The 115,343-nt window shown below is 71.5% G+C and carries 101 protein-coding genes, 1 tRNA gene and 4 pseudogenes (1 of these 106 running past the window's edge); 37 read left to right on the top strand and 69 right to left on the bottom strand.

Annotation, left to right across the window (positions count from 1 at the left end; translation table 11 throughout):
• The first annotated feature begins 208 nt into the window (after window positions 1-208).
• Both ACFY2A_RS14305 and ACFY2A_RS14300 read left to right on the top strand, forming a co-directional pair.
• The gene (locus ACFY2A_RS14305; protein WP_387171645.1) at window positions 209-925 is read left to right on the top strand and encodes a maleylpyruvate isomerase family mycothiol-dependent enzyme; all 717 of its coding nucleotides are present in this window, start codon (window positions 209-211) and stop codon (window positions 923-925) included.
• A gap of 6 nt (window positions 926-931) precedes the next feature.
• The gene (locus ACFY2A_RS14300) at window positions 932-1,585 is read left to right on the top strand and encodes an MBL fold metallo-hydrolase (RefSeq protein ID WP_387171643.1); all 654 of its coding nucleotides are present in this window, start codon (window positions 932-934) and stop codon (window positions 1,583-1,585) included.
• A 12-nt stretch (window positions 1,586-1,597) separates the two neighbouring features.
• On the opposite strand, the gene ACFY2A_RS14295 is transcribed toward ACFY2A_RS14300, so the two are convergent.
• Window positions 1,598-1,921, bottom strand: a complete 324-nt coding sequence (locus ACFY2A_RS14295; protein WP_363924945.1) for a nuclear transport factor 2 family protein — start codon at window positions 1,919-1,921, stop codon at window positions 1,598-1,600.
• A gap of 146 nt (window positions 1,922-2,067) precedes the next feature.
• A complete protein-coding gene (locus ACFY2A_RS14290; RefSeq protein ID WP_387171641.1) occupies window positions 2,068-2,676 on the bottom strand; it encodes a DedA family protein in 609 nt (202 codons plus the stop codon).
• A 236-nt stretch (window positions 2,677-2,912) separates the two neighbouring features.
• On the opposite strand from ACFY2A_RS14290, the gene ACFY2A_RS14285 reads away from it, so the two are divergent.
• The gene (locus ACFY2A_RS14285; RefSeq protein ID WP_093401468.1) at window positions 2,913-3,116 is read left to right on the top strand and encodes a cold-shock protein; all 204 of its coding nucleotides are present in this window, start codon (window positions 2,913-2,915) and stop codon (window positions 3,114-3,116) included.
• 78 nt (window positions 3,117-3,194) lie between these two features.
• Here ACFY2A_RS14285 and ACFY2A_RS14280 read toward each other — a convergent pair whose 3' ends face one another.
• From ACFY2A_RS14280 to ACFY2A_RS14270, 3 genes are all read right to left on the bottom strand, one after another.
• On the bottom strand, window positions 3,195-4,091 hold the full coding sequence (locus ACFY2A_RS14280) for a hypothetical protein (protein ID WP_387171639.1): 897 nt from the start codon (window positions 4,089-4,091) through the stop codon (window positions 3,195-3,197).
• Between the two features lie 163 nt (window positions 4,092-4,254).
• Window positions 4,255-5,946, bottom strand: a complete 1,692-nt coding sequence (locus ACFY2A_RS14275) for a CocE/NonD family hydrolase (RefSeq protein WP_387171637.1) — start codon at window positions 5,944-5,946, stop codon at window positions 4,255-4,257.
• Between the two features lie 3 nt (window positions 5,947-5,949).
• A complete protein-coding gene (locus ACFY2A_RS14270) occupies window positions 5,950-6,465 on the bottom strand; it encodes a MarR family transcriptional regulator (protein ID WP_363924994.1) in 516 nt (171 codons plus the stop codon).
• A gap of 169 nt (window positions 6,466-6,634) precedes the next feature.
• Here ACFY2A_RS14270 and ACFY2A_RS14265 point away from each other — a divergent pair, with 169 nt between their 5' ends.
• Window positions 6,635-8,764, top strand: a complete 2,130-nt coding sequence (locus tag ACFY2A_RS14265) for an MMPL family transporter (protein WP_387171635.1) — start codon at window positions 6,635-6,637, stop codon at window positions 8,762-8,764.
• Here the strand turns inward: ACFY2A_RS14265 and ACFY2A_RS14260 are convergent.
• Window positions 8,710-9,600 carry a transglycosylase SLT domain-containing protein gene (locus ACFY2A_RS14260; protein ID WP_387171633.1) on the bottom strand — a complete coding sequence of 297 codons (891 nt, stop codon included), beginning with the start codon at window positions 9,598-9,600 and terminating at the stop codon, window positions 8,710-8,712. The two genes, ACFY2A_RS14265 and ACFY2A_RS14260, sit on opposite strands and share 55 nt — an antisense overlap.
• A 98-nt stretch (window positions 9,601-9,698) precedes the next feature.
• The gene (locus ACFY2A_RS14255) at window positions 9,699-11,051 is read right to left on the bottom strand and encodes a DedA family protein (RefSeq protein WP_387171631.1); all 1,353 of its coding nucleotides are present in this window, start codon (window positions 11,049-11,051) and stop codon (window positions 9,699-9,701) included.
• Window positions 11,052-11,177: 126 nt separating this feature from the next.
• Between ACFY2A_RS14255 and typA the strand changes: the two genes are divergently transcribed.
• Together typA and ACFY2A_RS14245 are read left to right on the top strand one after the other, a co-directional pair.
• A complete protein-coding gene (gene typA, locus ACFY2A_RS14250) occupies window positions 11,178-13,046 on the top strand; it encodes a translational GTPase TypA (RefSeq protein ID WP_363924952.1) in 1,869 nt (622 codons plus the stop codon).
• Window positions 13,047-13,054: 8 nt separating this feature from the next.
• On the top strand, window positions 13,055-13,957 hold the full coding sequence (locus ACFY2A_RS14245) for a serine hydrolase (protein WP_387171628.1): 903 nt from the start codon (window positions 13,055-13,057) through the stop codon (window positions 13,955-13,957).
• Here the strand turns inward: ACFY2A_RS14245 and ACFY2A_RS14240 are convergent.
• Window positions 13,911-14,723 (bottom strand): tyrosine-protein phosphatase, encoded by an 813-nt coding sequence (locus ACFY2A_RS14240; protein WP_387171626.1) that lies wholly within the window; start codon window positions 14,721-14,723, stop codon window positions 13,911-13,913. The genes ACFY2A_RS14245 and ACFY2A_RS14240 overlap by 47 nt on opposite strands.
• 205 nt (window positions 14,724-14,928) lie before the next feature.
• Here ACFY2A_RS14240 and ACFY2A_RS14235 point away from each other — a divergent pair, with 205 nt between their 5' ends.
• Entirely contained in the window at window positions 14,929-15,915 is a 987-nt protein-coding gene (locus tag ACFY2A_RS14235; RefSeq protein ID WP_387171624.1) for an NlpC/P60 family protein, read from the top strand.
• On the opposite strand, the gene ACFY2A_RS14230 is transcribed toward ACFY2A_RS14235, so the two are convergent.
• On the bottom strand, window positions 15,866-16,864 hold the full coding sequence (locus ACFY2A_RS14230) for a TerC family protein (protein WP_363924956.1): 999 nt from the start codon (window positions 16,862-16,864) through the stop codon (window positions 15,866-15,868). The two genes, ACFY2A_RS14235 and ACFY2A_RS14230, sit on opposite strands and share 50 nt — an antisense overlap.
• A 193-nt stretch (window positions 16,865-17,057) precedes the next feature.
• On the opposite strand from ACFY2A_RS14230, the gene ACFY2A_RS14225 reads away from it, so the two are divergent.
• The gene (locus tag ACFY2A_RS14225) at window positions 17,058-17,351 is read left to right on the top strand and encodes an antibiotic biosynthesis monooxygenase family protein (RefSeq protein WP_387171622.1); all 294 of its coding nucleotides are present in this window, start codon (window positions 17,058-17,060) and stop codon (window positions 17,349-17,351) included.
• Between the two features lie 167 nt (window positions 17,352-17,518).
• On the opposite strand, the gene ACFY2A_RS14220 is transcribed toward ACFY2A_RS14225, so the two are convergent.
• Complete coding sequence (locus tag ACFY2A_RS14220) at window positions 17,519-18,373, bottom strand: helix-turn-helix domain-containing protein (RefSeq protein ID WP_387171620.1); 855 nt, start codon at window positions 18,371-18,373, stop codon at window positions 17,519-17,521.
• A 110-nt stretch (window positions 18,374-18,483) separates the two neighbouring features.
• Window positions 18,484-20,592 (bottom strand): excinuclease ABC subunit UvrB, encoded by a 2,109-nt coding sequence (gene uvrB, locus ACFY2A_RS14215; protein ID WP_363924959.1) that lies wholly within the window; start codon window positions 20,590-20,592, stop codon window positions 18,484-18,486.
• A gap of 407 nt (window positions 20,593-20,999) precedes the next feature.
• Between uvrB and ACFY2A_RS14210 the strand changes: the two genes are divergently transcribed.
• The gene (locus ACFY2A_RS14210) at window positions 21,000-22,733 is read left to right on the top strand and encodes a hypothetical protein (protein ID WP_387171618.1); all 1,734 of its coding nucleotides are present in this window, start codon (window positions 21,000-21,002) and stop codon (window positions 22,731-22,733) included.
• 49 nt (window positions 22,734-22,782) lie between these two features.
• Here ACFY2A_RS14210 and coaE read toward each other — a convergent pair whose 3' ends face one another.
• On the bottom strand, window positions 22,783-23,964 hold the full coding sequence (gene coaE / locus ACFY2A_RS14205) for a dephospho-CoA kinase (protein ID WP_387171616.1): 1,182 nt from the start codon (window positions 23,962-23,964) through the stop codon (window positions 22,783-22,785).
• A gap of 284 nt (window positions 23,965-24,248) precedes the next feature.
• On the bottom strand, window positions 24,249-25,742 hold the full coding sequence (gene rpsA / locus ACFY2A_RS14200; RefSeq protein WP_363924962.1) for a 30S ribosomal protein S1: 1,494 nt from the start codon (window positions 25,740-25,742) through the stop codon (window positions 24,249-24,251).
• A 327-nt stretch (window positions 25,743-26,069) separates the two neighbouring features.
• Here rpsA and ACFY2A_RS14195 point away from each other — a divergent pair, with 327 nt between their 5' ends.
• The 4 genes from ACFY2A_RS14195 to ACFY2A_RS14180 all read left to right on the top strand — a co-directional run bounded on the left by ACFY2A_RS14195 (window position 26,070) and on the right by ACFY2A_RS14180 (window position 27,818).
• A complete protein-coding gene (locus ACFY2A_RS14195; protein ID WP_387171614.1) occupies window positions 26,070-26,876 on the top strand; it encodes a class I SAM-dependent methyltransferase in 807 nt (268 codons plus the stop codon).
• 126 nt (window positions 26,877-27,002) lie between these two features.
• Window positions 27,003-27,146 (top strand): hypothetical protein, encoded by a 144-nt coding sequence (locus ACFY2A_RS14190; RefSeq protein ID WP_387171612.1) that lies wholly within the window; start codon window positions 27,003-27,005, stop codon window positions 27,144-27,146.
• Window positions 27,147-27,181: 35 nt separating this feature from the next.
• Window positions 27,182-27,400 carry a DUF2945 domain-containing protein gene (locus ACFY2A_RS14185; protein ID WP_363924965.1) on the top strand — a complete coding sequence of 73 codons (219 nt, stop codon included), beginning with the start codon at window positions 27,182-27,184 and terminating at the stop codon, window positions 27,398-27,400.
• Window positions 27,387-27,818: a DUF3140 domain-containing protein gene (locus ACFY2A_RS14180; RefSeq protein WP_387171610.1), complete on the top strand. Its 432-nt coding sequence runs from the start codon at window positions 27,387-27,389 to the stop codon at window positions 27,816-27,818. The genes ACFY2A_RS14185 and ACFY2A_RS14180 overlap by 14 nt, the downstream gene beginning before the upstream one ends.
• 176 nt (window positions 27,819-27,994) lie before the next feature.
• Here the strand turns inward: ACFY2A_RS14180 and polA are convergent, their stop codons facing one another.
• On the bottom strand, window positions 27,995-30,694 hold the full coding sequence (gene polA / locus ACFY2A_RS14175; RefSeq protein ID WP_387171608.1) for a DNA polymerase I: 2,700 nt from the start codon (window positions 30,692-30,694) through the stop codon (window positions 27,995-27,997).
• 438 nt (window positions 30,695-31,132) lie between these two features.
• Here polA and ACFY2A_RS14170 point away from each other — a divergent pair, with 438 nt between their 5' ends.
• Entirely contained in the window at window positions 31,133-31,537 is a 405-nt protein-coding gene (locus tag ACFY2A_RS14170; protein WP_387171606.1) for a peptidase inhibitor family I36 protein, read from the top strand.
• A 353-nt stretch (window positions 31,538-31,890) separates the two neighbouring features.
• Here ACFY2A_RS14170 and ACFY2A_RS14165 read toward each other — a convergent pair whose 3' ends face one another.
• The 9 genes from ACFY2A_RS14165 to ACFY2A_RS14125 all read right to left on the bottom strand — a co-directional run bounded on the left by ACFY2A_RS14165 (window position 31,891) and on the right by ACFY2A_RS14125 (window position 40,768).
• Window positions 31,891-32,643: an amino acid ABC transporter ATP-binding protein gene (locus ACFY2A_RS14165; protein WP_387171769.1), complete on the bottom strand. Its 753-nt coding sequence runs from the start codon at window positions 32,641-32,643 to the stop codon at window positions 31,891-31,893.
• Between the two features lie 53 nt (window positions 32,644-32,696).
• Entirely contained in the window at window positions 32,697-33,677 is a 981-nt protein-coding gene (locus ACFY2A_RS14160; protein WP_363924969.1) for an amino acid ABC transporter permease, read from the bottom strand.
• A gap of 1 nt (window position 33,678) precedes the next feature.
• On the bottom strand, window positions 33,679-34,590 hold the full coding sequence (locus ACFY2A_RS14155; protein WP_387171767.1) for an ABC transporter substrate-binding protein: 912 nt from the start codon (window positions 34,588-34,590) through the stop codon (window positions 33,679-33,681).
• A 37-nt stretch (window positions 34,591-34,627) separates the two neighbouring features.
• On the bottom strand, window positions 34,628-35,344 hold the full coding sequence (locus tag ACFY2A_RS14150; RefSeq protein ID WP_363924971.1) for an ABC transporter ATP-binding protein: 717 nt from the start codon (window positions 35,342-35,344) through the stop codon (window positions 34,628-34,630).
• Complete coding sequence (locus tag ACFY2A_RS14145) at window positions 35,328-36,125, bottom strand: ABC transporter ATP-binding protein (protein WP_363924996.1); 798 nt, start codon at window positions 36,123-36,125, stop codon at window positions 35,328-35,330. The genes ACFY2A_RS14150 and ACFY2A_RS14145 overlap by 17 nt, the downstream gene beginning before the upstream one ends.
• Before the next feature lie 46 nt (window positions 36,126-36,171).
• Window positions 36,172-37,281, bottom strand: a complete 1,110-nt coding sequence (locus ACFY2A_RS14140; RefSeq protein WP_387171603.1) for a branched-chain amino acid ABC transporter permease — start codon at window positions 37,279-37,281, stop codon at window positions 36,172-36,174.
• Window positions 37,278-38,231, bottom strand: a complete 954-nt coding sequence (locus ACFY2A_RS14135; RefSeq protein ID WP_363924973.1) for a branched-chain amino acid ABC transporter permease — start codon at window positions 38,229-38,231, stop codon at window positions 37,278-37,280. Before ACFY2A_RS14135 ends, ACFY2A_RS14140 begins: the two co-directional genes overlap by 4 nt.
• Window positions 38,232-38,332: 101 nt before the next feature.
• Window positions 38,333-39,496, bottom strand: a complete 1,164-nt coding sequence (locus tag ACFY2A_RS14130) for a branched-chain amino acid ABC transporter substrate-binding protein (RefSeq protein ID WP_387171601.1) — start codon at window positions 39,494-39,496, stop codon at window positions 38,333-38,335.
• 642 nt (window positions 39,497-40,138) lie between these two features.
• A complete protein-coding gene (locus ACFY2A_RS14125) occupies window positions 40,139-40,768 on the bottom strand; it encodes a response regulator (protein WP_363924975.1) in 630 nt (209 codons plus the stop codon).
• 108 nt (window positions 40,769-40,876) lie between these two features.
• Here ACFY2A_RS14125 and ACFY2A_RS14120 point away from each other — a divergent pair.
• Window positions 40,877-40,953 (top strand) — tRNA-Leu (locus ACFY2A_RS14120).
• A 32-nt stretch (window positions 40,954-40,985) separates the two neighbouring features.
• Complete coding sequence (locus ACFY2A_RS14115; protein WP_387171599.1) at window positions 40,986-41,735, top strand: transcriptional regulator; 750 nt, start codon at window positions 40,986-40,988, stop codon at window positions 41,733-41,735.
• A gap of 101 nt (window positions 41,736-41,836) precedes the next feature.
• Here the strand turns inward: ACFY2A_RS14115 and ACFY2A_RS14110 are convergent, their stop codons facing one another.
• Window positions 41,837-43,012, bottom strand: coding sequence for a trans-sulfuration enzyme family protein (locus ACFY2A_RS14110; RefSeq protein WP_387171597.1), 1,176 nt, complete (start codon window positions 43,010-43,012; stop codon window positions 41,837-41,839).
• A gap of 83 nt (window positions 43,013-43,095) precedes the next feature.
• Here ACFY2A_RS14110 and ACFY2A_RS14105 point away from each other — a divergent pair, with 83 nt between their 5' ends.
• Window positions 43,096-43,575 carry an Lrp/AsnC family transcriptional regulator gene (locus ACFY2A_RS14105; protein WP_363924977.1) on the top strand — a complete coding sequence of 160 codons (480 nt, stop codon included), beginning with the start codon at window positions 43,096-43,098 and terminating at the stop codon, window positions 43,573-43,575.
• A gap of 56 nt (window positions 43,576-43,631) precedes the next feature.
• A complete protein-coding gene (locus ACFY2A_RS14100; RefSeq protein WP_387171765.1) occupies window positions 43,632-44,636 on the top strand; it encodes an LLM class flavin-dependent oxidoreductase in 1,005 nt (334 codons plus the stop codon).
• 259 nt (window positions 44,637-44,895) lie between these two features.
• On the opposite strand, the gene ACFY2A_RS14095 is transcribed toward ACFY2A_RS14100, so the two are convergent.
• The gene (locus ACFY2A_RS14095) at window positions 44,896-47,181 is read right to left on the bottom strand and encodes a cellulose binding domain-containing protein (RefSeq protein ID WP_387171595.1); all 2,286 of its coding nucleotides are present in this window, start codon (window positions 47,179-47,181) and stop codon (window positions 44,896-44,898) included.
• A gap of 247 nt (window positions 47,182-47,428) precedes the next feature.
• On the opposite strand from ACFY2A_RS14095, the gene ACFY2A_RS14090 reads away from it, so the two are divergent.
• On the top strand, window positions 47,429-48,865 hold the full coding sequence (locus ACFY2A_RS14090; protein ID WP_387171593.1) for a pyridoxal-dependent decarboxylase: 1,437 nt from the start codon (window positions 47,429-47,431) through the stop codon (window positions 48,863-48,865).
• A gap of 75 nt (window positions 48,866-48,940) precedes the next feature.
• Here the strand turns inward: ACFY2A_RS14090 and ACFY2A_RS14085 are convergent, their stop codons facing one another.
• The 5 genes from ACFY2A_RS14085 to ACFY2A_RS14065 all read right to left on the bottom strand — a co-directional run bounded on the left by ACFY2A_RS14085 (window position 48,941) and on the right by ACFY2A_RS14065 (window position 53,608).
• Window positions 48,941-49,894 carry a sulfite exporter TauE/SafE family protein gene (locus ACFY2A_RS14085; protein WP_387171591.1) on the bottom strand — a complete coding sequence of 318 codons (954 nt, stop codon included), beginning with the start codon at window positions 49,892-49,894 and terminating at the stop codon, window positions 48,941-48,943.
• Window positions 49,895-50,084: 190 nt separating this feature from the next.
• Window positions 50,085-50,546 carry an Rrf2 family transcriptional regulator gene (locus ACFY2A_RS14080; protein WP_363924982.1) on the bottom strand — a complete coding sequence of 154 codons (462 nt, stop codon included), beginning with the start codon at window positions 50,544-50,546 and terminating at the stop codon, window positions 50,085-50,087.
• Window positions 50,547-50,671: 125 nt separating this feature from the next.
• Window positions 50,672-51,553 carry an acyl-CoA thioesterase gene (locus ACFY2A_RS14075; protein ID WP_387171589.1) on the bottom strand — a complete coding sequence of 294 codons (882 nt, stop codon included), beginning with the start codon at window positions 51,551-51,553 and terminating at the stop codon, window positions 50,672-50,674.
• Entirely contained in the window at window positions 51,550-52,998 is a 1,449-nt protein-coding gene (pyk, locus tag ACFY2A_RS14070) for a pyruvate kinase (protein ID WP_363924984.1), read from the bottom strand. The genes ACFY2A_RS14075 and pyk overlap by 4 nt, the downstream gene beginning before the upstream one ends.
• 244 nt (window positions 52,999-53,242) lie before the next feature.
• On the bottom strand, window positions 53,243-53,608 hold the full coding sequence (locus ACFY2A_RS14065) for a YciI family protein (protein ID WP_387171587.1): 366 nt from the start codon (window positions 53,606-53,608) through the stop codon (window positions 53,243-53,245).
• 247 nt (window positions 53,609-53,855) lie between these two features.
• Between ACFY2A_RS14065 and ACFY2A_RS14060 the strand changes: the two genes are divergently transcribed.
• Complete coding sequence (locus ACFY2A_RS14060; RefSeq protein WP_387171585.1) at window positions 53,856-54,176, top strand: hypothetical protein; 321 nt, start codon at window positions 53,856-53,858, stop codon at window positions 54,174-54,176.
• A complete protein-coding gene (locus tag ACFY2A_RS14055; protein WP_363924987.1) occupies window positions 54,173-54,634 on the top strand; it encodes a hypothetical protein in 462 nt (153 codons plus the stop codon). The genes ACFY2A_RS14060 and ACFY2A_RS14055 overlap by 4 nt, the downstream gene beginning before the upstream one ends.
• A gap of 82 nt (window positions 54,635-54,716) precedes the next feature.
• On the opposite strand, the gene ACFY2A_RS14050 is transcribed toward ACFY2A_RS14055, so the two are convergent.
• Window positions 54,717-58,811, bottom strand: a complete 4,095-nt coding sequence (locus ACFY2A_RS14050; protein ID WP_387171583.1) for a CHAT domain-containing protein — start codon at window positions 58,809-58,811, stop codon at window positions 54,717-54,719.
• 122 nt (window positions 58,812-58,933) lie between these two features.
• Here ACFY2A_RS14050 and ACFY2A_RS14045 point away from each other — a divergent pair, with 122 nt between their 5' ends.
• A complete protein-coding gene (locus tag ACFY2A_RS14045; RefSeq protein WP_387171581.1) occupies window positions 58,934-59,809 on the top strand; it encodes an aldo/keto reductase in 876 nt (291 codons plus the stop codon).
• Between the two features lie 194 nt (window positions 59,810-60,003).
• Here the strand turns inward: ACFY2A_RS14045 and ACFY2A_RS14040 are convergent, their stop codons facing one another.
• Entirely contained in the window at window positions 60,004-60,858 is an 855-nt protein-coding gene (locus tag ACFY2A_RS14040; RefSeq protein WP_387171762.1) for a lipase family alpha/beta hydrolase, read from the bottom strand.
• 431 nt (window positions 60,859-61,289) lie between these two features.
• Entirely contained in the window at window positions 61,290-62,099 is an 810-nt protein-coding gene (locus ACFY2A_RS14035) for a TerC family protein (RefSeq protein ID WP_363924386.1), read from the bottom strand.
• Window positions 62,100-62,322: 223 nt separating this feature from the next.
• Here ACFY2A_RS14035 and ACFY2A_RS14030 point away from each other — a divergent pair, with 223 nt between their 5' ends.
• Window positions 62,323-63,687, top strand: a complete 1,365-nt coding sequence (locus ACFY2A_RS14030; RefSeq protein ID WP_387171579.1) for a pentapeptide repeat-containing protein — start codon at window positions 62,323-62,325, stop codon at window positions 63,685-63,687.
• A gap of 339 nt (window positions 63,688-64,026) precedes the next feature.
• On the opposite strand, the gene ACFY2A_RS14025 is transcribed toward ACFY2A_RS14030, so the two are convergent.
• Together ACFY2A_RS14025 and ACFY2A_RS14020 are read right to left on the bottom strand one after the other, a co-directional pair.
• Window positions 64,027-64,221, bottom strand: a complete 195-nt coding sequence (locus ACFY2A_RS14025) for a DUF397 domain-containing protein (RefSeq protein ID WP_387171575.1) — start codon at window positions 64,219-64,221, stop codon at window positions 64,027-64,029.
• A complete protein-coding gene (locus ACFY2A_RS14020) occupies window positions 64,209-64,898 on the bottom strand; it encodes a DUF5753 domain-containing protein (RefSeq protein WP_387171573.1) in 690 nt (229 codons plus the stop codon). The genes ACFY2A_RS14025 and ACFY2A_RS14020 overlap by 13 nt, the downstream gene beginning before the upstream one ends.
• On the opposite strand from ACFY2A_RS14020, the gene ACFY2A_RS14015 reads away from it, so the two are divergent.
• From ACFY2A_RS14015 to ACFY2A_RS14000, 4 genes are all read left to right on the top strand, one after another.
• The gene (locus ACFY2A_RS14015; RefSeq protein WP_387171571.1) at window positions 64,876-65,187 is read left to right on the top strand and encodes a flavin reductase; all 312 of its coding nucleotides are present in this window, start codon (window positions 64,876-64,878) and stop codon (window positions 65,185-65,187) included. The two genes, ACFY2A_RS14020 and ACFY2A_RS14015, sit on opposite strands and share 23 nt — an antisense overlap.
• Window positions 65,184-66,686 (top strand): ATP/GTP-binding protein, encoded by a 1,503-nt coding sequence (locus tag ACFY2A_RS14010; RefSeq protein WP_387171569.1) that lies wholly within the window; start codon window positions 65,184-65,186, stop codon window positions 66,684-66,686. The genes ACFY2A_RS14015 and ACFY2A_RS14010 overlap by 4 nt, the downstream gene beginning before the upstream one ends.
• Window positions 66,687-66,771: 85 nt before the next feature.
• Complete coding sequence (locus ACFY2A_RS14005; RefSeq protein WP_387171567.1) at window positions 66,772-67,269, top strand: RloB family protein; 498 nt, start codon at window positions 66,772-66,774, stop codon at window positions 67,267-67,269.
• A gap of 88 nt (window positions 67,270-67,357) precedes the next feature.
• Window positions 67,358-68,458 (top strand): J domain-containing protein, encoded by a 1,101-nt coding sequence (locus ACFY2A_RS14000; protein ID WP_387171565.1) that lies wholly within the window; start codon window positions 67,358-67,360, stop codon window positions 68,456-68,458.
• A gap of 18 nt (window positions 68,459-68,476) precedes the next feature.
• On the opposite strand, the gene ACFY2A_RS13995 is transcribed toward ACFY2A_RS14000, so the two are convergent.
• The 7 genes from ACFY2A_RS13995 to gltB form a co-directional block, all read right to left on the bottom strand.
• Window positions 68,477-68,914 (bottom strand): hypothetical protein, encoded by a 438-nt coding sequence (locus tag ACFY2A_RS13995; RefSeq protein WP_387171563.1) that lies wholly within the window; start codon window positions 68,912-68,914, stop codon window positions 68,477-68,479.
• Between the two features lie 25 nt (window positions 68,915-68,939).
• Complete coding sequence (locus ACFY2A_RS13990) at window positions 68,940-69,203, bottom strand: DUF6244 family protein (RefSeq protein WP_363924392.1); 264 nt, start codon at window positions 69,201-69,203, stop codon at window positions 68,940-68,942.
• 222 nt (window positions 69,204-69,425) lie between these two features.
• Window positions 69,426-70,547: a hypothetical protein gene (locus ACFY2A_RS13985; protein WP_387171560.1), complete on the bottom strand. Its 1,122-nt coding sequence runs from the start codon at window positions 70,545-70,547 to the stop codon at window positions 69,426-69,428.
• Between the two features lie 2 nt (window positions 70,548-70,549).
• Window positions 70,550-73,087: an FtsK/SpoIIIE domain-containing protein gene (locus tag ACFY2A_RS13980; RefSeq protein WP_387171558.1), complete on the bottom strand. Its 2,538-nt coding sequence runs from the start codon at window positions 73,085-73,087 to the stop codon at window positions 70,550-70,552.
• Window positions 73,088-73,250: 163 nt separating this feature from the next.
• Window positions 73,251-74,051 carry an SGNH/GDSL hydrolase family protein gene (locus ACFY2A_RS13975; RefSeq protein ID WP_387171556.1) on the bottom strand — a complete coding sequence of 267 codons (801 nt, stop codon included), beginning with the start codon at window positions 74,049-74,051 and terminating at the stop codon, window positions 73,251-73,253.
• A gap of 182 nt (window positions 74,052-74,233) precedes the next feature.
• Complete coding sequence (locus ACFY2A_RS13970) at window positions 74,234-75,736, bottom strand: glutamate synthase subunit beta (protein WP_387171554.1); 1,503 nt, start codon at window positions 75,734-75,736, stop codon at window positions 74,234-74,236.
• On the bottom strand, window positions 75,729-80,453 hold the full coding sequence (gene gltB / locus ACFY2A_RS13965) for a glutamate synthase large subunit (RefSeq protein ID WP_387171552.1): 4,725 nt from the start codon (window positions 80,451-80,453) through the stop codon (window positions 75,729-75,731). The genes ACFY2A_RS13970 and gltB overlap by 8 nt, the downstream gene beginning before the upstream one ends.
• 147 nt (window positions 80,454-80,600) lie before the next feature.
• Between gltB and ACFY2A_RS13960 the strand changes: the two genes are divergently transcribed.
• Window positions 80,601-81,443, top strand: coding sequence for a GNAT family N-acetyltransferase (locus ACFY2A_RS13960; RefSeq protein WP_387171550.1), 843 nt, complete (start codon window positions 80,601-80,603; stop codon window positions 81,441-81,443).
• 119 nt (window positions 81,444-81,562) lie between these two features.
• Here the strand turns inward: ACFY2A_RS13960 and ACFY2A_RS13955 are convergent, their stop codons facing one another.
• The 5 genes and pseudogenes from ACFY2A_RS13955 to trpC form a co-directional block, all read right to left on the bottom strand.
• Entirely contained in the window at window positions 81,563-82,744 is a 1,182-nt protein-coding gene (locus ACFY2A_RS13955; RefSeq protein ID WP_387171548.1) for an FAD-dependent oxidoreductase, read from the bottom strand.
• 278 nt (window positions 82,745-83,022) lie between these two features.
• Window positions 83,023-84,123: pseudogene (lgt, locus tag ACFY2A_RS13950) on the bottom strand (prolipoprotein diacylglyceryl transferase); the annotation flags it as partial.
• Window positions 84,124-84,321: 198 nt separating this feature from the next.
• Window positions 84,322-85,137 carry a tryptophan synthase subunit alpha gene (gene trpA / locus ACFY2A_RS13945; protein WP_387171546.1) on the bottom strand — a complete coding sequence of 272 codons (816 nt, stop codon included), beginning with the start codon at window positions 85,135-85,137 and terminating at the stop codon, window positions 84,322-84,324.
• 4 nt (window positions 85,138-85,141) lie between these two features.
• The gene (trpB, locus tag ACFY2A_RS13940; protein WP_387171544.1) at window positions 85,142-86,380 is read right to left on the bottom strand and encodes a tryptophan synthase subunit beta; all 1,239 of its coding nucleotides are present in this window, start codon (window positions 86,378-86,380) and stop codon (window positions 85,142-85,144) included.
• Window positions 86,381-86,419: 39 nt separating this feature from the next.
• On the bottom strand, window positions 86,420-87,223 hold the full coding sequence (gene trpC, locus ACFY2A_RS13935) for an indole-3-glycerol phosphate synthase TrpC (protein ID WP_170863280.1): 804 nt from the start codon (window positions 87,221-87,223) through the stop codon (window positions 86,420-86,422).
• 442 nt (window positions 87,224-87,665) lie between these two features.
• Between trpC and ACFY2A_RS13930 the strand changes: the two genes are divergently transcribed.
• Window positions 87,666-87,917 carry a hypothetical protein gene (locus tag ACFY2A_RS13930; RefSeq protein WP_387171542.1) on the top strand — a complete coding sequence of 84 codons (252 nt, stop codon included), beginning with the start codon at window positions 87,666-87,668 and terminating at the stop codon, window positions 87,915-87,917.
• A gap of 286 nt (window positions 87,918-88,203) precedes the next feature.
• Here ACFY2A_RS13930 and ACFY2A_RS13925 read toward each other — a convergent pair whose 3' ends face one another.
• From ACFY2A_RS13925 to ACFY2A_RS13905, 5 genes and pseudogenes are all read right to left on the bottom strand, one after another.
• Window positions 88,204-88,770 (bottom strand): Trp biosynthesis-associated membrane protein, encoded by a 567-nt coding sequence (locus ACFY2A_RS13925; protein ID WP_363924404.1) that lies wholly within the window; start codon window positions 88,768-88,770, stop codon window positions 88,204-88,206.
• Between the two features lie 135 nt (window positions 88,771-88,905).
• A complete protein-coding gene (locus ACFY2A_RS13920; protein WP_363924405.1) occupies window positions 88,906-90,459 on the bottom strand; it encodes an anthranilate synthase component I in 1,554 nt (517 codons plus the stop codon).
• Between the two features lie 22 nt (window positions 90,460-90,481).
• Window positions 90,482-90,910, bottom strand: a complete 429-nt coding sequence (gene hisI, locus ACFY2A_RS13915) for a phosphoribosyl-AMP cyclohydrolase (protein ID WP_387171760.1) — start codon at window positions 90,908-90,910, stop codon at window positions 90,482-90,484.
• Between the two features lie 180 nt (window positions 90,911-91,090).
• Window positions 91,091-91,414: pseudogene (locus tag ACFY2A_RS13910) on the bottom strand (phosphoribosyl-AMP cyclohydrolase); the annotation flags it as partial.
• Window positions 91,415-91,903: 489 nt separating this feature from the next.
• Window positions 91,904-92,296: a MerR family transcriptional regulator gene (locus tag ACFY2A_RS13905; protein ID WP_387171539.1), complete on the bottom strand. Its 393-nt coding sequence runs from the start codon at window positions 92,294-92,296 to the stop codon at window positions 91,904-91,906.
• Between the two features lie 116 nt (window positions 92,297-92,412).
• Between ACFY2A_RS13905 and ACFY2A_RS13900 the strand changes: the two genes are divergently transcribed.
• From ACFY2A_RS13900 to ACFY2A_RS13890, 3 genes are all read left to right on the top strand, one after another.
• Window positions 92,413-93,144, top strand: a complete 732-nt coding sequence (locus tag ACFY2A_RS13900; RefSeq protein WP_387171537.1) for an ABC transporter ATP-binding protein — start codon at window positions 92,413-92,415, stop codon at window positions 93,142-93,144.
• The gene (locus ACFY2A_RS13895; RefSeq protein WP_387171535.1) at window positions 93,144-93,899 is read left to right on the top strand and encodes an ABC transporter permease; all 756 of its coding nucleotides are present in this window, start codon (window positions 93,144-93,146) and stop codon (window positions 93,897-93,899) included. The genes ACFY2A_RS13900 and ACFY2A_RS13895 overlap by 1 nt, the downstream gene beginning before the upstream one ends.
• 77 nt (window positions 93,900-93,976) lie before the next feature.
• Window positions 93,977-94,573, top strand: a complete 597-nt coding sequence (locus ACFY2A_RS13890) for a TetR family transcriptional regulator (protein WP_387171533.1) — start codon at window positions 93,977-93,979, stop codon at window positions 94,571-94,573.
• A 64-nt stretch (window positions 94,574-94,637) separates the two neighbouring features.
• Here ACFY2A_RS13890 and ACFY2A_RS13885 read toward each other — a convergent pair whose 3' ends face one another.
• The 3 genes from ACFY2A_RS13885 to ACFY2A_RS13875 all read right to left on the bottom strand — a co-directional run bounded on the left by ACFY2A_RS13885 (window position 94,638) and on the right by ACFY2A_RS13875 (window position 99,201).
• Window positions 94,638-95,369, bottom strand: a complete 732-nt coding sequence (locus ACFY2A_RS13885) for a DUF2470 domain-containing protein (RefSeq protein ID WP_387171531.1) — start codon at window positions 95,367-95,369, stop codon at window positions 94,638-94,640.
• Window positions 95,370-95,433: 64 nt separating this feature from the next.
• Window positions 95,434-97,218 (bottom strand): ABC transporter ATP-binding protein, encoded by a 1,785-nt coding sequence (locus ACFY2A_RS13880; protein ID WP_387171758.1) that lies wholly within the window; start codon window positions 97,216-97,218, stop codon window positions 95,434-95,436.
• A gap of 114 nt (window positions 97,219-97,332) precedes the next feature.
• Window positions 97,333-99,201, bottom strand: a complete 1,869-nt coding sequence (locus ACFY2A_RS13875) for an ABC transporter ATP-binding protein (RefSeq protein ID WP_387171529.1) — start codon at window positions 99,199-99,201, stop codon at window positions 97,333-97,335.
• 161 nt (window positions 99,202-99,362) lie between these two features.
• Here ACFY2A_RS13875 and ACFY2A_RS13870 point away from each other — a divergent pair, with 161 nt between their 5' ends.
• From ACFY2A_RS13870 to ACFY2A_RS13860, 3 genes are all read left to right on the top strand, one after another.
• The gene (locus ACFY2A_RS13870) at window positions 99,363-99,992 is read left to right on the top strand and encodes a TIGR03085 family metal-binding protein (protein WP_387171527.1); all 630 of its coding nucleotides are present in this window, start codon (window positions 99,363-99,365) and stop codon (window positions 99,990-99,992) included.
• A 123-nt stretch (window positions 99,993-100,115) separates the two neighbouring features.
• On the top strand, window positions 100,116-101,054 hold the full coding sequence (locus tag ACFY2A_RS13865; protein ID WP_387171525.1) for a terpene synthase: 939 nt from the start codon (window positions 100,116-100,118) through the stop codon (window positions 101,052-101,054).
• A 139-nt stretch (window positions 101,055-101,193) separates the two neighbouring features.
• Window positions 101,194-103,014, top strand: a complete 1,821-nt coding sequence (locus tag ACFY2A_RS13860; protein WP_387171523.1) for an AMP-dependent synthetase/ligase — start codon at window positions 101,194-101,196, stop codon at window positions 103,012-103,014.
• Between the two features lie 76 nt (window positions 103,015-103,090).
• Here the strand turns inward: ACFY2A_RS13860 and ACFY2A_RS13855 are convergent, their stop codons facing one another.
• From ACFY2A_RS13855 to ACFY2A_RS13835, 5 genes and pseudogenes are all read right to left on the bottom strand, one after another.
• A complete protein-coding gene (locus ACFY2A_RS13855; protein WP_387171777.1) occupies window positions 103,091-103,294 on the bottom strand; it encodes a hypothetical protein in 204 nt (67 codons plus the stop codon).
• A gap of 25 nt (window positions 103,295-103,319) precedes the next feature.
• Window positions 103,320-103,835: pseudogene (locus tag ACFY2A_RS13850) on the bottom strand (low temperature requirement protein A); the annotation flags it as partial.
• Window positions 103,717-104,178, bottom strand: a pseudogene (locus ACFY2A_RS13845) (low temperature requirement protein A); the annotation flags it as partial. The pseudogenes ACFY2A_RS13850 and ACFY2A_RS13845, both read right to left, overlap by 119 nt.
• Window positions 104,179-104,304: 126 nt before the next feature.
• The gene (locus tag ACFY2A_RS13840; protein ID WP_387171521.1) at window positions 104,305-105,618 is read right to left on the bottom strand and encodes a low temperature requirement protein A; all 1,314 of its coding nucleotides are present in this window, start codon (window positions 105,616-105,618) and stop codon (window positions 104,305-104,307) included.
• Between the two features lie 93 nt (window positions 105,619-105,711).
• Window positions 105,712-107,169, bottom strand: a complete 1,458-nt coding sequence (locus ACFY2A_RS13835; protein WP_363924417.1) for a PLP-dependent aminotransferase family protein — start codon at window positions 107,167-107,169, stop codon at window positions 105,712-105,714.
• A 58-nt stretch (window positions 107,170-107,227) separates the two neighbouring features.
• On the opposite strand from ACFY2A_RS13835, the gene ACFY2A_RS13830 reads away from it, so the two are divergent.
• Window positions 107,228-107,881, top strand: a complete 654-nt coding sequence (locus ACFY2A_RS13830) for a YitT family protein (protein ID WP_387171519.1) — start codon at window positions 107,228-107,230, stop codon at window positions 107,879-107,881.
• 143 nt (window positions 107,882-108,024) lie between these two features.
• Entirely contained in the window at window positions 108,025-108,486 is a 462-nt protein-coding gene (locus ACFY2A_RS13825) for a hypothetical protein (RefSeq protein ID WP_363924419.1), read from the top strand.
• A gap of 104 nt (window positions 108,487-108,590) precedes the next feature.
• Here ACFY2A_RS13825 and hisF read toward each other — a convergent pair whose 3' ends face one another.
• The 9 genes from hisF to hisD form a co-directional block, all read right to left on the bottom strand.
• Window positions 108,591-109,358 (bottom strand): imidazole glycerol phosphate synthase subunit HisF, encoded by a 768-nt coding sequence (hisF, locus tag ACFY2A_RS13820; protein ID WP_363924420.1) that lies wholly within the window; start codon window positions 109,356-109,358, stop codon window positions 108,591-108,593.
• 67 nt (window positions 109,359-109,425) lie between these two features.
• Window positions 109,426-110,424: an NADP-dependent oxidoreductase gene (locus ACFY2A_RS13815; protein ID WP_363924421.1), complete on the bottom strand. Its 999-nt coding sequence runs from the start codon at window positions 110,422-110,424 to the stop codon at window positions 109,426-109,428.
• 67 nt (window positions 110,425-110,491) lie between these two features.
• Window positions 110,492-111,217 carry a bifunctional 1-(5-phosphoribosyl)-5-((5-phosphoribosylamino)methylideneamino)imidazole-4-carboxamide isomerase/phosphoribosylanthranilate isomerase PriA gene (priA, locus tag ACFY2A_RS13810; RefSeq protein ID WP_387171517.1) on the bottom strand — a complete coding sequence of 242 codons (726 nt, stop codon included), beginning with the start codon at window positions 111,215-111,217 and terminating at the stop codon, window positions 110,492-110,494.
• 22 nt (window positions 111,218-111,239) lie between these two features.
• Window positions 111,240-111,560 carry a hypothetical protein gene (locus tag ACFY2A_RS13805; protein ID WP_363924423.1) on the bottom strand — a complete coding sequence of 107 codons (321 nt, stop codon included), beginning with the start codon at window positions 111,558-111,560 and terminating at the stop codon, window positions 111,240-111,242.
• Window positions 111,561-111,590: 30 nt separating this feature from the next.
• Window positions 111,591-112,223 carry an imidazole glycerol phosphate synthase subunit HisH gene (hisH, locus tag ACFY2A_RS13800; protein WP_387171756.1) on the bottom strand — a complete coding sequence of 211 codons (633 nt, stop codon included), beginning with the start codon at window positions 112,221-112,223 and terminating at the stop codon, window positions 111,591-111,593.
• Window positions 112,224-112,258: 35 nt separating this feature from the next.
• On the bottom strand, window positions 112,259-112,432 hold the full coding sequence (locus ACFY2A_RS13795) for a hypothetical protein (protein WP_204014001.1): 174 nt from the start codon (window positions 112,430-112,432) through the stop codon (window positions 112,259-112,261).
• Window positions 112,433-112,466: 34 nt separating this feature from the next.
• Complete coding sequence (hisB, locus tag ACFY2A_RS13790; RefSeq protein ID WP_099844733.1) at window positions 112,467-113,078, bottom strand: imidazoleglycerol-phosphate dehydratase HisB; 612 nt, start codon at window positions 113,076-113,078, stop codon at window positions 112,467-112,469.
• Window positions 113,075-114,196: a histidinol-phosphate transaminase gene (locus ACFY2A_RS13785; RefSeq protein WP_387171514.1), complete on the bottom strand. Its 1,122-nt coding sequence runs from the start codon at window positions 114,194-114,196 to the stop codon at window positions 113,075-113,077. The genes hisB and ACFY2A_RS13785 overlap by 4 nt, the downstream gene beginning before the upstream one ends.
• Window positions 114,193-115,343: the 3' portion of a histidinol dehydrogenase gene (hisD, locus tag ACFY2A_RS13780; protein ID WP_387171512.1), read on the bottom strand. It continues 220 nt past the right edge of the window; only the last 1,151 of its 1,371 coding nucleotides appear in the window; the start codon falls outside the window, past its right edge; its stop codon occupies window positions 114,193-114,195. The genes ACFY2A_RS13785 and hisD overlap by 4 nt, the downstream gene beginning before the upstream one ends.

Below are 115,343 nucleotides of genomic sequence, written 5' to 3'. Positions count from 1 at the left end.
ATGACCACCACCTCCTCCGCTCCGGCGCCGCGCACGAACCTGGTCGACCTCCCCCGGTGGTGACCGGGCCGCGAGGCAGCGGGCGAGGCGTCCGCGTCGCGTGACCCGGGTCGAGGGGGTCGCTGGCACAGACGGTAGGTCGGGCCACGCCACGCCGGAAGTGAATTCCCCGGCGACGCGGTGGGCACGGGCCGCTAGGGTCAGCACCGTGACGATGGATCCGCTTCTGCTGACCGGCGACGTGGACGACGCCACGGCTCGCCTGCTGCGAACGGCGGCCACCTTCGACGCCGCCGACCTCGCGGCGCCCTCCCTGCTGCCGGGGTGGAGCCGAGGGCACGTGCTGGCCCACCTCTGCCGCAATGCCGACGGCTTCGTCAACCTGCTCACCTCGGCCCGCACCGGCGAGTCGATCCCGATGTACGCCAGCACCGCGGCCCGGACCGCGGACATCGAGGCGGGGGCCACGCGTACCCCGGAGGAACAGCTGGACGACCTGCGGCGCAGCGCGGACCGGTTCGCCGAGGCCGTCGCCGCGATGCCGGTGCCGGCGTGGGGTGCCGCCGTCGAGACCCGACACGGCTCGCGGCCGGCGGCCCTGCTCGTCTGGGGTCGGCTGCGGGAGCTGGAGATCCACCACGTCGACCTGGCGGCCGGCTACCGGCTCACGGACTGGTCACCGGACTTCGGTCACCGGCTGCTGCACGAGGTGACCAGCGGCTTCGCCGACCGAAGCGACGTACCGGCGATGGTGCTGCGCTTCGACGGCAGCAGCCACGAACTGGTGCTCGGCGACCGGGCACAGGCACCGGTCGTCGCGGGTTCGGCGGCCGAACTCGCCGCGTGGCTGACCGGCCGCGACCCCGGCACCACCCTGACCGTCACCCCCGACGGACAGCTGCCCCGCCCGCCCGAATGGATCTAGGAAGTCATGACCTACAGCGGAGAAGTCACCCCCGGCGGCCCGCCGGCGGTACGCGAACTCGACCACCTGACCATCACCAAGGTGTCGGTCGGTCCGATGGACAACAACGCGTACCTGCTGCGCTGCGGCAGCACCGGCGAGCAGGTGCTGATCGACGCGGCGAACGAGGCGCCCAGACTGCTGGAGCTGATCGGCGACGCGGAGCTGGCCGCGGTGGTGACCACCCATCAGCACATGGACCACTGGGTGGGCCTGGAGGAGGTGGTGGCCAAGACCGGTGCCCGGGCGCTGGTGCACGCCGACGACGCGGACGGGCTGCCGATCGAGGCGCAGACCCTCACCGAGGGCGATGTCGTGCCGGTCGGTGACTGCGCCCTGGAGGTCATCCACCTGCGGGGCCACACCCCGGGTTCGGTGGCGCTGCTCTACCGCGACCCCGGTGGCGTGCCGCACCTCTTCACCGGCGACAGTCTTTTTCCGGGTGGTGTAGGAAATACCGACCGGGATCCGCAGCGGTTCGCCGCGCTCGTCGACGATGTCGAGCACAAGCTGTTCGACCAGCTGCCCGACGACACCTGGTTCTACCCCGGGCACGGCCGGGACTCGACGCTCGGCACGGAGCGCCCCCACCTGGCCGAGTGGCGCGCCCGCGGTTGGTGACAGCCGCGCCGGTCAGGGAGCGATGCGCAGCCGTCGGATCTGGTTGTCGTCGTAGTCCTCGAAGCGGTACCGCAGGCCGGCGAAGGGGCTGCCGGGAAAGTCACCGGCGATGGTGGCGGTGACCACCGTCCCTTCCGGCGTCTGCGTCACGTCGGTGATCTCGTACGACACCAGCGGCACCTCCTGCCGCCAGGCCCGGATCGCGGCGATGCCCTCGTAGGTCCTGTTCTCGTCCTCGACCACGGCGTCGGGGGCGAAGAGCGCGAAGTAGGCGTCGCTGTCGGCTTCGCCGGCGAGCGCGAAGTAACGACGGATGAGTGGCGGTGCGGCGCTCATGGCAGGGCTCCTTCAGGGCAGCGCGGACGAACGTCCTGATCCTGCACGACGCGTCCGACAGCCACCCCCGATTCGAGGTTCCGAGAGCAGCTGACGGCGTGGGCGAGCATCCCGGTGGGGAGGCGACGGGCGAGGCGGTGACCGGGTCAGCGGGTGACCGCGCGCAGCCGCCGACGGGTGCCGAGCAGCACCAGGGCCGCCAGCAGCAGTCCGCCGAACATGGTCACCAGCAGCGGACTCGCTCCGGCGGGAAGGAGCCTGGCCAGCGTCCGCGACGCGGTACCCACCACCAGGTAGAGGCCGGCCCATCCGGCCGCGCCGAGCGCCGCGAACCCGAGGAACCGTCGGTACGACATGTGCAGCCCGCCCGCGGCCAGCGGCAGCAGGGCGTTGAACACCGGCAGGAAGGGCGCGATCAGCACCAGCCGACCGCCGTCGCGGCGCAGGATGGCCTCCGCTGCCACCCACCGCGCCTCGCCGACCCAACCGCCGAAGCGGCTGCGCCGCAGCCGGTCGCCCCACCGTCGGCCGACGAGGAAGCTCAGCGACCAACCGGTGAGGCATCCGGTGACCACGGCGACGAAGGTCGCCAACCCGGTGGTGGGGCTGCCGACCGCCACTGCGGCGAGCACCGCCACGTCACCGGGCACGAGGACCCCGAACAACGGCACCGCGTCGAAGAGCATGACCACCCCGAGCACCGCCATCAGCACCACCACGGGAAGCTCTCCGACCTGGGCCAACTGGTCCGCCATACCCCGTACGCTAGGACCTGCCCGCCACCGTGGACATCGGGTTTCCTCCCCATCCTCCGCACGACGCCCCTGAGGGTGATCCCTGATCCGCCCGTCGCGTCGGAAACCATCCGTCCCACAACCTGAGGCGCTTCGCCCGGCAAATCCGCTATTCACCGGTTACTGTCGGGAAGGTATTGGGCGATCACCGGCGCGGAAGCCAGCGATCGCCCGCATGGAACAGGGAGAGAGTACGCATGGCAACCGGCACCGTGAAGTGGTTCAACTCCGAAAAGGGCTTCGGCTTCATCGAGCAGGACGGCGGAGGACCCGACGTCTTCGTCCACTACTCGGCCATTCAGTCCGGCGGTTACCGTGAGCTGACCGAGGGCCAGAAGGTCGAGTTCGACGTGACCCAGGGGCAGAAGGGTCCGCAGGCGGACAACGTCCGTCCGCTCTGACTCGTACCGGTCCCGCGGGGCTGATCGCACGGCGGCGGGTGGCGGCCGGTACTGGCCGCCACCCGTCGGAGCGTCGCCTCAGGCCGCCAGTCGGCGGCTCAACTCACTCACGACCTGCTGCGCCACGGTGGGCGGGATCGCCGCGGCTATCTCCTGCGGGGTGAGACCGGCCAGCACCCCGGTGACGATCGCCTGCTCGTCGGTGAAGTCCCGGTTCATCAGCGACTCCACCGTGCTCTGCAGCGCGGTGAGTTGGGCGCCGATGCTCCGCAGTGTCGGATGGGAGACCCGGAAGTCGGGGTCCTTGTGGTCCTCGCCCATGGCCATCCGGGTGTACGTCTGCCCGACCGGGTTGCGTCCGTCCAGGACGGTGAGGTTGCGGTGGACGGTCCTGAGCCAGTTGTGTTCCTCGGGTGTCATGTCGTTCTCTCCCTCCTCGGAGTTCAGCAGTCCGATGGTGGTCAGGTAGCGGCGGAACAGGGGCCGCTGGTCGCGGTTCGCCTTGATCGAGTCCCGGAAGAAACTGAAGTGGGTGTGCCACAGGTGGGACCGGTCGCCGGTGCTGCGACGGCCGAGCCGGTCCCAGCGTCGGACCACGGTGCCGTCCGGCGAATAGATGATCTCCCGGATGTCGCGGGTGTCCGGGGCGTTGGCGACACACTGCGCCACACACCAGGTCGAGAACGTGAACAGGTTGTGGGTACGGCCGCCGGAGTTGAGTCGGAACGTTCCCACGTCCAGGGCCGCCGCGTCGAGGGTGAGGCCGTTGCGGTCGCGGGGCGACTCGACCACCGAGTAGTCGTTGGTGACGACCCGGTCCGACCCGCAGTGGTAGCCCCCTCGGTGGTTGGCGTCGCCGACGATGCCGACTTCGTTGGGTTCGAGATCCTCGTCGCGACTGCGGTTGGGATCACGGTTGAGATGCTCGAGCAGCAGACTACGAACGGCGAGAAGATTTGCCGGGGCCCGCGTCATGGGTCCCCCTTCGCTTTCTCGTTGGGGACCAGGCGCGACAGTGACACCGCGTACGCGGTGGAGAGGCTCACCGGCGGGCCCGGCCGATCGGGTGCACGGCGCCGGGCGTATCACCACGATAGCTCGGGTTGTTGGAGAATGACCAGCTCAGAGGCGCTTTGATTCAGCTTAGAGAAGGCTGAGAGGCAGAGTGGACGACCGGTAGCACCACTGCGGACGGATGATCCGGGTCGTGCATGACCTCCCGGAATCCACCACGGAGTGTGACAGCCGCGCCGAGGGGTTCGCCAGTGCCGGGGTTACGCGCGTAGCGGGGATGGGCCCCGCCGGAAACCTGTAGCCGCAGTCGGTGCCCGGGGGCGAACCGGTGGGCGGTGGGCCACATCTCCACCGGCACCGCGACGGCGCCGGCGTGATCGGCGGGAAACCGCTGCGGGTCGAGCCGGACCAGCCCGTCGCAGATGTTCCACGAGCGACCCCGACGGTCCACGTCGCACAGTCGCACGAACACGTCCAGGTGCGTCAGCTCGCTGCGCAGGTGGATCTCGGCGCGCACCGGCCCGATCACCTCGATCCCGGCGGTCAATGGTTCGCTGGTCCAGGTCAACACGTCGGGCCGGGCCTCGACCGGGCGGTTGTCGAACGGCCCGGCCCGCTGGGCCACCAGCAGTGGACCGCCGAGCGACGGTGTCGGGTCGGCCGGGTCGTACCAGAATCCGTCCGGCGGCGACGGCACCGGGTCCGCGGGGCTCAGGGCCGCCCCCGGGTGCAGGTGCCACCGTACGGTGTCGGCGGGTGGCGGCCAGTCGGGCAGGTCACGCCAGCCTCCGCCGGCACCACCGACGTGCACCCGCACCGGGGCGGCGGGCGGGTGGGCGGCACCTACGGCCCGCCGCTCACCGGCCTGATCGTCGGACAGGTGGGTGTTGAGCCAGCTCAGTCCCTCGCGCAGGGCCGCGACGAACAACCCGGGGCTGCCGTGTGTCCACGGCCCGACCACCAGACGCGGACGGGCACCGGTGGCCCGCAGCGCCGTGTAGTCGCGCAGTTGAGCCGGCAGGAAGATGTCGTGCCAGCCGCTGACCATCGCCACCGGCGAGCTGACCCGGTGCAGTCGGTCGTCGAAGACCCGGCTGCGCCAGTAGTCGGCCTGCGGGGTGTGGTGCCGCAGCCACTCCTGAAAGAACGGCACGGTCACCCCGGTGGCGACCCGGTCGGCCTCGATCAACGGAAGGTGGGACAGGGCGGCGGTCAGCCTCGGCTGGCCGCGCTTGAGTTCCCACTGCCGGGCCAGCCACGGCACGGTCTGCGCCTGCAGCAGCTCGGCCCAGGTCAGCACCGTGTCCAGGGCGAACGACTCCCCCGCGTAGGTGGAGTCGCGGGTGGTCGAGGCGGTGGCGACCGCGACCATCGCCCGCAGCTGCGGGCCCGCGTCCGCCGCGAGCGCCCACTGCACGAATCCCTGGTAGCTGGCGCCGAACATGCCGAACGCACCGGTCCACCACGGCTGCCGGTGCAGCCAGTCGAGCGTGTCCAGGCCGTCGTCGCGTTCGTGCACGAACGGCTCGAACTCGCCGCCGGAGCCGCCGGTGCCCCGGCAGGACTGGATGACCACGTGGAACCCCTGCTCGGCGGCGAGTCGGCAGAGCAGCCGCATCGGTCCGGCCCGGCCGTACGGGGTGCGGATCAGCACGGTGGGCGCGGCGGGCAGGTCGGGCGCGTAGTGGTCGGTGCGCAGAATCACCCCGTCGCGTACCCGCAGCGCGATGTCCCGGGTGACGGTGACCCGTCGGGTCCGCGCCGGGGGAAGTCGCAGGACGGTGGCGGCAAGTCCGGCCGCCAGACGATCAAGCACGACTCACTCCGCCCGACGCCGGTGCGGCTCGGTCCGGGCGGCACGGACCTCGTCCCGGTGCTCCCTCAGCGAGGCTCCCATCGCCGTCATGAACCGGTACACCACCTCCAGCTCATCGTCACGGAAGCCGGCCATCACCCGGTCGGTGCGTTCGCCCAGCGGCCGGAAGAAGCCCATCGCCAGCTCGGCGCCGCGTTGGGCGTAGCGCAGCAGCACCTTGCGTCGGTCCGTGGTGTCCCGGTCCCGTCGCAGATGCCCGGCGCGTTCGAGCCGGTCGATCAGGGCGGTGACCGAGCCGGAGGAGAGCCCGAGGTGTTCGCCGAGCCGACCCGGCGTGATCGGGTCGCCGAGCAGCTCGGCGTCCATCACAGCGATCAGTGCCTGCAGGTCGGTGGCGTTGAGCCCGTGCTGGTTGGCGAAGGCGTGCCCGACGTGCTGCGCGTCCACGCCGTAGCGCCGCAGCTCAGCCGTGATCTCGGCGATCAACACGTCCCGGCGCGTGTCGCGCCGGCGGTACATACCGTGAGCTGCCACGTCCCGCCGCTTCCTCCCGACGTCCCGGGTTCGCAGCATAACCGAGAGAGACCCTCGTCTCGGTCGCCGAGATTCTCTGCCGCCGAGCAGTTGCAGCACCTTTCTTGATAGGCGAAAATCTCGACTGTCTAGATACTTTCGGCTGGGGGTCCTGATGTCCGTGTTCACCCGCGTGGCGGGCGGTCGCCTCAACGCCTGGTTCACTATCCTCGCGGCGCTGGCCGTGGGCGCGGCCGTCTTCTGGTTGCCCATCCCCGACAACCCGGCACCCGTCTCCGCCACCGGCCTGTCCGACCGCTGGCAGTCCACCCAGGTCGAGCGGTTGCAGGACGACCTGCCCGCCAGCGACGTCCAGCCGGCCATCGTGGTGGTCACCCGTGACGATCGCGCCCCGCTGACCGACGGCGACCGCGCCGCCGTCACCACCGGCACCGACGCCCTCGGCGGGTTCGCCGCCGGCGGTCAGGTCGCGCCGCCGCAACTGTCCCCCGACGGCACCGTGGCCCTGGTCGCCGTGCCCCTGAGCACCGGGGGCGGTCAGGAAGCGGTGGCCGCCGCCGTCGCCGAGATCCGCGAGGCGCTGACGGCACTACCGGCCGAGCTGACCGTCCAGGTGACCGGCGCACCGGCCTTCACCGCCGACCTCACCAAGGTCTTCGAGGGCGCCGACACCACCCTGCTCGCCGTCACCGCCGCGGTGGTCGCGCTACTGCTGCTCGTCACCTACCGCAGCCCGCTGCTGTGGATGGTGCCCCTGGCCGTCGTGGCCGCCACCGAACAGGTCGCCCTGCGCGCCCTCGACACGGTCATCCCCGCCGTCGGCATCAACTTCGCCGGTGGCGCCGTGAGCGGTATCGCCAGCGTCCTCGTCTTCGGCGCCGCCACCAACTACGCCCTGCTGCTGATCGCCCGCTACCGGGAGGAACTGCGCCGCGAGGCGGACCGCTTCGCCGCCATGCGTGCCGCGCTGCGCCGCACCGCCGAACCGATCCTCGCCAGCGGCGGCACCGTCATGCTCGGGGTGCTTACCCTGCTGCTCAGCGAGCGGGAACTCAACCGGGCCCTCGCGGTCGCCTGCGCCACCGGCATCCTCCTGGCCATGGCATCGGCCCTGCTCGTGCTGCCGGCCGCGCTGGTGCTGCTCGGGCGACGCCTGTTCTGGCCGTTCGTACCGCACGTCGGCAGCGAAGGTCGGGAGGGCCGGATCTGGGGCCGGCTCGGCGCCGCCGTGATCCGTCGCCCGGTGCCCGTCGCGGCCCTGGCCACGCTGCTGCTGGCCGCACTCGCCCTGGGCGGCCTCGGCCTGCGGACCGGGCTGTCGGAGACCGAGCAGTTCCGGGTAGAGCCCGAAGCGGTCGCCGGGGCGGAGACCCTTGCCGGCGCCTTCCCCGCCGGCACCACCCAGCCGGTCGCGGTGATGACCCGACCCGACACCGTACCGGCGGTCACCGCGGCCGCCGCCGAGGTGCCCGGGGTCGCCTCCGCCCGTCCCGGCACCGCCGGCCCCACCGTCGCCCAGGTCGACGTGGTGCTCGACGCCGAGCCGGGCACCACCGACTCCGACCGGACGTTGGAAGCCCTGCGGGACGCGGTCGCCGCCGTACCCGACTCCGCACCACCCGCCCCCGCGGGCGGCGACACCCCGACCAGCGCCATCGTCGGCGGCACGGTTGCCGGCACGTACGACGCGGCGGCGGCCGACGCCGAGGACCTACGCGTCATCCTGCCGCTGATCCTGCTGCTGGTCGGCGCGGTGCTGGTCCTGCTGCTGCGCGGCCTGCTAGCCCCGGTGCTGCTCGTGGTCACCGTCGTCGCGTCGTACTTCGCCAGCCTCGGCGGCGCCTGGCTGCTCTTCGACCACGTGCTCGGCTTCCCCGCGCTGGACACCACCGTGCCGCTGCTCGCCTTCGTCTTCCTGGTGGCGCTCGGTGTGGACTACAACATCTTCCTGGTCACCCGCGCCCGCGAGGACGCCCGCACCGTCGGCACCCGCGAGGGCATGCTCTCCGCGCTGCGGGTCACCGGCGGCGTCATCACCAGCGCCGGCATCCTGCTCGCCGCCGTCTTCGCCGTCCTCGGCGTGCTACCGCTGATCACCCTGACCCAGATCGGGATCATCGTCTGCCTCGGTGTGCTGCTGGACACCCTGCTGGTCCGCACGGTCGTCGTCCCGGCCCTGGCGTTCCTGCTCGGGGAGCGCTTCTGGTGGCCCGGCCGGGTCGGCGACGGTCAGAAATCCAGGCAGACGCACTCCGTCATCAACGCCCGGACGTTGCGCACATAGCTCGGGTTGGGGATGTTCAGCGGCTTACCCTCCGGGGCCACCGCCCCATGCCCGTAGTTGTACGCGGCGATGACCGCGTTCAACAGGCACGAGTCAAGCTCGGCGGTGCACAGGTCGGCGTCGAGCTGGTAGTCGGCGTCGAAGTACATGTCGCCGATGTACTTGGTCAGCCAGGCCAGGTAGGTGCCGCCGAGGTAGGCGTTGTCCTGGTAGTCCCACACGTCGTAGCTCTGCCCGAAGCGCTGGTTCATCCAGGACGCGGTCTCCGGCATCACCTGCATCAGGCCGATGCCCTCGTCGCAGGCGACGATGTTGGACTGCCAGCCGCTCTCCTGCCACGCCGTCGCCTTGATCAGGCTCAACGGGACGCGGATCTTCGGGGCCGACGTCGGCCAGTACGTCCGCCCGGCCGCCTCGGTCAACGCCGACTTGACCTGCGCACGGCTGGCTTGATCGCCCTTGTAGCTGGGCTTGCAGTCGCTTGAGGGCGGCTTCGGCGGATCCGGCGGCACCTCCGTCTCCGTCGGCGGCTTCGGCACCGTCCGGGGGGCGGTGGCCGTGGCTCGCTTCGGCTTCGGGCTCCGCTTCGTCGCCGACGGTGACGCGCTGGCGCTGGGAGTGGCCTTCGGCGCGGCCCCCATCGACTCCACCGCCGACGGTGTCGCCGACGCGTCCTCCCCGCGGGGCTCCCCCGAGGCGTCCGGCAACTCCTCCGGCAGAGCGACCGGAGCCGGCACCTCCGCCGCGGGACTGTCCACCTTGGCACATCCACCGCCGGTCAGCAGCAGCGTCGCGGCGACCACCGCAACACCCCACCGTGCGACGCTGCGTCCCATGTCGACCTCCTCCGGCCGTGACGAACCCGCCGCACACTAACAGCTACCGCCCGTCGCGCGTGGCCCCGCGATCCCCGCCCGGATCACGGCGCCGGCCCTCACCCGGCGGCGGCACCACCGCCGGCCACCGCCCGGTCCCGGGTGGCCCAGGCGACCATGAACACCGCCGTCCAGGCGGCGCCGAGCAGCACCGCGCCGACCGTGCCGCTTGCCGTGCTCAGCCCCAGGTACAGCCGGGCACCACCGATGGTGACCACACCGGCCGCCGCCACGGTCCACGCGGCCACCGCCACCGGCCACCGGGCACCCCGCGACAACAGCCACGCCAGCGTGCACAGGCTCGCCGTCACCACCACGCTCTGGGTGGAGAACAGCACCACCCGCCCACCGGCGGCCAGATCCGCCACGGCCGCCAGCACCACCAGCGGCACGAACGCACCGACCGTGCCGACCACACTCAGCAGATCCGCCCGCCACGGCCGCTGCCGCCAGGCCTGCACCAGGGCAACCACCGCCACCATCACGATCAGCGACGAGCCACGCAGCAGCGACACCGCCGCCTCGGTCGCCTCCACCGCGTCGGGCGTACGCCGCGCCGCGAACCAGCTCGCGATCACCCCGTCGACCAGGGCCAACCCGCTGTGCCGGACCACCACCCGCAGGACCCACGCGATCACCAGCGCCACCACGAACAGCAGCACCACCCCGGCCGCCAGGTTCGCCAGCAACGCCCACGCCGGCCCGAGACGCAGGCTCAGCAGGAAGAACAGCAGCCCGTAGCGGGCCGACAGCCACCGCAGCGGCGGCAGCCGGGCCGCCCGGGTCAGCAACGCCCGCGCCGGATCGGGGTTCCGACCCAGCCACCGACCGGCCAGCACCACCGCGACCAACGCGGCCACCAGCACCAGCACCGCTCCGGTGGCCCGGCCCAACAACCGGGAGACCGTCTCGTACGACTCTCCGGCCAGATGCCCGACCAGCACCGAGGCACCCACCCAGGTGATCACCCCGGCCAGGTTCCACGGCGCGAACCGGCGGTACGGCATACCGGCCGCACCGGCCAGCCGGGGCACCAGCGTGCGGGCGAACGCCACCCAGCGGGCGGTCAGCACACCTCGCCCACCCATCCGGTCGAGCATCGAGTCGGCACGGGCCCACCGCTGCGACCCTACCCGGGCGCCCCACCTGCTGGCCCGCAGCCGGGGCCCGTAGCGCCGGCCGGCGCGGAACGCCAAGGCGTCCCCCAACGCGGCGGCGGCGATCATCACCAGCAGCGCCGGACCGAGCCGCAACGTGCCGGTGTACGTGAGGAAGCCCACCAGCAGCAGGGTCGCCTCACCGGGCGCGACCAGCCCGATGATCAGTGCCGTCTCGGCGGCCACGACCAGCGCCGCCACCACGTAGATCAGCCCTGGTGGCAGGCTCTGCACCGAACTGAGCAGATCGTGCACGGCGCCCCCGGATCACCTCGGCAGAACTGCCCTGCAAGTGTGACAGTGCTCTCCGCCACCGCGTGGCCCCCCGCTCCGGTGACCCCGACGCCACGCGGCTACCGCGCAGGCGGGAGGATGGAGCTCATGCAGCTTCGCACGGACCTCCGCAACGTCGCCATCATCGCTCACGTCGACCACGGCAAGACCACCCTGGTCGACGCCATGCTGCGGCAGTCCGGCGCCTACGGCGCCCGGGGCGAGGTGACCGAGCGGGTGATGGACTCGATGGACCTGGAACGGGAGAAGGGCATCACCATCCTGGCCAAGAACACCGGCGTGCGCTACCTGCCCGCCGACGGTTCGGACCCGGTCACCATCAACATCATCGACACCCCCGGTCACGCCGACTTCGGCGGCGAGGTGGAGCGTGGCCTGACCATGGTCGACGGGGTGGTGCTGCTGGTGGACGCCAGCGAAGGGCCGCTGCCGCAGACCCGGTTCGTGCTCCGCAAGGCACTCAAGGCCCGTATGCCGATCATCCTGGTGATCAACAAGGTGGACCGCCCGGACGCCCGGATCAAGGAGGTCGTCGACGACACCTACGAGCTCTTCCTCGACCTCGACGCCGACGAGGAGCAGATCGACTTCCCGATCGTCTACGCCTGCGCCCGCGACGGCATCGCCTCACTGACCCAACCGGCCGACGGTTCGGTGCCGGACGACAGCCACAGCCTGGAGCCGCTGTTCCGCACCCTGCTGGACACCATCCCGCCGCCCGCGTACGACGAGGAGGCCCCGCTCCAGGCGCACGTCACCAACCTCGACGCCTCCCCGTTCCTCGGCCGCCTCGCGCTGTGCCGGGTACGCCAGGGCAGAATCGCCAAGGGCCAGAGCGTGGCCTGGTGCCGCACCGACGGCAGCACCCAGCGGGTCCGCATCTCCGAGCTGCTGATGACCGAAGGCCTGGAGCGCAAGCCCGCCGACAGCGCCGGCCCGGGCGACATCATCGCGGTCGCCGGCATCCCCGAGATCATGATCGGCGAAACTCTCGCCGACGCGGAGAACCCGATCCCGCTGCCGCTGATCACCGTCGACGAGCCGGCGATCTCCATGACCATCGGCACCAACAACTCGCCCCTGGTCGGCCGGGTCAAGGGCGCCAAGGTCACCGCCCGGATGGTCAAGGACCGCCTCGACAAGGAACTCGTCGGCAACGTGTCCCTGCGGGTACTGCCCACCGAGCGTCCCGACGCCTGGGAGGTGCAGGGCCGTGGTGAGCTGGCCCTGGCGATCCTGGTCGAGCAGATGCGCCGCGAGTCGTTCGAACTGACCGTCGGCAAGCCGCAGGTCGTCACCCGGGAGATCGACGGACGGACCTGCGAGCCGGTGGAACGACTCACCATCGACGCGCCGGACGAGTACCTCGGCGCGATCACCCAGCTGCTGGCCACCCGCAAGGGCCGGATGGAGCAACTGGTCAACCACGGCACCGGCTGGATCCGGATGGAGTGGCTGGTCCCCGCCCGCGGTCTGATCGGCTTCCGCACCGAGTTCCTCACCGAGACCCGGGGCACCGGCATCCTGCACCACGTCTTCGAGTCGTACGAGCCGTGGTTCGGCGAGCTGCGCACCCGCAACAACGGCTCCCTGGTCGCCGACCGCTCCGGCAGCGTCACCGCGTTCGCGATGACCAACCTCCAGGAGCGCGGCCAGCTATTCGTCGAGCCCGGCACCGAGGTGTACGAGGGCATGATCGTCGGTGAGAACTCCCGCTCCGACGACATGGACGTCAACATCACCAAGGAGAAGAAGCTCACAAACATGCGCTCGTCGACCGCCGACGAGACCGAGAAGCTGATCCCGCCGCGCAAGCTGTCGCTGGAGCAGGCACTGGAGTTCTGCCGCGAGGACGAATGCGTCGAGGTCACCCCGGCCGCCGTCCGCATCCGCAAGGTCGTGCTCGACCAGACCCAGCGGGCCCGCACCGCCGCCCGCCGCAAGCACGCCGGCTGAGCCGATCGATGGCCGCAGCCGACCTCCACGCGCGGCTGGACCGGGAGCCCGGCACGATCTCGGTGTACGCGGGGCCCCTCGGTGCCCCGCCCACCTGGACCCGGCACGCCGAGGCCACCCACTACGCGGCGAGCACGATGAAACTGGCCGTGCTCGCCGCGCTGCACCGCGCCGCCGAGGCCGGCCACCTCGACCCGGACGCCCCGATCGAGGTCGTCAACCGGTTCACCTCCGCCCGACCGGACGCCCCGCCGTACTCCTGCCGCCGCGCGTACGACAACGACGAGGCCGTGTGGGACCGCCTGGACGGGCGGGCGTCGCTGCGCTGGCTCGCCGAACGGATGATCGTCCGCTCCAGCAACCTCGCCACCAACCTGGTCATCGAACACGTCGGACTACCCGCGGTGGCCGAGGTCTGGCGGCTGGCCGGCGCCCGGCGCAGCGTCACCGGGCGCGGCATCGAGGACTTCGCCGCCCGTACGGCCCAGATCACCAATGTGGTCACCGCCGCCGACCTGGCCGCGCTGCTCGGCGCCGTCGCCACCGGCGCCACCCGCCCCGGCCCGATCGCCTCACCGGCCGGCTGCGCCGCCATGCTGGACGTGCTCTGCGCCCAGCAGATCCGCCAGGACATCGCCGAAGGGCTGCCCGCCGGCATCCGACTCGCCCACAAGAACGGCTGGGTACGCGGCGTACGACACGGCGCGGCGGTGGTATACCCCGCCGACGCCGCGCCCTACCTGCTCGTCGTCTGCACCACCGTCGGCGACGACCAGACCGACGCCCGGGCCGACGTCGACGCCAACCAGTTGGTGGCCGACATCTCCCGCGCCGTGTGGCAGGCCCGCCACGACCTCAGCACGCTCAGTCCAACAGGTTCGCCCGCAGCGCCGCCACCGTCTCCTCGGTGATCCCCAGGCCGTCGCGCAGGTACGCCCCGAACGACCCATGCACCTGCCGCACCTGGGCGAACGCGGCGTCGAGGTACTCCGGGCGGACCTCCAGCACCGGCCGGACCGCCGTCTCGTCGAGCCCTGGGTGGCGCTGCCGCATCGCCTCGACGAGCACCTCGCGCAGGCTCTCCGTAAGCGGGTTGTGGGCCAGGTAGTCGGCTCGGATCGCGGCCTCGTCCACTCCGAGGGCGTGCAGCAGCACCACGGTCAGCCAACCGGTGCGGTCCTTGCCCGCCGAGCAGTGGTAGACCAACGGGAGATTACGTTCCTCGGCCGCCAACCGGACCGCCGCGCTGAACCCCTCCCGAGCCGAGGCTCCGGTGACGAACCAGCGGTAGATCGCCGCCATCGCCGCCGGTGTCCCCTGCCGCGCCAGCTCCGCGTACTCGCTCAGGTCGTGGCCGAGCAGCACCGCCGAGACGTACGTGAAGACCGGATGCGCCGGGTCGTGCACCGGCAGGTGCACCACGGTCGGCTCGCCGGTCAGCCGGTCCGGCGGCGCCACCGACACCTCGGACTGGGCTCGAAGATCCACCACACAGGCCGGTTCGAGCTTCGCCAACACCGGCAGGTCCTCGTCGGTCAACCGACCCAACGCCGGCGTACGGATCAGTCGTCCGGGTCGTACCCGCCGGCCGCCGACGCCGATCAGGCCACCGAGGTCCCGCGCGTTGGGTGCGCCGACGAGTGTCCAGCCCGATCCGCTCGCTCGCTCACTGATCATGTCGCCCCCTCGCATACAGGGTGCCGTACCCGATGATCCTCGCGACAGGCACCCACCGCGCGATCGCGGCGGCGGGTGCAACCCGCCGCGCCCCGCCCCGGTCTCGGCGCCACCGGAACGGTCGCCGTAAAAATCCAGACTGACGAATTGATGGGCAGGGCGGTTCGCCCTATGGTCCGAGCAACGGGGGTGCGACCGACCGGGGGTGATCGTGCAGCAGGGCACCGAGGCGGTGGTCCGAGTCGCCGTCGCCGCCCTGTGGAGTTCCCCCGACGCGGTCCGGCCGGTGGACGCCCCGGCGCTCGGCTCACCCGCCGACGTCGGGGCGTGGGTCGCCGGTCTGGCCGCCGCCCGGCAGGTCGGTGACGCGGTCCTCAGTCAACTGCTGCTCGGCGAGCGGGTGCTGGTGACCGAGGTCCGGCCGGACGGCTGGGCGCACGTGGTAGCGGTCGACCAGCCCTCGGCCCGACTCGACGCGCGTGGCTACCCGGGCTGGCTGCCGGTCGCGCAGCTGACCTCGGCCGCCACGGATGCCGACGCCATGGCGCGGGTGGTCGTCGACGTCGCCGTCACCGCCCTGCACACCACTGCCGGTGGCCCGGTCGCCGTACCGGGAGTCGTCCTCGGCACCCGGCTCGCCGGAGCCGGTGACCCGGTCGACGGGTGGCAGCCGGTCCATGCCCCCGGGCAACCCGGGCCGCTGTGGTTGCCGGCGGCTCACGTGGTCGCTACCCCGACCGCACCTCCCACGGCCGAGCAGGTGCTGGCCGTGGCGACCCGGCTGCTCGACGTCGACTACCTCTGGGGCGGCCTGTCCGCGTACGGCATCGACTGTTCCGGGCTGGTGCACCTGGTCTGGCGCCGGCTCGGTGTGCTGGTCCCCCGCGACGCCAGCGACCAGGCCACCGCGGCCCGGCGGCTGGAGTTGGGGGCCGAGCGGGTCGGCGACCTGTACAGCTTCGCCCGGCCTGGTCAGCGGATCCACCACATCGGCATCGTCACCGCCGCTCGACCCGGGCGCGAGGAGCGGCGCATGCTGCACGCCTGCTACCGGCACCGGCGGGTGCTGGAAGAGCGGCTCTCCGTCGAGCGCAACGCCACCCTGCTCGGTGCCCACCGACTCGAAGCCGACCCGGTGCGGCTCAACGACGGGACGCGGTCAGCTCGCGTCGCCGGTCCCGCGAGGACCTGACCAGGCTCGCCGCCGTGGCCACCGCCAGGGTGCCCAGGATGATCAGCAGCGACAGCCAGATCGGAATGTGCGGCGCCCAGCCGACGTGTTCGCCGCCGTTGATGAATGACAGATTGTTCTCCGCCAGTGCCTCCAGGATCAGCTTGACCCCGATGAAGCCGAGCACCACCGCGAGCCCGTGGCTCAGGTAGATCAACCGGTCGAGCAGCCCACCGAGCAGGAAGTAGAGCTGCCGCAGCCCCATCAGCGCGAACACGTTGGCGGTGAAGACGAGGTACGGCTCCTGGGTGATCCCGAAGATCGCCGGAATCGAGTCGAGAGCGAAGATCAGATCGGTGGTACCGATGGCGATCATGACGATCAGCATCGGCGTGAACATCTGTCGGCCGTTCTCCCGTACGGTCAGCCGGGCACCGTCGTAGCCCCGCGAGATGGGCAGCGCCCGCCGGCTCCAGCGGATGAGGACGTTCTCGGTGAACTCCTCCTCGCTCGACTCACCCTGCCGGGCCAGGTTGATCGCGGTGTAGATCAGGAACGCCCCGAAGATGTAGAAGACCCAGGTGAACTGCGAGATCAGGGCCGCGCCCGCGGCGATGAAACCACCCCGCATGACGAGCGCGAGAACGATGCCGACGAGCAGCACCTTCTGCTGGTACTGCCGGGGCACCGCGAAGCGGGCCATGATGATCACGAAGACGAAGAGGTTGTCCACCGAGAGGCTGTACTCGGTCAGCCAGCCGGTGTAGAACTGCCCCGCCACGCTCGCTCCGGCGGCGAGCCAGAGCCCGCCGCCGAACAGCAGGGCCAACCCGACGTAGAAGGCGACCCAGAGGCTCGACTCCCGCACGCTCGGCTCGTGCGGGCGGCGCCCGATGATGAGCAGGTCCACCACGAGGACCGTGGTCAGGGCCGCGAGTGTCGCCGCCCACACCAGTCCGGACACGTTCACAGTCTCATTCCTCCGGCCGCCACTCAGCAACCGGCACACGGTACGCCTTCGGGGGCGTGACGGCCGCCCCACCCTCTCTGGGCATCCTAGGAGGATGGGTTACCGGGGTGGGAGATGGCCCGACGTGGGCGGCAGCGGACGGAAGAACCAACCGGCCGGCACGGGTCCGGCAACGATGTGGCAGGCTGCCGGCATGGTCCTTGAGGTTGCGCTCATCGATGTCATCCCCGGCCACGAGGAGGCGTTCGCCGCCGCGTACGCCCAGGGGCACCCGTTGCTCGCCGGCACACCCGGCTGCCGCTCGGTCCGCATGACCCGGGGCCTGGAGTCGCCCTCCCGCTTCGTGCTGCTGGTCGAGTGGGACACGGTCGAGGCGCACGAGGAGAACTTCCGGGCCACGGAGCGTTTCGTCGGGTGGCGGGAGTTGATCGGCCCGCACTTCGCCACGCCGCCGCGGGTCGAGCATTTCGTCGACGTACCCGCCTGACCGACGCCGGATCACCACGCACCGAACCGAGAAAGTGTCAGACCGTCCACCTATCGTGCGTCTCGCGTCGGTGCCGGCCCCGACGGCTTCGGGGGCGCCGGGTCCGGTGCCGACGCGACAACCGTGGGCGAGCCTGCCAGCCCCTGACGGACGGCAGGCTCAGTCCGTCACCCGTCGAGCCGGCGGGACAGCAGCCGCACCGTCTCCTCCTCCGGCAACGCCGTCTCCAGCAGGCAGTCGGTCATCCGTTCGTACCGGTCGACGTCGGTCGCGGTGGTCAGCCGCACATCCGTGGTCAGCGCCTCAAGCATCACCGTGCGCGGGTCCGCCGGGTCCGGGAAGGAGTAACAGGAGAACGGGGTCAGCGGCAGCGGGCGCCGGCCCGCACCCACCTGCAGCAGCCGGATCGTCACATGCGGCAGGGCGGCCAGTTCGAGCAGGTGCCCCACCTGCTCGCGCCACACCTCCACCGGGTCGTCCCCCGGTTCGCAGGCCAACTCGGTGACCAACGCCGTGTAGCGGGGCGGTTCGACCCGGCGCAGCACCGCCTGCCGGGCGGCCCGGGCCCGCAGGTCGGCCTCCACGTCCACCGTCGGGTCGAGGAGCTGACCGGCGACGATGCGCAGCCGGGCGTACGCCGGGGTCTGTAGCAGACCGGGCACGATCGCCGGCTGGTACTCCACGATGCCCGCCGCCCCGGCTTCGAGTTCGGCGTACGTACGCTGCCGCTCACCCATCTCACCCAGCGACTTCCACCAGCCCCGGCTGGTCGCCGCGTCCCGGGCGATGACGATCAGGGCGTCGCGCTGCAGCGACGGCACCTCGTAGACGTCGAGCAGATCGAGCACGTCGGCCAGGTCGGGACGGCTCTGCCCCAGCTCGATGCGGGACAGCTTGGAGGTGGACGCCCAACCGAGTCGCTCACACACCTGTTCCAGCGTCAGCGCCTCCCGTCGGCGTAGCTGACGCAACTCGGCGCCCAGTCGCGCACGTCGAATGACCGGACTCGTTGGCAACGGCATCCCTGCCTCCCCACCGAGGGAGAGTACGCACGGCGATCACTTAGCGCAATAGGACGCTCGCATTCCGCTATTCTCCCACCGTAGGAAGTGGATGGTCCGTCCGGCGGCACCTACCGCACGCCGGCGGCGTCCATCCCCCGCAACTCCTTCTTCAGGTCGGCGACCTCGTCGCGGATCCGGGCGGCCAACTCGAACTGCAACTCGCGTGCGGCCGCCAGCATCTGGTCGTTCAGCTCCTGGATGAGCTGCGCCAACTCGGCCCGCGCCATGCCCTCGCGGGCCGGGGTGGCCGCGCCGCCCCGAGCCCGGCTGCGGGTCTCCTTGACCGGCGCCTTGCCGCGCGACAGCTGCCGCACCGCACCGCCGACCCGCGTCGCCTCGGTGTCCTCCGCCTCACGGTAGATGTCGTCGAGAATGTCGTGGATCTTCTTGCGCAGCGGCTCCGGGCTGATGCCGTGCGCCTCGTTGTGGGCGATCTGCTTGGCCCGCCGCCGGTTCGTCTCCTCGATCGCGTCCGCCATCGACGGGGTGACCTTGTCGGCGTACATGTGCACCTGGCCGGAGACGTTACGGGCCGCCCGACCGATGGTCTGGATCAACGACCGGCCGCTGCGCAGGAAACCTTCCTTGTCCGCGTCCAGGATCGCCACCAGTGACACCTCGGGCAGGTCGAGGCCCTCGCGCAGCAGGTTGATGCCGACCAGCACGTCGTAGTCACCACGACGCAACTCGCGCAGCAGCTCCACCCGGCGCAGCGTGTCGACCTCGGAGTGCAGGTAACGCACCCGGATGCCGTTCTCCAGGAGATAGTCGGACAGATCCTCGGCCATCTTCTTGGTCAGCGTGGTGACCAGCACCCGCTCGTCGCGCTCGGTACGCAGCTTGATCTCGTGCATCAGGTCGTCGATCTGGCCCTTCGTGGGCTTGACGACCACCTCCGGGTCGACCAGGCCCGTCGGGCGGATCACCTGCTCCACGAACTCGCCCTGCGCGTGCTCCAACTCCCACGGGCCGGGGGTCGCCGACAGGAAGACCATCTGGCCGACCCGCTCCAGGAACTCGTCGAACCGCAGCGGCCGGTTGTCGGCGGCGCTGGGCAACCGGAACCCGTGGTCGATGAGCATCCGCTTGCGCGACGCGTCCCCCTCGTACATGCCGCCGATCTGGGGAATCGTCACGTGCGACTCGTCGACGACGGTGAGGAAGTCGTCGGGGAAATAGTCCAGCAGGCAGTGCGGCGGGCTGCCGGGCAGCCGGCCGTCGATGTGCATCGAGTAGTTCTCGATGCCCGAGCAGAAGCCCACCTGCCGCATCATCTCGATGTCGTACGTGGTGCGCATCCGCAGCCGCTGCGCCTCCAGCAGCTTGCCCTGCCCTTCCAACTCGGCCAGCCGCTCGCCCAACTCCGTCTCGATGTCCCGGACCGCCCGTTCCATCCGCTCCGGGCCGGCCGCATAGTGCGTCGCCGGGAAGATCAGCAGATGGTCCACCTCACGCACCACGTCACCGGTCAACGGGTTGAGGTAGTAGAGCTTCTCCACCTCGTCACCGAAGAGCTCGATGCGCACGGCGAGTTCCTCGTACGCCGGAATGATCTCCAGCGTGTCGCCGCGGACCCGGAAGGTGCCGCGCTGGAAGGCCATGTCGTTGCGGGTGTACTGGATGTCGACCAGGCGGCGCAGCAGTTGGTCCCGGTCCAGTTCCTGGCCGACGGCCACCCGTACCGCGCGGTCGAGGTATTCCTCCGGAGTGCCCAGCCCGTAGATCGCCGAGACGGTCGCGACCACCACCACGTCGCGCCGGGTGAGCAGCGACATCGTCGCCGAGTGCCGCAGCCGCTCGACCTCCTCGTTGATCGAGGAGTCCTTCTCGATGTACGTGTCGGTCTGCGGGATGTACGCCTCGGGCTGGTAGTAGTCGTAGTACGAGACGAAGTACTCCACCGCGTTGTCCGGCAGCAGCTCGCTGAACTCCTTCGCCAGCTGGGCGCAGAGCGTCTTGTTGGGCGCCAGCACCAGCGTGGGACGTTGCAACCGCTCGACCAGCCAGGCGGTCGTGGCGCTCTTGCCGGTGCCGGTCGCGCCGAGCAGCACCGTGTGCCGGTCGCCGCGACGGACCCGCCGCTCCAGATCGTCGATCGCCGCCGGCTGGTCACCGGCCGGCTGAAAATCACTGATGACCTGGAAGCGGCCGTCGAGCCGGGGTATGTCGAGCGCCATGACGTCAACGGTACGCCGGGGCACCGACAGCAAACCCCCTTCCAGCCCTGGCCGCCCGACGGATCGCCAGGTCGGTGCCGATGGGCGCGCTGTTCGGACTCGGTGCGGCAGGCGGGACGCGTAGGCGGACCCCGCCCGGTACCGGGCGACTACGTGCGGCACCTGATCGGCTTCGATATTCGCATTGTGTGGTTCTTCTCACCCGGCTACGCTTTTCCTGTAGGCCGCTCGCGGCGGCCGACCGGGCCGGTGGCGGGCCGTACAGGCCACGCCGCCCCCGGCACCGAGGGTCGCAGCACCCGGCATGCCTGGCGTGCGCACCGGACGTGGTCGCGCGGATCGCGCTGACCGGCCGCCGCGAGCGCCCCTGCTCGTCACCCCGGCGTCTCCGAGCCGTTCATCCTCCTGTGGAGAACAGCTCACAACCGCCGTCCGACAACCGCCGCCGCGCACGTGACGACCTGCGCACCGATCCGAGCCGCCCCGACGGCCCGGCGAGCGGCGACAGCCCGGCCGGCGCCACCCGCACCGGCTCGGCACAGTCACCGACGGGCTGGAACGACCCGGCCGCCACCAGCCACGCCGGGCCGACGGGTCACGCCCGTACGCACAGCCGCCGGCACCGCGCGGTCAACCGCCGCCACCGCGCCGGCATCGCGCCACCCGCGGTCCTCGACCTGGGGGGCACCGAGACGGCCGGCCGGCCACCGCAGTCACGGCCGGGCATCCGCCGGGCCGTGGTCCCCGGCGGGCTGCTCGACCTGGCCGCCGGGAACCGCGCCGAGGAGGAGGATCTGGCCGGGGCCGGGGCCGGCGACACGCGGCGCGCGGCCAACCGCCGGCGCCGTCTCACCCTCGCCGGGCTGGCCCTCACCGCGGCGCTGTCCGCCGTGACGCTGGTGGCCACGCTGGTCAACTGGGCGCCGGACGGGCCGCCGCCACGGGACCTGACGACGGCTGAACGGGAACGTCTGGCCGTCATGCGGGTGACCAACTATCGCGAGCTGCGCGCCGGGTTGCATGTCACCGCCGGCGACGGTGCCGCCCGCACCGACCTGCTCGGCTGGGTCGACTGGGCCCGGGGGCTGACCTATCTCGACGTCGGTGGCCCGGGCGCGGGCGCGTCGCGCGGTCTGGCCCAGGCCACTCCCACCGTGTTGGTGATCAGACCCGACCCGACGGCGGTACCGACGCCGGCCATGCCGCCGCTGGTGCCCCCGGCCGACGGATGGCGGCTGCCCGCCGAGCGGGGGCTCGATCCGCTGCTCGGCCTGATCTTCGCGCTCGCCGCCGACCGACCCGAACCCGTGGACCGCTGGGTCGGCCGCTGGGTGGGCCGGGAATATCTCAACGGTGAGCCGGTCGACGTGCTGGAGGCGTCGACGTCGGCGAGCCACGTACCCGCCGGCGCCCCGGTCCGCTACTGGCTGGACCCGGCCGGCCGGCTGCACCGGGTACAGGCCGACCTCGCCGGAATCGGACCGGTCACGGTGGCCGTGAACCGGGCCGACCGACCGACGTTACGACCGGTCGAGGCGCTCGGCGGTCGACCCGGCCTGCCCCGCGCCCTGACCGCCGCCGAGCGGGACCGCTGGCGTCGGCTGCCGGCCCGCCTGCGCACCGTTGGCGGAGCGACGGCCACCCTGACCATGCCCGTCTCCGCCGCCACCAACCTGCGCGGCAGCGGCTGGCTGAGCTGGGCGTCGGGCAGCGCGTACCTCGGCGTCACCGACCTCGACGCGGACGGTCGACGCACCCTGGTCCGCCACCACGGTCGCAAGGTCACCCGGATCGACGGTGCAAGCGAGTCGGCGCGCCCGCCGCTGCCGCCACCGGCCGCCGGTTGGCGGGCGGGACCGCATCGCGCACAAGCTCTCGACCCGCTGGTGACCGCCGCGCTACGGGCCGCACAGCACAACGGCGTCCAGGGCAGCGCGCAACGGGTACGCGGCGACAGCCTCGCCGGCGCCACGGTCGACGTGGTGCAGGTCGACACCGCCCGAGGGCCGCTGCGCTACTGGGTAGATCGGTCCGGGCTGCTGCGCCGGCTGGAACTGCCGACGCGGGCAGGCGCCTGGGCGCAGCTCGACCTGGTTCCAGGCCGGGTGCCACGGCTGACGCCGCCGCCGCAGAAGCGCTGACCAAGCTGCCTGGTGTCCACCCCACGCGGCACCGGCGGACCATGCCGCCTCAGGGACGCCATCCGGTGCGCACGGCCCACTCCTCCGCCCGGAGGTGTTCCTCGTCGAACCACGGGTCCTTCGCCGTGGCGTACGCGCCGCTGTCCGGCGCGGACGCGGCCAGTTCCCGCTTGAGCAGCAGGTACGCGGACCGCTGGTCGGGATCGGCCCGCAGGTGATCGCGCATCAGCAGGGCGTACCGCCAGCCCGGCGAATCGGTCACCCGCACGTGCAGGTGGACCGGGCGCGCCGGGTCCGCGCTGCCGTGCAGCCGCTTTGCCCACCGACCGCCGCCGGCCGGTCGGGGACTGTCCCACCACTCGCCCGGCAACCGCGGGAAACCGGCGTCGGCCAGCCGCTCGGCCAACACACCGTCGGCATCGGCGAGGGAGGGCACGCTGAGCTGGATGTCGATGACGTCCTTGGCGGCCAGGCCGGCGACGGCGGTCGAACCGATGTGGTCGATCCGCAGGTCGGCCGGGGCGATGGCGTGCCGGATCCGGTCCGCCAGCCGGGCGTACTGTCTCGGCCAGGTCGGGTCGGGATCGGCCAGCCTGACCTGGTGCAGTCGCACCGCCCGCCGATGTCGCACGTTGGTCTCGAAGGGCACCAGCCGGTCGCCCCAGAGCGCGTCGACCGTCGCGTGCAGTTCGTCGAGGGTGCCCTCGTTTGTCAGCAGCACGTCGGCCACCGCCGCGCGGCGGGCGTCGTCGGCCTGGGCGGCGATCCGGCGCTGCGCCTCCGCCCGGCTCATCCCCCGGTCGCGGGCCAGCCGCGCCAACCGGATGTGCACCGCCGTCTGCACCACGACCACCAGGTGGTACGTCGGCGCCAGCCCCACCTCGGCCAGCAACGGGACATCGTTGACCACCACGGCGTCCGGCGCGGCGGCGGCGGTCAGTTCGACGGTACGGGCCCGGACCCGGCCGTGGATGATCGCCTCCAGTCGGCGTCGGGCCGGCTCGTCGGCGAAGACCAGATCAGCCAGGGCGGCCCGGTCCAGCGCCCCGTCGGCGTCCAGCACCCGGTCGGAGAAGGCGCCGACGACCTCGGCGAGACCCTCGGTGCCGGGTGCGACAACCTCCCGGGCGAGCTGATCGGCGTCGATGAGCACCGCGCCCCGCTCGACCAGCCGTCCTGCCACCGCGCTCTTGCCCGAACCGATCCCGCCGGTCAACCCCACCCTCAGCACGGCACCCAGTCAACCCGATCTTCGCCGGCGTGCCAACCGGCCGGTGCGGTGTCCGGGACCGTCGACGGTGCGCGGCAGGGTGCGGACGGCAACCCGGCGGGGCGGAGTCGGATCTGGCGACCGGCGCCGGAGCCCGGCCCCCGGCTACGGCGCCCGGCCCCGGCTACGGCGCGGGCCCCGCCGCGACCCGGTGGTCCGGGTCGGGACGGGGCCCGTCGTCGTCAACCGACAGATCCAGGTCGCGGCGCGGCGTCAGAGGCGCCGCGACTGGACGTGCCGCAGATTCACTTGCCGCCGGCGAGCTTCTCCCGCAGTGCGGCGAGCGCCTCGTCGGTGGCCAGCGTGCCCGCCGGCTCCTCGGCCTGCCGGCTCGGGGCCGCGCTGGTCGAGGTGGTGGTGCCACCGGCCGTGGGGGCCGGCTGCGGGTTGGCAGCGGCCTCGGCCTCGGCGGCCCGGGAGGTCTGCACCTGCTTCTGGTGCGCCTCCCAGCGCTGCCGCGCCTCGGCGTACTGGTTCTCCCAGGTCTCGCGCTGCTTGTCGTACCCCTCGAGCCACTCGCCCGTCTCCGGGTCGAAGCCCTCCGGGTAGATGTAGTTGCCCTCGGTGTCGTAGGTCGCGGCCATGCCGTAGAGGGTCGGGTCGAAGTGCTCCTCGCCCTCGACGAAGCCCTCGTTGGCCTGCTTGAGCGACAGCGAGATCCGGCGACGCTCCAGGTCGATGTCGATGACCTTGACCATGACCTCGGAGCCGACCTGGACGACCTGCTCGGGGATCTCCACGTGACGCTCGGCCAGCTCGGAGATGTGGACCAGGCCCTCGATGCCGTCGTCCACCCGGACGAAGGCACCGAACGGCACCAGCTTGGTGACCTTGCCCGGCACGATCTGCTGGATGGCGTGGGTGCGGGCGAACTGACGCCACGGGTCTTCCTGGGTCGCCTTCAGCGACAGCGAGACCCGCTCGCGGTCCAGGTCGACGTCCAGAACCTCGACCTCGACCTCCTGGCCCACCTCGACGACCTCGGACGGGTGGTCGATGTGCTTCCAGGACAGCTCGGAGACGTGCACCAGGCCGTCCACGCCGCCCAGGTCGACGAAGGCGCCGAAGTTGACGATCGAGGAGACGACGCCCTTGCGGACCTGCCCCTTCTGGAGCTTGTTGAGGAACTCGGTGCGCACCTCGGACTGCGTCTGCTCCAGCCAGGCACGGCGGGACAGCACCACGTTGTTGCGGTTCTTGTCCAGCTCGATGATCTTGGCTTCGAGCTCGCGGCCGACGTACGGCTGCAGGTCGCGCACGCGGCGCATCTCGACCAGGGAGGCCGGCAGGAAGCCGCGCAGCCCGATGTCGAGGATGAGGCCACCCTTGACCACCTCGATGACGGAGCCGCGGACGACGCCGTCCTCGTCCTTGATCTTCTCGATCGTGCCCCAGGCCCGCTCGTACTGCGCCCGCTTCTTGGAGAGGATCAGCCGGCCCTCCTTGTCCTCCTTCTGGAGGACAAGGGCCTCGATGTGGTCGCCCACCGAGACGACCTCAGCCGGGTCCACGTCGTGCTTGATCGACAACTCCCGAGAGGGGATGACACCCTCGGTCTTGTAGCCGATGTCGAGCAGGACCTCGTCCCGATCGACCTTGACGACGGTGCCTTCGACAATGTCGCCGTCGTTGAAGTACTTGATGGTCTCGTCGATCGCGGCGAGGAAAGCCTCCTCTGAGCCGAGATCGTCGACGGTGACCTTGGTGGCGCTCGAGGGGGCCTCGATGCTGCTCGTCATGTGGGCGGTTGCTCCGGTCGGATGGTGTGTCACAGCAGGCTGGTGTCGCGGTGACCTGTGCGCGCCAACGGATCCGTCGGCGGGCCCACCTGGATATCGCTGAACGAGATCTTGATGTGACTCCGTCGACCGCGCACCTGCTCCCTGCCGAGGCACACGATCCGCGAGCGCATCGTCTACCCTACCTGCTGCATTACCACAGCGTGCAAGCCCTCCCGTCTACTCATCGGCTCACCAGCCGCGAAAGCGGAGATTTCGGCCAGACACGCCGCGGCGTGCGCCAGGGCCGCCGCCGGCCACAGCATGGTGACGGCCTAGCGTGGCCTGGTGGGTGACGACAACCGGGTGACCCGGCGCCGGGTCGGTGACGCCGAGGCGCGCACCGCCAACCGGCGCTGGTGGGACGCCGACGCCGACGCGTACCAGGCCGAACACGGCAGCTTTCTGGGTGACGTGGACTTCGTCTGGTGCCCGGAGGGACTGCGCGAGGCGGACGCCCGGCTGCTCGGCGACGTGACCGGACGGCAGGTGCTGGAGGTCGGCTGCGGTGCCGCGTCCTGCGCCCGCTGGCTGGCCACCCAGGGGGCCCGGCCGGTCGCGGTGGACCTGTCCGCCGGCATGTTGCGGCACGCGGCGCAGGCCAGCGCCCGCAGCGGGGTACGCGTGCCGCTGGCGCAGGCCGACGCGCTCGCGTTGCCCTTCGCCGACGAGACGTTCGACACCGCCTGCACGGCGTTCGGCGCGGTCCCGTTCGTCGAGGACTCCGCGGCGCTGATGCACCAGGTGCACCGGGTGCTGCGTCCCGGCGGCCGGTGGGTCTTCTCGGTCACCCACCCGATGCGCTGGATCTTCCTGGACGATCCCGGTGAGGGCGGGTTGACTGCCGTGCACTCGTACTTCGATACCCGGCCGTACGTGGAGCTGGACGAACACGGCCGGGCCAGCTACGTCGAGCAGCACCGCACCCTCGGCGACCGGGTACGCGAACTGGTCGACGCCGGATTCCGGCTGCTGGACCTGGTGGAACCGGAGTGGCCGGAGGGGCACGAGGGGATCTGGGGGCAGTGGAGCCCGTTGCGCGGCCGACTCTTCCCCGGCACCGCCATCTTCGTCACCGAGAAACCGACCGGCTGAGCCGGCCGACTTGTCCGTCCGGGCTGAGCCGACCGGCTGTGCGGTCCGGCGGCGGACCGGACGGCGAGTGCGACGCCGTACGCCGCCGCCGGCATCCCCTTCTACTGGCGCATCGAGCAGGACCCGGTGCACGTGTACGCGTACCGCCTCGGCGACCGGATCGGGCCGGGCGGCGAGCGACAGTACGAACTCGTCGCCGACAGCGCGGAGCTGATCCAGCTGACCGAACCTTTCGAGGTCAAACTCCCGATCGCCGAGGTCACCCCCTAGTCGTTTCCCGCGGGCGACCCCGGGTAACCCGCGGCATGGCCGACGAGGAGTTCCGCAAGGGCGACCACGTCTCCTGGGCCAGCCACAGCGGCCGGGCCCACGGTGTGGTCAAGGAGAAGCTGACCGAACGGACCCACGTACGCGGGCACGCCGTCAACGCCTCACCGGAGCAGCCGCAGTACCGCATCCGCAACGACGACTCGGGTCGGGATGTGGCCCACCGCCCGGAGGTGCTGCGCCGTGAGCAGTCGTGACGACCCGGACCAGACCTACCGGGAGTTCACCGAGGCGGTGAACATGAAGCCCGGCGAGTTGTCCAAGTGGCTGGACACCGACGAGTCCAAGCACGTCGGCTGGCGGAGGAAGGGCAGCGACGGTGGTGAGACGGTCGGCCACGAGTCCGGACGTAAGATCATCGACTTGCTGCGCCGCAAGCGCGGCCAGCTCACCGAGGCCGACTACAAGCACATGCGCAAGGTCGTCGGTTACGTCCGACGGCACATGGCGCAGCGTCCCAGCGGCGACGTGCGCGACACCCGGTGGCGGTACTCGCTGATGAACTGGGGTCACGACCCGGTCAAGGCCCCGTTGCCACCGCCCGGCGGCCCCTCCCGCAAGGCCCTCGACCGGCACGGCACCCCGCCCAAGTCCCGCCGAGGCCCCGGCCGCTGAGATCCGCCTTCACCACCGCACCAGCAGACCAGCAGGCGACAACTTCGGCGAAGTTGCTGTGTCAGCCGGCCCGCGAGGCAGCAACTTCCCCGAAACTGCGTGGGGATCAGCGGAGGTCTTTTGCAGGACCGTGACCGGCCCACGTTCCGTGACCACGTCAGGGTTTCGGGGCAGGATCAGTGGTCGGCGCTGTTCCAGTCGCGGCCGTCGCCCACCGACACCTCCAGCGGCACCGACAGCGGGTACGCCCCGCCCATCTCGCGCCGGACCAACTCCTCAAGGGCCGCCCGTTCTCCCGGCGCCACCTCGAAGACCAACTCGTCGTGCACCTGCAACAGCATCCGGGAGCGCAGGCCGGCGTCGCGCAACGCGGTGTCGACGTGCAGCATGGCGACCTTGATGATGTCCGCCGCGGAGCCCTGGATCGGGGCGTTGAGCGCCATCCGCTCGGCCATCTCCCGCCGCTGCCGGTTGTCACTGACCAGGTCGGGCAGGTAACGCCGGCGGCCGAGAATGGTAGAGGTGTAGCCGTCCTGGCGGGCCCGGGCCACCACCTCCTGCAGGTAGTCCCGTACCCCGCCGAATCCGGCGAAGTAGTTCTCCATCAACCCGCGCGCCTCCTCGGCGCTGATGCCGAGCTGCTGGGACAGGCCGAAGGCGCTGAGCCCGTACGCCAGGCCGTAGTTCATCGCCTTGATCTTGCGCCGCTGGTCCGGGGTGACCTCGGCCAGCGGCACGGTGAAGACCGACGAGGCCGTCGCGGCGTGGAAGTCGGCGCCGGAGTTGAACGCCTGGATCAGCGCGTCGTCGGCCGACAGGTGTGCCATGATCCGCATCTCGATCTGGCTGTAGTCGGCGGTGAGCAGGCACTCGAAGCCCTCTCCCACCACGAAGGCACGGCGGATCCGTCGCCCCTCCTCGGTGCGGATGGGGATGTTCTGCAGGTTGGGCTCGGTGGAGGAGAGCCGACCGGTGGCGGCCACCGTCTGGTTGAACGTGGTGTGGATGCGCCCGTCGTCGGAGACCGACTTGAGCAGACCGTCCACCGTCGACTTGAGCTTGGCCACGTCGCGGTGTCGCAGCAGGTGGGCCAGCACCGGGTGCGGGTTCTGCGCGTAGAGCCACTGCAAGGCGTCCGCGTCGGTGGTGTAACCCGTCTTGATCCGCTTGGTCTTGGGCAGGTTCAGCTCGCCGAAGAGGATCTCCTGCAGCTGCTTGGGTGAGCCGAGGTTGAACTCCCGCCCCACCGCCTCGTACGCGCCCTGCGCGGCGGCCTTCACCTCGGCGGCGAAGTGCGCCTCCAGCTCCGACAGGTAGTCGGTGTCGGCGGCGATGCCGGTGCGCTCCAACTGCGCCAGCACCCGCATCAGTGGCAGCTCCACCCCGGCCATCAGCCGGGCCGACTGCTCCCCGTCGCGGGACAGCTCCGCGTCGATCGCGTCGGCCAGATCGAGGGTGGCCCGGGCGTGCAGCATGAGGTTCTGCTCGGCCTCACTGTCGCCACCGAGCCCGTCGAGGGTCAGCTGGCCGGTTTCCGGGGCGTCGACCCGCAGCTCCCGGTGCAGGTAGCGCAGCGCCAGGTCGGTCAGGTCGTAGGACCGCTGATCGGGGCGGGCCAGGTACGCGGCGATCTGGGTGTCACGCGCGATGCCGGCCAGCGCCCAGCCGTGCGCGGCGAAGGCGAGCACGGCCGGCTTGCTGTCGTGCAGCACCTTCGGCCGGGTCTCGTCGGCCAGCCACGTCGCCAGCGCCGCCTCGTCGCCGGCCTCCAGCTGGCCCGGGTCGAACCAGGCCGCCGCGCCGTCGGCGGTGGCCAGCGCCATGCCGGTGACGGAGGCGGTGTGCCGGCGGTTCGGGCCGGTGTCGAGCTTGACCGCGACGCCGACGCCGGTGCCGGCCGGCGCGTGGGTCTCCAGCCAACCCACGAGCGCGCCGGGCGCGGCCAGCACCTCACCGGTCAGGTCGAAGCCCGACTCCGCCTCCGGCTCGACCGCCTCCAGGTACTGGTAGAGGCGGTCGCGCAGGATGCGGAACTGAAGGGTGTCGAAGACCTGGTGCACCGCCTCGCGGTCCCACCCCTGCCAGCGGGTGTCCTCGGGACGCAGCGGCAACTCCAGGTCGGCGACCAGACAGTTGATCTCGTAGTTGCGGATCACGTCGGCGAGTCGTTCCCGGAGACTGTCGCCCGCCTTGCCCTTGATCTCGTCGGCGCGGGCGATGACGCCCTCCACCCCGCCGTACGTGTTGATCCACTTCGCGGCGGTTTTCGGACCGACGCCGGGAATGCCGGGCAGGTTGTCGCTGGTCTCACCGACCAGGGCGGCCAGGTCGCGGTAGCGGCCGGGGGGCACGCCGTACTTCGCCTCGATCGCCGCCGGATCCATCCGCGCCAGGTCGGAGACGCCCTTACGCGGGTAGAGCACGGTGATCTGGTCGTCGACCAACTGGAAGGCGTCCCGGTCGCCGGTGCAGATCAGCACCGGCATGCCCTGGTCGCGGGCCTGGCAGGCCAGGGTGGCGATGACGTCGTCAGCCTCGTAGCCCTCCTTCTCCACCACGGGGACGCGCAGCGCCGCCAGGACCTCCTTCACCAGGCTGACCTGGCCCTTGAAGTCGGTCGGGGTCTCGCTGCGGCCCGCCTTGTACTCCGCGTACTTCTCGGTGCGGAAGGACCGGCGGGACACGTCGAAGGTGACGATGATGTGGGTCGGCTGCTCGTCACGCAACACGTTGATCAACATCGAGGTGAAGCCGTAGACCGCGTTTGTCGGCTGCCCGGTCGTGGTGGAGAAGTTTTCCACCGGCAGGGCGAAGAACGCCCGGTAGGCCAGGGAGTGTCCGTCGACAAGGAGCAGGCGCGGGGTCGTAGCTGTCACGGCTGCGACTCTAGTCCGTACCGCCGACAAGGACCCGGCACGTTCCTGCGCCAGTCAACAGCATTGTTCCCTTGACGCACTCAGCATCCTGCCGCTCGCAACGCTGCCATCGACATCCTCCGCACCGTTCGGCATCAGTAACGGCGATGCCACCTGGCACCGAGCCCGCGACGGCACCCGCCCGCTCGCGCTACTCAGCATCGCCTGTCGACCTTGCCGTCCATCCACACGACCTCACCATCACCGTGACCAGCAGCTATCCACCCACACGGTTAATCTGCGCCACTCTACGGAGGCCACGCGAACTGCACCGATCATCTGAAATGCATGATCAAGCAACCCGTCCCGACAGCTTGTTTCTTGACTCATAATGATTGATCTGGAAGTATCAGTGCATCGATACACTTCCACCAGGGCCGCAGTTCGTACGCCTGACCCATGCAGCAGACGGGGGTTTCCATGGGTAGACTCAAAAAGTCCCTCAGCATTTTCAGTCTTGCGGTTGTCCTTGTTGTCGGTGCGCCACCCGCCGCCGCCCAGGCAGCCGCCTGGGATTGCCCGAGCGGTCATCTGTGCGTTTGGGATGGCCTGAGTGGAACCGGAGGGCGATGCTCGTGGCTAAACGCCGACAACGATTGGTACAGCTCCCCTAACGTCTGCTCCTGGGCGTGGAACTACCCCGTTCGCTCAGTCTACAACCGGGGAACCAGCACTGCTTATGACGCTGTCATCTTGTACGGCGACGCCAATTACCAAACCGGCGAGTTCGTAATTGCACAGGGCGAAAAAAGAAGCGGCCTGATAAACGGCTATCTACGGTCGCACAAATGGCGACTGAAGTAGCATAAGCCAGAAACAAGTTGATCTTCTCCACCGTGCCGCCACGCTATCTGTGGCGGCACGGTGGCGCTTCCGTGCAGGTACCGCACGAATCAGAGGCGGAAACACCCGTGGCGCTCCGCTGGTCCGGCACACCTTGCCTGGCCTTTCCGGCATAAGTGTCCAAGACACGCACACTGCTGGGATCTCAACAAGAGTCCGATGCTGGCCGAGCAGCGCCTGAGGTCCCGCCTCAGGCGCTGCCGGAATTCGACTCGCCCGGGCGAGTCAGGAACTGATTCACACCTATAGTCCACGCCGGGCCATTCCACCACCGGCGACAACTGAAGTGTCGGGCGTCCAGCTACGACCGGGCGTCAGAGAACCTTCGTGAGGAAGGCCCTCGTCCGCTCGTGCTTCGGGTCGGCGATCACCTCACGCGGGTTGCCCTGCTCGACCACCACACCGTCGTCCATGAAGACCAAGGTGTCACCGACCTCCCGGGCAAAGCCGATCTCGTGAGTGACCACGATCATCGTCATACCGTCGCGGGCCAGGTCCTTCATCACGTCCAGCACTTCGCCGACCAGTTCCGGGTCGAGCGCGCTGGTCGGCTCGTCGAAGAGCATCAGCTTCGGCCGCATGGCCAGCGCCCGGGCGATCGCCACCCGCTGCTGCTGCCCGCCGGAGAGCTGGTTCGGGTAGTTACCCAGCTTGTCACCGAGCCCGACGCGCTCGAGCAGGGCCACCGCCCGATCCCGCGCCTCGCCCCGCTTCTCCCGACGAACCAGCAGCGGCGCCTCGGTGACGTTGTCCAGGGCGGTCTTGTGCGGAAAGAGGTTGAACCGCTGGAACACCATGCCGATGGCGCGGCGCTGGGCGGCGACCTCCTTCTCCCGCATCTCGTGTAACTTGCCGCCGCGCTCCCGGTAGCCGATCAGCTCGCCGTCCACCCAGATCCGACCGGCGTTGATCTTCTCCAGGTGGTTGATGCAGCGTAGGAACGTCGACTTGCCCGAGCCGGAGGGCCCCAGCAGACAGCACACCTCACCGGCACGCACCTGAAGATCGATGCCCTTGAGCACCTCGACCGGCCCGAACGACTTGTGCACCTGCTCGGCCCGGACCATCGTTCCCGACTCCGCGGCCGGCAGGCCGTGTTGGGCGGACCCACTCGTCTGCGTCATACGCCCCCGCCCCCTCCGGTGACGCCACCGCCGCCGGTCGTCATGCCCCGCAGCCGGGCCTTCGCCTGGCCGGCCCGACCGGTGCCCTTGGCGAAGTGCCGTTCCAGGTAGTGCTGCCCGACCAGCAGCACGCTTGTCAACAGCAGATACCAGATGGTCGCCGCGACCAACATCGGGAAGACCTGGAAGGTGCGGCTACCGACCGCCCTGATCTGGAAGAACAGCTCGGCGGAGACCGGCACGAAGGCCACCAGCGAGGTGTCCTTGAGCATGGCGATCGTCTCGTTGCCGGTCGGCGGGACGATCACCCGCATGGCCTGCGGCAACACGATGCGGCGCAGGATCTGGGTGCGGGTCATGCCCAGTGCCTGGGCGGCCTCCGTCTGCCCTTCGTCCACCGACTGGATGCCGGCTCGGATGATCTCCGCCATGTACGCGGCCTCGGAGAGCCCCAGCGCCAGCATGCCGGCGACGAAGCCGGTGAGGATGTCCGTCGCCGAGAAGCCGAACAGCCGTGCCTCGAAGTCCTGCACCCCGAACAACGCGCCGATCTGCCGGTCGAAGGGCAGCCCGAACTCGACCCGGGCCCACAGGATGCCCAGGTTGCCGAAGAGGATCGCCAGCACCAACCGCGGCACCGCGCGGAAGAACCAGGTGTACGCCCAGGCGACGCCACGCAGGATCGGGTTCTCCGACAGCCGCATGATCGCGATGACGACGCCCAGCACGACACCGATCAGCATGGCGGTCACGAGCAGCGCGATGCTTCCCCGCACTCCGGCCATGATCGGCGGCCGGAACATCTCGTTCACCATGAACGACCAGTTGAACGCCTGGTTCGTCACCAACAGGTGCACGAACATGGCGACCAGCACCCCGATCACGGCGACGGCGACCCACCGCCCGGGATGCCGCACGGGCACGGCCTGGATGGGATCCGGCCGTGCCCGCTCGGGTGTGTCGGTGTCGACAGACATGTCAGCCGACGCGGTTCAGTTCCGAGGTGGTGATCGATCCGCCCTCGACACCCCACTTCTTCAGCGCCGACTCGTAACTGCCGTCAGCGATGACCGCCTGCACCGCCTCCTGCAGCACCTCAGCGAACGCGGTCTGGTCCTTCTTCACCGCGTACCCGTAGGGTGCCGACTCGTAGATGTCGCCGAGCACCTCCAGTTGGCCGTTGCTCTGCTGCACCGCGTAGGCGCCGACCGGCGAGTCGGCCAGCATGGCGTCGTTCTTGCCGCTGACCACGGCGGCCGTCGCGTCGCTCTGCGCCTGGTACTGGTCGATGGTGATCTCCGGCTGACCGGCGTCGGTGCACTTCTTCGACCGGGCCTCGATGTCGTCGAGCTGCACGGTGCCGACCTGCACGGCGATCTTCTTGCCGCAGGCGTTGTCCGGGTCCACCTGAGCCGGGTTGCCGGCCTTGGTGGCCCACTGGGTGCCGGCCGAGAAGTAGCTCACCATGTTGACGCTCTTCAACCGCTCCGGGTTGATGGTGAACGACGAGACGCCGACCTCGTACTTGCCGGAGGCCACGCCTGGCAGGATCGCGTCGAACGGCGCCGACTCGTACTCCGCCTTCAGGCCGAGCTTCTGCGCAACGGCGTTGAACAGCTCGACGTCGAAGCCGATCACGGTCGAACCATCGGTGTCGAGGAACTCCGCCGGGGCGTAGGTCGCATCGGTACCCACCTTGATCACGCCGTCGGCCTTGATCGTGTCAGGCACCTTGCCAGCGAGATCCGCGTCCGGCGCGGCGGTCACCGTCGGACCCGCGCCCGGCTGATCGGCACTGTCCTGCTCGCCGCAGGCGGCCATCGAGACGGTGAGCAGTGCGGCGCCAGCCACACCGAGCAGGGCTCGGTGTGGGACGTTCAATTTGAACAACATGTCGAACTCCTTGCAAGAGAGGGGTAGCGGACGGTCAGGCCACGCCGAGGTAGGCCTCCTTGACCGCCGGGTCGTGCAGCAGCTCCGTGCCGGTGCCCTCCTTGACGATCCGGCCGGTCTCCAGCACGTACGCCCGATGCGCCCGCGCCAACGCCTGCTGGGCGTTCTGCTCCACGAGCAGGACCGTGGTGCCCTGCTCGTTGATCTCGGTGATGATGCTGAAGATCTGCTGAATCAGCATCGGTGCCAGCCCCATCGACGGCTCGTCGAGCAGCAGCAGCTTGGGTCGGCTCATCATCGCCCGGCCGACGGCCAGCATCTGCTGCTCACCGCCGGAGAGCGTCCCACCGATCTGCTTGCGTCGCTCCGCCAGCCGGGGGAACAGCTCCAGCACCCGGGTGAGGTCCTTGGCCACCTCACCCCGATCCCGCCGGGTGTACGCGCCCATGTCCAGGTTCTCCAGCACCGTCATGCCGGGGAAGATCCCCCGACCCTCAGGTGCCTGGCAGAGTCCACGGCGCACCCGCAGGTCGGCCCGGAGCTTGGTGATGTCCTCACCGGCGAACCGGATGCTGCCCGAGGCCACTGGACGGATGCCGGAGATGGCCCGCATGGTGGTCGACTTGCCGGCACCATTGGCCCCGATCAGGGCCACGATCTCGCCCTCGTTGACGGTCAGGCTGATGCCGTGTAGCGCCTTGATCCGCCCGTAGAGCAGACTGACGTCATCGATCTCAAGCAACGTCGTCATCCGGCACCCCCAGGTAGGCCGCGATCACCCGGTGGTCCTCCCGCACCTCGGCGGGGAGCCCTTCAGCGATCTTCTTCCCGAACTCCAGCACCACGATCCGGTCGGTGACCCCCATCACCAGACGCATGTCGTGCTCGATGAGCAGCACGGTCACGCCCTGGTCCCGGATCTTGCGGATGAGCTGGAGCAGCTCTTCCTTCTCGGCCGGGTTGAAGCCGGCAGCCGGCTCGTCCAGGCAGAGCAGCACCGGATCGGTGGCCAACGCCCGGGCGATCTCCAGCCGGCGCTGTTCGCCATAGGAGAGGTTGCGGGCGGCATCGTGCATCCGGTGTGGGATACCGACGAAATCCAGCAGCCGCTGTGCCTTCTCCAGCCCGTCGCGCTCCTCACGTTGGTGCCGGGGCAGGCGGAACAGCGCGGAGAGGACGCTGGTCTTGTGATGAGCGTCCGCGCCCACCTGGATGTTCTCCAGCGCGGTCATCTCCGGGAACAGGCGGATGTTCTGGAACGTCCGCGCCATGCCCATCTTGGTGATGTGGTGCTTCTTCTTGCCGGTGATCCGCTCGCCGCGGAACCGGATCTCCCCCTCGGAGGGCTGGTAGATACCGGTCATCGCGTTGAAGCAGGTGGTCTTACCGGCACCGTTGGGACCGATCAGCCCGAGGATCTCACCCTTGTAGAGGGTGAAGTCCACGTCGTTGAGGGCCACCACGCCGCCGAAGCGCAGCGTCACGTGATCGACCTCCAGCAGCGGCTCCCGGCCAGCGGAGGTGGATTCCACCGCCGGTGCGCCGGCCTGCTCCGGAACGGTCGGCTTCTGCGCGGTCTCACCCACCGACGGTCACCTCCTTGCGACGATCCTTGAACTCCGCCGCTCGTCGTCGGTTCGGTATCAAGCCCTGCGGCCGGAAGATCATCATGATCACCAGCACCAGGCCGAAGAACATGAATCGGTACTCATACAGCTCGATGCCGAAGAATTCGATGCCGCGGAACCGCTCGATCATGTATGCAACCAGGCCGCCGCCGACGATCGCGCCGACGATGTTGCCCGAGCCGCCGAGGATGACCGCGGCCAGAATGATGATCGAGTTGAGCAGCTCCAGGTTCTGCGAGCTGACGAAGTTCTGCTTGCCCGCGAAGAGCGCCCCGGCCAATCCGCCGATAAACGCGCCCGAGGCGAACGCCCAGAGCTTGAACTTGAACGTCGGCACGCCCATCAGCTGCGCCGCGTCCTCGTCCTCCCGGATCGAGATCCAGGCCCGGCCCACCCGGCTGCGGTTGAGGTTCCGCACGCCGAGGACCACCAGGATGATCAGCGTGAGGACCAGCCAGTAGTACGGCCGTGGGTCCAACACGCCGAAGATCGGCTTGCCGTCGGAGTAGCTGCCCGGAGGGTGCGGGATCTGGTTGAAGCCCCGCTGCCCCTTGAGGAACTCGGAGCTGGTCGCCGCGACCCGGATCATCTCGGCGAAGCCGAGCGTCACGATAGCCAGGTAGTCACCGCGCAACCGCAGCGTCGGCGTACCCAGCATCACGCCGGAGACCATGGTGAGCACGAGCGCCACCGGCAGGGCCAGCAGCCACGGCCACAGCGTCTTGAGGTCGCTGCTCGGCGACGTCAGGACCGCCACGGTGTACGCACCCACCGCGAAGAAGCCGAAGTAGCCCAGGTCGAGCAGGCCGGCGAAGCCGACCACAATGTTCAACCCGACCGCCAGCAACACGTAGATCGAGATGGTGAATAGCACCTGCCCGAAGTTCGACCCGGTGGTCGGAATCGGCCCGAGCCACTGGTAGAACTCCCGGTTCGGCAGGGCGTAGAAGAAGACGATCACCGCCGCGATGACGGCCCACCGCATCCAACGCGGCGCGTTGTGCCACCGCTCGGATACCGCATGACGGCCCGAATCGATCCATTCCCTCACGCTTGTCATGCGCGGGCCCTCCCCAACGATTCGCCGAGCAGACCGGTCGGCCGGAACATCAGCAGCACGACCAGGACCACGAAGGCGACCAGGTCCTTCCAGTTCGCGCCGAACAGAGCCGAGGCGTAGTTCTCGACCAGGCCGAGCAGCAGCCCGCCGATCAGCGCACCGCGCAGGTTGCCGATGCCGCCGAGGACCGCTGCGGTGAACGCCTTCAACCCGAGCAGGAACCCGACGCTGTAGGTCAGCGTGCCGATCCGGACGTCGTAGAGCATCCCGGCGACACCGGCCATCACACCACCGATGATGAAGACCACCAGGATGATCCGGTCCTTGTTGATGCCCATCAACGCGGCCGTGTTCTGGTCCTGAGCAACCGCGCGGATGCCCCGGCCTACTCGGCTGCGGTTGATGAACAGGTCCAGCGCGACCATCATCGCCAGCGCCGAGGCGATGACCAGCACCTGCACCACGGTCACTTCCGTACCGAACACCTCGAACAGCACGATGTCGGACCGGACAACGGTGGGCGCACCGACCGGGAGCCGACGGGTGTAGATACCGAACGCCTCGGCGATCGCGATCGAAGCGCCGATCGCGGTGATCAGAAAGGCCAGCGGCGGGGCGTTGCGCTTACGCAACGGCCGGTACGCCACGCGTTCGATCACCGTCGCGGTACCGGCCGAGGCGACCGCCGCGATCAGGGCACCGACCAGCAGGTACAGCATGATCGATCCGAAGCCGCTGACGACCGTGTCCCGATCCAGACCGAGTGCGGCCCAGCCCCAGATGGCGGCGAAGGCACCGGCGATGAAAACCTCGGAGTGAGCGAAGTTGATGAGTCTCAGCACGCCGTAGACCAGCGTGTAACCCAGCGCGACAAGGGCATAGATGGCGCCCACTGTCAGCCCGGTTATCGTATATCCCCCGAAATCGGAGAACAGGGTGTTGAAGTCCAAGGAAGGGCACTCCGTACAGGAAGAGAAGACAGTGAGGGTGCGGCCGGAAGGGCTCCAGACCGCACCCCGCAATCACCGCGGAACCGTTTACCGGACCCGGGTCAGGAGAGCTTGATCTCCTGGTCCGGCACGACCTTGCCGCCCTCGACCTTGTACGCCCAGACCTTCACCTGGGCGGGGTCGAGCTCGCCGGTCTCGGTGAACTTGTAGCTCGCCGCCACGCCGTCGCCGGTGTAGCCCTTCACGAACTCCAGCAGGGACTCCCGGCTGGTCTTACCGTCCTTGATGCCCGCCAGCAGGATGTTCGCCGCGTCGTAGGCGGTGTCGCTGTAGGTACCGGGCTCCGAGCCGTTGAGGGCCTTGTAGTCCTCGACGAAGCTACCCCGAGCCTCGGTGGCCGGCTGGCACGGGCAGGTGAGGATGGTGCCCTCGGCCGCCGCCGCACCGGCACCCTCGATGTAGGCGTTGTCGTTCACACCGTCGCCAGCGACCAGGGTGGCGGTGACGCCGGCAGAGGTCAGCTGCTTACGGATCAGTCCGGCTTCCTGGTAGTAGCCGCCGTAGAAGACCGCCGTCGCACCGGTGGACTTCACCTTGGTGACGGTCGCCGAGAAGTCGTTCTGCTTGCCCTCGCCCTGGACCTTGTCGCTGCCCACGACCGCCGCGCCGAGCACCTTCTTGACCTCGTCGGCCAGGCCGGCACCGTAGGCGGACTGGTCGTCGATCACGTAGACCTTGTCGGACTTGAGCACGTCCTTGATGTACGCGCCCGCCGCCGGGCCCTGGCTCAGGTCGTTTCCGACGGTCCGGAAGAAGGTCTTCCAGCCCTGCTCAGCCAGGCTCGGCCGAGTCGCGGACGGGGTGATGTGCACCAGACCGGCCTCGGAGAACAGTGGGTTGGCGGCCTCGGACTCACCGGAGTAGGCCGGCCCGACGATGCCCAGCAGCTGCGCGTCGTCGATCGCCTGCTGAGCCAGCGCCGGCGCCTGCTCCGGGTTGCCCTGCGAGTCCAGCGGCACGAGGCTCACCTGGCAGTCCGGGTTGGCCTTGTTGTACTGGTCGACGGCGAGCTTGACGCCGTTGTTCTCGTTGATACCCAGCGCCGCGGAGGGGCCGGTCAGCGCGCCGAAGAAGGCAATCTTGCTGCCGCAGCCGTCGCCACTGGCCTCGTTGCTTGCGCTGTCAGACTTGCAGGCGGCCGTGCCGCCGAGGGCGAGCGCGGCGATTGCCACGCCACCGACCAAACGTACGAGCTTCTGCCTCACGGCCCGAACCCTCCTCCATCCCATGGCTCAAACCACCCGCTGCCTATTGGCCCTTGCAGGGGAGGCCGAACCAGACCGTCGTCGCCGGTCTGGGGCCGGACGTTATCCCACCGTGCACGGGTGGCGTAAGCCCCGGAGGGGGCCGTTGACCGAACCGTTACACACCGTGGCGAATTGGGGGTGGTCGCTGTAAGAAACATCCGGCGGACAGACCGCCGGTCGGAGCTAGTTCACCTCTGCTCCGTCGACGTCTATCGGCCGGCAGACACACCCGACCAGGCAGCACGGTCCCCACTCCTCCGGCCGACGATCTTCAGCCTGGTCTGGTCGCAGCCCGTGGACTCGACCCAGCCTCGACTCCACCGCCCCCGCAAGAGGAACCTGGTCGCCAGCCTTCGCCGCGCCTCGCCGGATCAGCCGCGTGCCGCCAGCTAAGCGCTCGGACTGACGTATGCCTCGGCAGTTACCACCAGTACGCCCTGTCACAGCGCCGCTGGATTCGACCGTTCGACTCCGACGGAGCCTTTGAAATGTTCAGGCGGCATCGTCGCCTCACCCGCGCTGGGGTACATCGACGATCAGCCCGCCCTCTAGAGGGTTGTCCCGCTGCGGACGGTACCAACGCCCACCGGACGGGATCGGTTAAGAGGTCGGCTCGACCGGCTCGGCCACCTCGCCGCCAGCGGTCTCGGCGAGGATCCGCTCGGAGACCTCCTTCATGGTCATCCGATGGTCCATCGCGGTGCGCTGGATCCACTTGAACGCCTGCGGCTCGCTCATGTTGTACGTGGTCATCAGCGCGCCCTTGGCCCGCTCGACGGTCTTGCGGACCTCCAGCCGGTCGGTCAGCCCGGCCACCTCGGCCTCGAGTGCGGCGATCTCCGAGTAGCGGGACAGGGCGATCTCCACCGCCGGCACCAGGTCGCTCTTCTGGAAGGGTTTGACCAGGTACGCCATCGCGCCGGCCGCGCGAGCCCGCTCCACCAGGTCACGCTGGCTGAACGCGGTCAGAATGATCACCGGGGCGATCCGGGCCCCGGCGATCCGCTCGGCGGCCGCCAGCCCATCCATGATCGGCATCTTGATGTCGAGGATCACCAGGTCGGGCTTGAGCTCCTCGGCCAGCCGGATGGCGGCCTCGCCGTCACCGGCCTCGCCGACCACCTCGTAGCCCTCCTCGGCCAACATCTCGGCCAGGTCCAGCCGGATCAGCGCCTCGTCCTCGGCGATCAGTACCCGCCTGCGCGCGGCATCCGTCTGCGTCTCGGCCACGAGCCACTCCCACCCAGTCTGCGCTCTGACACCCGCGGTACCGGGTGTCGCCGCTCCTAGCGTAGTGGGTAACCTATGGGGGCGACGCGACAGGCGTTGAGCGAGAAAGTCCCCGTATTCCAACCGGTAGAGAAACGGAGCTCAAACCTCCGACAGTGTGGGTTCGAATCCCACCGGGGACACCACAAGTGTCGTACGGACGTTCGACAATGGCGCCATGCATCCACCCGAGGTGCGTGCACGCGCACAAAGCTTGTACCTGACTGGTGCGACCGTCGCAGAGGTTGCCAGGAGCGTCGGCCTGCCCTATGCCACCGTGCGTGACTGGTGCAGGGATCGGCCAATGTCAAGGATGCGGACCACCGCCCTTCGCTGCTTCCGATGTCGCGCCGACGTCGGCAACCCGACAATCGGTGCCGCCTACGCCTATCTACTCGGTCTCTACCTCGGCGACGGGCACCTGGTGACCTCTGCGCGGGTGCCGGTCCTCCGGATCTCATGCAGCAACGCCTGGCCGGCCCTGATCGACGCATGCGAGGCGGCCATGCGAGCGGTGCTCGCGAGCAAGGTCCAACGGGTCCAGCAGCAAGGTTGCGTCAGCGTGCAGAGCTACGGCACGCACTGGCCCTGCCTGCTGCCACAACACGGGCCCGGCAAGAAGCACGAGCGGCGGATAGTTCTTGCCGACTGGCAGGAGCGCGTCGTCCGGGCGGTCCCCGGTGACTTTCTGCGCGGCCTGTTCCACTCCGACGGTTGCCGGATCGCGAACCGGGTCACCGTTCGGGGAAAGACGTACGTCTACCCGCGTTACATGTTCGTCAACGAGTCCACCGACATCATGGGGCTCTGCCAGTGGGGGCTGGACCTGCTCGGCATCGCCTGGCGGATGAACCGCCCCAACAGTCTCTCGGTCGCCCGCCGGGAGGCGGTCGCCGCGCTCGACCGCCGCGTCGGCCCGAAGTCGTGACCCACCCGGACGGCGCCGACCGGCGAGACGCTGGGCTGGCAGAGGGGACGGCGCCGACCGGCGACTGCCCGCACGCCGAAGGTCAACTCATCGTGCCCGGGTCAGATCGTGACGAGCGCGTTCTCCAGGTCGGCGCGCAGGTCCTCCGGGTCCTCCAGGCCGACCGAGAGCCGCAGCAGTCCGCCGTCGGGCTTGGCCTCTCCCTCGACCGGACGGTGGGTGAGTGACGCCGGGTGCTGGATGAGCGTGTCGACGCCGCCGAGGGAGACGGCGTGGGTGATGAGCCGGCAGCCGCCGGCGACCGCTGCGGCGGCGGGTGCGCCGCCGCGTACCTCGAAGGCGAGGAGGCTGCCCGGGCCGGACATCTGCCGACCGACGAGCCCGGCCGGGTCGTTGGTACCGGGGTGATGGACCCGCGCGACCGCCGGATGTGCGGCGAGCCAGAGGGCGAGTTTCTCCGCACCGGCCTGCTGGGCGCGGACCCGTAGCGGCAGTGTCTGGAGGCCGCGGTGCAGCAGGTACGCCCCGAGGGGGTGCAGGATCGCGCCGGTGAGGGCGCGGATCTGGCGCAGCCGGGTGGCCCACTCGGCGTCGCAGGCGATCACTCCGGCGAGGACGTCGCCGTGGCCGCCGATGCTCTTGGTGGCGCTGTGCAGCACCAGCCTGGCGCCGTGGCGGGTGGGTTGCTGGAGGACCGGGGTGGCGACGGTGTTGTCGATCAGCAGGGGCACCGGGCCGGCGGCGTCGGCGAGGGCGGCGATGTCGAGCAGGTCGAGGGTGGGGTTGGCGGGGGTTTCGGCGATCACCAGGGCGGTGTCGGGGCGGATGGCGGCGGCGACGGTGTCGGGGCGGGCCCAGGTGACGTCGGTGCCGAGCAGGCCGGTGGCGAGGACGTGGTCGGTGCCGCCGTAGAGGGGGCGGACGGCGACCAGGTGCCGTCGGCCGTCGCGGGTGGCGGCGAGCAGGACGGCGGTGAGTGCGGCCATGCCGCTGGCGTAGGCGACGGCTTCGGTGGTGCCTTCCAGTTCGGCGAGGGCGGTTTCGAAGCGGGCCACGGTCGGGTTCCACAGCCGCTGGTAGACGGCGCTGGCGTCGGCGGGGAGGGTGCCGCCGGTGGCGAGGGTTTCGTAGGCGTCGCCGCCGGCCTCGACCGAGGGCAGCGGGTTGGTGGTCGACAGGTCGATCGGCGGTACGTGGACGCCGAGGGCGGTGAGGTCGTCGCGGCCGGCGTGCACAGCTCGGGTGTCCACGGTCGTCATGTCGAGAGGATCGAACATCCCGCCCATCACGGGCAATAGCTCCGAATATTATTCGCCATATTCACTTTCGGAGCCGGTAGGGTTCGATGGAGGATGGCGGCATGCCCCCCGTACCGCACGATGTTCGGCCATTCGCGGCCCTCGACGACACCGACCGCGCCATCCTGACCGAGCTGGCCGGCGACGGCCGGTTGCCGAACAATGCCCTGGCCGAACGGGTGGGGGTGGCGCCGTCGACCTGCCTGGCGCGTACCCGGGCGTTGCGGGAGTGCGGGGCGATCCGGGGTTTCCACGCCGAGGTGCATCCGGCGGCGTTGGGGTTGCCGTTGCAGGCGTTGGTGTCGGTGCGGCTGACCGAGCACGCGCGGGCGGCGGTCGACGCGTTCCGGGCGCGTTCGGTGCGGTTGCCCGGGGTGGTGTCGGTTTTCCATGTGGCCGGGGCGGAGGATTACGTGCTGCATGTGCGGGCGGCCTCGGCGGAGGCGCTGCGCGACTTCGTGCTGGACCATCTGGCGGTGGATCCGGCGGTGCAACACACGCAGACCAGCCTGATCTTCGAGCAGGCCCGTGGGTCGGGTTGATCACGTCCTCGTCCGGTTCGGGAACAGAACCGGCGTGCGCCGGGTTGGCCAGCCGTGTGATCGACGTTCCGTTGTCTGTCCTCGACCTCGCCCCCGTCGCCGCCGGTGCCTCCGCCGGCGAGGCGTTGCGGCACACCACCGAGTTGGCGCGACGCACCGACGAGCTGGGCTACCACCGGTTCTGGGTGGCTGAACACCACAACATGCCGGCCATTGCCTCCTCGGCGCCGGCGGTACTGATCGCGCATCTGGCCGCGCACACCACCGACATCCGGCTCGGCTCGGGTGGGGTGATGCTGCCCAATCACGCGCCGCTGGTGGTCGCCGAGCAGTTCGGCACCCTGGAGGCGCTGCATCCGGGGCGCATCGACCTGGGTATCGGCCGTGCGCCGGGCACCGATCAGGTGACCGCGTTGGCGCTGCGCCGCACCATGGAGGGCCTGTCGGCCGAGGGTTTTCCCCGCGAGCTGAACGATCTGATGGGCTACTTCGACGAGGCGGCGTCGGGGCGGATCACCGCGACTCCGGGGTGTGGGCAGCGGCCGGCGGTGTGGTTGTTGGGTTCCAGTGGGTTCAGCGCCCAGTTGGCCGGTGCGCTGGGCCTGCCGTTCTCTTTCGCGCATCACTTCAGCGCGCAGAACACGTTGCCCGCGTTGGCGCTGTACCGGCAGAGTTTCCGTCCGTCGCGGTGGCTGGAGCGGCCGTACGCGATGGTGGCGGTGAACGCGGTGTGTGCCGAGTCCGACGAGCGGGCCGAGTGGTTGGCCGGGCCGGCCGGGTTGTCGTTCCTGCGGTTGCGGTCGGGGCGGCCGGAGCCTCTGGCGAGCCCGGACGAGGCGGCGGCGTACCCGTACACCGAGTTCGAGCGGGAGTTCCTGGCGCAGCGCCGGCAGGGTCAGGCGAGCGGTTCCCCGGAGACGGTCCGCCGGCAGTTGGGTGAGCTGCTGGCCAGCACCGGCGCGGACGAGCTGATGTTGACCACGATGGTGTACGACGTCGCCGACCGGGTGCGTTCGTTCGAGTTGATCGCGACCGAGGTGGCCGGCGGCCTGCGGCGCTGACGGGGTGGCCGCGGCCCGACCGGGATGGCATGGTGTCCCAGGTCACAGCGTTTCCCGGGCCGCGAAACACGATCTTCACGACAGCGTCACCCTCGCGACGCGGAGCCCGCCTAACGTTGTATCCGGTGGTGGTACGGCACTCCCCGGTCGGGACGGGTCGGGGGTGCCGCGGTGTGGGGCACCGGGCCGCAGTTGTGCGGATTCCGCGATTGCGGCCCGGTGCCTTTTCCTTTCTTCTACCGCTTGCTCACCCCGACGGTCAACGCAGGTAGATGTTGGGCGCGGGTGGCGTGCTCATGCCGTCGCCAAGGAAGCAGCTCGGGTGCGGGGGCTGGTTGTAGGCGGTGTTCTGCCAGGCGATGGCGACCCGGTACTGCAGGTCGTGCATCAGGGTGTGGACCCGGATACTGGTCGGCGTCGGGGTGCTGTAGATGCGCAGGGCCCGGCTGTCGGTGGTGCGCCACACCACCTCCTCCCGCCAGTCACCGAACAGGTCGGCCGAGAGGCTCGGGGTCGACTTGGTGCCGTTGTTGGACGCGACGCCACTGCCGGTGAGCAGACGGGTGTCGCCGCCGGTGCCGTACTTGTCGATCCGGGTGGCGTCGAGCAGTTCGCGGACCGGGTCGCCGTCCCACCAGATGAGGAAGTTCGTCGAGGACGGCTTGCGGCCGATGTTCTGGCCGCGGGTGTTTGCCAGCCCACTCACCGCGGACGACCAGGATTCGGCGCCGGGGCTGCCGGCCCAGATGTCGGCGGAGACGCCTCGGCCGTTGTCTCCTCCGGTCGGGGTGGACCAGAGAATTTGACCGGTGCGGGCGTCGGCGAACCAGGAGCTGGGCTTGCTGCCGTCCTCGCTCACCTTGAAGTACTCCAGTCCGGGGCGGGACGGGTCGAGGTCGCCGACGTGGCCGGCGTCGCCGTGGCCGTGGCCTGTCGACCAGAGCAGGCGGCCGTTGTCGTCGATGGTGGCCGCGCCGTAGACGATCTCCTGCCGGCCGTCGCCGTCGATGTCGGCGATGGAGAGGCTGTGGTTGCCCTGTCCGGCGGCGGAACCGTTGCCGGAGGCGTTGGAGTCGAAGGTCCACCGCTTGGTGAGGGTGCCGTTGCGGAAGTCCCAGGCGGCGATGACCGCGCGGGTGTAGTAGCCACGGGCCATGATCAGCGACGGGCGTTGCCCGTCCAGGTAGGCGGTGCCGGCGAGGAACCGGTCGACCCGGTTGCCGTAGTTGTCGCCCCAGGAGGAGACGGTGCCGCGCGGCGGGTCGTAGTTGACGGTGGAGAGGGCGGCACCGGTGCGGCCGTCGAACATGGTCAGGTACTCGGGGCCGGCGAGGACGTAGCCGGCGGAGTTGCGGTGGTCGGCGCCGCCGTTGCCGATCACCTGGCCGATGCCGGAGCGGGTGCCGTCGGCGGTCTTCATGGCCACCTCGGCACGGCCGTCACCGTCGTAGTCGTACACCTGGAACTGGGTGTAGTGGGCGCCGGCGCGGATGTTGCGACCGAGGTCGATGCGCCACAGCCGGGTGCCGGTGAGTGTGTACGCGTCGACGTAGACGTTGCCGGTGTAGCCGGACTGCGAGTTGTCCTTGGCGTTGGACGGGTCCCACTTGAGCACGAACTCGTACCGGCCGTCGCCGTCGAGGTCGCCGACGCTGGCGTCGTTTGCGGAGTAGGTGTACGTCTCGCCGCTGGGCGTGGTGCCGCCCGGCGGGATCTGCAACGGCACGTCGAGGTAGCCGGAGGGGAACTGCAGGGCCGGCGCGGAGGCGGCCTGTTCGGCGCCGCCCACCACGGCCCGCACGGTGTACGCCGCGCCGGCCGGCGCGCCGCTGTCCAGGTAGTTGGTCGCGCCGGTGATCGGGCTGGCGTTCACCCTGGTCGTACCTCGGTAGAGGTTGAAGGCGACACCGGTGGTCTCGGTGCCCAGCAGCCGCCAGGAGACCAGGTTGGCCGATCCGGAGCGGACGCTGACCAGGCCCCGGTCCAGGTTCTCCGCCTGCATCACCCCGGGCGGTGGGGTCGTCGGCGGCGGCGTGGTCGGTGCAGGTGTGGTGGGTGCAGGTGTGGTGGGTGCAGGTGTGGTGGGTGCAGGTGTGGTGGGTGACGGCGGCGGGGTGGTCGGTGCGGTGGCGCCGGTGCAGGTGGTGCCGTTCAGCGCGAAGCTGGTCGGTGCCGGGTTGCTGCCGTTCCACGAGCCGTTGAAGCCGAAGTTGACGCTGCCGTTGGTGCCGATGGTGGCGTTGTAGTCGACGTTGCGGGGGCTCACCTGGGCACCGGACTGGGTGACGGTGGTGTTCCAGGCCTGGGTGACCTGTTGCCCGGCGGCGTAGGACCAGGTCAGCGTCCAGCCGTTGACCGGGTCGCCGAGGTTGGTGACGGTGACGTCGGCGCCGAAGCCGCCGGTCCACTGGTTGGTGACGCGGTAGTCGACGCGGCATCCCGCGGCGGCGGCCGAGACGGTCAGGGTGGTCAGCACGCCGGTGGCAGCGACGGCGGTGGCGGTGGCCGCGGCGAGCAGGGCCGCCCGGGGGGCGGTGCGAAGCATGGTTCCTCCGGTGGAGGTCGGACGCGCGGCGTCCGGTGGTACGCCGGCCGTGCCCGGAGCCGACGAGCCGTTGGTCGTCCACCGGCCGTGCCCGGGCCGGCGGCCGTGCCGCGCTAGCGGAAAGAATCCATCGAATCGATGGTAGTGATTGCGTTCCCGCGCGTCTGTGATGCTAGGGCAAGCGCTTTCTGCTCACAATCGATCCGCTGACTTGCTCTGACGCCGGTCCTTTTGATCCACTCGCCGGGTGGCTGCACACATGACGCCTGAGGAGTTCCGCCGGGCCGGGCACGCGGTGGTCGACTGGATCGCCGACTACTGGGCGACGCTGCCGCAGCGCCCGGTGACCTCCCAGGATCCGCCCGGCACGGTGGCCGCCGGGCTGCCGGCCGGGCCACCGGCCCGGGGCGAGCCGGTCGAGGCGGTCCTCGCCGACCTGGACAAGCTGGTCGCACCCGGGCTCACCCACTGGCAGCATCCGGGTTTCTTCGGGTTCTTCCCGGCCAACACCTCGGGTCCCAGTGTGCTCGGTGACCTGGTCAGTGCCGGGCTGGGCGTGCAGGGCATGCTCTGGGCCACCGGTCCGGCCTGCACCGAGCTGGAGACGGTGCTGCTCGACTGGCTGGCCGACCTGCTGGATCTGCCGGCCCGGTTCCGCTCCGGCGGCAGCGGCGGCGGGGTCATCCAGGACTCGGCCTCCTCGGCCACCCTGGTGGCCACCCTGGTCGCGCTGCACCGGGCCGCCGGCGGTCGGTGGCGTCAGGCCGGCGTCGACCGCCGCTACCGGGTGTACGCCTCGACGGAGGCGCACTCGTCGGTCGAGAAGGCCGCCCGGATCGCGGGTCTGGGCGCCGACGGCGTGCGCCTGATCGAGGTGGATCCGGCGACCCGGGCGATGTCGCCGGTGGCGCTGCGCGCCGCGATCGAGGCGGACCGGGCCGCCGGGGTGGTGCCCGCCCTGGTGGTGGCGACCGTCGGCACCACCTCCACCACGGCGGTGGACCCGCTGCCCGAGATCGGACCGATCTGCGCCGAACACCGTGTCTTCCTGCACGTCGACGCCGCGTACGCGGGCGCGGCGGCGGTCTGCCCGGAGTTGCGGTTCGGCCACGCGGGCCTGGAGTACGCCGACTCGTACTGCTTCGACCCGCACAAGTGGCTGCTCACCGGCTTCGACTGCGACGCGTTCTGGGTGGCCGACGCCGGTGAGCTGGTCGAGGCGTTGACCGTGCTGCCGGAGTACCTGCGCAACGCGGCCAGCGAGTCCGGCGCGGTGATCGACTATCGGGACTGGCAGGTGCCGCTGGGGCGGCGGTTCCGGGCCTTGAAGCTGTGGTTCGTGCTGCGCTGGTACGGCGTCGAGGGCCTGCGCGAGCACATCCGTCGAGGGGTGGCGCTGGCTGCCGGGTTCGCCGACCGGGTCCGCGCCGACGAGCGGTTCGAACTGGTCGCCGACCATCCGTACGCGCTTGTCTGTTTCCGGCTGCGCGGCCCGGACGGGCCGAACGAGCGGCTGCTGGCGGCGGTGAACGCCACCGGCCGGATCTACCTGACCCACACCCGGGTCGCCGGCCGACACACGCTACGCCTGGCCGTCGGCGCCCCACAGACCACGCAGGCCCACGTCGACGAGGCCTGGCAGCTGATCTCGGCTACCGCACCACCCCCGCGCCCGGCTGCCTGATCCTCCCCGCAACTTCTTCGTCGATCATGAGGTTGTTGTCCCTCCGCCTGGCGTGTCGGGACAACAACCTCATGGTCAACGGGGATCAGGGCGGGTGGTCGCGCCCGCGCCGACCGGCTCGGGGGTGGGGGGCTGCGGGTCGGTGGAGAAGGTTGCGGCGAGGGCACGTTCGCGGCGGGTGCGCAGCAGCACCCGGACCGCCAGCGTCAGGGCCGTGATCCATCCTGCGGCCAACAGCAGGTAGACGACCACCGGCAGGGATCCACCCAGGTCGCCGGCGCGCATCAGGACGCGGGCGTTGGTCAGCACGATCACGCCACCGACGGCCGCGCCGAGCAGTTGGGCCGGCACGATGCGCACCAGCCAGGCCGCGATCGGTGCGGCGATCAGGCCACCGGCGAGCAGCGCGAGCACGATCGGCAGCAGGAAACCCTCGGTGCCCAGACCGATCAGGAAGCCGAGGCTGGCGGCGGAGGCCACGACGAACTCGGAGGTGTCCACCGAGCCGATCACCTTGCGGGGCTCCATCCGGCCGCTGACCAGCAGGGCCGGGGTGGCCACCGGGCCCCATCCGCCGCCGCCGGTGGCGTCCACGAAGCCGGCGACGAGGCCGAGCGGGCCGAGGAAACGCCCGCGTAGCCGGCCGGCGGCCGGGTTTCGGCGCAGCGGTCGGGAGAACCGGATGAGCAGGTACGCGCCGAGCGTGAACAGGATCGCGGCCATCCAGGGTGCGGCCGACTCGGTGGAGAGCGCGCTGAGGAAGGTGGCACCGGCGAAGGCACCGAGCGCGCCGGGCACCGCGATGCGGCGCACCACCCGCCAGTCGACGTTGCCGAACCGCCAGTGCGCCGTGCCTGCGGCGAGCGTGGTGCCGATCTCGGCCAGGTGCACCGAGGCGGACGCGGCTGCCGGTGCGACGCCGGCCAGCAGCAGCAGCGTCGAGGAGGTCAGCCCGTACGCCATGCCGAGCGAACCATCGACGAGTTGCGCGGCGAGCCCCACCAACGCGATGACGAGCAGCTTGCGCACGACGCCTCCCGGCTAATCGACATCTCCTATCGGCTTGGTCGACAATGCGGCATGGCCGGCCTCCGGTCAACCCTGCGATCAGTCAGTGAGACGACACGTCGCGACGCCGACGCGCGGCGGCCGTGGGGCGTGGCGCGTCGCCGCCGTGGGGCGGTGGCGCGTGGCAGCCGTGGGGCGGTGGTGCGTTCGGTCAGGTCCAGGCGCCGGGGTCGGCGACCAGCTTGGTGACCGGCTCGGGCAGGGTGCCCCGCGCCACGTCGGCGACGGTGACCAGTTCGAGGATCTGCCGTTCGCTGGCCCGCAACGCGATCCAGACCTCCTGCAACGCCCGCGCCGCACCCTGGTATCCGAGGTGTTCGGGGCGTTGGCCCCGGATGTGGGCCAGCGGCCCGTCGATCACCCGGATCACGTCGGCGAGGCAGATCTCCTCAGCCGGCCGGGCCAGCCAGTAGCCACCCTCGGGCCCGCGCTGAGCCTGCACCACGCCCGCACGGCGCAGTTGCAGCAGGATGCTCTCCAGGAACTTCGGTGGGATCTGCTGGGCCCGCGCGATCTGATCGGCGGTGACCGGGCGACCACGTCCAGCCCCGGCCACCGAGGCCAGTTCGGCGACCGCTCGAAGGGCGTAGTCCACCCGGGCTGAGAGACGCATGTCGGACAGGTTAACCGTCGGGTATCCGGGTATCGCCCGGCGGCCCACCACCGGCCGACCGAGGTCCGGCACCGTCGTACCGTGGTCGCCGACAGTAGCTGGCCGAGAACACCGGGAACGGTGCCTCAGCCGCCGACGCGGCGCAGCAGGCCCTCCTGCACGGCGCTGGCGATCTGGCTGCCGGCCACCGTGAACATGCGGCCGGTGGCCAGCCCGCGCGCCCCGGAGGCCGACGGGCTCCAGCAGTCGTAGAGGAACCATTCGTCGGCCCGGAACGGCCGGTGGAACCACAGGGCGTGATCCAGGCTCGCCCCCACCACGCCACCCGGCCCCCACACCTCGCCGTGCACCGAGAGCACCGAGTCGAGCAGGGTCAGGTCGGAGGCGTACGTCAGGGCGCAGGCGTGCAGCAGCGGATCGTCGGGCAGCTTGCCGTCGATTCGCATCCACACCCGCTGGTGCGGGTCGGCCGGCCGGTCGCCCGGACGAACCCAACCGGGTTCACCGACGTAGCGCACGTCGATCGGGCGGGGAATCTGCCCCCAGATGCCCAGCCGCTCCGGGTAGCGGGAGAGCCGGTCGGTCATGGTCGGGACCGACTCCGGCCCGGGCACGTCCGGCGGCAACGGGGCGTGGTGGTCCAGCCCCTCCTCCGGCCGCTGGAACGAGGCGGACATGAAGAAGATGGGCTTGCCGTGCTGGAGCGCGACCGAGCGGCGCACCGAGAACGAGCGGCCGTCGCGGATGTTCTCCACCTCGTACTCGATCGGCTCGACCGGGTCACCGGCGCGCACGAAGTAGCCGTGCAGGGAGTGGACCACCCGCTCCGCGTCGACGGTGCGGCCGGCGGCGACCAGGGCCTGGCCGGCGACCTGGCCGCCGTACACCCGTTGCGGGCCGACCGGCGGGCTCATCCCCCGGAACGACATCGCGCCGGTCGGCGCGAGGTCCAGGACCTCCAGCAGTTGGTCGACGGCGGCCTGGCCGACGAGGGAGCCGTCGGTCACTGCAACGCCCGTGCCGTGGCGGCGTCGACGAGCGAGCCGAGCTGGTGCACCCGCAGGGTGTTGGTGGAGCCGGGGCTGCCGGGCGGGCTGCCCGCCACGATCACCACGTAGTCGCCGGGGTTGCCCCGGTTCAGCCCGAGCAGCGCCTGGTCGACCTGGCGGAACATGTCGTCGGTGTGCTGCACGAACGGCATCAGGAAGGTCTCCACCCCCCAGGAGAGGGCGAGTTGCGCGCGCACCTCGGGCACCGGGGTGAAGGCCAGCAGCGGCAGGTCGCAGTGCAGCCGGCTGAGCCGACGCACGGTGTCACCGGTCTGCGAGAACGCGACAAGCGCCTTGGCGCCGATGGCCCGGGCGATCGAGGAGGCGGCCACGGTGAGCGCCCCGCCGTGCGTACGCGGGTCGTGCTGGAGGCGGGGCACCAGGATGGATCCGGCCTCGGTGGTGCTGACGATCTTGGACATGGTGCTGACGGTGAGCACCGGGTACTTGCCGACGCTGGTCTCACCGGAGAGCATCACGGCGTCGGCACCGTCGAGCACCGCGTTGGCGACGTCGGAGGCCTCGGCGCGGGTCGGCCGGGAATTCTCGATCATGGAGTCGAGCATCTGGGTGGCCACGATGACCGGCTTGGCGTTCTCCCGGCACAACTGCACCGCGCGCTTCTGCACCAGCGGCACCTCGTCGAGCGGCAGTTCCACGCCGAGGTCACCGCGGGCCACCATGACCCCGTCGAAGGCCAGCACGATCGCTTCGAGGTGGTCGACCGCCTCCGGCTTCTCGACCTTGGCCAGCACCGGGCGGTGCACGCCGACCTCACTCATGATCGCGTGGCACAGCTTGATGTCGTCGGCGGAACGGACGAACGACAGGGCGACCAGGTCGACACCGAGGCCGAGCGCGAAGCGCAGATCGGCGGCGTCCTTCTCCGACAGGGCGGGCACGCTGACCGCCACGTTGGGCAGCGAGACACCCTTGTTGTTGCTGACCGGCCCACCCTCGGTAACCAGTACCCGGATGTCGTTGCCGGTGACGTCGGTGACCTCGACGGCGACCCGGCCGTCGTCGATCAGCAGCCGGTCACCGGGCTTGACCTCCTGGGGAAGCCTGCGGTAGGTGCAGGAGACCCGCTCCTTGCTGCCCACGACGTCGTCGCCGGTGATCACCACCGAGTCGCCGGTGCGCCACTCGTGCGGCCCGTCGGCGAACCGACCCAGCCGGATCTTGGGCCCCTGGAGGTCGGCCAGAATCGCCACCGGCTGACCCGCGGCCTCGGCGGCCTCCCGCACGAGCCGGTAGACCGCCTCGTGGTCGGCGTGGCTGCCGTGACTGAAGTTGAGCCTCGCCACGTTCATGCCGGCTTCGACGAGCCCGCGGATGCGCTCGGGCGACGAGGTGGCGGGGCCAAGAGTGCAGACGATCTTCGCGCGGCGTGTCACGCCCATCAGGCTAGTCTCTCCTCCGGGTCGGACCACCGGCCGACCCCTTGCGCAATGTGGAACAGTTGTCCAACGGCGCGCGGCTCACGCGCGCAGCCGGCGAGCGTGAGCCGCTCCGGACGTCGATGGCGGGCAACGGCGACCGCGCGCCGGAATGGTACGCCCCTGGCGCCAGGGCACGTCGGGGCGCTCCGGGTTGACAACTGCCCGCGACCTTCCGGCGACATGACGTGAACGCGGTCGAGTCGGCTCAGCTCTCCGTCTTGACCAGCGGAAACTCCAACGAGCCGGCCGGGCAGAGGAAGGTCATCACGTCCACCCGGTAGAGGCCGGCCTGCACCGCCGGGTCAGCTTCCATCACGCTGCGGACATCGTCGACCGAGCCGGTCCGCGCCAGACCGAACCCGAGCGGCGGGTCCGGCTCCCGGGCCTGGCCGTCCACCGCGCCGGCGACGAGGATGATCCCCCGCTCCTGCATCGCCTGCATGTGCCGGGCGTGCTCGGCCTGCAACCGCTGGACGGTCTCGGTCGGCAACGCCCGCCCGGCGGCGCCGGGATACAGCACGATGCACTCGTACGTGTCGAGTGCGAAGTCGACCTGCGGCTCCCCTGACATAGCTTCCCTTTCGCACGGGCCCGCCGACGCCGGGCGGTGCACGCGGCGGTACCGTCCAGCCTCCCACGGACGGTCCGGCCGCACGGGTGCTCCGCCGATCCTCCCCCGGCGCTCCTGCTCCCCGGTGCCCGGTCGCCCGACCCCGCCCCGTCGCGACGCCGACCGCCCGCGCGCCGGGTGACCGACGGGCGGGCGGTCGCTACCGTGTGGTCGATGTCGTACGGGCGGCGGTGGGGAGGGTGCATCGGTGCGGGATCGTGAGTCGGCGGCGGAGCCGCTGCCGTACGTGGAGGTCACCGACGAGGGGTACGCCACCCGGGTCGCGGAGACGTTCTCGGTACGCCGGTACGGTCCGGCGGTGCTGCTCAGCGGCGACTGCCCCCGCTGCCAGCACCCGATCTCCTGCCCGATCGTCGGCGAGGTGTTCCGGCGGGTTGCGTCGCAGGCATCGGTCGAACTTGGTTACCGGACCCTGCTCTGCAGCTGCGCCGCCGAGCATCCGGACCGCCCGGACGGGCTGGCCGGCTGCGGCGCGTACTGGACGGTGACGCTGGAGGTCGAGTCGTGATCCGACTGCGGCCGGGCCCTGCGGCGACGCTGACCGACCTGCGCCGGGCGCAGGAGCTGGCCGCGTTGCTGCGCGGCGAACTGGACCGGGTCCGGGCCGCTGCGCTGGCCTGGCGCAACGGGCTGGGTGGCCTGCTCGTGGCGCTTGTCGGCTTCAGCCTGATCCGGGGTCGCTCCGACGTCAGCACCCTCGCGCCGGGCTGGGGCGCGCTGGTCGGCGTACTGCTGCTGGCCGCGATCATGGCCGGGGTCGCCGGGGCGCTGGCGCTGCTGCGGGCCGCGCACGGGCCACTGTCGGTGACGCCGGTCGCCGAGCTGCCCCCAGCTCCGCTCGGCGAGCACCGGGAGGCCCTCGCCGCGGCCCGGGCACTACGCCTCGGGGTGCTGCTGGTGCTGGTCTGCACGGCCCTGCTGATCGCCGCCGTGGGGGTCACCTGGTACGCGCCCGGCCAACCCTGAGCGGACCAGGTCGGGGCCGGGAGTCGTCGGCCTGCTTCAATACCGGTCGGCCCGGTGATCCGCAGCGGTGAGACGCTCCCGGTCAGGGGCCGATATGGGCGTAGCCCGCCCAGAGTTCCGGCAGGTCGGGCAGGGCGGCACGCACCTGCCGGACGGCGTGGTGCAGGGCGGACGCGGCCCGCTCCGGGTCGAGCCCACCGGGCACCGCCAGCGCCGCGTACATGTCCTCGCACAGCTGCACGGTCAACGCGTCGGAGATGGCCCAGAGCGCGCCGATGACGTGCCGGAAACCCGCAAGCTGGAACGCGGTGCCCAGGGTCAGCGCCTCGTCCGGCAGGGCGGCGCCGCCGCGTACCGTGTCGCAGGCGGACAGGATCGCGAGCGCGGCCGTGGTGCCCGCCGGCCGCCACAGATCCCGTACGTGCAGCGGGCCACCCGCCAACGCGAGCCGGCCCCGGGCGGGCGCGGCGAGATCCTGGGTGCCGTGACAGCACAGGTGGACCACTGGCGTTCCCGGCAGGGCGCCGAGCACCGCCGAGGGGGTGGCCGCCGGTCCGGTCAACGACGTCACGTCGGTCAGGTACCGGCGTACCACGGCCTGCTCCCCCGCCGCGCCGGGCAGGTCCGTCAGCCCCGGCGTACGCGGCATCCCGACGAACAGGGCCGAGGTGACCGGCGCGGACCTGGCCGCCGGCGCCTGCCGGGCCCGGACGAGTGACCGCAGCGAGGCCGTGTACGACGAGACGACCCGGTCGAGGACCCCGGTCCCCCCGTCCAGCGGCGCGGCGGCGTGCAGCGGCAGCAGGGTGAGCACACCTGTGGGACACCACCACAGACGGGCCGGCGCGGCATCGGCGGCTGGCGGCGCGGCGGCCGGGCCCAGCGCGTCCAGCACGGGGGCAGCGACCACCCGCCACAACCAGTCCAGGGTCTCCGGGATCCGACGTCGGAACGCGGCCCTGCGGCGCTGCGCCTCCGGTCCCGGGTCATTATCGGAGGCGGTGACCTCGGCGAGCCCGATCAGGAAGTACGCGGCCCGCAGGTGCAGTTCGTCGAGGGTCAGCTCGGGCAGCGGCACCCTCGTCACCTGTCCCCCGCTGACCACAAGCGCGTCGCAGCGCCGGGCGGCCACGTTGACAAGCACCACCGGACCGTCCTCGCCGGCCCGGGCCAGATCGGCGAAGGGGGGTGGCCGCAGGAAGCGTTCGAAGCCGGGCAACTGCCGGATCTCCGCCAGCACCTCACGCCGCTGGCCGGCCAACTCGTGCCGGCGCTCCGAGCCCATCATCGTGTCGTCGACGACCCGCGAAAGGACCGGGGCGGCCAGCCCGCTGGCCGGCGACGGCCCGGTCGGACCGGGCATCGGATCCAGGCGATCGAGGGCGGCCTGCGTGGCGGCCAGCCGCTCGGCCAGGCGGGGCGCCCGCGCGCGTAACGCCGCCAGGTCGGCACCGGCGTCGTGGGCCCGGGTGAGCAGCACCCCTCGGCCGTACTCCAGCAGCTCCACAGCACGTTCCGGCCGGTCGAGCGCGATCGCCACCGCCGCGGCGTCGCCGGCCAGGCCCCGGAACTGCCCGAGCAGCCGGCCCTGGTCGTCGAGGTCCATACCGTGCCAGGCCACCAGGTCGAGCAGCTCGATCGCCGTGGTGTGACCCGCAAGCGCCGCCGGCAGGTCACCGGCGTCGGCGGCGAGCCTGGCGTACGTACGCGCGGCACCGGCCCGCAGCAACGACGGCGCCGCCTCGATCGCGGCGGCCTCGCGCAGCAGGGCGATCGCCTCGGCCAGCTCGACCGGCGGCGGGTCGGCCGAGCCGACCGACGCGGAGGCTGTCGAGTCCCCGGGGCGTGCCGTGCTGGCCGGGCCACCGAGGGCCGGGTCCGCGGCGGCGGCCTCAGGTGCGGACGTCGTGTCCCGGGCGGCGTGGGCGATCTCCTCGACGGCGGCGGCCAGGTTGCTCAGGCACATCGTCTGCTCGGGGTGGTCGACGGGCAGTGCCGCGACCGCCGCCCGGTACGCCGTCAGCATCTCGTGGGCGTCGTGGCCGGCCCGAGCGGCCCGGAATCTGATCAGCAGCGCGTTTCCGAGGTTGGTCTGCAACCGGTACCGGTCGGCAGCCGAGGCGGGTGCGGCCTGCGCGATCTGCCGCAGCAGGGTGACCGCCTCGTCGAGCGCGGCGGGATCCTCGGTGAGTTGGTGCCGCAGCAGGTGGCTGAGCGCGAGCGTGCCGACGATCCGTACGCGGTCGACGGGCTCGGCCTCCCGCTGCGCCAGCTCCGCCGCCTCCCGCAGCAGCGTGACCGCCTGCTCGGCGTCGGTAAGCGCGACCGCCCGGGCCTGCTCCGGTGCGGTGCCGCCGTCGGCCGGCAGCGCCGCGTTGACGACCAGTTCGGTGCGCCGGTTCAATGCCGATCCCAGATTGAGCAGGCCCAGCATTCGGTCCGGGCGCCCGGGTGGGGCAGCGGCCACCGCCCGCCGCAGCACCGCGGTCGCCTCGGTGAGGATGCCCAGGTCCTGGGTGCGGCCGAAGAGTTCCTGAAGGACCAGACCCAGATTCGACAGGCGGAGCGGCAGTTTCGCCGGATTCGTCGTGCCGGCGACCGCCTCGCGCAACCTCGCCACAGCCGGTTCCAGCAGGTCGGGTTCCCCCGCCAGGTTGGCCAGGTCACGCAGCATGTTGCCCAGGTTGTTCAGCAGGTCGGGCCGATCCGGATGGTCCGCCGGCAGCAGCCGCTCCCCCTCGGCGAGCGCGTCGCGGGCCTCCCGCAACGTCGGCACCCCGGCCAGGTCGGCGTACCAGCGACCCAGCGTGTACCCGAGGTCGCCGAGGCGTCGGGCCCGCTCCACCGGGTCGGTCGTGTCGGCTGCCGCCGTGCGCAACAGTCGCACCGCCTCGTGGAGATCCTCGGCCCGGCGGTGCAGTGCGTAGCGCGCCTCCCGCAGCTTGCCCTCGGCCTGCCACAGCCCGCCCACGTCCTGCCCGTCGAGCCGAGGTCCGGCCGCCGCCGCCCGGTACGCCTCGATCGCCGCGTCCAGGTTGGCCGGTGCCGGCCGTCGCTGGTGACGCTCACCGACCAGCCCTGCCAGGGTGGCCCGCGCCAGGCTGTCCCGATCCTCGCCGAGCCCCGCCGCCAGCGCGGCACGGTTGGCCTCGATCGCCGTGTCCAGGTCGTCGTCGGTGCCGGTGACGACGAACCGTCTACTGGCCAGCGTCGCGTACGCGAAGAGCACCAGCGGATCGGCCCGGACGGACACCGCCTGCGCCAGCGCGTCGACGGCCCGTTCGAGGTCGGCCGGCTCGCCGCGGCGCTGCCAGCGTTCGCGCAGCCGTTCGCCGAGGTTGACGCGAGCCATCAGCCACACCGGCGAGTCGGCGGGGGCGGCCCGGGCCGCGTCACCGAGCAGTCGGATCGACTCGTCCAGGGCCGCGGCGTCACCCGCCTGCTCGAACCGGTCGCCGAGGACGTTGCCGAGGTTGAACAGCCGAATGGGGCGCTCCGGGTCACCGGCCGGCGTCGACTCCAGGCTCTCCCGGTGCGCGTCGATCGCCGCCGGAAGCGACCGATGCCGGCCCAGGTACAGGTACTGATCCCGGTGCACCCGGCCGAGGGCGGAAAGGTAGTGCAGACGCTCGGATGCGCCGGACGGTGCGCCGGCCAGGGCCCGTTCCAGCAGGGCCTGCGCCTGGTCGGCCACCCGGTAGTCCCCGGAACGTTCGGCCCCGCCCATCAGCGCGACCGCCTGGCGGAACAGCTCGGCCGGCGCGTCGCCGCCGGATCGGCCGGGCGCGGCCCGGGCTGCGGGGATCCGGCCAGCGGTCTGGGCGGAACCGGGCGCGTGGGTGTGGAGCAGGGCCAGCAGCGACGGTGGTACCCGCTGCGGTGCCAGGTGCAGCAGCATCTCGGTCAACCCGACCGCCTGCACGAGGTCGGCGGCGTTCTGCCCGGCCGGCAGGATCTGGTACCGGTACCAGTGCAGGCAGGCCAGCAGGAACAGGGCCTCGGCCTCGTGCTCGGCGAGTGAATCGCGGCCGGCCACCCCGTCGAGCAGCTCGTACACCGGTCGGGCCTCCTGGAGGGCTGCGGGTTCCAGCACCCACCGGGGTTCCATGGTGGTGCCGAAGCCGTCGAGCCGCTTCCGCAGCCGTCCCACCGGGTCGGACCTGAACCGCTGCCACATGCCAGCCCTCCCGTCGCAGGCACCGTCCCGCCCAGGGGTAGCAGCTGCGGTGACCGGCCGCTGTCCCAAAGCCGACCAGGTAGCTTGGGGCTCCGAAGGCAACAATCCGAAAGGTGGTCCCCGTGGCGCTCGAAGCCGGTACCCGACCTGCGAAGGAGTCCGGCACCTACCGCATCGGCGGCGATCTACAGGTCGACCGACTCGGTTACGGCGCGATGCAGATCACCGGTCCCGGCGTCTGGGGTGACCCGAAGGACCCGGCCGAGGCGGTCCGGGTACTGCGCCGCGCCTACGAGCTGGGGGTGACGTTCATCGACACCGCCGACTCGTACGGTCCGTTCGTCTCCGAGCTGCTGATCCGCGAGGCGCTGCACCCGTACCCCGACGACCTGCTCATCGCGACGAAGGCCGGGCTGACCCGCAGCGGCCCGGGTGACTGGCGGCCGGTGGGCCGACCGGAGTACCTGCGTCAGCAGTGCGAGCTGAGCCTGCGTCATCTCGGGCTGGATGCCATCGGCCTCTATCAGCTGCACCGCATCGATCCGGCGGTGCCGCTGGCCGACCAGTTGGGTGAGCTGGCGCTGCTGCGGGAAGAGGGCAAGATCCGGCACATCGGGCTCTCCGAGGTGACCGTCTACCAGATCGAGGCGGCCCGCCGCATCGTGCCGATCGTGTCGGTGCAGAACCTGTACAACCTGGCCAACCGCGACGCGGAGGACGTGCTCGACCACTGCGAACGTCACGACCTCGCGTTCATCCCGTGGTTCCCGATCGCGACCGGCGACCTGGCCCGGCCGGGCGGCCCGCTGGACGCCGTCGCCGCCGAGCACGACGCGACGCCCGCGCAACTGGCCCTCGCCTGGCTGTTGCGCCGGTCGCCGGTCATGCTGCCGATTCCCGGTACGTCGTCGGTGGCCCACCTGGAGGAGAACGTGGCCGCCGCCCAGGTGAAGCTGACCGACGCCGAGTACGAGAGGCTCTCCGCCGCCACCGCCTGACACACCCACCCACCCCGCACCGCGCCGCGAGCCCACTCCGCGCCGCGAGCCCACAACTTCGGGGAAAGTGCTGCCTGAGACCTACTAGGACCCGACAACTTCGGTGATGTTGCTGCCTGCTGGCCCGCCGCAGGGCGATGTGGGTCAGTGGGACGCGGCCCGGCGAAGAGGTGGGGTCGCCGGGCCGCGGTGGGTCACAGGGCCAGGCAGTTGGGTTTGATCGCCGCGTCGCGGAGGACCTGCCGGACGACGGTGTAGGTGGTGCCGTCGAGCACCAGGCCGAGGTGGCCGACCACGCGCAACGGGCACCGGGACTGGATCAGTACGTTTGTCGCCCCGTCGGCCAGCATCGCGTTGTCGACCGGTCGGACCAGTTCGTCCTGCCAGGTGCGCACGGTGGTCCAGCGCACCGGGGCCGGGGTGTCGTCGCCCGCGTTGAGGGCGGTGAGGAACGACGACCCGATGGTCATCTGCTGGCAGGCGATCACGCCGGCACAGCTGCCCAGACCGAGGAACGACACGATGTTGGCCACGTACGTGCCGTACTGCGGGGTGCCCAGGCTGACGTAGCGTTCGACGGAATCGCCGCCACCGAGACTCTTGATGTAGTAGCGGCTGACCAGGCCACCTTCGGAGTGTGCGACCAGGTCGACCTTGGCACCTCCGGCGGCGGCGCGGACCTGCCCCACGTACCCGCGCAGCCCGGCGGCGGACGCGGTGATGTCGCCGAGCCCGAGGTTGGGCAGCTGGTAGATCCACACCCGGTAGCCGTCGGCGCGTAGCCGGGCAGCGAGCGGCTCATAGACGGCGGCGATGCCGCTGAGCCCACCGACCACGATTACCGGATTGGCACCGGCCAGCGCCCGCAGGCCGTCGGCTGCGGCGTCGCCAGTGGGCGTGACGTGGGCAGACGCGGCCTCGCGAGCAGACCCGACCCCCCGGGCAGACGGAGCCCCGCGGGTGAACCCAGCCTCGCGGGCGGCCGCGGCGGCGGTGCCGGGCGCAGGGGGCACGCCTGCCACTGCGGTCGCACCACTGGTGGTAGGGATGCTGGCAATGGCGGTGCCAGCAGGCCCAGTTGCGCCGAACGTGGCGGTGATGGCGGTACCAGCAGGGCCGGTGGTGCCGGTGGTAGCGGTGGTGGCGACGCGGGTGGGTGCTGCCGTGTCGGGCGCAGCATTGGCGGCGGCGGGAGCCGTGAGGACGGCGGCGACGGTGAGTGCCAGGACGGGGACAGCCTTTCGGAGCAGCATCGCTGCACCTCCCAAGGGGATCCCGGGGTTACCGGGTGGAGGCGGTGGGATGTCCGATCGACCGTGCACTGATGATGCGGGTCACAATCCAGAAACGTCAATGAAAAGTTACGCGCGGGTAGCGATTGCGGTAACCGACATCCCGCGACGGCAGCCGGCGGGCCGTCCAGGTACGACGAACGCCGCACGCACCGGGTGGGTGCGTGCGGCGTTCAGGTCGGCGTGGGTCAGCCGGCCGGCGTCGTCTCCGGCTCCGACTCCGGCTCGGTACGGGTCGGCCCCTGCTTCACGTACGTCGGGTGCAGCTGCACCGGCTGCCGCTCCTGCTGGCGACGCTGCCGCGCCCGGACCCGCAGGTTGAGGAACTCCACGAAGATCGAGAAGGCGATCGGGCCGTACACGTAGCCCTTCGGGATGTGCTGGTCGAAGCTCTCCGCGATCAGGCTCGCACCGATGATCAGCAGGAACGACAGGGCCAGCATCTTGACCGTCGGGTGCTGGTTGACGAACCTGCTGACCGCGCCGGCCGAGACCAGCATGATGATCATCGCGATGACCACGGCGGCGACCATGATGGCGAGTTCGTCGACCATGCCGACCGCGGTGATCACCGAGTCGAGCGAGAAGACCACGTCCAGCACCAGGATCTGCGCGATGACCGCACCGAACGAGACCACCTTGCCGCCCTCGCGGGCATGGTCGGAACCTTCCAGATGCTCGTGGATCTCATACGTCGCCTTGCCCACCAGGAATATCCCGCCGAGCAGCAAAATCAGATCGCGCCCGGATATCTCCTGCCCGAGCACGGTGAACAGCGGCGCGGTCAGGCCGATGATCCAGGACAACGACGCCAGCAACAGCAGGCGAGTGATCAGGGCGAGCGAGATGCCGATCGTCCGGGCCCGGGCCTGCTGGTGCTCGGGCAACCGACCGGACAGGATCGAGATGAACACGACGTTGTCGATGCCCAGCACGATCTCCAGCAGGAGCAGGGTCGCGAACGCGATCCACAGCTCGGGACTGGTCAGGAACTCCATGCCATCCTCGACTCTCACGACCGGCCGCCGGGTCGGCACCCGGACCATCGGCTGATCTGCATCATGATGAACTACCGGGCCACCCGCTGCTCCGCAACCCCACCGGCCCCACAGCGCCCCGGCCAGCACTCGACCGGCGGCACGAGTTGCGGCATCACGGCCCTTCCCGGAGACGGGAAGCCCCCACATCCCGCACCCCCTACGCCGCGTAGGGATCGATGGCATGCTGTGGGCCGTGCGCGGCACCTCACCCTCCGACGAACGACTGCGGGTCATGCCGTGGTGGCTGGTGCTCGTCGGGCTGCTGCTGGCCGCCCTGCTCGGCTGGTGGGTACTGTCCTGGCTGCTCGGCGAGGCCGACCGCGCCACCGCGCCGGACACTCGGGCGACGCTGCGCATCGACGCCATCCGCACCGGGTTGACCGTGGTCGCCGGCACGGGTGGCGGGCTGGCGCTGCTGCTCGCCGCCCGACGACAGTGGATCAGCGAACGGGCGCAGCGGCACCAGGAGGTTGTCGCCGCCGCCGACCAGGCGCACCGCGACCGGGTGCAGGCGCACGTCGAGGCGGTCGCCGAGGCCGGGCAGCGACACCAGGAACATCAGGCCGAGGCCGCCGCGCACGACGCCGCCGAGCGCCGGCTGACCGAGCTGTACACCCGGGCCGTCGAACTGCTCGGCAACGACAGCGCGGCGGTACGCCTCGGTGGCCTGCACGCCCTGGAACGACTCGGTCAGGACAACGCGGCGCAGCGTACGACGATCGTGGGGGTGCTGTGCGCGTACCTGCGGATGCCGTCGCCGGACGACGACGCGCGAGAGACGGAGGTACGCCGCAGCGCGCAGCGGGTGTTGACCCGGCACCTGCGTGCGGACGGTGACGCCTACTGGCCCGGCATGCGACTGGACCTGACCGGTGCACGACTGGACGGCTTCGACGGCACCGGCTGCACCCTCGACGACGCCGACCTCACCGACGCCACCTGCACCGGCACCACCCGGTTCACCGGCGCGACGTTTACCGGGCGGCTGGCGCTCGGGGCGAGCTTCGACACCCTCGTGCTCGACGGGGCCGGGGGCGACGCGACGATCGTCCTGGACGGCGCCCGGGTGACCGGCGGACTCAGCGCCGACGGGGCCGAGCTCGGCGGTCGGCTGTCCTGCCAGCGGGCCGCCCTCGGCGAGACATCCTGGCGGGGCACCACCTTCCGCCGGACTGTCACCTTCGACCACACCACCTTCGGCGGCAGCACCAGCTTCCGGGACGCGACGTTCCATGGTGGACTGTCCATGGAGCACACCGCGTTCGGTGGCGACGTCGGCTTCCGACGTGCCCACTTCGCCGACCTCGCATTGTTCCGCTGGACCGAGTTCGGGGCCGAAGCCTCGTTCGCCGACGCCCGCTTCGCCGGAGCGACGAGCTTCGGCCGCGCCCGTTTCCACGGCCCGGTCACCTTCGAGGGCGCCACCCCCGCCCGACGCCCCCTCTTCGACCAAGCCCGCGCGATCGCATCGGCGACCCACACCTGGCCCGCCGGTACGCACGTCGACCCCCTCGACACCGACTGGCTCCTGCTCACCGACCCGTAGCCCCCCGCCACGCCGCACACCACCGCGCCAGGCCACGCCGCAGCACGCCGCACCGACAGACCACGCCCGTCGTCCCGACGTCGACAGGGCCGGGGACGACTTGCGGTATGTCGCGGTATTGCGCGCCCCGGAAACGCCAACGTGCCGCATCTCGCGACACCCAGCAGGAACGGACCACCGCGCCCTGTCAGGTCGACGGCGACGCCACCGCACCCGGCTTGCGGCATGTCGCGGTATCACGCGCCCCGGAAACGCCAACATGCCGCATCTCGCGATCGCCGTAGCCGGCCGAGCCAGGTGTGCCCGGCGATGACTGTCGTGCCGACGGCTTCGCCCGGGTCAGGGACGGTCGGCGAGTTGGGTGAGGAACGCCTGCCAGGCGCTCGGGGGGAAGGTCAGCACCGGGCCGGTCGGGTCCTTCGAGTCCCGTACGCCGACCACGCCGGGCAAGTTGTCGGCGACCTCGACGCACGCACCGCCGTTTGTGGACGAGCGGGACGAGGTACGCCACCGCGCGCCGGTCAGGTGGTCCATGTCTTCGCCGCCTCCTTGAGCACGTCGAGGGTCTGCCCCAGAGGAAGGGCTTCCCCTCGGACCGCGTCCCACGCCAATCCCAAGCTAGCCAACGAATCCGGCTCGCCTGCGATCTGCGCCGCCAACTGATTGTCCACATAGCCGGCCCGCATCCCATCCGGCAGTTCTGCCAGGATGAACGCGCCGGCCAGCCCTGGGTAGATGCCAGCGGACAGCGGCACGACCTGCAACCGGATATGCGGCTGCTCGGCGCAGCTCAACAGGTGGTCCACCTGCTCTGCCATAACGTCGGGGCCGCCGCACGCCCGGCGAAGGACCATTTCGTCCAGCACCACGAACAGTTGCGGGGCCGGGTCGCGGGTGAGAACCACCTGCCGCTCCAAGCGCGCCGCGACCCGCTGGTCCAGCTCGGCAACCGGCGTCCCGGCCGCCTGGAAGACCGCGCGGGCATACGCCTCGGTCTGGAGCAGGCCCGGCACGAAGGAGTGCTCGTACCAGCGCAACGCCGTCGCCTCCCGCTCGATCTGGATCAACTCGCGCAGCCAGACCGGCGCAGCCTCGCCCTTGACCAACTCGTCCCAGACGGTTGCGAAGTAGCCGCCCGTGTCAAGCGCCTTGTCGACGGCAGCCAGGTAGGGCAGCGTCGGCGGCTTGGTGCCGGTCTCGATCGCGCTCACCTGGGATGGGACGCCCCGGGTCACACCCGGCGTGTACCTGCTGACCCGCGAGGCGTCGCCGCAGTTCGCCAGGCCGTGGCGCTGCCGGGCCTGCGGGATTGCCTGGCCCTGCTCTGCGGCGAAGCTGCGCCTGCTCGCCGAGTATCGAGGCAACACCCCGGGGCTCATGGTCTACCTGGTGACACTCCGCGAGGAAGCCATTGAACAGCTCGCCCGCCTGAACCTCGGCACCCACCTACCGGACCTGCACAAGCGCTTCACCGACTGGGTTCCCGACCGCTCCCATTGACGGCCGCCTGCCCCCGGCACGCGGTAACCCCCACCGCGCGCCCCGAGGCGGTCCTGCGGGTGATCCAGTCAGTTTCGACACGGAAACAGAGCAGCTCGTTCGAGGGATTGGGTGCCGTTCTCGTGGTTTACTCGCAAGGATGGGCTTGTAACGGCCTACTACGTAGGGGCACACCGCCGATGTTGCTGAGTTTCCGCTTCGCCAATCATCGTTCGTTTCGCGACGAGCATCAGCTCAATCTCATGCCCGTCTACGGCGACGGTGTCGAGGCGGACGAGCTAGCTCCGCAGGCGGTCCAGGTCGTTGGCATCTTCGGAGCCAATGCATCCGGCAAGTCCAACTGCCTGGGTGCCCTGGGGTTCATGCGACAGATGGTCGTGGAGTCAGATCGGGCGGTCGAGCCCGGGGTGGGACTGTCCCGGGAGCCGTTCCGGCTGGATCCCGACACCGCTACGCAGCCGTCGCGTTACGTCGTGGACCTCATGCTCGGCGGGGTCCGGCACACCTACGGCTTCACGATCGATGACGATCGGGTGCTCGACGAATGGCTCTACCACTATCCGCTGAGTCGCAGGCGGCGCATCTTCGAACGAGATGGAAGCGAATTCTCGTGGGGGGAGGAGTCGGGTCGGCGTCCCTTGGAGCAGATCGCCGAGATCACCGCCCCGACCGCGCTCTTCCTCAGCACCGTCGCCCGTTTCGGCCACAGCCGCCCGGAGCCGGATCCGGCAAACCCGCAGCCGCTGCACGACACCTACCGATGGTTTTACTTGATGAGCCAGCGGACCGATCCTGCCTCCGGGCTCTCCGCCCTGGTGCGTGCCGGTAGTTCGGACGCCGAGAAGGTACGCCAACTCGTCGTCGATCTGTTGCAGGCCGCTGACGTGGGCATCGTTGACATCGTGGTCCGACCCGACTCAAGCGTTGAAGCACAAGCCTCGCCGGGCACCTTCATGCAACGGCTGAAGTCCGCGGCTGCGGCTGCCTTGACGCGCTATCCCCGGATCCAGTTCGCGCACCAAGGCCCCAACGGCACCGCGCTGCTCGATTTTCACGACCAGTCCAGCGGTACCCGACAGTTGCTCACCCTGGGGCTGCACGCCGCCGCGATGCTCCGCACCGGCGCCACCATGTTGATCGATGAGATCGATGCCAGCCTGCATCCGATCCTGACCGCCAAGCTCATCAGCCTGTTCCGCAGCCCGCAAGCCAACCCCCTGGGCAGCCAGCTCATCTTCACCAGCCACGACGCGGCGCTGCTCGGCACCATCGACGCCGAGGAGATCCTGCGCCGCGATGAGATCTGGTTCGTGGAGAAGGATGACCAGGGAACATCCTCGCTCTACCCGCTTACCGACTTCAAACCCCGCAAGGAGGGTGAGAACCGCCAACGCCGCTACCTCAACGGCAACTACGGCGCGGTCCCCGACCTGTCCAGCCACCTGTTCGAGCAGGCACTCGCCACCCGTGGAGACGTGGATGACACCTCGACGCGTTGAAGACCGGAAAGGCCGTACGGTCGGCACCGGCCGGCGGGAAACCGATCTACGCAGGCGGCCGGCTACCCGGGAACAACGGCGGACCGTGCTGATCACCACGAACGGTGAATCGACCGAGCGGACCTACTTCGATGCGCTGAAGCGGGAACCGTGGATCAGCGCCAAAGTGGCAGTCGCCGTCGAGCGCGGCTCCCCCACCGACCTGGTACGTGGCGCAGACCGCCGGCAGCGGGACAACGACTACGACGAGGCATGGGCCGTCTGCGACGTCGACCACTACCTACCCGAGGAAGCCTCAGCCGAGGCACAGCAGTCGGGGGTACGGCTCGCCTGGTCGAATCCTTGCTTCGAGGTGTGGCTGCTGCTCCATCTGTGTCACCACGCCGGCTATGTCGAGAACGCCAAGAAGGCCCGGGACCTGCTCCGCAAGCACCTCCCCCACTGGGACAAGACGCTGCTCGACTTCGACAGCTTCCGCAGCGGCGTCAACGACGCATGCCGGCGGGCAGCGCGACTCGATCCACCACCCGCTGGAAATCCCTCCACTTCAGTTGGTGAGCTTGTCGCCGCACTACAGCGTTGACGTGGATGCGGCCTGATCCATCGCATCGACGGGTGCTGTTAGCATCACCGGCGGACGCGTCCAGCACCCATGAGGATCCGGCGAACAGATGTCCCCGAACGAGCAGGATCCGTACGTGCTTCTCGGCGTCAACCGGGGTGCGTCGCTGGCGCAGATTCGTGAGCGCTACCTGATCCTGGTCCAGGTCTGGCACCCGGACAAACATCAATCGAGTCCGGAGAATGTTCGCGCCGAAGCGACCCGGCAGATGCAGCAGATCAACAACGCGTACAAACAGCTCACCGACGTTCGGGAACGGGAGACGCGCGAGCACCGAGCCCGCCAGGCCCAGAAACAGGATCACGCGAGCGGCCAGCGGGCGGGCGGTGGGCAGCGGACCCACAACTGGGCAGCCCAGCAACGCGAGGCACGCGAGCAGGAGGCCCGGGAGCGGGCGGCAGACGAACGACGGGCCCGGGAGCGGGCGGCACGCGAGGCCCGCGAGCAGGAAGCGCGCGAACGCGAGGTACGCGAGCGGGCGGAAGCCGAACGGCTGGCCCGAATTCGCGAGCGGGAAGCGCGTGAGCATCAGCATCCCCGGGCCCGCTGGACTCATCCCTGGTACGAGCCGGCGAAGCTGTCCGGGCCGCTGACCATCCACCCGATCTCCATTTCGTTGTCGGATGGCGCGGAGGGTTACACGCTGCTGGCCCAATTCGAAGGCCAGGGCTCGGTCGTCTTCTTCCCCGGCGCCGACGGCGAGCTGCTCCTTTTCCGGTCCACGGAGGCGCTGCACCGGTACCTGACCGAGACCGGCTCACACGAACTGGCCGGCATTCCCGGTTGGGACGACTTCATGAACTCGGTTCTCAGAGGCGGAATCAGCGCCGACGACGATCGGTCGTTCGATTTCGGGCTGATTCTCTACAACATCAGACGCCCGGTCACCGACTGGGTTCCTCGACTCTTCATCACCAACCGCGATCTCATCATGGAGATCGCGGAGGCGTTCGAACTTGCCGAGGTGCTCGGCCTGTTGAGCGCCGGCTCGGCAATCGACACACTCGACGATCTGATGCGGGTCGTCGACCGACCAGTCGCCGGATGGGGTGCGCGCCGTCGGCTGGAGGCCCTGGAGTCGGGATCGGCGAGCACCGCGTGGCGCAAGGTGATCCGCCACGTCGAGCAACGCGTACGGTGGCTGCGGTGAGCACCCGGGCCGGCCTCGTCACTCCCCCGTGTCGCTGTGCTCGGCCTGAATGGACCGGGCGGTCGGCAGGAGCGACTCACTGAATTCCGGGGTCGTCAACACGTTGACGGCGACGCCGGGCTCGACGAGCCAGAACGCCTGGACGCCGTCGGTCAGACCGAGGCTGTCCCCGTGCTCGAACTCGCTCAGGTGCCACCCGGCGGGGTCGCGCTCGTGATACTCGCCGAGGAAGTCCCGCAGGGCGGTCAGGTCGACCAGCCGGTCCCCGCGCAGCACATGGACCCGCAGATCCACGCGATGGCCGTCGGGCACCTGCCGCTCCCAGACCCGGCTGGCGAAGCGTACGTCGTCCCACTCGGTGGCGAAGTCCGACACCTCGTCGCCGACATCGGCCGGCACCTGCCCGATGTGGAAACCGTCAAGCGTTCCGCCGTCCCGCATCTCGCCGCTGCTCATCCCACCGCCTCGATCGGGTTCCGACTCAATTGCCCAGCGCACGTACCTTGGCGATCGTCTCCTGGACGTGCTGCCGGGCGGGCTCGTGCCCCTGGGACGCCTGCGCGAGCGCCTGCCGGTACGAGTCGATCATGTTGATCAACGGCCCGGCGGCGACACCCTGCAGGGCACCGGCGACGAGTTGACGGGCCTCGGCCGCGTCCTGCGCCGCCGCCGCCGTCTTCGCTTTCGCCTCGTCCAGCTTCTGCGCCGCCGCCGCCAGCCTGGCGATCATCTCCGCTGCGCTCACACGCCCTCCCACGATCGCCCCACACCGGCGTCGCCGCTTCGCACGAGCAGCGACCACACAGGAGCGTACGAGATCCACACACGCACCGCGACCACCCGAGCGCGTCGCACCACCGGGGGGTGGGTACATCTGTTGTCGCCATGGCAGCAACAGATGTACCCACCCCCCGTCGTCTCGACCCGCCAGCCGCCCTGCCGACGACTCGGTGGACCGGCTAGGCGGTCAGCGCAGCACGCGGAAAAGCAGCAGGTAGCCGCAGTAGGCGAGGGGAACCGCGAGGAAGCAGAGCAGGAACCCCAGGACCGGATAGCGCGGCGGGGTGGCGGCGCCGACGGCGGGCCGCCCCCAGCGGCCGAGCACCAGCCAGCCGCCGATCAGCGCCATGGCGGGCAGGCCGGCGAGCATCCAGGCGAGCAAGGTAGCCAACCCGACCACGCCGAGGCTCCAGCCGAACGTCAGGACCAGCAACAGCAGCACCGCGACGCCGGCGGCACCGGCGTAGACCGCGACCGCTCGGGCCCGCGACGACCACGTCGGCAGCAGCGCCGGCTGCTGGGCGAGCAGTTCCGCCTGCTGCCCGTGCCGGTCGGCCTCGTCGGCCCAGCGCCGGGCCAGCTCCAGCTCCGTCGCCGGGTCGACCTCACCCGCACGCGGGCTCGGCACACCCGCCGCCGTCGCGCTCGCCGCCACCGGCAGCGCCGGGCCCGTCCGTCCCACCCCAACCGGGGAGTACGCCTCGACATCCGGCCGCCCCGGGGCGGCGGCTGCGCCGCCGTCCGACCCCGTCCCCGGTCCCCACCCGCCGCCCGGGTACCCGGGCGGACTCAACGGCCGACCGGGCGGGCCGGACACCGGCGCGGCGGCCGCGGGCGGGCTCGACGGCCGACCAAGTCGACTCGACGGCACACCGGCCGAGATCGGTGGGCCGGACGCCGGTGCCCCACTCGGCGGCGGCCCAGGCGGGCCGGACGCCGGCGCCCCACTGGGCGGTGGACCGGGCGGGGCCGGTGCGCCCGACACCGGCGCTCCGGTCGGCGGTGGGCCGGGCGGGGCCGGTGGGCCGGACACCGGTGGTGGGGCCGGTGGCGGACCGGGAGGCGGCCCGCCGGGGATGAACCCGCCTGGCCCAGCGGCGGTCGGTGCCGAGCCGCCCGATGCGATGCCGATGGTGCGGCCGAGGTGGTCGAGGCGCTGCCCTTGGGCGATCAGCCGCCGGTCGAGGTACTCCACGGCGGCGCCGAGATCCCGCTGCCGTTCGGCCTCGGCGGCAGCGCCCTGCTCCCCGGCACGGTGCTGCACCGCGAGGTGACGGGCCAGCGCCGCGTACTCGTCGAAGGTGGGCACCCTCACTCCTGCCCGTCGGAGGGGTGACCGTCGCGGGCGAACGGCACGATCAACCGGACCCGCTGGTCGTGCCGGTCCACCAGCAGCGCCCGATCCGCGCGGGGGGTGTACGCGAGGTCGTGCACGCCGAGGTGCAGGCCGAGATCCGAGCCGGGCACGTTCAGCGCGACCAGGCAGGCGACGTCGTCGCGGTTCTGCGTACCGCCGAGGTCGTCGGCGAGCCGGCGCAGGCCGCGCCACCAGCCGAGCAGATGCACCCCGTGGCCGGGCCCCTGTCGGAGCAGCACCCGCAGGTCGTCGTGGCCCGAGCGGAACGTGGTGGGGTCGCTCTCGCCGAGCAGGCCCGCGGCGGCGTCCATCCCGAACACCACAAGGTAGCTGCGCGCGGGCCGGTCACCGCTTCCGCCGGTGGCGAGGGTGCCGATCCGGTCGCGCAACGCGTCGGCGTCGAGGCGTGCCACCCGGTGTCCGGCGGCGGCAAGCGTCGCGGCCGTGTCGTCGGCCGCCGAGTCGGCGGCGGCCACCAGCGCGGCGAGCAGGAAGGTGGCTTCGCCCGGGTGGTGCTGACGGGCCAGGCTCAGGGTGGCTGCCCGCAGCACCTCGGCCCCGGCGGGCGAGGTGCCGACCACGGCCAGGTGCCGTCCGGGGGCAGTGTCCATGATGAACAGCGCGGTGGTGCCGTCCACGTCGACCGTCCGGCCGACCAGCGCCAGGGGACGCCGACCGCCGGGGCGCAACCCGGTGAAGGTGGCGTCGTCCTCGACGCGGGCGGTGTCGTAGCCGCGGAACACCGACGGCGGGCGGGCCCCCACCGGGCGCGCCTGCCACAGCTGGTGACGCAGCCGGGTCAACTCGTCGGTCGCGGCGTGCGCGTCGGGGAAGCGGATCACCGTGTTCGCGCCGGGTGCACCGGCGGCGATGTTCACCACGGCCGACCCGACCGGCAGCGTCGCCGCGGCGTCGTTGAGGTGGTCCAGCACTCCCCCGCCACCGGGCAGCGCCACCCGCAGCGCGAACTGCCCGAAGACCGCCTCGGCGCGGCCGTAGAGCGCCTCGATCCCGGTGGTGCTCTGGCTGGCCAGCACCAGGTGTACGCCGTACGAGCGGCCCTTGCGGGCCAACTCCTCCAGCAGGTCCACCGACTCGCGGGCCAGCGGATCGTTGCCGGCGAGCAGCACGTGGAACTCGTCGATCACCGCGACGATCCGGGGTACCGGGGTGTCGGCGGGCAGGTCGGCGAGTTTGGTGACGCCGTGCCGCTTGAGTGCGGTGGCCCGCCGGTGCAGTTCGCGGCGCAGTTCGCGCAGCACCGCCACGCCGTACTCCCGGTCGCTCTCGATGCCGACGGCGCGGGCGTGCGGCAGCCACGACGGGTCGCGTTCGGTGGGCACGAACTCGGTGAAGCTGACCCCCTCCTTGAAGTCGAGGAGGTAGAGCTGCAACTCGGCCGGCGAGTAGCGGGCGGCCAGGCCGTACAGGACGTCGAGCAGGAAGACCGTCTTGCCGGCACCCGTACGCCCGCCGACCAGCCAGTGCGGGGTGGCGTCGTCGAAGGCCATCGCGAACGGGTCGCGACCGGCGCGGCCCACCACGGTGCGCAGGCCCGCCCGGGCGGCGGCGGCCCACCGCTGCCCGGGCAGCAGGTCGACGAAGCCGACCGTCTCGCCGCGCCGGGCGGCCTCGCCCAGGTGGGTGGCGAGTGCCGCGACGGAGGCCGGCGGCGGGTCGCCGTCGAGGACCACCGGCGCGGCCAGCCCGCTGCCGTCGGCGCTGAACGGCGTGTCGGGCGGGTCGCCGACCCGGGCGTACCCGTCGGTCAGTCGCAGCATGGTGGTGGCGCCGAGCGGTGGGGCGGAGTCGCCCGGCCCGGTCGGCGGCCAGCCGGCGAGCAGCACACAGACGGCGGCGGCCGGGCCGGCGTGGGTGAGCGCGGCCAGCCGGGCGGCCTCGCGGGGCGAGGGGACGGACGCGGCGACCAGCACCAGCAGGTCCTGGTCCGGTCGGTCGGCCTGCCGCGCGGCGCGGGCGTGCCGTTCGGCGGCGTCGAGCAGCGTGTCGACCTCCGCCTCGGTGGTGGCCGGCGGGTCGACGACTCCGGCGTCGAGCAGCGGTCGCAGTGGACCGAAGGTGGCGCCGAGGGCGGCCCTGTCCAGCGCGGCGATCCGGACACCGCCGGGCGCTGCGGTGGCCAGCAGCCGCAGCACCAGGGCGCGTAGCAGGCCGGCGACCGCCGGTTGGCGGGCGTCACCGTCGATCGCCAGGTGGTGTCCCGCACCCAGGGGCAGCAGAACGGGGAAGCCGCCGCCGGCGGTGACGGCCTCGCCGACGCGCACCGGAACGGGTCGGCGGGCCAGTGACGTGCCCGGCGTCGGGGTGGCCAGCGCGCTACCGACCCGGGCCAGCCGGGCCAACAGGTCGGTGTCGACCACCGGTGCGGTTGGTGTGGTGGCGCTCAGCGCGGTGCGGGCGGATTCGAGGTGGGCGCGTGCGGCCCGGTGAGCGGCGACCGCCTGCTCGTACGCCGACACGAGCCTGCCCACACCCCTGCCCTTCACCGCCGAGCGCCGTCCGGTCGCAGAAACCCTAACGGACGGCGGCGACACCGGCACGTGTCCGAACCGGACGTGTCGGACCGCTTCCTCGGGCGGACGCGGACGCACGGCGGCCGACGGTCCGTACCGGACCGTCGGCCGCAGCGTACGGTCAGCCGGTGACCGCGTTGAGCGCCGGCAGGTAGCCGTAGCGGTAGCCGTCGGCGTTCGGGTGGTACGCCTCGATGATCCCGGTGACGTCCCGGATCCACGGCTGGGCGCCGCAGACGCCGTGGCCGGCGAAGGTGGGTCGGGTGTCGGCGAAGGTGGCACCGGCCGCCGCGGCCCGGTCGGCGGTCACGGTGGCCAGGACGTCGGCGGCCTCGTTGAGGATGGTGCGCTTGTAGGTGCTCATGGCCAGCAGTCCGCAGTAGCGGGTCTCGAACAGCCGCGGATAGCCGAGCACGATCAGTCGGGCGTTGGGGGCCCGCTCGCGGATGGCGGCGTAGGTGCGGTCCAGCCGGGCCGGCAGCGTGCCGGTGGCGAACGCCTTCGCGGCGTTGACCGCGTTGGTGCAGGTGGAGGTGCTGCCGAACCGGCAGTCGGTCATCACGTCGGCGAAACCGGCGTCGTTGCCGCCGATGGTGATGGTGACCATGGTGGTGGTGGCGGACAGCGAGCCCAACTGGTTGTCGAGCACGTCGGCGGTGACCGCGCCGCCGCAGGCGGGGAACCGGAAACTGGCCACGTTGTTGGCGGCGGCCCACAGCGGGGCGTACGACTTCTGGCTGCGCAGGCAGGTGGACAGGTCGTACGGTCCGGCACCGACGCCGGAGGAGTACGAGTCGCCCAGGGCGACGTAGTGGATCGGGGCGGCGGCCTGGGCGACGCCGGGGACGGCCAGCGCGCCGACGGCGGCGGTGAGGAGGGCGACCAGCGCGGTCAGGGCGCGGGCCAACGGACGGTGTGGCATGACGGACCTCCACGGGGGTGGTGGTGGAGCCCGAGAGCCGCGCGCGTGGCCAAGGGTTTGTTACTGGTCGGTAATGCTATCGAAACATCTGGATAAAGTGAATAGCCGTTAAGGCGAGGCCGCGTCCGCGCGGTCGTCCCGCGTGGACGCGGCCTCGTGGAGACCTCGGCGTCAGGTGGCCGTCAGCGCGCCGCCAGGGGGCGGCTGGCCGGGTGGACCGGGGCCGGCAGGACGCCGACGCCGTCGAGGTACGTGTGGATCGCCGCGGCGGCGGCCCGCCCCTCGGCGATCGCCCAGACGATCAGCGACGCGCCCCGGTGCATGTCACCGGCGACGAACACCCCGTCGGCCTCGGTCTGCCAGTCCGCCCGGGAGTCGACCGCACCCCGCGCGTTACGGGTCACCCCGAACTGCGCCAGCAACGGCTGTTCCTCGGTGCCCTCGAAGCCGATCGCCAGCAGCACCAGATCGGCGGGCAGTTCCCGCTCGGTGCCCGGCACCATCGTGACGATCCGCCGGCCGTCGCGCTTCTCGACGGTCACCTCGGCGATCCGCACCGCCCGCACCGCACCGGTGCCGTCGTCGACGAACTCCTGCACCGCCACCGCGAAGACCCGCTCGCCGCCCTCCTCGTGGGCCGGGTACTCCCGCAGGATCCACGGCCACGTCGGCCACGGGTCGCGGCCCTCGTCCCGGGCCCGCGGCGGCTGCGGGTACAGGTCAAGCTGATGCACACCGGCCGCGCCCTGCCGGTGCGCCACCCCCAGGCAGTCCGCCGCGGTGTCGCCACCGCCGATGATGACCACGTGCTTGCCGGCCGCGTCGATCGGCGTACCGTCCGCCAGGGTGGCCAGCGCCGGGCGGCCCTCGCCGGCCGCCGCGACCACCCGGTTGGACGCCACCAGATGCGCCATCGCCTGGTGTACGCCGCGCAACTGCCGACCCGGTGTGTCGGTGTCCCGGCCCTGCAACGCGCCGCAGGCCAGCAGCACCGCATCGTGCTGAGCGCGCAACTGCTCGGCGGTGACGTCGACCCCGACGTTCACCCCGGTCCGGAAGTCGACCCCCTCGGCGCGTAGCTGCGCCAGCCGGAGGTCGATGTGCCGCTTCTCCAGCTTGAAGTCGGGGATGCCGTACCGCAGCAGGCCACCGATCGCGTCGTCGCGCTCGTACACGGTCACGGCGTGACCCGCGCGGGCCAGTTGCTGCGCGGCGGCCAGCCCGGCCGGCCCGGAGCCGACCACGGCGACCGACCGGCCGGAGGGCGCGGACGCCGGGCGCGGGGGCAACCCCCGGGCCGCCGCCGCGTCGGCGATCTCCACCTCGACCTGCTTGATGGTGACCGGCTGCTGGCCGCCGAGGCCAAGCACGCAGGCGGCCTCGCAGGGCGCCGGGCAGAGCCGGCCGGTGAACTCGGGGAAGTTGTTTGTGGCGTGCAGCGACTCCACCGCCGCGTCCCAGTTGCCGGTACGGACCAGATCGTTCCAGTCCGGGATGCGGTTGCCCAACGGGCAGCCCTCGTGGCAGAACGGAATGCCGCAGTCCATGCAGCGGGTGGCCTGCTCACGGATCAGTCCCTCACCGGCCGGCGGGTAGACCTCCCGCCAGTCGCTGATGCGCACCGGCACGGGCCGGCGGGCCGGCAACCGCCGGCCGTAGCGCAGGAAACCGTTCGGGTCAGGCACGAGCCACCTCCTGGGCGACCGCCCGCGGGGCGGGGGCTACCGGCGTGGACGAGCCGGCGGCCGGCTGCGCCGGTGCCGCCAGTGCGCTCATCACCGCGTCGTCGACGTCCTGGCCGGCGGCTTCGGCGGCCCGCATGATCTCCATCACCCGGCGGTAGTCCCGGGGCACCACGGCGGTGAACTCCTCCACCGCCTCCGGCCAACGCTTGAGCAGCTGTTCGGCGATCGCCGAGTCGGTCTCGGCGAAATGCCGCTGCACCAGCTCGTGCAGGCGGGTCCGTTCCGTCTCGCTCGGCGCGGACAGGTCGACCAGTTCGGTGTTGACCCGGCGTCGGTCGAGGTTCCAGACGAACGCCGTCCCGCCGGACATGCCGGCGGCGAAGTTACGGCCCGTCGGACCGAGCACCACCACGGTGCCGCCGGTCATGTACTCGCAACCGTGGTCGCCGACACCCTCGACGACAGTCACCGCGCCCGAGTTACGGACCGCGAACCGCTCCCCGACCCGGCCGCGCAGGAAGACCTCACCGGCGGTGGCGCCGTACAGGATGGTGTTACCGGCGATGATCTGATCCTCGGCGCGGCCGCCCGCCTCGGCGTCGGCGGACACGAACGGTGCCGCCGCGTCCGGCCGGACGACCAACCGGCCACCGGAGAGTCCCTTGCCGACGTAGTCGTTGGCGTCGCCGTGCAGGCGCAGCGTCACCCCCCGCGGCAGGAACGCGCCGAAGGACTGCCCGGCGGTGCCGCGCAGGGTGAACTCGATGGTGTCGGCGGGCAGGCCGGCACCACCGTGGCGGCGGGTCACCTCACCGCCGAGCATCGCGCCGACGCTGCGATGCTCGTTGCGGATCGCCACCTCGGCCCGCACCAACGGGACCGACTCGTCGGTACCGGTGGTGGCACCCAGCGCCGGCTCGGCGAGGGCGATCAGCTCGTTGTCCAGAGCCAGCTCAAGGCCGTGGTCCTGGACGCGTACGCCGCGACGGGCCGCACCCTCGGGCAGCTCCGGCAGGTGCAGCACCCGACCGAGGTCGAGCCCACCGGCCTTCCAGTGCTCGACCGCCGGTGCGACGTCGAGCAGCTCGGTACGCCCGATCGCCTCGTCGATGCTGCGCAACCCCAGCTCGGCCAGGTAGCTGCGGATCTCCTCCGCGAGGAACAGGAAGAAGTTCTCCACGAACTCGGGCTTGCCGGTGTAGCGCTCGCGCAGCACCGGGTTCTGGGTGGCGATGCCGACCGGGCAGGTGTCCAGGTGACAGACGCGCATCATGATGCAGCCGGAGACGATCAGCGGGGCGGTGGCGAAGCCGAACTCCTCGGCGCCGAGCAGCGCCGCGACGATCACGTCCCGGCCGGTCTTGAGCTGCCCGTCGACCTGCACGGTGACCCGGTCACGCAGCTTGTTGAGCAGCAGCGTCTGCTGGGCCTCGGCCAGGCCCAGTTCCCACGGCGTGCCGGCGTGCTTGAGCGAGTTCAGCGGGGACGCCCCGGTGCCGCCGTCGTGGCCGGAGATCAGGATGACGTCGGCCTTGAGCTTGGCCACCCCGGCGGCCACGGTGCCGACACCTACCTCGCTGACCAGCTTCACGTGCACCCGGGCGGCCGGGTTGACGCACTTGAGGTCGTGCACCAGCTGGGCGAGGTCCTCGATGGAGTAGATGTCGTGGTGCGGCGGCGGCGAGATCAGGCCGACGCCGGGGGTGGCGTGCCGGGTACGGGCGATCCACGGCCAGACCTTGTTGCCGGGCAGCTGACCACCCTCCCCGGGCTTGGCCCCCTGCGCCATCTTGATCTGGAGGTCGTCGGCGTTGACGAGATACTCGCTTGTGACACCGAACCGGCCGCTGGCGATCTGCTTGACGGCGGACCGCCGGGCGGGGTCGTGCAGCCGCTCGACGTCCTCCCCGCCCTCGCCGGTGTTGGACTTGCCGCCGAGCCGGTTCATCGCGATGGCGAGGGTCTCGTGCGACTCGGCCGAGATCGACCCGTACGACATGGCGCCGGTGGCGAACCGCTTGACGATCTCGCTGGCCGGCTCCACCTCCTCGATCGGCACCGGCGGCAGCACGCCGCTGCGGAACCGGAACAGCCCACGCAACGACCCTGCACGGGCGGCCAACTCGTCGACCTTGGCGGTGTACTCACGGAACACGTCGTACTGCCGGCTGCGGGTGGCGTGCTGGAGCAGGAATACCGTCTCCGGGTTGAACAGGTGCAGTTCACCCTCGCGGCGCCACTGGTACTCGCCGCCCACCGGCAGCAGGTCCACCGACTCGGCGCCGGGCGCCGGCCAGGCCAACGCGTGCCGGGCGGCCACCTCGGTGTGGATGCCGTCGAGGCCGACGCCGCTGATCGTGCTCGGCGTACCCCGGAAATACCGCTCGACCAGTCGGGTGTCCAGCCCGACCGCCTCGAAGACCTGCGCGCCGCAGTACGACGACACCGTCGAGATGCCCATCTTGGACATGATCTTCAGGACGCCCTTGCCGAGCGCCTTGACGTAGTTGCGGATCGCGGCCCGCGCCTCGACCCCGGCCAGCACGCCCGTGGAGATCATGTCCTCCACCGACTCGAAGGCCAGGTACGGGTTGACCGCCGCCGCCCCGTAGCCGATCAGCACGGCCGCGTGGTGCACCTCGCGGCAGTCGCCCGACTCGACGATCAACGCGACCTGCGTCCGGGTCTGCTCCCGCACCAGGTGCTGGTGCACCGCCGCGGTGAGCAGCAGCGACGGGATCGGAGCCAGGTCGGCGTTGGAGTCCCGGTCGGAGAGCACCAGGATCCGTACGCCGTCCTCGATCGCCTCGGAGACGTGCCGGCAGATCTCGGTCAGCCGGGCCCTGATCCCGGCACCACCGTCGCGGATGCGGTAGAGCCCGGAGACCCGCACCGCCTTGAACCCGGGCAGGTCACCGTCCTCGTCGATGCAGAGGATCTTCGCCAGCTCGTCGTTGTCGATCACCGGGTAGGGCAGCACGATCTGCCGGCAGCTCGCCGGGCCGGGATCGAGCAGGTTGCCCTCCGGGCCGATGGTGGTGGCCAGGCTGGTCACCAACTCCTCCCGGATGGCGTCCAGCGGAGGGTTGGTGACCTGGGCGAACAACTGATGGAAGTAGTCGTAGAGCAGCCGTGGCCGGGTGGACAGCGGGGAGATCGGAGTGTCGGTGCCCATCGAGCCGATCGGCTCCACACCGGTCCGCGCCATCGGCGCGAGCAGGATCTTCAGCTCCTCCTCGGTATAGCCGAAGGTCTGCTGGCGGCGGCGTACCGAGTCGTGGGTGTAGACGACGTGCTCGCGGGCCGGCAGGTCGTCCATCTCGATCAGCCCGGCGTGCAGCCAGTCGACGTACGGCTGGGCGGCGGCCAGCTCGGTCTTGATCTCGTCGTCGTGCACGATCCGGCCGGCGACGGTGTCGACCAGGAACATCCTGCCCGGCTGGAGCCGGCCCTTGGCCACCACGGTGGCCGGGTCGAGGTCGAGCACGCCCGCCTCGCTGCCCAGCACCACCAGGCCGTCCGCGGTCTGCCACCAGCGCCCCGGACGCAGACCGTTGCGGTCGAGCACCGCGCCGACGATCTCGCCGTCGGTGAAGGCGACCGAGGCCGGGCCGTCCCACGGCTCCATCAAGCTGGCGTGGAACCGGTAGAAGGCGCGCTTGTCGGCACGCATGTCGGGGTCGTTCTCCCACGCCTCCGGGATCATCATCAGCACCGCGTGCGGCAGGCTGCGCCCGGCCAGGTGCAGCAGTTCGAGGACCTCGTCGAAGTTGGCCGAGTCGGAGGCGGCCGGGGTGCAGATCGGGAAGACCCGCCGGATGTTGCCGGGCAGGTCGGGCGTACGCAGCAGCGCCTCGCGCGCCTGCATCCAGTTCCGGTTGCCCCGGATCGTGTTGATCTCACCGTTGTGCGCGATGAAGCGGTACGGATGCGCCAGCGGCCAGGACGGGAATGTGTTGGTGGAGAACCGGGAGTGCACCAGGGCGATGGCACTGGCCACCCGCTCGTCGGTCAGGTCCGGGTAGAACGCGGGCAGCTGGTCGGGGGTGAGCATCCCCTTGTAGACCATGGTCCGGCCGGACAGCGACGGGAAGTACGCCGGCACCCCCCGCTCGGCGGACTCGCGTTCGGCCTGCTTGCGTACGCAGAAGGCGACCCGCTCCAGCTCGATGCCGTGCAGCGGGGCACCGGCCGGACCGGCGGGAGTGTCGGTGAGCCGCTTCGCGGCGAGGAAGACCTGTCGGACGCGGGGCATCGCTGCCAGCGCCGTCTCACCGAGGTCGCTCGGGTCGACCGGGACGTCCCGCCAGCCGAGCACCTCGGCGCCCTCGACCAGGGCGTACTTCTCGACCACCTGCCGGGCACGGGCCTCGGCGGTGTCGTCGTCGGGCAGGAAGACCAGACCGGTGGCGTACTCGCCGGCCGGGGGCAGCGGAAACTCGACCACCGCGCGCAGGAACGCGTCCGGCACCTGGATCATGATGCCCGCGCCGTCACCGGTGTTCGGTTCGGCGCCCCGGGCACCACGGTGGTCCAGCCGGCACAGCGCACCGAGGCCGTTGGCGACCACGGTGTGCGAGCGTCGGCCGTGCAGGTCCGCCACGAAGGCCACGCCGCACGCGTCATGCTCGTACGCGGGGTCATGGAGGCCGGCAGGGGACGCTACCTGGCCTTCTCGCGGCGCCGGCTGGGGGCGGTGTGGGTACGCAAGGGCCACCGGGCCTCCTGTCGTCGCTCAGGCTGGATCATGGTCGGGACGACGTCGGCCCTGTATCGGACTATTGAGTCTACGTTAGGGCCCGGCGCGCAAGGCCAGTGCAGATTGATCACACCGTCCAGAGTCTGGGACATGTAGTCTCGCGCCGTGGATGCCGAGCGTACCGACCTCCTCGACCGGTTGGAACGGTTCTACGACGCGGTGCCCCGGGACGCGGCCCGTGTGGAAGATCACGGCGGTCTGGTGCTGTTCGTCCGGGAAGGCCCGGGATGGCCGTTCTACGCCCGGCCCCGGCGGGACGGCACCGGGTCACCGGCCCTCGCCGACGTGGCGGCGGTGCGAACCCGCCAGCGCGAACTCGGTCTGCCCGAATCCCTCGAATGGGTGCACGACACCACCCCCGCCCTGCTGGCGGTGGCCCGCTCGGCTGGCCTGTGCGTGCTCGAAGCGCCGCTGATGGTGCTCGACCCGGCCGCCCTGCCGGACCCGGCGGAGCTGGGCGTGCCGGTGCGGTTGCTCGACCCGGCGGACGAGGACTTCGACGCGGCGGTGGCCGCCCGGCGGGCCGTGGCGGCGGTCGGGTTCGCCACCCCCGGCACCGGACGGGGCGAGGCCGGACCGGCCGACCGCGACGCCGCCACGATCGGGTTGGACGCGGCGGCGGTCGACGAGGAACGATCCCGCATCGCCGACGGCAGCCGGCTCTCCGCGCTGGCCGGCACCGCGACGGAGGGCCCACTGGCCAGCGGGATGGCCATGCGGGTCGGCGACGTCGCCGAGATCGCCGGGGTGGCCACCCTGCCCATCGCCCGCCGTCGAGGGTTCGGCGCGGCGGTCACCACCACCCTGGCCCGCGCCCTGCTGGACACCGGCACCGACCTGGTGTTCCTCTCCGCCGGCAGCGAGGAGATCGCCCGCGTCTACCTGCGCGTCGGCTTCCGCCGCATCGGCACCGCCTGCATCGCCTCCCCCACCCCCCTACACCCCTAACCCCCCACCCCCACCCCGCACCCCGCAGGGTTGATCAAGAAGTTTTGGTCGAGATCCGCGCTTCTGCTGACCAGAACTTCTTGATCAACGCGGAAAGCGGGGGCGGGGGAGGTCAGGGGTCAGCCAGGGGGGCGCCATTGGGCGGCGACGGTGGCGGCGGTGCCGAGCAGGCGGGGGGTGATGGTGCCCAGGGCGGCGTCGCGGGCGCGCAGGGCCAGGCGGCCCCGGGTGCGCAGCACGGCGGACATCCGGCGGGTCTGCCGGACCACGGCCGCCGCGCGGGGTCGCCGCGCCCGGTCGTACGCCATCACCGCGTCCGGCAGGGTCGACTCGCGCAGCAGCACGGCGAGTGTCGCGGCGTCCTCGAAGGCCAGGCAGGCACCCTGCCCGAGGTGCGGCGGCATGGCGTGCGCGGCATCGCCGAGCAGCACCACCCCGCCTGGCCCGGCCGGGAAGCCGAACGCCCGGGGCAGCGGACGCAGTTCCCGGATCTCCCGCTGCACCAGGTCGGCCGGGTCGGTCGCGGCCAGCAGTTCGTCGACCGGCGCGGGCCAGCCGGCGTACCAGCGGCGGAGCAGCGCCAGCTGGGTCTCCGGCGGCTCGGGTCGGGCGGCGCCCGCGGCGGTGGCCATCCAGTAGATGCCGCCACGGCTGGAGGCACCGGAGGAGCCTCGCTCGCCCAGCGAGGCGGACACGAAACGGTAACCGGCACCGAGGATCTCACCGCCGACCGATTCGGGCAGGCTCGGCGCGCGGTACCAGGGGATCACCGCCCGCCAGGCGGCGCAGCCGGAGCTGACCACCCCCGAGGCGGGGACGAGCTGGCGACGGATCACGCTGTCCGTGCCGTCGGCGGCGACGACCAGATCCGCCTCGTACGTGTGCCGACCGTCGCCGACGGCGGGCCGTTCGCCGGCGGCGGCGCGCACCGTCCGCACCGTGACCCCGGTACGCAGCTCGACCCGCTCGCCCAGGCCCGCGATCAGTGCGTCGTGCAGGTCCTCGCGGTGCACCACCACCGGGAGACGCTCGGCCGGCGTCGGTCGGGGCTGCACCAGCCAGTGCCCGTCAGGACGGCGCACCCCGCCGTCGGGGAGCGCGGTGGCGATGGCGTCCAGGCCGGCACCGAGCCCCAGGGCGCGCAGCGCCCGTACCCCGTTGGGCCAGAGCACCACGGCTGCCGGCTCGGGGCGGATCCGGTCGGCCCGCTCCAGGAGAGTGACCTGCCAACCCGAGCGGGCCAACGCACCGGAGACCGCCAGGCCCCCGAGCCCACCGCCGACCACCACCGCGGTCCGCATGACCGTACCCGGCCTCAGCTGTCGCGGTCGGCGGGCCGCGCAGCGGCGGACTCGGCCGCCGTGCTCTCGGCCGGTGAATCCGACGCCGACCCGGTCTCCTCGCCGTCGGTGGGCCCACCAACCGACCCGGGGCGCTCACCAGCCAACCCGGCGGGCCCGCCAGCCGACCCTCCGGACGGCTCACCCTGCGGCCGGGCGGCGGTCGCCGCCTCGCCGTCCGGCCGGTCCAGGACGGACGCCTCCTCGTCAGCCCGCTTCGACGGGGTCACCACGTCGTCCATGTCCGACTGGTCCGGGGCGGACGCCTCGCCGGCCGGCCGGTCCGGGGCGGACTCGGAGCCCGCGACGACCGGGGCCGCCGCTTCGGGTGGTGCCTCGCCGGTCCGACGCCAGTGCTCGAACTGCTCCTCGCCGACCACCCGGTAGCCCTCGGGTGCCGCCGGCTCGGTGGTGGCGCCCTTGGCCGACAGGTCCACCTGAGAGACGTCGGAGGCGGCTGGCGGGGTGGTGGCGACGGCCGGCAGGCCGACCGGGATCAGGTACTCCCGTGGCCCGCGCACCCGCAGGAAGTAGATGAGGGCGCCGAGGAACACCAGCGCCGCGGTCCACACGTTTACCCGTACGCCGAGGATCGTGTTGGCCTCGTCGGTACGCATCATCTCGATCCAGAACCGGCCGGCGGTGTAGCCCATCACGTAGAGGGCGAAGGCGCGGCCACGGCCGAGCCGCAGCTTACGGTCGAGGAAGTACACCATCGCGGCGACGCCGACGTTCCACAGCAACTCGTACGCGAAGGTCGGGTGGTAGAGCCCCTCCTCCAGGATCGGCTGGCCGGCCTCGTCGCGCAGCGCCTGCCCACCGTCCATCCGGTGGATCTCCAACCCCCAGGGCAGGTCGGTCCGCCCGCCGTAGAGCTCGTTGTTGAACCAGTTACCCAGCCGGCCGATCGCCTGGGCCAGCGGTAGACCCGGCGCCAGCGCGTCGGCGACCACGGTCAGCGGGATGCCCAGTTGCCGGGCCGCGATCCAGGCGCCGACCGCGCCACCGGCGACCGCTCCCCAGATGCCCAGCCCACCCTCGTGGATGAAGAAAATCTTGAACCAGTCCCCGCCGGTGCCGAAGTACGGGGCCGGTGAGGTGATCACGTGGTAGATCCGGGCGCCGATGATGCCCGCCGGCACCGCCCACATGGCGATGTCGAGCACCGCGCCGGGAGCCGCGCCGCGCTGGCGCAGCCGCCGCTCGGTGACCCAGCAGGCCACCGCGATGCCGGCGAGGATGCAAAGCGCGTACGCCCGGATGGGAAACGGGCCGAGCTGCCACACGGCGTTGCTCGGACTGGGAATGGCGGCCAGGGACGTCGGCGAGGCGAGACTCACGGGTGCACACGCTACCGCTGCGGACCCCTGTGGCGTCACCCCGGTCCACCGAGCCACCACCCGAACCAACCCCCGCGATCTTGCACTTCCTGTCGCCGCAAAACCGTCATTCAGGGCAGAACGGCGACAAAAACTGCAAGATCGACGAGCAGGGGTGGCTTGGGGAGGGTGGGGTGGGGTGGGGTGGGGGTGGGGGTGTTAGGGGGTGGGGTGGTGGACGCCTTCGGCTAGTTCGGCGCTGAGGGTGCGCAGGGCGGTCAGGGCCGCCGGCTCGTCGGGCGTGTCGAGCAGACAGCGGATCAACGCGCTGCCGACGATCACCGCGTCGGCGTACCCGGCGACGGTGGCGGCCTGCGCCCCCGTGCCGACGCCCAACCCGACGCCGACCGGCAGGTCGGTGACCCCCCGCACCCGGGACACCAGCACCGGCGCCGCCTGGGAGGTCTGTGACCGGGCACCCGTGACACCCATGATCGCGGTGGCGTAGACGAAGCCCCGGCAGTGCGCGGCCGTCATCGCCAGCCGCTCGTCGGTGGACGACGGCGCGACCAGGAAGGTGCGGTCCAGCCCGTGCGCGTCCGAGGCGGCCAGCCACTCGCCGGCCTCCTCGGGGATCAGGTCGGGAGTGATCAGCCCGGTCCCGCCGGCCGCGGCGAGATCCCGGGCGAACGCGTCGACCCCGTACCGCTCGATCGGGTTCCAGTAGGTCATCGTCACCACCGGGGCGCCGGTGGCGGCCACCGCCTCGACGATGCGCAACGTGTCCCGGGTGCGTACGCCGCCGGCCAGGGCGATGTCGCTGGCGCGCTGGATCACCGGGCCGTCCATCACCGGGTCGGAGTACGGGATCTCCACCTCGATCACGTCGACGCCCGCGGACACCATCGCCTTCATCGCGGCGATGCTGCCCTCCACGGTGGGGAAGCCGGCCGGCATGCAGCCGACCAGTAACGCCCGGCCGTCCGCCCGGGCCTTGTCGAACGCCACCCCGATCCGGCTGGTCCGCTCGCTCATGGCCTCACTCCTTGTCGAGGATGCCGAAGTACTCACCGGCGGTGTGCACGTCCTTGTCGCCCCGGCCGGAGAGGTTGACCACGACGGTGGGCTGCCGGCCCAGCTCGGCGGCGAGCTTCGGCGCGATGGCCAGGGTGCCAGCGAGGGCGTGAGCGCTCTCGATCGCGGGGATGATCCCCTCGGTCCGGCAGAGCAGCTCGAACGCGGCCATCGCCTCGTCGTCGGTGACCGGTTGGTACGTGGCCCGGCCGGTGTCGTGCAGCCAGGCGTGTTCCGGGCCCACGCCCGGGTAGTCCAGACCGGCGGAGATCGAGTGTGACTCCTGCGTCTGGCCGTCGGCGTCCTGGAGCACGAAGGTCCGGGTGCCGTGCAGCACGCCGGTGGAGCCCCCGGTGATGCTCGCCGCGTGCCGGCCGGTGTTGACCCCGTCCCCGCCGGCCTCGAAGCCGTACAGCCGCACCTGTGGGTCGTCGGTGAAGGCGTGGAAGATGCCCAGCGCGTTGGAGCCGCCGCCGACGCAGGCGGTCACCGCGTCCGGCAGGGCACCGGTCAGCTCCAGGCACTGCGCCCGGGCCTCCTCGCCGATGCCCCGGACGAAGTCGCGGACCAGCGCCGGGAAGGGGTGTGGTCCGGCGGCGGTGCCGATCAGGTAGTGGGTCTCGTCGACGTTTGCGACCCAGTCCCGCATCGCCTCGTTCATCGCATCCTTGAGGGTGCGCGAGCCGGTCGTCACCGGTACGACCGTCGCGCCGAGCATCCGCATCCGGGCCACGTTCAGCGCCTGCCGCTCGGTGTCGACCTGACCCATGTAGACCACGCACTCCAGGTCGAACAGGGCCGCGGCGGTGGCGGTGGCGACACCGTGCTGACCGGCACCGGTCTCGGCGATCACCCGCCGCTTGCCCATCCGTCGGGTCAGCAGCGCCTGACCGAGCACGTTGCGCACCTTGTGCGCGCCGGTGTGGTTGAGGTCCTCCCGCTTGAGCAGCACCCGGGCGCCGGCCCGGGCGGAGAACCGGCGGGCCTCATAGAGCAGCGACGGCGTACCCGCGTAGTCGCGCAACAACCCGGCGAACTCGACCCGAAACGCCTCGTCGGCCATCGCCGCCTGGTGCGCCGACGCCAGCTCGTCGAGCGCGGCGACAAGTGCCTCCGGCACGAACCGGCCGCCGAACGTACCGAAGTGGCCGGCGGCGTCGGGGAACTGCGCCGGCACCTCGGTGTTCGTGGCGTCAGCACTCATCGCGGGTCCTCTCGCTCACAAACGGTCACCCGGCTCGGTTCAGCGCACCGGGCGGGGCGTCGCCGGGTGGTTGCCGGCGTTGACAAGTTCGGCCACCGCCTCCCGGGGACTCTTCTGGGTGACCAGCCCCTCACCCACGAGGACGGCGTCGGCGCCGGCCGAGGCGTACCGGATCAGGTCGTGTGGGCCGCGTACACCCGACTCGGCGATCTTGACGACGTTGCTCGGCAGGCCGGGTGCGATCCGCTCGAACACCGACCGGTCGACCTGAAGGGTACGCAGGTCACGGGCGTTGACCCCGATGACCTGGGCGCCGGCCTCCATGGCCCGGTCGGCCTCCTCCTCGTCGTGCACCTCGACCAGCGCGGTCATGCCCAGCGACTCGATCCGCTCCAGCAGGCCGACAAGCACGTTCTGCTCAAGCGCGGCGACGATCAGCAGCACCAGGTCCGCGCCGTGGGCACGAGCCTCGTGCACCTGGTAGCTGGAGACCACGAAGTCCTTGCGCAACACCGGGATGTTCACCGCGGCCCGCACGGCGGCGAGGTCGTCCAGCGACCCGCCGAACCAGCGGCCCTCGGTGAGCACGCTTATCGCGCGGGCACCGCCGGCCGCGTACTCGCCGGCCAGGTCCGCCGGGTCGGCGATCTCGGCCAGCTTGCCCTTGGACGGCGAGGCGCGCTTCACCTCGGCAATGACCGCGACGCCGGGCCGGCGCAGGGCCGCGTACGCGTCCAGCGGCGGCGGCGCGGCGGCGGCCAGTTCACGGATCCGCTCCAGCGGAACCTGCTCCTGCCGCCGGGCCACGTCTTCCCGGACGCCGGCCAGGATCTCGTCGAGCACGCTGACGGGCGCCGCCGGGCCGGCCTCGTCCCCCTCCGCGTGGGCATGTTCAGCAGTCACCAACGGACTCCCCTCTCCGGGTGTCATGGGCCGATGCTAGGTGGCCCCACCTGGACCCGACCGCCGGGGGTATGGCGCTCCTCACGAAATGGGCTGCGGCATAATGGCCCACTTGTGCGCACGGATTGTGACTCTGCGTCACGAGACCATCGACGTCCGCCCATGCCAGGGGGTCCGGAGACCCCTCGCAGAGGTCGGCGATCCGGCCACATCGATGTTGTGACCAAGCTCAAGGACCAAGGTCCCTGTGCCGGTCAGGCCCGCTACCGCAGAGTTGACGGTGCAGTCATCACCACGAAACCCGGGCCGAGCAGCATCAGGCTCGGGCACACTCAATGACGCGCCTGCCCCACCGCCACGACGATCTCTCCCCGGGGTGATCATGAGTACCTCCGCGCCGCACCAGACCATCGGCCTCACCACCATCTCGCGCACCGTCGCGTCGCTCGCCGTCGGTGTCGTCCACACGTTGGAGCGGGCAGTGGTCGGGCCCGACCGGATGCGGACCGCTTCCGGCAACGCCTGGGAGGCCATCTGCGCCGACCGGGCCCGAGCCGACCAGCGGGCCGAGTTGGACCGCCTCGTCGCGGAACTCACCGCGGCCCGGGTGCGGGCCCGCCAACCGGTCGGCTGACCGCACCGCTCCGCCCGGCCCATCTGCTGGCCGGGGCGTCCGCGAAACGCCAGTTCTCCCGGCCCACCGTGCCACCGACACCCGCGCCGTCGTGGTGCGGCAGCCCTGAGCAGCGCCTACCCTGGCCGTGAACGAGTGCGGCCCGATGGGGATTGACTCCTCACCGTCATGTCACCCTCAAATCTTCATGTCGCAGTGACATGACGGTGAGGAATCTCATTGGCCCCGACCGCACGGCACCGCCCGGCCGCACGACAACGTCGACCGCACGGCAACGTCCGGGCGCTCAGCGGATCGTGGGGTCCTCGCCACGGTCCATCGCCTCCCACGCCTCGACGGTGCCGGCCCCCTCGATCGGGCCGCTGGTGCCGGTCGGCCGGGTGGTCCGACGTTCGTAGCGGGCACCCATCGCCGGCCAGCGGTGACCACGCAGCATGGTCAACGAACCACCGGCGGCGGAGAGGATCCCGCCGAGCAGGGTGAGCGCGGGCCACTGCCAGGTGACCGGGTCCCCGAGGTCACCGACGAGCCCGTAGCCTCCGCCGGCCGCGAGGGCCAGGCCGAGCACGGTCAGCAGCCCGCCGAGCACCCGACGCAGCCGGCCCCGGGTGGCCAGCACCGCGCCCCCGCCGGCCAGCCCGACGAGGGCCAACGCCGGCAGCCACGGCAGCAGTTGCCCGCCCGTGCGTCCCTCCTCCACCAGCAGCAGCGTCGGGTCCGCCCGGCTGACCGCGCCGACCACCCAGGTGCGGGTCGCCGCCCACAGCGCCAGCCCCGCGCCGGCCAGGCAGAGCAGCACGGCGTACGCCAGCTCCCGCCGACCCGGCACGGACCGGGCACCCCCGGGTTCCACCGCTACATTCCTCGCGCTCACCGGGCCCACTTTCCGTTCGCGACTGCGGGACTCCGCTGCGCTACATTCCTCGCGCTCACCGGGCCCACTTTCCGTTCGCGACTGCGGGACTCCGCTGCGCTACATTCCTCGCGCTCACCGGGCCGGCCGGAGGGTTTCCGCGGCGGCGATGGCCGCCAGCACCGCGGCGGCCTTGTTCCTGGTCTCCTGGTCCTCCGCAGCCGGATCGGAGTCGGCCACCACACCGGCGCCGGCCTGCACGTACGCCCGGCCGCCCCGGATCAGCGCGGTCCGGATCGCGATGGCCATGTCGAGATCGCCGGCGAAACCGAAGTACCCCACCGTCCCGCCGTAGAGACCCCGGCGGACCGGCTCCAACTCCTCGATGATCTCCATGGCACGTACCTTCGGCGCGCCGGAGAGCGTGCCCGCCGGGAAGGTCGCGGCGAGCGCGTCGAAGGCGGTGCGGTCCGCCCGCAGCGTGCCGACCACCGTGGAGACGATGTGCATCACGTGGCTGTACCGCTCGATGGTGGCGAACTCCGGCACCTCGACGGTGCCGGGACGGCAGACCCGGCCGAGGTCGTTGCGGCCCAGGTCGACCAACATCACGTGCTCGGCACGTTCCTTCGGATCGGCGAGCAGTTCGGCGGCGAGCCGGGCGTCGGCCTCCGGGGTCGCGCCGCGCGGTCGGGTGCCGGCGATCGGGTGCAGCAGGGCCCGCCGCTCGCCGTCCACCTCACCGGTCACCTTCAGGTGCGCCTCGGGTGACGAGCCGACGATGTCGAAGTCGTCGAAGCGCAGCAGGTACATGTAGGGGCTCGGGTTGGTGGTGCGCAGCACCCGGTAGACGTCCAACGGGTCGGCGTCGGTCTCCCGCTCGAACCGCTGGGCTAGCACGATCTGGAAGCACTCGCCGGCCCGGATCGCCTCCTTCGCCGCCTCCACCGCCTTCGGGTACCCACCGTCCGGGGTGCGGCTGCGTACCTCGCCGGCCGGCGGGCGGGCGACCGTGGCGACCATCGGCGGGATGGGCCGCGACAGCGCAGTGGTCATCGCGTCCAGGCGGCCCACCGCGTGGTGGTAGGCGGCGGTGACCAGCTCGTCGCGACCCGGCTCGTCCAGCGGCGGCAGGATCGCGTTGGCGACCAGGATCGCCGAACCGTCGAAGTGGTCGAGCACCACCAGATCGGTGGCGAGCATCATGCCCAGCTCGGGCAGGCGCAGGTCGTCCTCGGTGAACGCGGGAAGCCGCTCGAAGCGACGGATCAGGTCGTAGCCGAGATAGCCGACCATGCCGCCGGTCAGCGGTGGCATCCCGTCACCCGGGGCGCCGGGCGGGCCGGCCAGCGCCGTCACCGTCGCCCGCAGCACCTCGACCGGGTCCCCGGAAGTCGGCAGACCGGCCGGCGGCACGCCGAGCCAGGCCGCGGTGCCGTCGCGCTCGACCAGGGTGGCGCTGCTGCGCACCCCGACGAAGGAGTACCGGGCCCAGGCCAGCCCGGACGAGCCGACGCCCTGCTCGGCGGACTCCAGCAGGAACGTCCCCGGGCCACCGGCGAGCTTGCGGTAGACGCCGACCGGTGTCTCCGCGTCGGCGAGCAGCCGGCGGGTGACCGGTACCACCCGCCACCGGGCGGCAAGTTCGGTGAAGGTGCTCGCGTCCGGGCTCACCCGACCATCGCTCATGCCGGCACTCCGCTTCGCTCGCTCATGAGGCCACCTCGCCGGTGACCGGGAGCTCGGTGGAGAAGCAGGTGCGCTGCCCGGTGTGGCAGGCGGCACCGACCTGGTCGACGCTGACCAGCACCGCGTCACCGTCGCAGTCGAGCGCGACGGAACGGACGTACTGATGGTGGCCGGAGGTGGCGCCCTTGACCCAGTACTCGCGCCGGCTGCGCGACCAGTAGGTGGCCCGGCCGGTGGTCAGCGTGCGGTGCAGGGCCTCGTCGTCCATCCAGGCCATCATCAGCACCTCACCGCTGTCGTGTTGGCGGACCACCGCGGCCACCAGGCCGTCGGGGGTGCGTCGCAGGCGGCCGGCGATCGCCGGGTCGAGGCGTGACGGTCGCTGCGAACCGCCCGGCCGCTCCGGCTGCTCAGGGTGGGCGCCGGTCACCGGCGCGTCAGGTACGGGCACAGTGAGCCATTGTCCCGCACGCGGCGCGGGTACCCCAGCGGGCTCCCGGCTGGCGGAAGGCGTACCGCCGCCGGGCCGACCCAACTGGGCCACGTAGCGGTCCAGGCGCCCGTCCAGCAGGGCGTCGGCGAGATCCGGCCCGGCCGCCCGGGCCACCTCGGCGGCGTACGGACGGATCAGCGGCAGGGTGCCGGTCACCAGGCGAGCCGCCGCCGCCCACACCTGGCCGGTCGAGCCGGGACGCAGGCCGAGGCAGCGCAGCATGTCCTCGCGGTAGCCGGCGGGCGCCACCTGCAGGTCGAGCGCGGCGGCGAAGGCCGACCGGCGGGAGACCACCCGTACCGACGGGTTCGCCAGCCGCAACACCGAGGGACAGAGCCGAGCCAGGTCGGCAGCGGCCAACCGGGCACCGAGCGCGTCCTCGTCGTCCCGGGCCGCCGCCACCTTGCCGAGCGTGGCGATCAGTTCCTCCAGCCGTGGCTCGTCGGCCGGCTGGCAGAGCACCGGCAGGTCGATGCGGTGCCGCCAGTACGGGTCGGCCCAGAGCAGCCGGGTGGGGGCTGTCACCGGCAGACCGAACGCCCAGTCGGCCGGCTCACCGAGCCGGGTCACCCAGGAGCGGATGTCCCGGGCCGCTACCGACACGTGGGTCAGCCGGCCGGAGTGCTCCGCGAGGTACGCCCGACGTGCCGCGTACGGAGCGCCACCGAGCAGCACGTCGACGTCGACGTCGCTGTGCGCGGTGGCGGCTCGGCGCGCGTGGCTGCCGCGCAGCAGGATGCCCACCACGGGTCGGTCGGCGCTCGCCCGCAGCCGTGCGGCCCAGTCGTCGAAGAACCCACTGTCCGGTGACGGAGCGTGATCCACTGCGCCATCGTGCCGCACGTCCGATCAGGGTGCAATGACCGGTGACGGACCTGGCGTCCGATCCGGTACTGACTGACCGTGCTATTGGCTTTGCCACCGTGGAGGGCGTTTAGCCCGATTACGCACTCAGTCGAACTCGCCCAGCTCCGCCCGCCGGTAGTGGTCGATCTTGAAGTCGAGCACCTTGAGGTCCTCCTCCAGCTCGGCCATCCGGTGCAGCACCCGTACGCGATGCTCCTCGAACAGCGCCCGGCGGGCACCGAGCGTGCCATCACCCTGTCGGGCCAGCTCGACGTAGCGACGCATGTCGCGCACCGGCATGCCGGTGCGGCGCAGCCGGGTCAGCAGCAACAGCCAGTTGACGTCCTCCGTGGTGTAGCGACGCCGACCGGCGGAATCCCGGCCCACCGGGGCCACCAGCCCCTCCTGCTCGTACCAACGCAACGTGTGGGTGGTCAGGCCGACCCGCTGGGCCGCCTCGCTGACGGTGAAGGTCGGCTCCCGCGTACCGATGTCCATCGTTCGAGGGTCCCAGCACCGGCGGGCACGGCGCGACCCCGCGCCGCGCGCTTGCCGAACCGGCAGTATTTCACCTACCGTTGATTTCAACAGACGATGAATTGGGGAGGTGGGCGATGGGCGACGCGATCGCCGTCCGGGGCCTGGTCGTGGACCGGGGCGGACGGCGGGTGCTGCACGCGATCGACGCCACGGTGCCGCGCGGCTCGGTCACCGGTCTGCTCGGGCCGAGCGGCAGCGGCAAGACCACGTTGATGCGCGCGGTCGTCGGAGTGCAGGTGATCGCCGCCGGCACGGTGACGGTGCTCGGAGCCCCGGCCGGCTCGCCGCCGCTGCGCCACCGGGTCGGTTACCTGACCCAGGCGCCGAGCGTCTACGCCGACCTGACGGTGCGGGAGAACGCCCGCTACTTCGCCGCGCTGCACGGCCGCGACCGGGCCGAGGCCGACCGGGCGGTGGCCGACGTCGGGCTGGCCTCGGCGGCGAGCCAACTGGTGGGCACCCTCTCCGGCGGGCAGCGCAGCCGGGCGTCGCTGGCCTGCGCACTGGTCGGCGAGCCCGAGCTGATCGTGCTCGACGAGCCCACCGTCGGTCAGGATCCGGTGCTGCGGGCCGGCCTCTGGGCCCGCTTCCACGCGCTGGCCGCGACCGGGACGACCCTGCTGGTGTCGAGTCACGTGATGGACGAGGCCGCCCGGTGCGACCGGTTGCTGCTCATCCGCGAGGGACGGCTCATCGCCGACGACACGCCAGCGGCCATCCGGGCCGCCGCCGGAGTGGACGACCTCGACGAGGCGTTCCTGCGGCTGATCAGAGCCGCTCAGCCCGACCAGTCCGGGGAGGCGTGATGAACCCGCGCATCCTCTCCGCCACCGTCACGCGCATCCTGCGGCAGCTGCGCCACGACCGACGGACCGTCGCGCTGCTGGTGGCCGTGCCCACCGTCCTGCTCACCCTGATCTACTACATGTACGCCGACCAGCCCGCGCCGCCCGGACAGCCGTCGACGTTCGACCGGATCGCGCTGGTGATGCTCGGCTTCTTCCCGTTCATCATCATGTTCCTGGTGACCAGCATCGCGATGCTGCGCGAGCGCACCACCGGCACGCTGGAACGGCTGCTCACCACCCCACTGGGCAAGACCGACCTGCTCTTCGGGTACGGGATCGCCTTCGGGCTGGCCGGCGCGGTGCAGGCCGGCATCGCCTCCGCCGTCGCGTACTGGGTCTTCGGCCTCCAGACGGCCGGCAGCAGCATCCTGGTCATCATGATCGCCGCACTGAACGCGGTGCTCGCCGTCGCGCTCGGGCTGCTCTGCAGCGCCTTCGCCCGCACCGAGTTCCAGGCCGTACAGTTCATGCCGGTCGTCGTCGCGCCACAACTGCTGCTCTGCGGGCTGTTCGTGCCCCGCGACGAGATGGCCGGCTGGTTGCAGGCGATCAGTGACGTGCTGCCCCTGTCGTACGCCGTCGAGGCCCTGCAGGAGGTCGGCGCGCACGCTGAACCGACCGGGACGATGTGGCGTGACGTGGCGATCGTCGCCGCCGCGGCGGTGCTGGCGCTGGTCCTCGCCGCGGCCACCCTGCGCCGGCGCAGCGGCTGACGGCACCGTGCCTGCCCGGCGCGGGTGGGCCGCGCCCGCCGGGCAGGCACGGCCGCCGACAGGAGCGAGGGAGGGCGATGGTACGGCGCAGCGGACGGCGACCCGGCAAACCCGGCACCCGGGACGCGATTCTCGACGCGGCCCGGGCCGTCTTCGCCGAACGCGGCTTCGACGCCAGCACCATCCGGGCCATCGCCGCCTCGGCCGGGGTCGACCCGGCCCTGGTGCACCACTACTTCGGCACCAAGGAACAGCTCTTCCTGGCCGCCATGCGGTTCCCGGTGGACCCTCGGGAACTGCTGCCGAAGGTGCTCGCCGGTGACCGTGCCGCCCTCGGCGAGCGGCTGGTACGCATGTTCGTCACGGTCTGGGACTCGCCGGCCGGTGCCGCCGGGGTGGCCCTGCTGCGCTCCGCGGTCAGCAGCGAATGGACCGCCCGGCTGCTGCGCGAGTTCCTCACCACCCAGGTGCTGCGCCGGGTCCTCGACCAGCTCGACGTCGATCCGGCCGAGGTGCCGCTGCGCGGATCGCTGGTGGCCAGCCAACTCGTCGGGCTGGCGCTGATGCGCTACGTGATCCGGTTGGAGCCGGTGGCCTCCGCCGCGCCGGAGACCCTGATCGCCACGGTCGGCCCGAACGTGCACCGCTATCTCACCGGCGACCTCGCCGGTTGATCCGGCGGAGACCTGTCGACCCGGCGGGACCGCAGAGACCGGCAGCGACCTGCGCGACGGTCGGTCAACTCACGCAGAACACCGGGTGCAGCAGCCGGGTCAGGTCGGCCTGGTCGGTCAACCGGCGGCCGAAGGCGATCCGGGCCCGTCGCCGGGCGCCCGGCCGGCCGAAGCTCACCAGCATCCCGTACCTGTCGATCCGCTCGACCCGTGGCGCGTGCTCGACCGGGCCGGCGGCCAGGCCGAGCTGCCGGCGCAGGTAGTCCGTCATCCGCTGGGCGTGGTCCTCGCCCAGGTGGGCGAGCAGACCCGCCTCGAGCGGGTGCAGCGGGTCCGGCTCGGCCTCGGCGTACGCCCCAGGGTCGATCCGGCGCAACTCGCCGGCCCGGTGCCAACGCGCCTCGGCCACCTCGAAGCGGAAGAGCCGGAATCGGGTGCCGACGTCGAGCAGGTCGCCGGTGGGCTCCACGGCGGCGAAGTCCACCGCGGCGGCCCGTGCCTCGTCGCCGGCCAACAAACGCGCCCAACCGGAGACCAGAGCCCGGCCGAGTGACGGTGCCCCGGCGGCCGGCGGCAGGTCGAGCACGTCGAGCACCACCGCGACGGCGCGGTCCCCGGCACCGGGACCCAGCGCCGCCGCGAGATCGCTGACCACCGGCACCAGCAGCAACACCCGCCCCTCGGGGTCGGTGGCGTGGCGCGCGTGGTGCAGACCGGGCCGGCAGGCCAGGTGGACGAGGCCGGGCAACCGACCCGCGACCAGGGTCCGGACGATCTCAGCGGGGCTGGGCCGCATGACACGACCTCCTTTGAGGTTAGGCTTACCTAACTCGGAGGGTATGGCATCGGCCCCGCGTCGTCTACCGGGTCTGCTCAAGCCACGAGGCGTAGAGCAGCCCGTACACCGAATCCGGCTCGCGGACCAGCTCGTCGTGCGAGCCACGCTGCACGACCCGCCCCCGGTCCACCACGATCACCTCGTCGGCGTTCTGCGCCGTCGACAGCCGGTGCGCGATCGCCAGGGTGGTCCGACCCCGGGTCACCGCGTCCAACGTCCGCTGCAACCGCACCTCGGTGGCCGGGTCCACCGCACTTGTCGCCTCGTCCAGCACCAGCAGGTCCGGATCGGCCACGTACGCCCGGGCCAACGCCACCAACTGGCGCTCCCCCACGCTCAACGCCTCGCCACGCTCGCCCACCCCGGTGGCCAGCCCGGCGGGCAGCCCGTCCAGCCAGTCGGCCAGACCCAACTCGGTGAAAGCGACGGTGAGCTGCTCATCGGTCAGCTCCGGACGGGCGAAGCGGACGTTGTCGGCCACCGTGGCGTCGAACAGGAACCCGTCCTGCGGAACCATCACCACCCGGGAACGCAGCGAGTCGAAACGCACGTCGGTCAGCGGCACCCCGGACAGCAGCACCGCCCCGGCCGTCGGATCCATCAGCCGGGTCACCAGCTTGGCGAAGGTGGTCTTGCCGCTACCGGTCTCACCGACCACCGCCACCCGACTCTTCGCCGGGATCTCCAGGCTGATGTCGTGCAGCACCGTCGGACCGCCCGGATAGGCGAAGCGCACGCCGCCGAAGCGGATGTCCAGCGGCCCGGTGGGCAGCTCACGCCCCTGCGCCCCCGGATCCGCCACATCCGGTTCGACATCCAGCACGTCGAGCACCCGACGCCAGCCGGCGATCGCGTTCTGCGCCTCGTTCAGCACCTCGGTGGCGATCTGCACCGGCTGGATGAAGAGCGTCACCAGGAACAGGAACGCGGTGATCTCACCGATGCTCAGCGTCCGGTCGGCGCCGAGGAACACCCCGAGCACCACCACGCCGGCCAGCGCCAGCCCGGCGGCCAGCTCACCGACCGAGCTGCCGAGGATGCTGATCCGGATCGCCTTCTGCTGCGCCCGCCGCTGACCGTCGATCGCCTCGTCCAGCCGCCGGGCGGTACGGCCCGCGATGCCGTACGCCCGGATCACCGGCGCGCCGACCACGCTCTCCCCGACCGCCCCCAGCAGGGCGCCGGTGCGCTGCCGGACCACCCCGTACGCAGCGGCGAGCCGGCGCTGGAGCAGCCGGATCACCAGTACCGCCGGCCCGAAGGCGACGAAGACCACAAGCGTTAACTGCCACGAGTACGCCAGCATCACGGCCGTGGTGACCACCAGCTGCCCCAGGTTGACCAGCAGGATCACCCCACCCCACTGAAGGAACTGGGTGATCTGGTCGACGTCGCTGGTGACCCGGGAAACCAGGGAACCCCGCCGCTCCGACTGCTGGTGCAGCATCGACAGGTCGTGCACGTGCCGGAAGGCGCGTACCCGCACCCCCGCCAGCGCCGTCTCGCTGACCGTGAACAGTCGGCGCATCATCAGGTAGCCACAGGAGGTGGTCACCACAAGCACCGCCGCGGTGACCGACACCACCACGAACAGCGCGTCCAGGTCCAACCCGCCGGCGATGCCCCGGTCGATGCCCTGCTGCACGGCCACCGGCACGGCCACCCGGCCGATCATGTACACCAGCGCCAGCGCGAGGGTGCCGGCCAACCCGACCCGCAGTTCCGGGGAGAGCGCCAGCCCTCGACGCAGCGTCCGCCACGTCGACTCGGCCTGCTCCGGCGCTTCGCCGACCGTCACTGAGCCCACGCTCACCGGGTCTGCCTTTCGTTCGCGACTGCGGGGCTCGCAAGCTCACTCCTCGCGCTCACCGAACCCGCCTTTCGTTCGCGACCGCGGGGCTCGCAAGCTCACTCCTCGCGCTCACCGGTCCACCTCCAGTCCGGAGGTCATCGGGGTGACCTCGTCGTACGTGCGCTGCCGGTCAGGATCGACCTCGGCCTGCTCGTAGGCGGTGACGAGATCGGCGTAGCCCGGCACGGTGGCCAGCAGCGTGCTGTGGGTGCCCCGCGCCACCACCCGCCCCTGCTCCAGGTAGATGACCTCGTCGGCGAGGGCGATGGTGGCCCGCCGGTAGGCCACCACCAGGATCGACGCGCCCGGGCCGCCGCCGGCCGACGAGCGCAGCCCGGCCAGGATGGCGGCCTCCACCCGGGGGTCGACCGCGCTTGTCGCGTCGTCGAGCACCAGCAGTCGGGGGCGACCCGCCAACGCCCGGGCGAGGGTGAGTCGCTGCCGCTGGCCGCCGGAGAGGGAGGTACCCCGCTCACCGACCATGGTGTCCAGCCCGTCGGGCAGGGCGGCGACGAACCCGTCGGCCTCGGCCAGGCGCAGCGCGGCCCAGACGGCCTCGTCGTCGACGCCGGGGCGGTCCAGCGAGACGTTGGCCCGGACGGTGTCGTCGAAGACGAAGGGCACCTGGGCGACCAGCGCGGCGGTACCGGCGAGTACGTCCGCGGCCAGGTCACGGACATCCACGCCGTCGATGCTGACCGTGCCCGACTGCGGGTCGACCAGCCGGACCGCCAGCGCGGTGATGGTGGACTTGCCGGCGCCGGTCGGCCCGACCAGGGCGACGGTCTTGCCGGCCGGCACGGTGAAGGAGACCTCGCCCAACACCTCGGCTCCGGGCAGGTGCGCCTCGGCGGGTTCGTAGGCGAATCCGACGTCGGTGAAGGTGAGCGTGGCCGGCGTCGCCACGGCCGGATCCGGCCGGGTGTCGCCGTACGGCATCTCGCCGGTGGCGTCGAGCACCCGGCGGATCCGGTCCCAGCCGGCGACGCTGCGCGGCAGTTCGGCCAGCACCCAGCCGATGGCCCGCACGGGGAAGGCCAGCACGGTGAAGAGGAAGGCCACGCTGACCAGCTCGGACACCTCGATGGCACCCTGGCGCAGCCGGTACGCGCCGACCACAAGCACGGCGAGCGTGCCCAGGCTGGGCAGGGTCTCCAGCATCGGATCGAAGATGCCCCGGAGCCGACCGACCGAGATCAGCGCGTCGCGTAGCTCGCCGGCCCGATCCGCAAACCGGGCGGTCTCCTGGGCCTCCCGACCCATCGTCTTGACCACCAGCGCACCGTCGAAGCTCTCGTGCGCGATGCCGCTGACCTCGGCCCGCAGGCGCTGGGCCCGCGCCTGACGCGGGGCCATCCGGCGGGAGTACGCCACGTTGAGCGCGAACAGGGCCGGGAAGACGGCCAGCCCGACCAGCGCCAGCGCCCAGTCGACGGCGAACAGTGACGTCACCGCGCCGATCAGCATCACCAGCGTGCCCACCGCGAAGGGTAACGGCGCGATCGGTTGCCAGGCGGCCTCGACGTCGGAGTTGGCGTTGGACAGCAGCGTGCCGGTCGCGTTGCGGTGGTGCCAGGACAGCGGCAGTTCCAGGTAACGGCGGGTGACCCGGCGGCGGTAGGCGGCCTGGAGGCGGAACTGCATGTAGCCGGCGCCGAGCCGTCGACCGAAGATGCCGACCACCCGCAGCACGCTCAGCCCGAGCAGTGCCGCGGCGGCCAGCGCCAGCGCGCTCACCGCCACCGAACCGCTCTCGACGGCCGGCACCACCACATCACCGACCACCGCGCCGACCACGAACGCGCTGGCGACCACCATCAGGCCGAACAGCACGCTGCCGGACACCGCGACCGCGAAGATCCTCGGTTGTTCCCGGATGGCCTGCCCGAGAACGGCCAGCCCGCGACCGAGCACGTCCCGACTAGTCCCGCTCGCCACATTCTCCCCCGCCGTAAGCCGCCATAATCCTCTCTCATCCTTACCGCTACGCGCCCGGTACGCCGACCCCCGGCGATATGTCCGACGTCACCCCACAGACCGGATCGACCGCGTGCCGGCTCGGCACGCGACCTCGTCCGCACCGGCTTACGATCACTGTCATGTCGCGGTACGCCCGATCGGAGCGCGAGGCGCTCACCGAGCTGATGTCCACCCTGGGCCCGGACGCCCCGACCCTCAACGAGGGCTGGACGACGCGGGACCTCGCCGCACATCTGGTGGTCCGGGAGCGTCGTCCGGACGCCGCGACGGGCATCTTTCTCCCACCACTGAGCGGGTACGCCGAGCGGGTGCGGCGTCAGGTCGCCGCCCTCAACTGGACCGAGCTGCTCGGCCAGGTGCGGCGTCCTCCGCTGTGGAGCCCGGTGAGCAACCCGCTTACCGACGAGCTGACCAACACGCTGGAGTTCTTCATCCATCACGAGGACGTACGCCGCGCCCGGGCCGGCTGGCAGCCCCGTGACTTGCCGGTGGGGTTGGAGCGGGCGCTGTGGCGACGGGTGTCGGCGCTGGGCCGGCTGGCCCTGCGTCGCTTCCCGGCCCAGGTGCTGGTCCAGGCGCCCGGTCACGGCGAGGTGGCCACCGGCCGTGGCGGCGAGCCGCTGCGGCTGGTCGGCACGCCCGGTGAGTTGGCCCTGTTCCTGTCCGGCCGGCAACGCGCGGCGCGGGTGCAACTCGACGGCACGCCGGCCCTGGCCGATCGGCTCCGCACGGCCAGCCTGGGCTTGTAACCCTCTGTGCGGAACCGGTCACGGCAAAATCCGAAACGTTACTCTACTCATCGACCGACCACCATTGGTGCTCCCGTACGCTGACCCGCGCCGCCTCGTGGGGGGGTGGTGACAGGGAGCGCGATGCGAAGCTTTGTGGTCTCGGCCCTGCGAGAGCCTCCGTTCGCCGGCGTCCGCCACGAGGACACCGAGCGCGTGGCCCGGGAGAGCACGGGCTGGGCGCAGGAGCTGGGCCTGATCAGTAACGGGCAGCGGCTGCACCGAGCGGATGCGGCCGGGCTCGCCGGGCGGGCCTGCCCGCAGGCCCCGCCGGAACGCCTGCGCCTGTTGACCGACCTGATCTCCTGGCTGTTCGTGATGGACGACGCCTGCGACGAGGACGGGCTGGGTGCCGATCCCACGCTGCTCGCACCGACCGTGGCCGCGCTGCTGGACGTGCTGGACCGCCAGGGCGCGCCGGGTCCGGTGCCGCCCGGCGCGGCCGGGACGCTGGCGCTCGGCCTGGCCGACCTGTGCCAGCGGGTACGCGGCCACCGACGCCCGGCGGTGCTGCTGCGGTTCGTCGCCGGGATGCGCGATTACCTGCTGGCGCTGCTGTGGGAGGCGGCGAACCGGGAACACGAGCGGGTCCCGCCGGTCGACGAGTACGTCCAGATGCGCCGGCACACCGGTGCGGTGTACCCCAGTCTCACCCTGACCGACCTGGCGCTGGACGGCTTTCCGCCGGCCGTACGCCGAGCCGACCCCGGGTGGGCCGCCCTGGAGATGCTGGCCGCCGACCTCATCTGCTGGTGCAACGACGTCTTCTCCTACCGCAAGGAACACCAGGGCGGGCCTGACGCGCACAACCTGATCACGGTGCTGACCAGGGAGACCGGCGACGAGTCGGTGGCGCTGCGGGCCGCCGCCGACCGGTTCAACGATCGGCTCGGCGCGTACCTGGCGGCCGAGACCAACCTGTTGGCCCGCCACGGCGACGCGGTACGGCCGGCGCTGGACACCCGGCGGAACTGGATCCGGGCCACCTACGACTGGTCACGGACAGCGGCGCGCTACGCATGAGACGAGGGTGTCATTCGCGGGAACGGGCTGGTGGATGATCGTCAGGGCTAGCCGACGCCCGGGGACAGGCAATACCCTTCGGTAACGAACACCGACCGTGACGACCGTCACGCCTCCACCCCCGAAGGCGGCTACAGCGATGGCTCTCGATGTACCGTACAGCTCCATTCCTGACATGTTCCTCAAGCGCGTGGCGGCGTCCCCCGACCGCCACGCTTTCGCCCACCCCGGCCCGGACGGACCGGTCTGGCTGACCTGGGCACAGGTCTCCCAGCGGGCCAAGGCGGTCGCCGCCGGCCTGCATGGCCTGGGCGTCGGTCAGGAGGACCGGGTCGCGATCCTGGCGAACACCCGGCTCGAATGGGTGATCGCCGACTTCGGCATCATGTGCGCCAGCGGCGCCACGACCACGGTCTACCCGACCACCGAGCCCGAGGACGCCACCTACATCATCTCCGACTCCGGCTCGAAGGTGCTGTTCGCGGAGAATCCGGACCAGGCGGCCAAGATCGCCGGGGCGCAACTGCCCGCACTGACCCACGTGGTCCTCTTCGACGGTGCCGCCGATCCGTCCGCGGCCGTGCCCCAACTGACCCTCGCCCAGTTGGAGGAGCAGGGCGCCCAGCGGCTCGCCGAGGACCCGGAGCTGATCGAGCGCCTGGTCACCGGCATCGGCCCGGACCATCTGGCCACCCTGATCTACACCTCCGGCACCACCGGGCGCCCCAAGGGCGTCGAGCTGCTGCACGGCGGCTGGTGCTGGGAGGGCGTGGCGCAGGAGGCGGTCGGGCTGCTCCGCGAGGACGACCTGCAGTACCTCTGGCTGCCGCTGTCCCACTCGTTCGGCAAGACACTGCTCTGCGGCGCCACGCACGTCGGCCTGCCCACGTACGTGGACGGCCGGGTCGACAAGCTCGTCGAGCTGCTCTCGGTGGTCCGCCCGACGTTGATGTGCGGCGCACCCCGGGTCTTCGAGAAGGTCTACAACAAGTCGGTCACCACCGCACAGGGCGCCGGTGGGGCAAAGGCCAAGATCTTCGCCTGGGCGGTGGGGGTCGGCAAGGAGAAGGTCGCCCTGGAGCAGGCCGGCAAGGCGGTGCCGGGCGGGCTGAAGCTCAAGTACACGCTGGCGGAGAAGCTGGTCTTCAGCAAGCTCCAGGCCCGTCTCGGTGGCCGCATCCGGGTGCTGGTCTCCGGTGCCGCCCCGCTCAGCCCGGAGATCGCCACCTTCTTCGCCGCGGCGAACCTGCCGATCTCCGAGGGTTACGGGCTGACCGAGACCAGCGCCGGTAACTTCGTCAACCCGCCGGAGGGGCTGCGGATCGGCACCGTCGGCAAGGCCATGGGCGACCTTGAGTGCCGCATCGACACCGACGGCGAGATCCTGCTCAAGGGCCGGCCGGTGATGCGGGGCTACCACAACCTGTCCGAGGAGACGGCCGCCGCGTTCACCGAGGACGGCTTCTTCCGTACCGGCGACATCGGCAGCCTCGACGACGACGGCTACCTGCGCATCACCGACCGCAAGAAGGACCTGGTCAAGACCTCCGGCGGCAAGTACGTCGCACCGTCACACATCGAGGGCATGTTCAAGGCCACCTGCCCGTACACCTCGCAGGCGGTGGTGATCGGCCAGGCCCGCAACTACTGCACGATGCTTGTCACGCTGGACCCGGACGCCATCGCCGGCTGGGCGGCCGGCACCCCGCTGGAGGGCCGCCCGTACCCCGAGATCGTCGCCTCCCCCGAGGCCCAGGCCATGGTCGAGGAGTACGTCGCCCAGCTCAACCAGAAGCTGAACCGCTGGGAGACCATCAAGAAGGTCACCATCCTGCCGCGCGACCTGACCATCGAGGACGGTGAGATCACCCCGTCGCTGAAGATCAAGCGTCGTGGGGTGGAGAGCAACTTCGCCGACGAGATCGACAAGATGTACGCCGGCACCGTCGCCGAGATCTGATCAACGGTCATCCCCCGGCCCCGTACCTGCGCCAGGTGCGGGGCCGGTGCCCGGTTCCCCGCGCCGCGGGTCGGTGTCACAGCCGGCGGCGGAACACGTTCGCCTCGTCCTCCAGGGCGACCTGCTCCTCCAGGGCCAGGCACCGCACCCGTCGGCGCACCGGGCCGTCCCGCCCGACCTGCACCAGCACCAGCACCAGCACCACGAAGACCGTGCCGACCAGGGTCAGGTCGGCCAGGCTCGGCAACGACAGCAGCGCCGGCGCCGAGACCGCCAGCACCTATCAGCGGCCGGCGGGCCAGGCGACGGAACATGCGCCACTGCATGGCGACCAACGCCAGCAGGTAGACCACCAACCCGCCGTAGAGCGAGAGCAGTTCCAACCCGTCGAAGGTGTCCTGGTTGGGCAGCACGGCGGGGTCGGCGAGGCGGGCGATCATGCGCTTGATCCCGAGGGCGAAGAAGATGATTCCGACGATCAACGGCAGGTGCAGGTAGGTGTACACGTCCCGGACCAGGGGGATCCGCTCCGGCCCCCGCACGCCGTGCAGGTGCTGCTCCATGGCGAGGGCGAGGGTGTCGAAGTAGAGCCACCACAGCGCGAAGATGATGCTGAGGGTGACACCCGCCGCGTAGATGGCCCACCAGCTGATCGGCCGGCCGGTGCGCTCCGCCGCACCCAGGCCAAGGGCGATCACCGACTCACCCAGCGCGACGAGCACGATCAGTCCGTGCCGCTCGGCCAGATGCCCGGCCGAGCGCACCTGCCACGTGGTGCGGATCAGCAGGAGGGCGACGGTGTACTCGAACGACAATGCCACCATCCACAGTCCGAGCCGCACAGCGCCACCTTTCACCGAAGAGCATGTCGGGCAGCACGGCGGCGATCAGGATGAGCACCGCGCCGCCCGTCGCCGGCAGGGTCAGCAGCACCGCCCGGCGGCGTGACGACACGGTCACGCTCGCCCAGAAGGCCACGATCTTGATGAGCCAGGTGAGCAGGTAGGCCGTGGCGAACACCAGCGGACCGACCAGACCACCCGGCTCGTCGTAGAACGCCACATCGGTGGTGAGGGCCAGCACGAAGATCGACGCCATGACGCCGAAGCCGACCGCAAGCATGATCCCCTGGTCGGCACGGACGAGATTGCCGAGTGCGGCGAAGCCGGTCCAGCACGATCAGAGCAACGCCAGCACGAGGAGTGTCTCGATCAGGGCCACCGCGGTCAGTTGCTCGGAGGTCAAGGTGGTGACGTTGGTCGAACCCTGGAAGTGGAGTCCGGCCGCCAGTCACAGGTGGCGCCCGCGCCAGGTGGTCTGCTCGGCCTCGGTGGCGAGCTGTTCCGCCAGCGCCACCTCACGCACCCGTCCACGCAGCCCCGCGTCCACAGTCGTCTGCACCACCACCGTGGCCAGCACGACCACCGTCAGCAACCCCAGCGCGGCCAGTTCCGGCAACCGGGCGGCGAGCGGTGACAGCGCCCCCAGCAGGGCGACACAGGCGAGCGTCGGCCACCGTGACAGCCGCAGCACCCGCCAGCCCAGCACCACCAGGGTGAGCAGGTACAGCGCCACCCCGCCGTACAGGACCAGCAGGTCGAACCCGGGCAGGCGGGCACCGCCGATCGGGGCGTCCGGCTCGGCGGTTTCGTCGAGCAGCCCCTTGAGGCCGAGGGCGAGCAGGACCGGGCCGGCGACCAACGGCAGGTGCAGATAGGTGTACGCGTCCCGGGCCAGCACCGCCCGGACCGACGGATCCCGGGCCCGGTGCAGCGCCTGCTCCAGGGCCAGTGCGAAGGTGTCGAAGTACGCCCACCACAACCCCGCCACCACCGCCACGCCGCACGTCGCCGCGATGATCACCGACCAGCTCAGCGGCAATTCGGCGGCGAATCCGGTACCGAGCCCCAGGGCGATGATCGTCTCGCCGAGCGCCACCAGCACGATCTGAGCGTGCCGCTCCGCCCAGTGACCGGCCGACATCACCGTCCAACCGCTGCCGCGCAGCGACAGCGCGGCGGTGTAGTCGACCGCGAGCGCGGCGAGCCACAGCGCCAGCCGCAGACCGATCTCCCCGGGCTCGCTGGCCAGCCGCTGCGGCACCAATGCGGCACCGAGGACCAACGCCCCGACGACCAGCCCACGACCCATCACCAGGACGAAACGGCGGCGAAGCTCGCGATCACCGCGGGCCAGCCAGCCGAAGACCGCCACCGGCACGGCGCGGACGATGAAGTAGCAGACGGCGAAGACCAGTGGGCCGGGCAGCCCGCCGAGGCTGCTGCGGAACGCCTGCGGCATGGCGAGGATGAACACGAACGCGGCAGCCATCGTGGTGAACGCGACGAACGGCAGGACACCCTGATCGGCCCGGACCACATTGCCGAGCGCGGCGAATCCGGCCCACGCCCACCAGAGCAGGGCCATCACGATCAGGCCCTGCGCCAGGCCGCGCGCGGTGGGGTTCGCCGCGGTGAGCGAGGTGACGTTGATGAAGGCGAAGACGAAGACCAGGTCGTAGAAGAGTTCCAGGCGGGTGGTTCGGGACCCCGGGGCACCCGGTCTCACCCCGCGTGACCATCGCACCCCGCTGACGCCCTCCATCCCGGCAGTCTGCCCGCCGTCGGCGGCCGGCCACTGCGGATCGGCGGGATCGGCCCGCCGGTACCGGTACCCCGCGCGGGCACCGGCACCGGCTCAGGCGATGACGCTCGGCTCCCGCCAGCGGGGTTGCCCCGCCCGATCCAGGTCGTAGCGGACCGCTGCGATCCGCCCGACCGCCTCGACCAGGTCGGCGGCGGGCAGGGTGAACGGCAGCCGCAGGAAGCGCTCCAGCGTCCCGTCGAGGCCGAAGCGCGGTCCGGGCGCCAGGCGTACGCCGACCTCCTCGGCGGCGCGCGCCAGGGCACTGGAGATCGGCCCGTCCAACTCGGCCCAGAGGGTCACCCCGCCGCGCGGCACGGTGACCCGCCACTCGGGCAACCGGGCGGCCAGCGCGCCGAGCAACGCGTCACGCTGCACGGCCAGTTGTGCCCGCCGGGCGGCCACGATGGCCGGCGCGACGTCCAGCAGGTGCACCGCGACCAACTGGTCCAGCACCGGGCTGGACATGTCCACACCCACCCGCGCCGCGGCCAGCCGCTGCACCTGCGGCGCCGAGCTGCGGATCCAGCCGATCCGCAGCCCACCCCAGAACGGCTTGCTCATGCCACCGACGCTTACCACTCGGGAGTGCCGGTCGAAGCTCGCCGTCGGCGGCGGCAGGTCGGTCCCGTCCAGCGGCAGATCCACGAACGACTCGTCGATCACGAGATCCGTGCCGACCGCGTGCGCGGTGGCCACCAGCCGTTCCCGCAGCTCGGCCGGCATCAGGTGCCCGGTCGGGTTCTGAAAGTCGGGGATCAGGTACCCGACCCGGGGTCGCACCTGTCGCAGCGTGCCCAACAGCAGGTCCGCGTCCCAACCGTCGGCATCGGCGGCCAGGCCGTACGTGGTGATCCGGGCCCGCCGGGCGGCGAGTGCCGCGAGCGCGTTGGGGTAGCTCGGCGACTCGACCAACACCCCGCCGCCTGGCGCGACCGCCAGCCGCAGGACCAGGTCCAGGGCGTGCTGCGTGCCGTTGGTGACCATGATCTGGTCGGGCGAGGTGGGCAGGCCCCGCTCGGTGTACCGCTGGGCGACCGCCTCCCGCAGCTCGATGATCCCGATCGGGTGGTACCCGGCACCGTTGAGGTAGCGGGGCAGGTCCTCAGCCGCCGCGCGGGCCGCCGGCAGCAGCTCGGGCGGGGCGGCCAACGCCGCCACCCCGAGGTCGAGCATGTCCCGGTCGTCCAGCGGGATCCAGAGTCCGTTGGGCGCCACCCGGTGCGTCCCCGGCAGCATCGTCCAGCTTCCGGCGCCCCGCCGGCTGGCCAGGTGCCCGCTGTCGCGCAGCTCGCGGTACGCGGCCGTGACGGTGGTACGGCTGATCCGCAGCGCCTCGGCCAGGTCCCGTTCGGCCGGCAGCCGCACGCCGAGGGGTAGCCGCCCGTCGGCGAGCAGACCGCGTACCGCCCCGGCCAGCGCGGCGTAGTCGGGGCTGCGTCGCCGGCCGGGCAGGGCGTGCCACTGCCCGAGCAGTCGGGCCAATTGGACCCCGCGCACCTGACTTACCATGGCCACTCTCCCAAGATTGGCACTATCGCGAGGCCAATTGGCACCTAGAGTGGCATGCGTGGCAATGATTGGCAACCTCCGGCACCGGCCGACCCGACGACTCACCCACCTGTTCGTGGGGCTCATCGTCTACGGCTTCAGCATGGCGCTGATGATCCGCTCCGGGCTCGGGCTGAACCCCTGGGACGTCTTCCACCAGGGACTGTCCCGGCTGACCGGGCTGAGCATGGGCACCGTGGTCATCGCGGTGGGCGCGCTGGTGCTGCTGGCCTGGATCCCGCTGCGCCAACGCCCCGGCCTCGGCACCGTCGCCAACGTGGTGGTGATCGGCCTGGCGGTCGACGCGAGCCTGGCCCTGCTGCCGCCCGGAGGGTCGCTCGCGCTGCGGATATTCCTGCTGGTCGCCGGGATCGTCGGCAACGGCGCGGCCACCGCGCTCTACCTCGGCGCCCGACTCGGCCCCGGCCCTCGGGACGGGCTGATGACCGGCCTGGTCGCCCGCCGTCCCGGCCGGTCGCTACGCCTGGTCCGCACCGTCATCGAAATCGGCGTGATTGCCGTGGGAGCGGTGCTCGGTGGCACGGTCGGCATCGGCACCATCGCGTACGCGCTGACCATCGGACCACTGGCCCAACTGTTCCTGCCCGTGTTCGACGTCGCCGAACCGAGCCCACCGGCACCGGAACGGATCGAGCCGGCACCAGCCATCTGACGATCACCCAACGCCACCGACATATACCGGATCGGGTCGGCCCCGTCCACCCACATCGACTGTCGGCAATCATGATGCCACTCACGGTCGCAGTGCGCCGCTCGGTGTTTTCCTGGAGCCGGGTCGCCCGGCAGAATCTCCGCATGGGGGACAACGCCTGGCGTCGTACCGACGCATGGATCTTCGTCTCGCTGGTGATCGCCAGCGGCGCCGGACGCCACCGACGGTCCACGACCACCCGCCGGCCCGAGGGAGTACGCCTCGCCGACGTGCTCTCCACGGCCGACCATCTCGACCACAGCATTCCCGAACGGCACGACATCGAGGAGGCGATCCGCCGGTTGCTCGGCGCCGGGCTGGTCGACGTCGCCGACGGCTGGTTCCGGCTCACTCCCGACGGCGAGCACCTGTGGCGCTCGCGGCCCAGCGCCGGCCTGGCCACCACCGTCGACACCGTGCAGGGCGTGCTCAGCCGCCGGCACGCACCCGGCACCGCGGACTGGCACCTCGACGAACAGGAGCACGCCGCCGCCGTGCAGGAGTACCTGGTGCGATCCATCCCGATGCCCCGGCGCTCCCCCGAAGGACACTCCGGCCGCGGCTGAGCGCCGCGCCGTCGTCGGCCGCGGCGGAGCGCTGGCGACGTCGTACCGCCCTGGCCGCGGCCAGGGCGCGATCCGCTGGCTGCGATCGCAGCGCCCCGCCGGCGTCAGCGCACCGGGTGACCGGCGCCGCGCAGCACGTCCTTGACCTCCGCCACGGTCAGCTCCCCGAAATGGAACACACTGGCCGCCAGCACTGCGTCGGCGCCGGCGCCGATCGCCGGAGGAAAGTGGGTCGCCTCACCCGCACCACCGCTGGCCACCACCGGAACGTCGACGACCCGGCGCACCGCGCCGATGAGCTCCAGATCGAAACCGGCCTTCGTGCCGTCGGCGTCCATCGAGTTGAGCAGGATCTCGCCCGCGCCCAGCTCGGCGCCGCGCCGTGCCCACTGCACGGCGTCCAGCCCGGTGCCGCGCCGGCCGCCGTGGGTGGTCACCTCGAAGCCGCTGGGGGTGGTGCCCGCCGACGCCCGCCGTACGTCGAGCGAGAGCACCAGCACCTGCCGACCGAACCGCTCCGCGATCTCCGCGAGCAGCTCCGGCCGGGCGATCGCCGCCGTGTTCACCCCGATCTTGTCGGCACCCGCGCGCAGCAGCGTGTCCACGTCCGCCACCGTCCGCACCCCGCCGCCGACGGTCAGCGGGATGAAGACCGACTCCGCCGTACGCCGGACCACGTCGAGCATCGTGCCCCGGTCGCTCGACGAGGCGGTGACGTCGAGGAAGGTCAACTCGTCGGCACCCGCGCGGTCGTACGCGGCAGCCAGCTCGACGGGGTCGCCCGCGTCCCGCAGGTCGAGGAAGTTGACGCCCTTGACCACCCGTCCCGCGTCCACGTCGAGACAGGGGATCACCCGTACCGCCACCGTCATGCGACGAGCCTATCGCCGCCCGTACGACGGCGGCCGGCCCGGCCGGGTCGACGGGGTGCGCCGCCGGTCACAGCCGCACCAGCATCTTGCCGAGGTTCTCGCCGCGCAGCAGGCCGAGGAAGGCCGCCGGGGCGTTCTCCAGGCCGTCGACGATCGTCTCGTCGTACGCCAGCGTGCCCTCGCGCAGCCACCCGGAGACCTCCTGGACGAACTGCTCCCGCAGGTGGCCGTGGTCGCTGACCAGGAAGCCGCGCAGGGTCAGCCGCTTGCCGATGACCTGGGCCAGGTTGCGCGGGGCAGCCGGCGCCTCGGTGTCGTTGTACTGCGCGATCATGCCGCAGATCGCCGCCCGACCGTGCAGGTTCATCGACGAGATGGCCGCCTCCAGGTGCTCGCCGCCGACGTTGTCGAAGTAGACGTCGACGCCGTCAGGGGCGGCGGCCCGCAGCAGGTCGCGTACCGGGCCGTCGTGGTAGTCGAACGCGGCGTCGAAGCCGAGCGCCCGCAGTCGCTCGACCTTGGCCGTCGACCCGGCGCTGCCGATCACCCGGCCGGCACCGCGGAGCCGGGCGATCTGGCCGACCATGCTGCCGACCGCGCCGGCCGCCCCGGAGACGAAGACCGTCTCGCCGGGACGCATCGCGGCCACCTCCAGCAGCCCGGCGTACGCGGTCAGCCCGGTCATCCCGAGCACACCGAGGTAGGCGGTCACCGGCGCCAGATCCGGATCGACCTTCCGGGCGGTCTTCGCCTCGACAAGCGCGTAGTCCCGCCAGCCGAGACCGTGCAGCACGGTGTCGCCCGGGGCGAACCCGTCGGCCTCGCCGCCGACCACCTCGCCGACCGCCCCGCCGTCCAGCGGTGCGTCCAGGGCGAACGGCGGCACGTAGGACCGCACGTCGTTCATCCGGCCGCGCATGTACGGGTCCACCGACATGTACCGGTTGCGCACGAGCAACTGCCCCGGGCCGGGCGTGGGGACCTCGGCGGTGACGAGTCGGAAATTGTCATCGGTGGGCCAGCCCTGCGGGCGCGAGGCCAGCTGGATCTCACGGTTGGTGGGCACGGGGAGTGTCCTTCCTCTGCCGTCGGGGCGATGGCACGGCCGGGCCGGGGTCCGACCCCGGCCGGGATCACGGGTTGGCCAGGACCGCCAGGGCCTGAGCCACGGTGAACGCCTCCGCGTAGAGCGCCTTGCCGGCGATGACCCCTTCCACACCGACCGACTCCAGGGTGGCCAGCGCCCGCAGGTCGTTCAGGGTGGAGACGCCGCCGGAGGCGATCACCGGGGCGTCGGTGCGGGCGCACACCTCGCGCAGCAGGTCCAGGTTCGGCCCCCGCATGGTGCCGTCCTTGGTGATGTCGGTGACCACGTAACGGGAGGCACCGGCCTTGTCGAGCCGCTCCAGCACCTCGTACAGGTCGCCGCCGTCCCGGGTCCAGCCCCGGGCCGCCAGGGTCCGACCGCGCACGTCCAGCCCGATCGCGACCCGGTCGCCGTACTCCGCGCAGACCCGGTCGCACCACTGCGGATCCTCCAGCGCGGCGGTGCCGATGTTCACCCGCTCGGCACCGGTGGCCAGCGCGGCACGCAGCGAGGCGTCGTCCCGGATGCCGCCGGACAACTCCACTCGTACGTCGAGGCGGCGCACCACCTCGGCGAGCAGTTCGGCGTTGGTGCCCCGGCCGAACGCGGCATCGAGATCTACCAGGTGGATCCACTCGGCACCGTCGCGCTGCCACGCCAGCGCAGCCTCCAGTGGGTCGCCGTAGGTGGTCTCGCTGCCCGCGGCGCCCTGCACGAGCCGGACGGCCTGGCCGTCGGCGACGTCCACGGCGGGCAACAGGGTGAGGCTCATGTGTCTTGTCCCTCTCGCATGGTCAACGGCGGTCCAGGGCGATCACCACGATCACCGGCAGGACGAGCAGCAGCAGCAGGATCAACCCGACCCGCAGTGCCAGGTCGGGCACGAGCACCCAGATGAGGGTGATCGCGGCCAGGGTGAGCGCCACGATGGCGGCCCGCTCGCCCCGGGAGTATCGCGGCAACCGGCCCGTGCGACCCCGACGCACCGTCGGCACCACCCGGCGGACCAACGCCCGACGGCGGGCCCGACGGGCGGTGGCCCGCTCGCGCAGCACCCGCTGGCGGGCCGCCTCCGCCTCGCGGGCCGCCCGGCGCTGGGCCCGTTCCTTGCTCACCGTGCCTCCCTGCGGGCGTCACCCACCGGCTCAGCCACCGGCGGGCACGGTGGCCAGCCAGTTGCGCAGCAACGCGGCACCGGTGTCGGCGGACTTCTCGGGGTGGAACTGGACGGCCGACAGCGCGCCCCGTTCCACCGCCGCGACGAAGTCACAGTCATGGTGGGCCGTGGTGACCCGGGCCCCGGACGCCGTTAACGCGGCGGGGTCGCCGACGGCGTACGAGTGGACGAAGTAGAACCGGCTGTCGGCGGGCAGGCCGGCGAAGAGCACCGAGCCGACCGGCGCCTGCACGGTGTTCCAACCCATGTGCGGCAGCCGGACGGCGGCGAGCCGGCTGACCGTGCCCGGCAGCAGACCCAGTCCCTTGGTCACCACCCCGTGCTCGTCACCGGACTCGAAGAGGATCTGCATGCCGACACAGATGCCCAGCACCGGGCGGCCGGCGGCGACCCGCCCGGCGATCACCGACCCGGCACCTATCGCCTCGATGCCGGCCACGCAGGCGGCGAAGGCACCCACTCCGGGAACCACCAGCCCGTCGGCGTCGGCCGCGGCGGCCAGATCACCGGTGACCACCACGTCGGCTCCGGCTGCGGCCAGCGCACGCTCGGCGGAGCGCAGGTTACCCGAGCCGTAGTCGAGCACCACGATCCGACGCAGCCCACGCGGGGCCGCCCCGCCGTCGGGCCGGCCGGTCATGACCCGTCCCCCGGCAGCAGCCAGAGCACCCCGGCGACGGTGGCCAGCACGGCCAGCAGCGCGGTGACGACCACCGCACCGCGAGGTGCCCCCTGCCGGTGCAGGGACAACGCCCCGCCGACCAGCACGCCGGCCAGGATCAGCAGCAACGTGGGCAGGATGCCGCTCACCGGCGACACCTCCGCCGCGCCGTACCCGAGCCCGTCACAACGCCCCCTTGGTGCTGGGAATCGCCCCGCCCGCCGTCGGGTCCACCGCGGTGGCCTCCCGCAGCGCCCGGGACACCGCCTTGAACTGTGCCTCGACCACGTGGTGGGCGTCCGGATGCCCGCCGGGCCGGGCCGCCCGCAACACGTCCACGTGCAGCGTGATCCGGGCCGCCTGACCGAAGGACTCCCAGATGTGCCGGGTCATGCTGGTCGGATACACCGGGCCGATGTACGGCGCCAGGGGCGGCTCGTCGTGGACCACGTACGGCCGGCCGGAGAGGTCGACGGCCGCCCGGACCAGCACCTCGTCCATCGGCACGGTGGCCGAACCGTACCGGCGGATGCCCGCCTTGTCGCCGAGCGCCTGGTCGAACGCGGCACCGAGGGCCAGCGCGGTGTCCTCCATCGTGTGGTGTGCGTCGATCTCCAGGTCGCCCACGGTGCGTACGGTCAGGTCGAAGCCACCGTGCCGGGCGATCTGGTGCAGCATGTGGTCGTAGAAACCGACCCCGGTGCTGATCTCGGCCACTCCGGTGCCGTCGAGGTCGACCTCGACCAGGACCTTGGTCTCCTTGGTGATCCGCTCCACCCGGGCGGTCCGGCTCATGATGTGCCTTTCGTCGGTCGCGGCTGCGGGGCGATGGAACCCTCGCGCTGAGTACTGTCCACGGCGGCGAGGAAGGCGTCGGTCTCGGCCCGGGTGCCGGCGGTGACCCGCAGCCAGCCGGGCAGGCCCACGTCACGCACCAGCACGCCGTGCGTTAGCAGCGCCCGCCAGGCCACCGACTGGTCGCCGCCCACCTCGTACAACACGAAATTGGCGTCGCTGTCGGCCACCCGCAGGCCACGACGGCGCAGTTCGGCGACGATGCGGTCACGCTGCTCGGCGATCTCGGCGACCGTACCGAGCAGGGCGTCGCAGTGGGCCAACGCGGCCCGCGCGGCGGCCTGGGTGAGCGCGGAGAGGTGGTACGGCAGCCGGACCAGCTGCACCGCCGCCACCACGGCCGGATCGGCGGCCAGGTAACCCAGTCGGCCACCGGCGAACCCGAACGCCTTGCTCATCGTCCGGGTGATCACCAGCCGTGGGTGCCCGGGCAGCACCGTCAGGGCGCTGACCGTACGCGGCCGGGCGAACTCCGCGTAGGCCTCGTCGACCACCACCATCCCCGGGGCGACGTCGAGCACCGCGCCGAGCACCGCCGGGTCGAGCGCGGTGCCGGTGGGATTGTTCGGCGAGCAGAGGAAGACCACGTCCGGCTGGTGCTCGCGGACCTGCGCGACCGCCTCGTCGGCGGTCAGCGCGAAGTCGGCCCCCCGGCGGGCCGGCACCCACCGGGTGCCCGTGCCGAGCGCCAGCAGCGGATGCATCGAGTACGCCGGGGTGAACCCGAGCGCGCTGCGTCCCGGCCCGCCGAACGCCTGGAGCAGCTGCTGCTGGATCTCGTTGGAACCGTTGGCCGCCCACACCCCGTCTGCCGTGAGCCCATGGCCGAGGTACCCGGCCAGGTCGGCCCGCAACGCCAGCGCGTCCCGGTCGGGGTAGCGGTTGAGGTCGCGCAGTTCCGCCGCGAGGGCCTTGCCGATCGCCTCGGCCACCGCCTCCGGCAGCGGGTGGGAGTTCTCGTTGGTGTTCAACCGCACCGGCACGTCCAGCTGCGGCGCACCGTACGGCGACAGCCCCCGCAGATCGTCACGGATCGGCAGGTCGTCCAGACCGGTCATGCGGTAGCCCCGGTCTGCGACTGCGGGACCGGCTCGCTGCCCGGGTGCCCGGCGGCAGCGGGGAACCGGGCGGTGACCGCCTGGCCGTGCGCCGGCAGGTCCTCCACGTTCGCCAGGGTCACCACGTGCCCGGCGACCTCCCGCAGCGCCTCCTCGGTGTACTCCACCACGTGCACGCCGCGCAGGAACGACTGCACCGACAGCCCGGACGAGTGCCGGGCGCAACCTCCGGTGGGCAGCACGTGGTTGGAGCCGGCGCAGTAGTCGCCAAGCGACACCGGCGAGTACGCGCCCACGAAGACCGCCCCGGCGTTGCGTACCCGCATCGCCCACTGACGGGCGTCGGCGGTCTGGATCTCCAGGTGCTCCGCCGCGTACGCGTCGACCACCCGCAGCCCCGCCGCCAGGTCGTCGACAAGCACCACGCCGCTCTGCTCGCCGCCCAACGCGGTGCCGACCCGCTCGGCGTGCTTGGTGGCTGGTACCAGTCGGGCCAGCTCCCGGTCCACCGCATCGGCCAGCGTGACCGACGGGGTGACCAGCACACTGGCCGCGAGGGGGTCGTGCTCGGCCTGGCTGATCAGGTCGGCGGCGACGTGCAGCGGGTCGGCGGTGTCGTCGGCCAGGATCGCGATCTCGGTCGGGCCGGCCTCCGCGTCGATGCCGACCACCCCGCGCAGCAGCCGCTTCGCGGCGGTGACCCAGATGTTCCCCGGGCCGGTGATCATGTCGACCGGTGCGCAGTGCGCGCTGCCGGTGGCGTCTACGGCACAGCCGTACGCCAGCATCGCCACGGCCTGGGCGCCGCCGACGGCGTACACCTCGTCGACGCCGAGCAGCGCGCAGGCGGCGAGCACCCGCGGATCGGGCAGGCCGCCGTTGTCCTTCTGCGGCGGGCTGGCCACCACCAGCGACCGGACGCCGGCCGCCTGGGCGGGCACCACGTTCATCACCACGGTCGACGGGTACATCGCCAGCCCACCGGGAACGTAGAGGCCGACCCGGTCGACCGGGATCCACCGCTCGGTGACCGTGCCGCCCGGCACGACCTGGGTGGTGTGGTCGACCCGTCGCTGATCGGCGTGCACCCGCCGAGCTCGGGCGATGGACTCCAGCAGCGCCGCACGGACCTGGCCGTCCAGCGTGC

Source organism: Micromonospora sp. NPDC000442 (genome assembly GCF_042898635.1).
Lineage (GTDB): Bacteria > Actinomycetota > Actinomycetes > Mycobacteriales > Micromonosporaceae > Micromonospora.
This window is presented reverse-complemented; position numbering and strand designations above follow the sequence as displayed.

Coding starts and splice junctions, on each gene's coding strand:
- ACFY2A_RS14300 (WP_387171643.1), top strand. CDS start 932: ATGACCTACAGCGGAGAAGTCACCCCCGGCGGCCCGCCGGCGGTACGC.
- ACFY2A_RS14295 (WP_363924945.1), bottom strand. CDS start 1,921: ATGAGCGCCGCACCGCCACTCATCCGTCGTTACTTCGCGCTCGCCGGC.
- ACFY2A_RS14290 (WP_387171641.1), bottom strand. CDS start 2,676: ATGGCGGACCAGTTGGCCCAGGTCGGAGAGCTTCCCGTGGTGGTGCTG.
- ACFY2A_RS14285 (WP_093401468.1), top strand. CDS start 2,913: ATGGCAACCGGCACCGTGAAGTGGTTCAACTCCGAAAAGGGCTTCGGC.
- ACFY2A_RS14280 (WP_387171639.1), bottom strand. CDS start 4,091: ATGACGCGGGCCCCGGCAAATCTTCTCGCCGTTCGTAGTCTGCTGCTC.
- ACFY2A_RS14270 (WP_363924994.1), bottom strand. CDS start 6,465: ATGTACCGCCGGCGCGACACGCGCCGGGACGTGTTGATCGCCGAGATC.
- ACFY2A_RS14265 (WP_387171635.1), top strand. CDS start 6,635: ATGTCCGTGTTCACCCGCGTGGCGGGCGGTCGCCTCAACGCCTGGTTC.
- ACFY2A_RS14260 (WP_387171633.1), bottom strand. CDS start 9,600: ATGGGACGCAGCGTCGCACGGTGGGGTGTTGCGGTGGTCGCCGCGACG.
- typA (WP_363924952.1), top strand. CDS start 11,178: ATGCAGCTTCGCACGGACCTCCGCAACGTCGCCATCATCGCTCACGTC.
- ACFY2A_RS14245 (WP_387171628.1), top strand. CDS start 13,055: ATGGCCGCAGCCGACCTCCACGCGCGGCTGGACCGGGAGCCCGGCACG.
- ACFY2A_RS14240 (WP_387171626.1), bottom strand. CDS start 14,723: ATGATCAGTGAGCGAGCGAGCGGATCGGGCTGGACACTCGTCGGCGCA.
- ACFY2A_RS14225 (WP_387171622.1), top strand. CDS start 17,058: ATGGTCCTTGAGGTTGCGCTCATCGATGTCATCCCCGGCCACGAGGAG.
- ACFY2A_RS14220 (WP_387171620.1), bottom strand. CDS start 18,373: ATGCCGTTGCCAACGAGTCCGGTCATTCGACGTGCGCGACTGGGCGCC.
- uvrB (WP_363924959.1), bottom strand. CDS start 20,592: ATGGCGCTCGACATACCCCGGCTCGACGGCCGCTTCCAGGTCATCAGT.
- rpsA (WP_363924962.1), bottom strand. CDS start 25,742: ATGACGAGCAGCATCGAGGCCCCCTCGAGCGCCACCAAGGTCACCGTC.
- ACFY2A_RS14185 (WP_363924965.1), top strand. CDS start 27,182: ATGGCCGACGAGGAGTTCCGCAAGGGCGACCACGTCTCCTGGGCCAGC.
- ACFY2A_RS14170 (WP_387171606.1), top strand. CDS start 31,133: ATGCAGCAGACGGGGGTTTCCATGGGTAGACTCAAAAAGTCCCTCAGC.
- ACFY2A_RS14165 (WP_387171769.1), bottom strand. CDS start 32,643: ATGGTCCGGGCCGAGCAGGTGCACAAGTCGTTCGGGCCGGTCGAGGTG.
- ACFY2A_RS14160 (WP_363924969.1), bottom strand. CDS start 33,677: ATGTCTGTCGACACCGACACACCCGAGCGGGCACGGCCGGATCCCATC.
- ACFY2A_RS14150 (WP_363924971.1), bottom strand. CDS start 35,344: ATGACGACGTTGCTTGAGATCGATGACGTCAGTCTGCTCTACGGGCGG.
- ACFY2A_RS14140 (WP_387171603.1), bottom strand. CDS start 37,281: ATGACAAGCGTGAGGGAATGGATCGATTCGGGCCGTCATGCGGTATCC.
- ACFY2A_RS14115 (WP_387171599.1), top strand. CDS start 40,986: ATGCATCCACCCGAGGTGCGTGCACGCGCACAAAGCTTGTACCTGACT.
- ACFY2A_RS14110 (WP_387171597.1), bottom strand. CDS start 43,012: ATGTTCGATCCTCTCGACATGACGACCGTGGACACCCGAGCTGTGCAC.
- ACFY2A_RS14105 (WP_363924977.1), top strand. CDS start 43,096: ATGCCCCCCGTACCGCACGATGTTCGGCCATTCGCGGCCCTCGACGAC.
- ACFY2A_RS14095 (WP_387171595.1), bottom strand. CDS start 47,181: ATGCTTCGCACCGCCCCCCGGGCGGCCCTGCTCGCCGCGGCCACCGCC.
- ACFY2A_RS14080 (WP_363924982.1), bottom strand. CDS start 50,546: ATGCGTCTCTCAGCCCGGGTGGACTACGCCCTTCGAGCGGTCGCCGAA.
- pyk (WP_363924984.1), bottom strand. CDS start 52,998: ATGGGCGTGACACGCCGCGCGAAGATCGTCTGCACTCTTGGCCCCGCC.
- ACFY2A_RS14065 (WP_387171587.1), bottom strand. CDS start 53,608: ATGTCAGGGGAGCCGCAGGTCGACTTCGCACTCGACACGTACGAGTGC.
- ACFY2A_RS14050 (WP_387171583.1), bottom strand. CDS start 58,811: ATGTGGCAGCGGTTCAGGTCCGACCCGGTGGGACGGCTGCGGAAGCGG.
- ACFY2A_RS14035 (WP_363924386.1), bottom strand. CDS start 62,099: ATGGAGTTCCTGACCAGTCCCGAGCTGTGGATCGCGTTCGCGACCCTG.
- ACFY2A_RS14030 (WP_387171579.1), top strand. CDS start 62,323: ATGCTGTGGGCCGTGCGCGGCACCTCACCCTCCGACGAACGACTGCGG.
- ACFY2A_RS14025 (WP_387171575.1), bottom strand. CDS start 64,221: ATGGACCACCTGACCGGCGCGCGGTGGCGTACCTCGTCCCGCTCGTCC.
- ACFY2A_RS14000 (WP_387171565.1), top strand. CDS start 67,358: ATGTCCCCGAACGAGCAGGATCCGTACGTGCTTCTCGGCGTCAACCGG.
- ACFY2A_RS13995 (WP_387171563.1), bottom strand. CDS start 68,914: ATGAGCAGCGGCGAGATGCGGGACGGCGGAACGCTTGACGGTTTCCAC.
- ACFY2A_RS13975 (WP_387171556.1), bottom strand. CDS start 74,051: ATGCCACACCGTCCGTTGGCCCGCGCCCTGACCGCGCTGGTCGCCCTC.
- ACFY2A_RS13955 (WP_387171548.1), bottom strand. CDS start 82,744: ATGCGGACCGCGGTGGTGGTCGGCGGTGGGCTCGGGGGCCTGGCGGTC.
- trpA (WP_387171546.1), bottom strand. CDS start 85,137: ATGAGCGAGCGGACCAGCCGGATCGGGGTGGCGTTCGACAAGGCCCGG.
- trpB (WP_387171544.1), bottom strand. CDS start 86,380: ATGAGTGCTGACGCCACGAACACCGAGGTGCCGGCGCAGTTCCCCGAC.
- ACFY2A_RS13930 (WP_387171542.1), top strand. CDS start 87,666: ATGAGTACCTCCGCGCCGCACCAGACCATCGGCCTCACCACCATCTCG.
- ACFY2A_RS13920 (WP_363924405.1), bottom strand. CDS start 90,459: ATGAGCGATGGTCGGGTGAGCCCGGACGCGAGCACCTTCACCGAACTT.
- ACFY2A_RS13905 (WP_387171539.1), bottom strand. CDS start 92,296: ATGGACATCGGTACGCGGGAGCCGACCTTCACCGTCAGCGAGGCGGCC.
- ACFY2A_RS13900 (WP_387171537.1), top strand. CDS start 92,413: ATGGGCGACGCGATCGCCGTCCGGGGCCTGGTCGTGGACCGGGGCGGA.
- ACFY2A_RS13895 (WP_387171535.1), top strand. CDS start 93,144: ATGAACCCGCGCATCCTCTCCGCCACCGTCACGCGCATCCTGCGGCAG.
- ACFY2A_RS13890 (WP_387171533.1), top strand. CDS start 93,977: ATGGTACGGCGCAGCGGACGGCGACCCGGCAAACCCGGCACCCGGGAC.
- ACFY2A_RS13885 (WP_387171531.1), bottom strand. CDS start 95,369: ATGCGGCCCAGCCCCGCTGAGATCGTCCGGACCCTGGTCGCGGGTCGG.
- ACFY2A_RS13870 (WP_387171527.1), top strand. CDS start 99,363: ATGTCGCGGTACGCCCGATCGGAGCGCGAGGCGCTCACCGAGCTGATG.
- ACFY2A_RS13865 (WP_387171525.1), top strand. CDS start 100,116: ATGCGAAGCTTTGTGGTCTCGGCCCTGCGAGAGCCTCCGTTCGCCGGC.
- ACFY2A_RS13860 (WP_387171523.1), top strand. CDS start 101,194: ATGGCTCTCGATGTACCGTACAGCTCCATTCCTGACATGTTCCTCAAG.
- ACFY2A_RS13840 (WP_387171521.1), bottom strand. CDS start 105,618: ATGGAGGGCGTCAGCGGGGTGCGATGGTCACGCGGGGTGAGACCGGGT.
- ACFY2A_RS13835 (WP_363924417.1), bottom strand. CDS start 107,169: ATGGTAAGTCAGGTGCGCGGGGTCCAATTGGCCCGACTGCTCGGGCAG.
- ACFY2A_RS13825 (WP_363924419.1), top strand. CDS start 108,025: ATGGGGGACAACGCCTGGCGTCGTACCGACGCATGGATCTTCGTCTCG.
- hisF (WP_363924420.1), bottom strand. CDS start 109,358: ATGACGGTGGCGGTACGGGTGATCCCCTGTCTCGACGTGGACGCGGGA.
- priA (WP_387171517.1), bottom strand. CDS start 111,217: ATGAGCCTCACCCTGTTGCCCGCCGTGGACGTCGCCGACGGCCAGGCC.
- hisB (WP_099844733.1), bottom strand. CDS start 113,078: ATGAGCCGGACCGCCCGGGTGGAGCGGATCACCAAGGAGACCAAGGTC.
- ACFY2A_RS13785 (WP_387171514.1), bottom strand. CDS start 114,196: ATGACCGGTCTGGACGACCTGCCGATCCGTGACGATCTGCGGGGGCTG.